The 114,745-nt window shown below is 65.5% G+C and carries 109 protein-coding genes, 1 tRNA gene and 1 pseudogene (2 of these 111 cut by a window edge); 52 read left to right on the plus strand and 59 right to left on the minus strand.

The features are described from left to right. The 9 genes from AX672_RS10055 to lptG form a co-directional block, all read left to right on the plus strand. Positions 1-151, plus strand: the end of a protein-coding gene (locus AX672_RS10055) for a TetR/AcrR family transcriptional regulator (protein ID WP_066651006.1). The gene continues 443 nt to the left of window position 1, outside the view; only the last 151 of its 594 coding nucleotides appear in the window; its start codon lies off the left edge, out of view; its stop codon occupies positions 149-151. A 32-nt stretch (positions 152-183) separates the two neighbouring features. Continuing rightward, positions 184-1,230, plus strand: coding sequence for a GTPase ObgE (gene obgE, locus AX672_RS10060; RefSeq protein ID WP_066651007.1), 1,047 nt, complete (start codon positions 184-186; stop codon positions 1,228-1,230). Then, positions 1,215-1,631, plus strand: coding sequence for a DUF5360 family protein (locus AX672_RS10065; protein WP_066651008.1), 417 nt, complete (start codon positions 1,215-1,217; stop codon positions 1,629-1,631). Before obgE ends, AX672_RS10065 begins: the two co-directional genes overlap by 16 nt. A gap of 4 nt (positions 1,632-1,635) precedes the next feature. After that, a complete protein-coding gene (gene proB / locus AX672_RS10070; protein WP_066651149.1) occupies positions 1,636-2,748 on the plus strand; it encodes a glutamate 5-kinase in 1,113 nt (370 codons plus the stop codon). Continuing rightward, entirely contained in the window at positions 2,745-3,644 is a 900-nt protein-coding gene (locus AX672_RS10075; protein WP_066651009.1) for an NAD-dependent epimerase/dehydratase family protein, read from the plus strand. Before proB ends, AX672_RS10075 begins: the two co-directional genes overlap by 4 nt. Before the next feature lie 67 nt (positions 3,645-3,711). After that, positions 3,712-3,954, plus strand: coding sequence for an acyl carrier protein (locus AX672_RS10080; protein ID WP_066651010.1), 243 nt, complete (start codon positions 3,712-3,714; stop codon positions 3,952-3,954). A gap of 5 nt (positions 3,955-3,959) precedes the next feature. After that, a complete protein-coding gene (spt, locus tag AX672_RS10085; RefSeq protein ID WP_066651011.1) occupies positions 3,960-5,201 on the plus strand; it encodes a serine palmitoyltransferase in 1,242 nt (413 codons plus the stop codon). Between the two features lie 105 nt (positions 5,202-5,306). After that, positions 5,307-6,503, plus strand: coding sequence for an LPS export ABC transporter permease LptF (gene lptF, locus AX672_RS10090; RefSeq protein WP_202189300.1), 1,197 nt, complete (start codon positions 5,307-5,309; stop codon positions 6,501-6,503). After that, positions 6,500-7,597, plus strand: coding sequence for an LPS export ABC transporter permease LptG (gene lptG / locus AX672_RS10095; protein WP_066651012.1), 1,098 nt, complete (start codon positions 6,500-6,502; stop codon positions 7,595-7,597). The genes lptF and lptG overlap by 4 nt, the downstream gene beginning before the upstream one ends. Here the strand turns inward: lptG and AX672_RS10100 are convergent, their stop codons facing one another. Next, positions 7,598-8,698: a fatty acid desaturase family protein gene (locus AX672_RS10100; RefSeq protein WP_066651013.1), complete on the minus strand. Its 1,101-nt coding sequence runs from the start codon at positions 8,696-8,698 to the stop codon at positions 7,598-7,600. It lies immediately after the preceding gene. Between the two features lie 122 nt (positions 8,699-8,820). Here AX672_RS10100 and AX672_RS10105 point away from each other — a divergent pair, with 122 nt between their 5' ends. Continuing rightward, positions 8,821-9,984: an N-acetyltransferase gene (locus AX672_RS10105; RefSeq protein ID WP_372587566.1), complete on the plus strand. Its 1,164-nt coding sequence runs from the start codon at positions 8,821-8,823 to the stop codon at positions 9,982-9,984. Between the two features lie 46 nt (positions 9,985-10,030). On the opposite strand, the gene AX672_RS10110 is transcribed toward AX672_RS10105, so the two are convergent. From AX672_RS10110 to AX672_RS10135, 6 genes are all read right to left on the minus strand, one after another. After that, positions 10,031-10,318: a hypothetical protein gene (locus AX672_RS10110; protein ID WP_066651014.1), complete on the minus strand. Its 288-nt coding sequence runs from the start codon at positions 10,316-10,318 to the stop codon at positions 10,031-10,033. Between the two features lie 222 nt (positions 10,319-10,540). Further along, positions 10,541-11,317 carry an exodeoxyribonuclease III gene (gene xth, locus AX672_RS10115; protein WP_066651015.1) on the minus strand — a complete coding sequence of 259 codons (777 nt, stop codon included), beginning with the start codon at positions 11,315-11,317 and terminating at the stop codon, positions 10,541-10,543. 12 nt (positions 11,318-11,329) lie between these two features. Beyond that, positions 11,330-11,668 carry an iron-sulfur cluster insertion protein ErpA gene (gene erpA, locus AX672_RS10120; protein ID WP_443026235.1) on the minus strand — a complete coding sequence of 113 codons (339 nt, stop codon included), beginning with the start codon at positions 11,666-11,668 and terminating at the stop codon, positions 11,330-11,332. A 53-nt stretch (positions 11,669-11,721) separates the two neighbouring features. Continuing rightward, a complete protein-coding gene (locus AX672_RS10125; RefSeq protein ID WP_066651016.1) occupies positions 11,722-12,906 on the minus strand; it encodes a M23 family metallopeptidase in 1,185 nt (394 codons plus the stop codon). 271 nt (positions 12,907-13,177) lie between these two features. Continuing rightward, positions 13,178-13,645 (minus strand): peroxiredoxin, encoded by a 468-nt coding sequence (locus tag AX672_RS10130; RefSeq protein WP_066651017.1) that lies wholly within the window; start codon positions 13,643-13,645, stop codon positions 13,178-13,180. Then, complete coding sequence (locus AX672_RS10135) at positions 13,632-16,334, minus strand: DUF294 nucleotidyltransferase-like domain-containing protein (protein ID WP_168727424.1); 2,703 nt, start codon at positions 16,332-16,334, stop codon at positions 13,632-13,634. Before AX672_RS10135 ends, AX672_RS10130 begins: the two co-directional genes overlap by 14 nt. Before the next feature lie 95 nt (positions 16,335-16,429). Here AX672_RS10135 and AX672_RS18595 point away from each other — a divergent pair, with 95 nt between their 5' ends. After that, positions 16,430-16,597: a hypothetical protein gene (locus AX672_RS18595; RefSeq protein WP_168727425.1), complete on the plus strand. Its 168-nt coding sequence runs from the start codon at positions 16,430-16,432 to the stop codon at positions 16,595-16,597. A 4-nt stretch (positions 16,598-16,601) separates the two neighbouring features. On the opposite strand, the gene AX672_RS10140 is transcribed toward AX672_RS18595, so the two are convergent. The 3 genes from AX672_RS10140 to AX672_RS10145 form a co-directional block, all read right to left on the minus strand. Further along, positions 16,602-17,243: a sigma-70 family RNA polymerase sigma factor gene (locus AX672_RS10140; RefSeq protein WP_066651018.1), complete on the minus strand. Its 642-nt coding sequence runs from the start codon at positions 17,241-17,243 to the stop codon at positions 16,602-16,604. A 96-nt stretch (positions 17,244-17,339) separates the two neighbouring features. Then, positions 17,340-17,480 (minus strand): hypothetical protein, encoded by a 141-nt coding sequence (locus AX672_RS18880; protein ID WP_202189301.1) that lies wholly within the window; start codon positions 17,478-17,480, stop codon positions 17,340-17,342. Positions 17,481-17,533: 53 nt separating this feature from the next. Next, entirely contained in the window at positions 17,534-18,337 is an 804-nt protein-coding gene (locus tag AX672_RS10145) for a response regulator (protein WP_066651019.1), read from the minus strand. Positions 18,338-18,645: 308 nt separating this feature from the next. On the opposite strand from AX672_RS10145, the gene AX672_RS18885 reads away from it, so the two are divergent. Continuing rightward, a complete protein-coding gene (locus AX672_RS18885; RefSeq protein WP_202189302.1) occupies positions 18,646-18,735 on the plus strand; it encodes a NepR family anti-sigma factor in 90 nt (29 codons plus the stop codon). A 9-nt stretch (positions 18,736-18,744) separates the two neighbouring features. Next, the gene (locus AX672_RS10150) at positions 18,745-20,331 is read left to right on the plus strand and encodes a sensor histidine kinase (RefSeq protein ID WP_066651020.1); all 1,587 of its coding nucleotides are present in this window, start codon (positions 18,745-18,747) and stop codon (positions 20,329-20,331) included. A 221-nt stretch (positions 20,332-20,552) separates the two neighbouring features. Here the strand turns inward: AX672_RS10150 and tatC are convergent, their stop codons facing one another. The 8 genes from tatC to argS are packed head-to-tail and all read right to left on the minus strand — an operon-like array spanning position 20,553 to position 26,725. Then, positions 20,553-21,332, minus strand: a complete 780-nt coding sequence (tatC, locus tag AX672_RS10155; protein WP_066651021.1) for a twin-arginine translocase subunit TatC — start codon at positions 21,330-21,332, stop codon at positions 20,553-20,555. Beyond that, positions 21,329-21,760, minus strand: coding sequence for a Sec-independent protein translocase protein TatB (tatB, locus tag AX672_RS18250; protein WP_082730487.1), 432 nt, complete (start codon positions 21,758-21,760; stop codon positions 21,329-21,331). Before tatB ends, tatC begins: the two co-directional genes overlap by 4 nt. A 9-nt stretch (positions 21,761-21,769) precedes the next feature. After that, positions 21,770-21,979 (minus strand): twin-arginine translocase TatA/TatE family subunit, encoded by a 210-nt coding sequence (locus tag AX672_RS10165; protein ID WP_066651022.1) that lies wholly within the window; start codon positions 21,977-21,979, stop codon positions 21,770-21,772. Between the two features lie 29 nt (positions 21,980-22,008). Further along, positions 22,009-22,590, minus strand: a complete 582-nt coding sequence (gene scpB / locus AX672_RS10170; RefSeq protein ID WP_066651023.1) for an SMC-Scp complex subunit ScpB — start codon at positions 22,588-22,590, stop codon at positions 22,009-22,011. Continuing rightward, complete coding sequence (locus tag AX672_RS10175; protein WP_066651164.1) at positions 22,587-23,318, minus strand: segregation and condensation protein A; 732 nt, start codon at positions 23,316-23,318, stop codon at positions 22,587-22,589. The genes scpB and AX672_RS10175 overlap by 4 nt, the downstream gene beginning before the upstream one ends. A 47-nt stretch (positions 23,319-23,365) precedes the next feature. Next, positions 23,366-24,367, minus strand: a complete 1,002-nt coding sequence (locus AX672_RS10180) for a glycoside hydrolase family 3 N-terminal domain-containing protein (RefSeq protein WP_066651024.1) — start codon at positions 24,365-24,367, stop codon at positions 23,366-23,368. A 16-nt stretch (positions 24,368-24,383) separates the two neighbouring features. Beyond that, positions 24,384-25,013 (minus strand): SPOR domain-containing protein, encoded by a 630-nt coding sequence (locus AX672_RS10185; RefSeq protein WP_066651025.1) that lies wholly within the window; start codon positions 25,011-25,013, stop codon positions 24,384-24,386. After that, positions 25,013-26,725 (minus strand): arginine--tRNA ligase, encoded by a 1,713-nt coding sequence (gene argS / locus AX672_RS10190; RefSeq protein ID WP_066651026.1) that lies wholly within the window; start codon positions 26,723-26,725, stop codon positions 25,013-25,015. Before argS ends, AX672_RS10185 begins: the two co-directional genes overlap by 1 nt. Before the next feature lie 99 nt (positions 26,726-26,824). Between argS and AX672_RS10195 the strand changes: the two genes are divergently transcribed. Further along, entirely contained in the window at positions 26,825-28,066 is a 1,242-nt protein-coding gene (locus tag AX672_RS10195; RefSeq protein WP_066651027.1) for a glutamate carboxypeptidase, read from the plus strand. Between the two features lie 7 nt (positions 28,067-28,073). Here AX672_RS10195 and AX672_RS10200 read toward each other — a convergent pair whose 3' ends face one another. Together AX672_RS10200 and AX672_RS10205 are read right to left on the minus strand one after the other, a co-directional pair. Next, positions 28,074-28,649: a hypothetical protein gene (locus AX672_RS10200; protein ID WP_066651028.1), complete on the minus strand. Its 576-nt coding sequence runs from the start codon at positions 28,647-28,649 to the stop codon at positions 28,074-28,076. Further along, on the minus strand, positions 28,646-29,218 hold the full coding sequence (locus AX672_RS10205; protein WP_168727426.1) for a sigma-70 family RNA polymerase sigma factor: 573 nt from the start codon (positions 29,216-29,218) through the stop codon (positions 28,646-28,648). The genes AX672_RS10200 and AX672_RS10205 overlap by 4 nt, the downstream gene beginning before the upstream one ends. Positions 29,219-29,377: 159 nt before the next feature. Between AX672_RS10205 and AX672_RS10210 the strand changes: the two genes are divergently transcribed. The 11 genes from AX672_RS10210 (at position 29,378) to AX672_RS10260 (ending at position 43,222) form a co-directional block, all read left to right on the plus strand. Next, complete coding sequence (locus AX672_RS10210; protein WP_066651030.1) at positions 29,378-30,994, plus strand: caspase family protein; 1,617 nt, start codon at positions 29,378-29,380, stop codon at positions 30,992-30,994. Between the two features lie 207 nt (positions 30,995-31,201). Then, positions 31,202-31,594: a hypothetical protein gene (locus tag AX672_RS10215; RefSeq protein WP_168727427.1), complete on the plus strand. Its 393-nt coding sequence runs from the start codon at positions 31,202-31,204 to the stop codon at positions 31,592-31,594. After that, a complete protein-coding gene (locus AX672_RS10220) occupies positions 31,591-32,436 on the plus strand; it encodes a hypothetical protein (protein WP_066651032.1) in 846 nt (281 codons plus the stop codon). Before AX672_RS10215 ends, AX672_RS10220 begins: the two co-directional genes overlap by 4 nt. Before the next feature lie 81 nt (positions 32,437-32,517). After that, on the plus strand, positions 32,518-33,972 hold the full coding sequence (locus AX672_RS10225) for a caspase family protein (protein ID WP_066651033.1): 1,455 nt from the start codon (positions 32,518-32,520) through the stop codon (positions 33,970-33,972). Positions 33,973-33,994: 22 nt separating this feature from the next. Beyond that, positions 33,995-35,776 (plus strand): DUF3160 domain-containing protein, encoded by a 1,782-nt coding sequence (locus tag AX672_RS10230; protein ID WP_066651034.1) that lies wholly within the window; start codon positions 33,995-33,997, stop codon positions 35,774-35,776. Continuing rightward, positions 35,773-37,428 (plus strand): caspase family protein, encoded by a 1,656-nt coding sequence (locus AX672_RS10235; RefSeq protein WP_082730488.1) that lies wholly within the window; start codon positions 35,773-35,775, stop codon positions 37,426-37,428. Before AX672_RS10230 ends, AX672_RS10235 begins: the two co-directional genes overlap by 4 nt. Beyond that, positions 37,428-38,234, plus strand: a complete 807-nt coding sequence (locus AX672_RS10240) for an OmpA family protein (RefSeq protein WP_202189303.1) — start codon at positions 37,428-37,430, stop codon at positions 38,232-38,234. Before AX672_RS10235 ends, AX672_RS10240 begins: the two co-directional genes overlap by 1 nt. After that, positions 38,231-39,685, plus strand: coding sequence for a S8 family serine peptidase (locus AX672_RS10245; RefSeq protein ID WP_066651037.1), 1,455 nt, complete (start codon positions 38,231-38,233; stop codon positions 39,683-39,685). The genes AX672_RS10240 and AX672_RS10245 overlap by 4 nt, the downstream gene beginning before the upstream one ends. A gap of 163 nt (positions 39,686-39,848) precedes the next feature. Continuing rightward, positions 39,849-40,784 carry a hypothetical protein gene (locus AX672_RS10250; RefSeq protein ID WP_066651038.1) on the plus strand — a complete coding sequence of 312 codons (936 nt, stop codon included), beginning with the start codon at positions 39,849-39,851 and terminating at the stop codon, positions 40,782-40,784. Between the two features lie 198 nt (positions 40,785-40,982). Beyond that, complete coding sequence (locus AX672_RS10255; RefSeq protein WP_082730490.1) at positions 40,983-42,173, plus strand: caspase family protein; 1,191 nt, start codon at positions 40,983-40,985, stop codon at positions 42,171-42,173. An 11-nt stretch (positions 42,174-42,184) separates the two neighbouring features. Then, a complete protein-coding gene (locus AX672_RS10260) occupies positions 42,185-43,222 on the plus strand; it encodes a hypothetical protein (protein WP_066651040.1) in 1,038 nt (345 codons plus the stop codon). 118 nt (positions 43,223-43,340) lie between these two features. Here the strand turns inward: AX672_RS10260 and AX672_RS10265 are convergent, their stop codons facing one another. Continuing rightward, entirely contained in the window at positions 43,341-44,837 is a 1,497-nt protein-coding gene (locus AX672_RS10265; protein ID WP_066651041.1) for a replicative DNA helicase, read from the minus strand. 118 nt (positions 44,838-44,955) lie between these two features. Between AX672_RS10265 and AX672_RS10270 the strand changes: the two genes are divergently transcribed. Together AX672_RS10270 and AX672_RS10275 are read left to right on the plus strand one after the other, a co-directional pair. Further along, positions 44,956-45,438 (plus strand): UPF0262 family protein, encoded by a 483-nt coding sequence (locus tag AX672_RS10270; protein WP_066651042.1) that lies wholly within the window; start codon positions 44,956-44,958, stop codon positions 45,436-45,438. Position 45,439: 1 nt separating this feature from the next. After that, the gene (locus tag AX672_RS10275; RefSeq protein WP_066651043.1) at positions 45,440-45,883 is read left to right on the plus strand and encodes a cytidine deaminase; all 444 of its coding nucleotides are present in this window, start codon (positions 45,440-45,442) and stop codon (positions 45,881-45,883) included. A 50-nt stretch (positions 45,884-45,933) separates the two neighbouring features. On the opposite strand, the gene AX672_RS10280 is transcribed toward AX672_RS10275, so the two are convergent. After that, on the minus strand, positions 45,934-46,860 hold the full coding sequence (locus AX672_RS10280) for an alpha/beta hydrolase (protein ID WP_202189305.1): 927 nt from the start codon (positions 46,858-46,860) through the stop codon (positions 45,934-45,936). Positions 46,861-47,036: 176 nt separating this feature from the next. On the opposite strand from AX672_RS10280, the gene dcd reads away from it, so the two are divergent. Further along, a complete protein-coding gene (gene dcd / locus AX672_RS10285) occupies positions 47,037-47,591 on the plus strand; it encodes a dCTP deaminase (RefSeq protein ID WP_066651045.1) in 555 nt (184 codons plus the stop codon). Between the two features lie 60 nt (positions 47,592-47,651). Here the strand turns inward: dcd and AX672_RS10290 are convergent, their stop codons facing one another. The 4 genes from AX672_RS10290 to AX672_RS10305 all read right to left on the minus strand — a co-directional run bounded on the left by AX672_RS10290 (position 47,652) and on the right by AX672_RS10305 (position 50,227). Then, positions 47,652-48,077 carry an ExbD/TolR family protein gene (locus AX672_RS10290; RefSeq protein WP_066651046.1) on the minus strand — a complete coding sequence of 142 codons (426 nt, stop codon included), beginning with the start codon at positions 48,075-48,077 and terminating at the stop codon, positions 47,652-47,654. A 31-nt stretch (positions 48,078-48,108) separates the two neighbouring features. Next, positions 48,109-48,591, minus strand: a complete 483-nt coding sequence (locus AX672_RS10295) for an ExbD/TolR family protein (RefSeq protein WP_066651047.1) — start codon at positions 48,589-48,591, stop codon at positions 48,109-48,111. Positions 48,592-48,683: 92 nt separating this feature from the next. Next, complete coding sequence (locus AX672_RS10300) at positions 48,684-49,451, minus strand: MotA/TolQ/ExbB proton channel family protein (RefSeq protein ID WP_066651048.1); 768 nt, start codon at positions 49,449-49,451, stop codon at positions 48,684-48,686. A gap of 95 nt (positions 49,452-49,546) precedes the next feature. After that, positions 49,547-50,227: an energy transducer TonB gene (locus AX672_RS10305; protein ID WP_066651049.1), complete on the minus strand. Its 681-nt coding sequence runs from the start codon at positions 50,225-50,227 to the stop codon at positions 49,547-49,549. A 230-nt stretch (positions 50,228-50,457) separates the two neighbouring features. Between AX672_RS10305 and AX672_RS10310 the strand changes: the two genes are divergently transcribed. Continuing rightward, entirely contained in the window at positions 50,458-51,306 is an 849-nt protein-coding gene (locus AX672_RS10310) for a hypothetical protein (protein WP_231731269.1), read from the plus strand. Between the two features lie 4 nt (positions 51,307-51,310). Here the strand turns inward: AX672_RS10310 and AX672_RS10315 are convergent, their stop codons facing one another. The 25 genes from AX672_RS10315 to AX672_RS10435 all read right to left on the minus strand — a co-directional run bounded on the left by AX672_RS10315 (position 51,311) and on the right by AX672_RS10435 (position 80,154). Continuing rightward, a complete protein-coding gene (locus AX672_RS10315; protein ID WP_066651168.1) occupies positions 51,311-52,456 on the minus strand; it encodes a DUF1501 domain-containing protein in 1,146 nt (381 codons plus the stop codon). Positions 52,457-52,460: 4 nt separating this feature from the next. Continuing rightward, entirely contained in the window at positions 52,461-53,966 is a 1,506-nt protein-coding gene (locus AX672_RS10320; RefSeq protein ID WP_066651051.1) for a DUF1800 domain-containing protein, read from the minus strand. A 63-nt stretch (positions 53,967-54,029) separates the two neighbouring features. Continuing rightward, a complete protein-coding gene (locus tag AX672_RS10325; RefSeq protein ID WP_066651052.1) occupies positions 54,030-55,190 on the minus strand; it encodes a deoxyguanosinetriphosphate triphosphohydrolase in 1,161 nt (386 codons plus the stop codon). Continuing rightward, the gene (locus AX672_RS19200) at positions 55,187-57,217 is read right to left on the minus strand and encodes a tetratricopeptide repeat protein (protein ID WP_082730504.1); all 2,031 of its coding nucleotides are present in this window, start codon (positions 57,215-57,217) and stop codon (positions 55,187-55,189) included. The genes AX672_RS10325 and AX672_RS19200 overlap by 4 nt, the downstream gene beginning before the upstream one ends. 101 nt (positions 57,218-57,318) lie before the next feature. Beyond that, the gene (gene ftsZ / locus AX672_RS10335; protein ID WP_066651054.1) at positions 57,319-58,815 is read right to left on the minus strand and encodes a cell division protein FtsZ; all 1,497 of its coding nucleotides are present in this window, start codon (positions 58,813-58,815) and stop codon (positions 57,319-57,321) included. 119 nt (positions 58,816-58,934) lie between these two features. After that, positions 58,935-60,197, minus strand: a complete 1,263-nt coding sequence (gene ftsA / locus AX672_RS10340) for a cell division protein FtsA (RefSeq protein ID WP_066651055.1) — start codon at positions 60,195-60,197, stop codon at positions 58,935-58,937. Further along, the gene (locus AX672_RS10345; protein WP_066651056.1) at positions 60,197-61,120 is read right to left on the minus strand and encodes a cell division protein FtsQ/DivIB; all 924 of its coding nucleotides are present in this window, start codon (positions 61,118-61,120) and stop codon (positions 60,197-60,199) included. Before AX672_RS10345 ends, ftsA begins: the two co-directional genes overlap by 1 nt. After that, positions 61,117-62,058 (minus strand): D-alanine--D-alanine ligase, encoded by a 942-nt coding sequence (locus AX672_RS10350; protein WP_066651057.1) that lies wholly within the window; start codon positions 62,056-62,058, stop codon positions 61,117-61,119. The genes AX672_RS10345 and AX672_RS10350 overlap by 4 nt, the downstream gene beginning before the upstream one ends. 130 nt (positions 62,059-62,188) lie before the next feature. Next, on the minus strand, positions 62,189-63,085 hold the full coding sequence (gene murB, locus AX672_RS10355; RefSeq protein ID WP_443026236.1) for a UDP-N-acetylmuramate dehydrogenase: 897 nt from the start codon (positions 63,083-63,085) through the stop codon (positions 62,189-62,191). Next, positions 63,085-63,282: a hypothetical protein gene (locus AX672_RS10360; RefSeq protein ID WP_066651170.1), complete on the minus strand. Its 198-nt coding sequence runs from the start codon at positions 63,280-63,282 to the stop codon at positions 63,085-63,087. The genes murB and AX672_RS10360 overlap by 1 nt, the downstream gene beginning before the upstream one ends. Next, complete coding sequence (murC, locus tag AX672_RS10365; RefSeq protein ID WP_066651058.1) at positions 63,279-64,685, minus strand: UDP-N-acetylmuramate--L-alanine ligase; 1,407 nt, start codon at positions 64,683-64,685, stop codon at positions 63,279-63,281. Before murC ends, AX672_RS10360 begins: the two co-directional genes overlap by 4 nt. Before the next feature lie 10 nt (positions 64,686-64,695). After that, the gene (murG, locus tag AX672_RS10370) at positions 64,696-65,856 is read right to left on the minus strand and encodes an undecaprenyldiphospho-muramoylpentapeptide beta-N-acetylglucosaminyltransferase (RefSeq protein WP_066651059.1); all 1,161 of its coding nucleotides are present in this window, start codon (positions 65,854-65,856) and stop codon (positions 64,696-64,698) included. Then, a complete protein-coding gene (locus AX672_RS10375; protein WP_066651060.1) occupies positions 65,853-67,088 on the minus strand; it encodes an FtsW/RodA/SpoVE family cell cycle protein in 1,236 nt (411 codons plus the stop codon). The genes murG and AX672_RS10375 overlap by 4 nt, the downstream gene beginning before the upstream one ends. Next, positions 67,085-68,377 (minus strand): UDP-N-acetylmuramoyl-L-alanine--D-glutamate ligase, encoded by a 1,293-nt coding sequence (gene murD, locus AX672_RS10380; RefSeq protein ID WP_066651061.1) that lies wholly within the window; start codon positions 68,375-68,377, stop codon positions 67,085-67,087. The genes AX672_RS10375 and murD overlap by 4 nt, the downstream gene beginning before the upstream one ends. Beyond that, the gene (gene mraY, locus AX672_RS10385) at positions 68,374-69,441 is read right to left on the minus strand and encodes a phospho-N-acetylmuramoyl-pentapeptide-transferase (RefSeq protein WP_066651062.1); all 1,068 of its coding nucleotides are present in this window, start codon (positions 69,439-69,441) and stop codon (positions 68,374-68,376) included. Before mraY ends, murD begins: the two co-directional genes overlap by 4 nt. Further along, positions 69,441-70,826, minus strand: coding sequence for a UDP-N-acetylmuramoyl-tripeptide--D-alanyl-D-alanine ligase (locus AX672_RS10390; protein ID WP_066651180.1), 1,386 nt, complete (start codon positions 70,824-70,826; stop codon positions 69,441-69,443). The genes mraY and AX672_RS10390 overlap by 1 nt, the downstream gene beginning before the upstream one ends. Then, positions 70,823-72,238, minus strand: a complete 1,416-nt coding sequence (locus AX672_RS10395; protein ID WP_066651177.1) for a UDP-N-acetylmuramoyl-L-alanyl-D-glutamate--2,6-diaminopimelate ligase — start codon at positions 72,236-72,238, stop codon at positions 70,823-70,825. Before AX672_RS10395 ends, AX672_RS10390 begins: the two co-directional genes overlap by 4 nt. 10 nt (positions 72,239-72,248) lie before the next feature. Then, on the minus strand, positions 72,249-73,991 hold the full coding sequence (locus AX672_RS10400; RefSeq protein ID WP_066651063.1) for a peptidoglycan D,D-transpeptidase FtsI family protein: 1,743 nt from the start codon (positions 73,989-73,991) through the stop codon (positions 72,249-72,251). Beyond that, on the minus strand, positions 73,988-74,599 hold the full coding sequence (locus AX672_RS10405; protein WP_066651064.1) for a hypothetical protein: 612 nt from the start codon (positions 74,597-74,599) through the stop codon (positions 73,988-73,990). Before AX672_RS10405 ends, AX672_RS10400 begins: the two co-directional genes overlap by 4 nt. Next, positions 74,596-75,543 (minus strand): 16S rRNA (cytosine(1402)-N(4))-methyltransferase RsmH, encoded by a 948-nt coding sequence (rsmH, locus tag AX672_RS10410; protein ID WP_202189306.1) that lies wholly within the window; start codon positions 75,541-75,543, stop codon positions 74,596-74,598. Before rsmH ends, AX672_RS10405 begins: the two co-directional genes overlap by 4 nt. Next, the gene (locus tag AX672_RS10415) at positions 75,540-76,043 is read right to left on the minus strand and encodes a division/cell wall cluster transcriptional repressor MraZ (RefSeq protein ID WP_066651185.1); all 504 of its coding nucleotides are present in this window, start codon (positions 76,041-76,043) and stop codon (positions 75,540-75,542) included. The genes rsmH and AX672_RS10415 overlap by 4 nt, the downstream gene beginning before the upstream one ends. A 331-nt stretch (positions 76,044-76,374) precedes the next feature. After that, a complete protein-coding gene (locus AX672_RS10420) occupies positions 76,375-76,671 on the minus strand; it encodes a hypothetical protein (RefSeq protein WP_331711192.1) in 297 nt (98 codons plus the stop codon). A 47-nt stretch (positions 76,672-76,718) separates the two neighbouring features. Then, entirely contained in the window at positions 76,719-77,711 is a 993-nt protein-coding gene (locus AX672_RS10425; protein WP_066651065.1) for a cysteine synthase A, read from the minus strand. Positions 77,712-77,779: 68 nt separating this feature from the next. Beyond that, the gene (locus tag AX672_RS10430; protein ID WP_066651066.1) at positions 77,780-78,112 is read right to left on the minus strand and encodes a DUF962 domain-containing protein; all 333 of its coding nucleotides are present in this window, start codon (positions 78,110-78,112) and stop codon (positions 77,780-77,782) included. Continuing rightward, positions 78,109-80,154: an amidohydrolase family protein gene (locus tag AX672_RS10435; RefSeq protein ID WP_202189307.1), complete on the minus strand. Its 2,046-nt coding sequence runs from the start codon at positions 80,152-80,154 to the stop codon at positions 78,109-78,111. The genes AX672_RS10430 and AX672_RS10435 overlap by 4 nt, the downstream gene beginning before the upstream one ends. A gap of 124 nt (positions 80,155-80,278) precedes the next feature. Here AX672_RS10435 and AX672_RS10440 point away from each other — a divergent pair, with 124 nt between their 5' ends. From AX672_RS10440 to aat, 5 genes are all read left to right on the plus strand, one after another. Next, the gene (locus AX672_RS10440) at positions 80,279-80,641 is read left to right on the plus strand and encodes a diacylglycerol kinase (RefSeq protein ID WP_066651068.1); all 363 of its coding nucleotides are present in this window, start codon (positions 80,279-80,281) and stop codon (positions 80,639-80,641) included. A 131-nt stretch (positions 80,642-80,772) separates the two neighbouring features. After that, a complete protein-coding gene (locus AX672_RS10445; RefSeq protein WP_066651069.1) occupies positions 80,773-82,065 on the plus strand; it encodes a DNA polymerase Y family protein in 1,293 nt (430 codons plus the stop codon). Between the two features lie 143 nt (positions 82,066-82,208). Then, the gene (locus AX672_RS10450; protein ID WP_066651070.1) at positions 82,209-82,583 is read left to right on the plus strand and encodes a hypothetical protein; all 375 of its coding nucleotides are present in this window, start codon (positions 82,209-82,211) and stop codon (positions 82,581-82,583) included. A gap of 120 nt (positions 82,584-82,703) precedes the next feature. Further along, positions 82,704-83,432, plus strand: coding sequence for a ParA family protein (locus tag AX672_RS10455; protein ID WP_066651071.1), 729 nt, complete (start codon positions 82,704-82,706; stop codon positions 83,430-83,432). 44 nt (positions 83,433-83,476) lie between these two features. Further along, positions 83,477-84,205: a leucyl/phenylalanyl-tRNA--protein transferase gene (gene aat / locus AX672_RS10460; RefSeq protein ID WP_066651191.1), complete on the plus strand. Its 729-nt coding sequence runs from the start codon at positions 83,477-83,479 to the stop codon at positions 84,203-84,205. Positions 84,206-84,240: 35 nt separating this feature from the next. Here aat and AX672_RS19230 read toward each other — a convergent pair. Both AX672_RS19230 and AX672_RS10470 read right to left on the minus strand, forming a co-directional pair. Further along, a pseudogene (locus AX672_RS19230) lies at positions 84,241-84,474 on the minus strand (DUF2155 domain-containing protein); the annotation flags it as partial. 220 nt (positions 84,475-84,694) lie between these two features. Then, entirely contained in the window at positions 84,695-85,087 is a 393-nt protein-coding gene (locus tag AX672_RS10470; protein ID WP_066651073.1) for an NADH:ubiquinone oxidoreductase subunit NDUFA12, read from the minus strand. A gap of 132 nt (positions 85,088-85,219) precedes the next feature. Between AX672_RS10470 and AX672_RS18600 the strand changes: the two genes are divergently transcribed. Continuing rightward, on the plus strand, positions 85,220-85,687 hold the full coding sequence (locus tag AX672_RS18600) for a hypothetical protein (RefSeq protein ID WP_168727428.1): 468 nt from the start codon (positions 85,220-85,222) through the stop codon (positions 85,685-85,687). An 88-nt stretch (positions 85,688-85,775) separates the two neighbouring features. Here the strand turns inward: AX672_RS18600 and AX672_RS10475 are convergent, their stop codons facing one another. The 3 genes from AX672_RS10475 to AX672_RS10485 all read right to left on the minus strand — a co-directional run bounded on the left by AX672_RS10475 (position 85,776) and on the right by AX672_RS10485 (position 87,474). Continuing rightward, positions 85,776-86,270 (minus strand): DUF192 domain-containing protein, encoded by a 495-nt coding sequence (locus AX672_RS10475; protein ID WP_066651074.1) that lies wholly within the window; start codon positions 86,268-86,270, stop codon positions 85,776-85,778. Positions 86,271-86,272: 2 nt separating this feature from the next. After that, positions 86,273-86,809, minus strand: coding sequence for a cold-shock protein (locus tag AX672_RS10480; protein WP_066651075.1), 537 nt, complete (start codon positions 86,807-86,809; stop codon positions 86,273-86,275). Positions 86,810-86,895: 86 nt separating this feature from the next. Continuing rightward, entirely contained in the window at positions 86,896-87,474 is a 579-nt protein-coding gene (locus tag AX672_RS10485; RefSeq protein ID WP_082730494.1) for a regulatory protein RecX, read from the minus strand. Positions 87,475-87,612: 138 nt separating this feature from the next. Here AX672_RS10485 and AX672_RS10490 point away from each other — a divergent pair, with 138 nt between their 5' ends. The 10 genes from AX672_RS10490 (at position 87,613) to acsF (ending at position 99,658) form a co-directional block, all read left to right on the plus strand. After that, on the plus strand, positions 87,613-89,376 hold the full coding sequence (locus tag AX672_RS10490; protein WP_066651077.1) for a fatty acyl-AMP ligase: 1,764 nt from the start codon (positions 87,613-87,615) through the stop codon (positions 89,374-89,376). A 70-nt stretch (positions 89,377-89,446) separates the two neighbouring features. Beyond that, the gene (locus AX672_RS10495; RefSeq protein WP_066651078.1) at positions 89,447-91,819 is read left to right on the plus strand and encodes an EAL domain-containing protein; all 2,373 of its coding nucleotides are present in this window, start codon (positions 89,447-89,449) and stop codon (positions 91,817-91,819) included. A gap of 62 nt (positions 91,820-91,881) precedes the next feature. Beyond that, positions 91,882-91,958: transfer RNA gene (locus AX672_RS10500), tRNA-Trp, on the plus strand. Positions 91,959-92,204: 246 nt separating this feature from the next. Continuing rightward, complete coding sequence (locus AX672_RS10505) at positions 92,205-93,872, plus strand: ABC transporter transmembrane domain-containing protein (protein WP_168727429.1); 1,668 nt, start codon at positions 92,205-92,207, stop codon at positions 93,870-93,872. After that, entirely contained in the window at positions 93,856-94,911 is a 1,056-nt protein-coding gene (locus tag AX672_RS10510; protein ID WP_066651196.1) for an efflux RND transporter periplasmic adaptor subunit, read from the plus strand. Before AX672_RS10505 ends, AX672_RS10510 begins: the two co-directional genes overlap by 17 nt. Continuing rightward, a complete protein-coding gene (locus tag AX672_RS10515; RefSeq protein ID WP_168727430.1) occupies positions 94,908-96,317 on the plus strand; it encodes a TolC family protein in 1,410 nt (469 codons plus the stop codon). Before AX672_RS10510 ends, AX672_RS10515 begins: the two co-directional genes overlap by 4 nt. Before the next feature lie 147 nt (positions 96,318-96,464). After that, positions 96,465-96,683 carry a preprotein translocase subunit SecE gene (secE, locus tag AX672_RS10520; RefSeq protein ID WP_066651080.1) on the plus strand — a complete coding sequence of 73 codons (219 nt, stop codon included), beginning with the start codon at positions 96,465-96,467 and terminating at the stop codon, positions 96,681-96,683. 18 nt (positions 96,684-96,701) lie between these two features. Beyond that, positions 96,702-97,241, plus strand: coding sequence for a transcription termination/antitermination protein NusG (nusG, locus tag AX672_RS10525; RefSeq protein ID WP_066651081.1), 540 nt, complete (start codon positions 96,702-96,704; stop codon positions 97,239-97,241). Between the two features lie 122 nt (positions 97,242-97,363). Next, positions 97,364-98,332, plus strand: a complete 969-nt coding sequence (locus tag AX672_RS10530) for an alpha/beta hydrolase (RefSeq protein WP_066651082.1) — start codon at positions 97,364-97,366, stop codon at positions 98,330-98,332. Positions 98,333-98,557: 225 nt separating this feature from the next. Continuing rightward, on the plus strand, positions 98,558-99,658 hold the full coding sequence (gene acsF, locus AX672_RS10535; protein WP_082730495.1) for a magnesium-protoporphyrin IX monomethyl ester (oxidative) cyclase: 1,101 nt from the start codon (positions 98,558-98,560) through the stop codon (positions 99,656-99,658). Between the two features lie 55 nt (positions 99,659-99,713). Here the strand turns inward: acsF and yghU are convergent, their stop codons facing one another. Beyond that, a complete protein-coding gene (gene yghU / locus AX672_RS10540) occupies positions 99,714-100,604 on the minus strand; it encodes a glutathione-dependent disulfide-bond oxidoreductase (RefSeq protein WP_066651083.1) in 891 nt (296 codons plus the stop codon). Positions 100,605-100,853: 249 nt separating this feature from the next. Between yghU and rplK the strand changes: the two genes are divergently transcribed. From rplK to rplL, 5 genes are all read left to right on the plus strand, one after another. After that, a complete protein-coding gene (rplK, locus tag AX672_RS10545; protein WP_066651084.1) occupies positions 100,854-101,285 on the plus strand; it encodes a 50S ribosomal protein L11 in 432 nt (143 codons plus the stop codon). A gap of 4 nt (positions 101,286-101,289) precedes the next feature. After that, the gene (rplA, locus tag AX672_RS10550) at positions 101,290-101,985 is read left to right on the plus strand and encodes a 50S ribosomal protein L1 (RefSeq protein WP_066651085.1); all 696 of its coding nucleotides are present in this window, start codon (positions 101,290-101,292) and stop codon (positions 101,983-101,985) included. Positions 101,986-102,160: 175 nt separating this feature from the next. Then, positions 102,161-103,543, plus strand: a complete 1,383-nt coding sequence (locus AX672_RS10555) for a M28 family metallopeptidase (RefSeq protein WP_066651086.1) — start codon at positions 102,161-102,163, stop codon at positions 103,541-103,543. A gap of 336 nt (positions 103,544-103,879) precedes the next feature. Next, positions 103,880-104,401, plus strand: coding sequence for a 50S ribosomal protein L10 (gene rplJ / locus AX672_RS10560; protein ID WP_066651087.1), 522 nt, complete (start codon positions 103,880-103,882; stop codon positions 104,399-104,401). A gap of 51 nt (positions 104,402-104,452) precedes the next feature. After that, on the plus strand, positions 104,453-104,836 hold the full coding sequence (gene rplL, locus AX672_RS10565) for a 50S ribosomal protein L7/L12 (protein ID WP_066651201.1): 384 nt from the start codon (positions 104,453-104,455) through the stop codon (positions 104,834-104,836). 174 nt (positions 104,837-105,010) lie between these two features. Here rplL and AX672_RS10570 read toward each other — a convergent pair whose 3' ends face one another. Both AX672_RS10570 and AX672_RS10575 read right to left on the minus strand, forming a co-directional pair. Next, positions 105,011-106,915, minus strand: a complete 1,905-nt coding sequence (locus AX672_RS10570) for a CocE/NonD family hydrolase (protein ID WP_066651088.1) — start codon at positions 106,913-106,915, stop codon at positions 105,011-105,013. Between the two features lie 65 nt (positions 106,916-106,980). Further along, complete coding sequence (locus AX672_RS10575; protein WP_168727431.1) at positions 106,981-108,060, minus strand: hypothetical protein; 1,080 nt, start codon at positions 108,058-108,060, stop codon at positions 106,981-106,983. 371 nt (positions 108,061-108,431) lie between these two features. On the opposite strand from AX672_RS10575, the gene rpoB reads away from it, so the two are divergent. Both rpoB and rpoC read left to right on the plus strand, forming a co-directional pair. Beyond that, a complete protein-coding gene (gene rpoB, locus AX672_RS10580; RefSeq protein WP_066651090.1) occupies positions 108,432-112,583 on the plus strand; it encodes a DNA-directed RNA polymerase subunit beta in 4,152 nt (1,383 codons plus the stop codon). A 136-nt stretch (positions 112,584-112,719) separates the two neighbouring features. Continuing rightward, positions 112,720-114,745, plus strand: the start of a protein-coding gene (rpoC, locus tag AX672_RS10585; protein WP_066651091.1) for a DNA-directed RNA polymerase subunit beta'. The gene runs 2,261 nt beyond the window's last position; only the first 2,026 of its 4,287 coding nucleotides appear in the window; it begins with the start codon at positions 112,720-112,722; its stop codon lies beyond the right edge, outside the window.

Genomic DNA, 114,745 nt, shown 5'->3' on the forward strand with positions numbered 1-114,745 from the left:
AGAGACGCTGGTGCTGGTGCTGATGGCGCTCGGCGATGCGCTGATGGGGACAGCGGTGGCGCGCGCGCTGCAGCTTCCCCCTGACACCGCGCGCAAGCTCGCCAAACGGCAATTGGGCGACGCGCATAAGCTTATCGGCGCCCTGCCCTAGATAAATCGGTGCATTTCGCTAGATAGTCGGCGATGCATTTCCTCGACCAAGCCAAGATTTTCATCCGATCGGGCGCGGGCGGCCCCGGCGCCGTCAGCTTCCGGCGCGAAAAGTTCATCGAATATGGCGGCCCCGACGGCGGCGATGGCGGCAAAGGCGGCGACATCGTGTTCGAGGCCGTGGCCGGGCTGAACACGCTGATCGACTTTCGCTACACGCAGCATTTCCGCGCGCCGCGCGGCAAGGGCGGCGCGGGATCGAACCGCACCGGCGCGGGCGGGCGCGATCTCGTGATCCGCGTGCCGGTCGGCACGCAGGTGTTGAGCGACGACAAGGAACATGTGCTTGCCGACTTCACCGTGCCGGGCGAGCGGCGCGTGTTCTTCAAGGGCGGCGACGGCGGGCGCGGCAATGCCAGTTACAAGTCAAGCACCAACCGCGCGCCGCGCCAGCACGGCACTGGCTGGCCGGGCGAGGAAGCCTGGGTGTGGCTGCGGCTCAAGCTGCTCGCCGATGCCGGGCTGGTCGGCCTGCCCAATGCGGGCAAGTCGACCTTCATCAACGCGACGACCAATGCGCAGGCCAAGGTCGGCGACTATCCCTTCACCACGACGCGCCCCCAGCTCGGCGTGGTCAGCCACCGCGGCCGCGAATTCGTGCTCGCCGACATTCCCGGGCTGATCGAGGGTGCCGCCGATGGTGCCGGGATCGGCGACCGTTTTCTCGGCCATATCGAGCGTTGCCGGGTGTTGCTCCACCTTGTGGATGCAACCGAGGATAACCCTGTGGAAAACTACCGGATCGTTCGGGGAGAACTCGATGCCTATGGCGCCGGCCTGATCGACAAGCCCGAGGTGATCGCGCTCAACAAGATCGACGCGCTCGACCCGGCCGCCGTGAAGAAGCTCGCGACCAAGCTGAAGCGGGCGTCGAAGGCCGAAGTGATGCTGTTGTCGGGCGCGGCCGGGACCGGCCTCGAGGCCGTGCTCGACCGGCTGGTCGAAGCGATCGGCCCAGCGGAGGCCGCACCCGCCGTCGGCGAGGATGAAGAGGAGCCGGGCGAATGGTCGCCGATCTGACGCCGCCGCGCGGACTTCGGATCAGCCTTGCGCTGCTCGATGGCGGCATGCTCGCCTATTGGGCGGTCGCTACCGTCGCGTGTCTTGGGCTTGTGCACCTGCCACCCGAGGTGATGTACGCCGGCTATGGCGACCCGGTTATCGATGCGTGGAACTGGTCGTTCGCGCCACTCGATCTGGGATTTTCGCTGCTCGGTCTTGCCAGCCTCGCGCTATCAAGACGCGGCGACGCACGCTGGCGCCCGCTGGCGTTGCTATCGCTTGCACTCGCCTTTTGCGCCGGACTTATGGCAATTTCTTTCTGGGCGCTGCGCAGCGATTTCAACTGGTCCTGGTGGTTCCCCAACCTGCTGTTGATGGCTGTGCCGCTGGTCTGGCTCCCGCGCTTGATCCGTGGATGACGGCGTGGCGGACAGCTTCGCCCCTGCCCACTGCCCGCGCCTGATCGTCAAGATCGGGTCGTCGCTGCTCGTCGGCGACGATGGTCGGCTGCGCAGCGCATGGCTGGCCACGCTTGCCGCCGACATCGCCGAACGAAGCCGCGCAGGACAGCAGGTTGCGGTCGTCTCCTCGGGCGCGATCGCGCTCGGTGCGCGCCGGCTGGGGCTGGCGAAGGGCGGGCGCGCGACGCTCGAGGATGCGCAGGCGGCCGCTGCCACCGGCCAGATCGCGCTCGCGCAAGGCTGGGCCGAGGCGTTTGCCGCCAACGGGCTGACGGCGGCGCAGATGCTGCTGACGCTCGATGACCTCGAGGACCGACGGCGCTATCTCAATGCCGCCGCGACGCTCGGGAGATTGCTCGCGCTCGGGGTGGTGCCGGTGATCAACGAAAATGACTCGGTCGCGACCGAGGAAATCCGCTTCGGCGATAATGACCGGCTGGCGGCGCGGGTGGCACAGGCGGCTGGCGCCAACGGCGTGATCCTGCTGTCCGATGTCGATGGCCTTTATGACCGCAACCCGGCCGATTCGGCGGCGACGTTCATCGCCAAGGTCGATGCGATCACCCCGGCTATCGAGGCAATGGCCGGCGGCACATCCGGCGTCGGCACTGGCGGAATGACGGCGAAGATCGCCGCCGCGCGGATCGCGACGGCGGCGGGCGTGACGCTCGCGATCGCATCGGGCCGGGGTGAGCACCCGCTCGCGCGGTTCGCCGCGACCGGACGCGGCACGGCCTTCACCGCCGACCGCGCGACGCCGGCGCGCAAGGCGTGGCTGGCGGGTGGCCTCACCGCGCGCGGCGAAGTGCGGATCGACGCAGGCGCGGTCGCCGCACTCGCCAGCGGCAAGAGCCTGCTCCCGGCGGGCGCCACCGCGATCAGCGGCAGTTTCGCGCGTGGCGACCTGGTGGCGATCATCGGCCCGGATGGCCGCACGGTTGCACGGGGCCTGAGCGAATATGATGCCGCCGATGCGGCAAGGATCGCAGGCCAGCGCAGCGATACGCTCGCCGCAATCCTCGGCTATACACCGCGCGCCTGCCTCGTCCACCGCAACCACATGGCGCTGCTGTGATCTTGGCGATCACAGGCGGCACAGGCTTCGTCGGCGGCGCGCTGATCGACGCGGCGGTCGCGGCGGGGCATCAGGTCAAGGCGCTCGCCCGGCGACCCCAGCCGGCGCGCGACGGCGTGAGCTGGATCGCCGGCGCGCTCGACCAGCCGGAGACGCTCGCCACACTTGCCAGCGGCGCCGAGGCGGTGATTCATGCCGCGGGCGTGGTCAACGCGCCGGACCGCGCGGGCTTCGTCGAAGGCAACATTACCGGCACCCGGGCGATGCTCGCCGCCGCACAGGCAGCGGGCGTGGCGCGCTTCGTCCATGTCTCGTCGCTCGCCGCGCGCGAGCCGACGCTGTCGACCTATGGCTGGTCGAAGGCCGAGGCTGAGGCCGCCGTCGCTGCCGCCCCGCTCGACTGGGTGATGGTCCGCCCGCCCGGCGTCTACGGCCCCGGCGACCGCGAGATGCTCGACCTATTCCGGGCGGCGCGCTTCGGTATCGGCATTGCGCCTGCGGGGCGGATCTCGCTGATCGAAGTGAGCGACCTCGCGCGCCTCCTGCTCGCGCTCGCCACCAAGCCCACCCCGCGCACCATCTACGAAGCCGATGACGGCACCACCGGCGGCTGGAGCCACGCCGATTATGCCCGGGCGATCGGCCGCGCGGTCGGGCGCGCCGTGCTGCCGCTGCCCATCCCTGCCGCCGGGCTGATCCTCGCCGCGCGCGCCGACATGGCCCTCAGAGGCGCCAAGGCCAAGCTGACGCTCGACCGCGCGCGCTACATCGCCCATCCCGACTGGGTGATAGACCCCGCCAGGCGCCCGCCGCCTGACTTGTGGCAGCCGCAGGTTGCGACCCCGGACGGGCTTGCCGCCACTGCCAAATGGTATCGCGCGCAGGGTCTGCTATAAGCCTGCCAGATTGCCGCCGCATTTGCTTGGCAGGGCGGACCAACTCATTTCGACCAAGGACTGACTCTTGAGCGACCGCACCGCGATTTTCGATACCGTTGCCGGCCTGATCGCGCCGTTCAACAAAAAGGGCGTGGCGCTCGGCGATGCGACCAGCTTCCAGCACGATCTGGAGTGGGACAGCCTGACCGTGATGGATTTCGTCGCCAACATCGAGGACGAATTCGACATCATCATCACGATGAACATGCAGGCCGAAATCGAAACCGTCGGCCAGCTGGTCGATGCCGTCATCAAGCTGAAGGGCTGATCGCCATGACCCCCGCCGCCGCGATTGCCGAGGCACCTGCCGTCGAGCACGACCTGATGAGCAAGTTCGACGCGATCATCGCCGAGCGCCAGGCGCTGCTCGACACCGGCGTCACCGATCCGTTCGCGATCGTGATGGACGAAGTCAAATCGCCGACCGTCGCCGTCATCAAGGGCAATGAAACGATCCTGCTCGGCACCTATAATTACATGGGGATGACCTTCGACCCCGACGTCATCCAGGTGGGCAAGGACGCGCTCGATCATTATGGATCGGGCACCAACGGCAGCCGGATGCTCAACGGCACCTTCCGCGATCACATGGAAGTCGAACAAGCCCTGCGCGACTTTTACGGCACGTCGGGCGCGATCGTCTTTTCGACCGGCTATATGGCCAATCTCGGCATGATTTCGACGCTGGTCGGCAAGGGCGAATACATCATTCTCGACGCCGACAGCCATGCCTCGATCTATGACGGTTGCCAGCAGGGCAATGCCGAAATCGTCCGCTTCCGCCACAACAGCGTCGAGGATCTCGACAAGCGGCTCGGCCGCCTGCCCGCCGGGGTCGGCAAGCTGGTGGTACTCGAAGGCGTCTATTCGATGCTCGGCGACGTCGCGCCGCTCAAGGAAATGGTCGCGGTCGCCAAGAAGCACGGCGCGATGGTGCTGAGCGATGAGGCACATTCGATGGGCTTCTTCGGCCCGCATGGTCGCGGTGTTTACGAGGATCAGGGCTGCGAAGCGGATGTCGACTTCATCGTCGGCACCTTCTCCAAATCGGTCGGCACCGTCGGCGGCTTCTGCGTGTCGAACCACCCGAAGTTCGAAGCGATCCGCCTGGCCTGCCGCCCCTATATCTTCACGGCCAGCCTGCCGCCGAGCGTGGTCGCGACCGCCGCTGCGTCGATCCGCAAGCTGATGCATGCCCATAACAAGCGCGCGCATCTGTGGGGCAATGCCCGCGCGCTGCACGCGGGGCTGACCGCCGCCGGCTTCCGGCTGGGTACGGACACACCGCAATCGGCGATCGTCGCCGTCATCCTCGACGACCAGACCCAGGCAGTGGCAATGTGGCAGGCGCTGCTCGACAATGGCGTGTATGTGAACATGGCCCGCCCGCCCGCGACCCCGGCCGGCACTTACCTGCTGCGCTGCTCGCTGTGTGCCGAGCACACCACCGATCAGATCACACGTGTGATCGGCCTGTTCGAACAGGCAGGGCGGGCAGTCGGCGCGATCGCCTGAACGGTGCGGGTGCGCACTGTATTTCGGTGCTGACGGGGCGCAGAAGCCCGACTATAGCCGGGGATTAAGCCGCCCCCCTCCCTGCACAGGCCATCAGCGTCCCGCATGACTTCGATCGATCGCTACATGGCCAGGCTGATCGCGGTGCCGCTGATCGCCAACCTCGTGATCGCGTCGATGCTGCTTGCGCTCGACCGGATGCGCATCCTTTTCGATTTCGTCGCGACCGAAGGCGGGCCAGTCAGCGTGGTGTGGCAATTGCTCGCCAATCTCCTGCCCGAATATCTCGGGCTGGGCATTCCGATCGGCCTGTTGCTCGGCGTGCTGCTGGCGTTCCGGCGGCTCGCGACCTCATCCGAGCTCGATGTGATGCGCGCGGTCGGCATCAGCTATAACCGGCTGCTCCGGGTGCCCTATATGTTTGCGCTGGGGCTCGCGCTCATCAACCTCGCGATCGTCGGCTATGTCCAGCCCTGGGCGCGTTATGGCTATGAACAATTGCAGTTCGAGCTGCGGACCGGCGCACTCGGCGCGTCGATCAAGGTCGGCGAGTTCACCACCTTCCCGCAGGGTGCAATCGTGCGGATCGAGGAAAGCGAAGACTCGGGGCGCAATCTGAAGGGCATCTTCATCCATCAGGACCGTCCGAACGGCGGCTGGCTGGCAGTGACCGCCGCGAGCGGGCAGTTTTTTGCCACCGGCGATCCCGACGAGATCATCTTCCGCCTGTCGAAGGGGACGCTGGTCGATGCCGATCCCAGCTACAAGGCGCCGCGGGTGCTGACCTTCACGTCACACGACTTGCCGATCCCGCTCCCCAAATCCGAAAACTTCCGCAGTCGCGGCGGGCGCAATCTCGAGCTGACCTTGCCCGAACTCGCGCGGATCGGTGGCGACCGCGCCGCGCCCGACGAGCTGCGAGACACCAGCCGCGCAGCCTTCCATTTCCGTCTGGTCGAAGTCGCGACGATCTTCCTACTGCCGCTGCTCGCGGTCGCGCTCGGCGTGCCCCCCAAGCGATCGGGCTCGGCGCTCGGCGTGTTCCTGTCGATCGTGATTATCGTTACCTATCACAAGATCAACGAATATGGGCAGTCGCTCGGTTTGCTCGGGCTGGTCGATCCGTTCATTGCGCTATGGGTGCCATTCGTGCTGTTCGCGGCGCTGGTGGTGTGGATGTATTATACCGTTGCCTATGTTCCCGGTGGCCAGCCGATCGGCTGGCTCGAGCGGGCTGCATCGAAGCTCGGCAAGCTGGTCGCCGCGCGCCTGCCCGGCAATCGCAGGGCGCGCACGGCATGACGGCGCTTGAGCTGTTTCCATCGCGCGCGCTTGCCTTTTACATGGCGCGGATGATGCTGGTGCGCACGTTCGTCGTGCTGGCCGGGCTGGTGCTGATCCTGCAGACGCTCGACCTGCTCGGCGAATCGGGCCGCATCCTTGCCTACAAGGGCAATGGCGAGGCCGAGGTGCTGCGCTATGTCAGCCTGCGCACGCCGCAGATCATCGCCAATTTCCTGCCCTTTTCGGTGCTGCTCGGGACGATCCTCAGCCTCAGCCAGCTCAACGCGAACAGCGAAGTGATCGCGATGAAATCGTCGGGGCTGTCGGCGCATCAGGTGCTCGCGCCGCTGATCCTCGCCGCCCTCGGCGTGGCGGTGGTATCGTTCGCCTTCAACGACCGTATCGTCAGCCGGGCGAGCGCGACGCTCGATCAGTGGAAGAAGATCAATTACGCGCCTCTCCCCATCGATCGCGGCGACCGGGTCAATATCTGGGTGCGCGATGGCGACGATCTGCTGTCGGTGCGGCAGGTGTCGGGGCGCGGCGATGCCGCCCGGCTGCGCGATGTCACGCTGTACGACCGCACCGGCGGCACGCTGACGGCGATTATCCGCGCCAGCCGGGGCCAGCGTGACGGTGACGGCTGGCGGATCGCGCCTGCGTTTCGCTTCGATGTCGCGACCGGACAAGTAACGCCGCTCGGCGCGATCGTTGTCGGGCACGGCGTTCGCCCCGATCAGTTCACGCTCAGCAATGTCAATGCCGATGGGCTGTCGTTCGCCGCGCTCGACCGCGCGATCAATGACCTGCGCGATGCCGGCCGCCCGACAAAAGCACTCGAAGGCGCGCTGTGGCACAAATTGTCGGCGCCGCTGTCGTCGGTACTGATGCCGCTGCTCGGCGCGGTCGCCGCCTTCGGTCTTGCGCGTTCCGGCAAGCTGTTCATCCGCGCCGTGATCGGGATGATGCTCGGCTTTCTCTATTTCATGGCCGACAATTTCGCGCTCGCGCTCGGCAATATCGGCGCTTATCCGCCTTGGCTCGCGGCGTGGGCGCCGTTCCTTTTGTTCCTGCTGATCGGCGAAGTGGTGCTGGTCAGGACCGAGGAATGATCACTTGCCGCGCACCAGCGTGGAGCGCGTGATCTTCACCACCAGCCCGGGCAAACCCTTGTAATTGGCACGGTGATAGGGCGAGTTCGCGTCGAGCGTCGCCTTCAGCCGCCGATGGGCCTCGCCGAGCGCATGATAAGGCACGCTCGGGATCAGATGGTGCAGCGCGTGGTAGCGCAAGCCGACTGGCGCCCACAGCACTGGCAGCAGCGCCGGCGGCGGCACATTGACCGAGTCGAGATATTGTGCGGTCACCGTCATTGCCTCGCCGTCATTCTCCCACAGATGCGCAACCAGCGTGCGGACCTGGTTGACGACCGCCACTGCCGAGACGACGGCAAGGAAGATCAGGAACGCGCGGAGCGGGATGACGCCCGTCGCAACCATCGTCACAAGGGCGATTGCCCACAGGCTGGTGGCGACTTCGAGCCGATGCCACAGCGTGCGCGCTTCGCCCTCGGGCGGCCGGCGCTGAAACTGCGGATTGATCGCCAGTCCCGAATAGCGCGCGACCACCGCGCGGCGCAGCGGCGGAATCACCAGCGATAGCGGCGCAAGCACGGCAAAGCGGAATATCAGTGCAATCGGCGCCAGCAGCGACGCGAGGATGAACGCCGGCAGCGTCCACGGCTTCATCAGCGCCAGCGGCAGATATTCGGGATCATCGACCGTGCCATAGCGCGTGCGCGCGTGGTGGAGATTGTGGACGCCTTCATACATGAACGACGGCACCAGCAGCGGAATGCCGATCAGCAGGTTCCACACGAGCCGGAAGCCGGGCACGCTGCTGTGCTTCATATGGCTGACTTCGTGAGTGAAGCTCTCAGCGCGGTAAAGCGCGAGCATCGCAAGCACACCGGCTGGAATCACCACCCACAGGCTGCCTGCGAAAATCGCCGCCGCCAGCGCGCCATAGCCGATCACGACCGACAGCAGGAAATCGGTCCAGTAGATGCGTGGGTTGGCCATGTGCAGATCGCGCGTCAGGTCAGCGGCGGCGCGCAGCATCGCCATGTCGTCGGCGATCCGACCCGATGTCGGCCGAACCGTGGTGCGCGCTGCCGTGTCAGCAACCGCAGGCTTGAGCGAAAGACTATCCATGATGCGTTGCCTGCCGAAAAAAAATGGCCAGACGGTGGCACGCGTGCCACGACGCCGCCATGCCGACCGGCTTGACAGCGGCGGGCAAAGGCCGGACCTGCCCGCGATACCTGATGAAAGTGATGCTCGTGTCCAACGCTGCTCTCTCGATCCGCCCCGTCGCTGGCAATGCCGACCGCAAGGCCTTCATCGACATTGGCTTCAAGCTTAACGCCAATAATCCCAATTGGGTACCGCCGCTGAAAAGTGAAGCGGTCGGCCTGATCACGCCCGAGAAAAACGGCTGGTTCAGCCACGCCAAGGCGCAATTGTTCATTGCCGAACAGGGCGGCGTGCCGGTCGGCCGCATTTCCGCGCACCTCGACACGCTTGCGCTCGAGATGCCCGCTGAAGGCGGCTTCGGTCCCGGTGTCGGCTTCTGGGGCCTGTTCGACGCTACCGACGAGGTGGTTGCGCATGCGCTGATCGCCAAAGCCGAGGAGTGGCTGCGCGCGCAAGGCATGACGCGTGCGCTCGGCCCGGTGAGCATGTCGATCTGGGAGGAGCCGGGGCTGCTGATCAAGGGGCACGATCATCCGCCGACGATCATGATGGGGCACCATCCGGCGCGCTATCAGGGCTGGATCGAAGCGGCGGGCTATGTGCCCGAAAAGCAGCTGCTGACCTATGAGCTCGATATCAGCAAGCAATTCCCACCGATCGTCCAGCGGATCGTGGCGGCCGGTGAAAAGAACGCGCGCATCCGCATCCGCGAGGTCGACCGCACCCAGTTCCAGCGCGAGGCCGACATCATCCTCGGCATCCTCAATGATGCATGGGCCGATAACTGGGGATTCGTGCCGCTGACCCAGCCCGAAATCGACGACGTCGGCAAGAAGCTGAAGCCGATTGTGTTCAACGACCTGATCCGCATCGCCGAACTCGACGGCGAGCCGGTCGCGTTCATGATCACCCTGCCCGATCTCAACGAAGCGATTGCGCCGCTGAAGGGCAAGCTTTTCCCGTTCGGCTGGGCGAAACTGTTGCTGTGGCTGCGCAAGCCACGCGTGCGCACGATGCGCGTGCCGCTGATGGGGGTGGTCAAGCGGTTGCAGGCATCGCGGCTGGCGAGCCAGCTTGCCTTCATGATGATCGAATATATCCGCCGCGCCGCGGTTGCGAACTATGGCGCCTCGCGCGGCGAGATCGGCTGGGTGCTCGACGACAATCAGGGCATGAACGCGATTGCCGATGCGATCGACAGCCACGTCAACCGCATCTACCAGATTTACGCCAAGCCACTGTAACAGGGGGCCGCAGCGCCAGAAACGCGGCGCTGCGGCAAATCATCGATCACTGATCGGGATTGTCGACATCGACGCCTTCGGCGAGCCACTCGGCTTTGGTCTGGCAGCGCTGCCGTTCAATACGCGAGCCGGTGGTATTGTAGCGGATGCAATAGCGACGCGTGTCGACCTTGTGCTCGGCCGCTGCAGGCGCGGTGCTATTGCCGACCGATGCGTCGGTCTGTGCGGTGCGGCCCGGCTGGGGCGCAGCAGTAGCGGGGCCGAACGCGGCGACGAGCAGGCCGGCGGCAACGGCAGCACTCAGGCTACCGGCAAAACGTGAACGCGAAAACATCAGATCCTCCTGGAAAATTTGCGGTCGGGGGCGCCGCACCCAGGTCTCTGCACGAGCCATGCCAATGCAGATAATGATTTATTTTCAATACTTTGGAATCGCCTACTTCACTGTATTGTAATAGCAATTCACCAACATTTGGTGAAACACCCCGAAAGTTGGAATCGGCGCGCCAGATCGACATACGCCGCGCGGTTGCCTCAGTCGCCTGCCCCGGCTTCGTCAGCGGTCGCGCAACACAGCCCATGTCGGCGCGTGATCGCTGGCCTTTTCGCGCGCACGATAGTCTTTGTCGACGCCCGCGTCGATCAGTCGATCGGCCGCCTGCGGGCTAAGCAGCAAGTGATCGATGCGGAAACCGGCGTCCCGCTGCCATGCGCCTGCCTGATAATCCCAGAAGGTCCACACACCGCCGCGCGGATGGCGCATGCGCAGTGCGTCGGTCCACCCCTGCGCCACCAGCGCCCGAAACCCCGCGCGACTTTCGGGCTGCATCAGCGCGTCGCTCGCCATCGCAGAGACAGAGAAAGTGTCGTCGTCGTTGGGAATGACATTATAGTCGCCCGCGAGCACGACCGGGCGTTCCTCCGCAAGCAGATCGCGCGCACGGGCGCGCAGCCGGTCGATCCAGCGCAGCTTGTAATCGAACTTCGGCCCTGGCTGCGGATTGCCGTTGGGCAGATAGATCGAGGCGACGATCAGGCCGTTGACCTCGGCCTCGATGTAGCGGCTATGGTCGTCCTCGGGCTCGCCCCCCAGCCCCTTCTGCCGCTCGACCGGCGTGGTGCCGCGTGCAAGAACCGCGACGCCGTTGAAGCCCTTTTGCCCGTGCCAAACCGCACCATAGCCCGCCGCTTCGACATCCCCGATCGGCAGCGTGTCGTCGGACGATTTCAGTTCCTGCAGGCAAACGATGTCGGGCCGTTGTTCGGACAGATACTCGATCAGCCGGGCCAACCGCGCCTTGATGCCGTTGACGTTGAAAGTGACGATTTTCACGCGCGCGTCGCGTCAGACCGCAAAGCTGGAGCCGCAGCCGCAGCCCGACGCCGCCTGAGGATTGTCGACGCGAAACGCCGTACCGCCCAGCGTCTCAACGAAATCAACCGAGGCGCCGCGGACCAGATCGAGGCTGATCGCATCGACCACCAGCTTGACGCCCGCCGTTTCGGCAACCGCATCGTCGGGCTCGATCGCCTCGGCAAGCCCGAATTTATACTGGAATCCCGAGCAGCCGCCGCCTTCGACCGAAAGCCTCAGCATCGCGGGCTTGCCCTGGCGTTCGGCAATCGCCGCGACACGTGCAGCTGCGGAAGGGGTCAGTGACAGATCGGGGTGCAACATGGTCATGCCGCCAAGATAGGCGCGATGCCGACCAACGGCAACGACCGAGCGCCGCCTGATTAATTCGCGGAGTCGGTCGGCCCCGCGACGACCTGAACCGGCTTCACCTCGCGCGCTGGCGAGAGGAAATCGGCGGTCTGCAGGAACGGCATCGGATTAACCGCCTGCCCATCGATCCGCACTTCATAGTGCAGATGGCTGCCAGTCGAGCGTCCGGTCGATCCCATCAGCGCGATCAGCTGGCCGCGCGTGACGCGGGTGTTGGGCGTCACGAGAATCTTCGACAAATGGCCATACCGCGTCGAAATGCCGCGGCCATGGTTGATTTCGACAAGGTTGCCATAACCACCCGCGCGTTCGGCTCGGCCAACGATGCCGTCGGCCGTCGCATAGATGGGCGTGCCGATCGCACCGGGGATGTCGACTCCGGCATGCATCGCCGCGGTCCCGCGGAAGGGATCGCTGCGCACGCCGAACAGGCTGCTGAACGTGACATTGGTGACCGGCTGGGTCGCCGGAACCGCAATCACGGCCTTTTCAAGCGTCTCAAGCTTCTTCCAGGTCATGAACAGCGACCGGAACTGCGCATCGGCATTGGCCTCGGTCACCGTCTGCGTCGACGCACTGACGGGCTCGTAAGGACCACCCACGCCGCCCTGCGCGATGATCCGCTCGGGGGCTATACCAAGGCGGCGGAAATGGTCGGCAGTCCGCTGATAGCGCTGCTCGGCAACATGGCGGACCCGCACGGCAAGCGCGGCCTGCCGCGCTTCAGCCCGCTTCAGCGGCGCCACCACATCGGCCGCTGCCGATGCGGTTTCGGCATCGAGCGTCGGCGTGTTGAGCGCGAGCTGGGTATTGCGTGCGCCGGACAGGACGGCAGCGATCAGTGCCTGACGCTGCTCGATCCGCGCGGCATGAACTTCGGCGGCGCGCTTGATGCGGCTGACCTTGACTTGCATCGACGCAAGTTCGCGCTGCAGCGCATTGAGCTTGGCTTCGGGCGATTGCGGCGTGCCGAGCGCGCCGGTCATCTGCACGGCACCGGCGGCAGCATGAACGACACCATAGGCCGAAAAACACAAGGTGATGCCGGCAACACCAGCCAATGCGGCCTGCGTGCGGCCGGCAATGCTGAAACGGCGCAGATCGCGCCCGTCGTGGAAAATAAAGTCGCGAGTCCGGAAGCTGGCGCGGAATTGCGAAACCGCGTTCGCAAGCTGGCGTTTATCGATCGTGACCATTTGTCCCCGACGCTAGGTTGGAGTGTCGCCCGACACTCGAATGTCGTGCGCGCAGCCCCTCTACCGCATCGACGACACAAGCTTTGGCCGAACGATGGCGATGGCGGCAATAGCCGTGTCACAGCTCTGGGGTAAGCTGAACGCTCGGCACGGCGAGTCGTTCAATCACTGTTAATTTTCCCGAATCGTTCCGTTGCCAAAATGACACTGGTCAATCGCGATTAACCAGAATCATGTGCATAACTGATTCGGCGGCGCAGCAAATCGCCGCTCAACCGAGCGCGCGAACTGCCGCGAGTACCTCGGCCGCGTGGCCGGGAACCTTCACTTTCGGCCATGCGCGAACGAGCGTGCCGCCGGCGTCGAACAGATAGGTCGAGCGCTCGATGCCCATATACTTCTTGCCGTACATGCTCTTCTCAACCCAGGCGCCGAACGCTTCCATCACTTCCCCTTCGGCATCGGTCGCGAGCATCACCTTCAGATCATATTTGGCGGCAAATTTCTGGTGCTTGGCTGGCGGGTCCTTCGACACGCCTACAACCTTTGCGCCAAGCGCAGCGAAGGCTTCGGCTTCGGCGCTGAAATCCTGCGCCTCGCGCGTGCAGCCGGGCGTGTCGTCCTTCGGGTAAAAATAGAGCACCAGCGGCGCGCCGACGAAGCTCTTGAGCGGCAGGTCGCGACCGTCGCTGGCAGTCAGCGTCAGGTCGGGGAGCGTCGCACCTTCACTCAGAGCCATGTCGATACCTTTCGATTGCCTGTTGCCAGCCTTGGCGCACTTCCTGCCGCGTCGCATCGATCAGCGCAACCAGTGCCGCCCAGTCGGCTGCGCCCATCGCATCAACGATCAGCGCACGCGTCGCGGCGTCGGGCACCGCCCCATCGGGGGCGACCAGCCGGGTGATCACCAGCAGCCGCGTGAGCAGATCATGCGCGGCGCGCAGCGCAGGCGGCAGCAGGCCCGCATCGACCAGCGCATCGATCGCGCGACCAAGATCGGGATCGAAGCCGGTGCGTTCCGCGAGTTGCGTGAGGTGTACCGTGAACTCGAGATCGACCAGCCCGCCCGGCAGCAGCTTGACGTCGAGCGGGCCGGCAGGCGGCTTGTGCGCCGCGACGTCGGCCCGCATTTTTTCGGCATCGGCGGCCACATCGCGCGCCGGCCGCGCGCCGCCGAGCGCCGACGCGATCACATCGCGCGCCTCGGCCTGCGCAGCATCCGAACCAAACAGCGGTCGTGCGCGCGCCAGCGCCATATGCTCCCACGTCCACGCCGACTCACGCTGATAACGCGCAAAGCCGGCCATCGAGACCACCAGCGGCCCCTGCGTGCCCGACGGCCGCAGCCGCGTGTCGATGTCATACAGCGATCCGGCGGGGGTCGGCACCGACAGCGCCGCCGTCAGCCGCTGCGCCAGCCGGTTATAGTAAAGCACCGCGCCAAGCGGTCGGGCGCCATCGGACTCCGCTGCATAGTCGCCGGTGAACAGGTAAATCAGGTCGAGATCAGACGCATGGGTGAGCACCCCGCCGCCCAACCGGCCCAATGCCAGAATGACCAGTTCGCTGCCAGGTACGCGACCATGCGCGTTCGCGAAGTCGGCGATGGTCGCCTCGGCGATTACCTTGACGGCGGCTTCGGCGACGCGGGCATAGCTTGCCGCCACTGCCAGCGGATCGGCAGCATGCGCCACGATCTGCACTCCCAGCGCAAAGCGATGCTCGCCGACCACCCGGCGAACCTGATCGAGCGCTGCCTGATAATCGGCGTGCCGCTCGCGCGGCGTCATCTGGTGCGCCAGCGTTGCGACATCGCCGACCGGATCGAGCGCGCTGGCATCGAGCAGGGCGTCGAAAAGCTCGGGTCGTCGGCCGAGCGCATCGGCGAGCGGGGGCGCATGGCTGAGGATCGCGGCCAGCAGCGCGGCCAGTGTCGGTTGTGCCTGAAGCAGGCGGAAGAAATTGATCGCGCTGGACAATTTGGCAAGGATGCGATCGAGCCGCAGCACCGCGCCCAGCGGGTCCGCAGCGCGTCCCAGCGCGCGGACCAGCCCGGGCAGCACCGCTTCGAGCGCGGCGCGCGCGGCTCCGCTGCGGAGCGCCGGATAGGCGCCGGCCCGCCACTGCGCGAGCCGCTCGACAGCGCGATCAAGCGTGTCGGCAGCAAAGCCGAGCTCCTGCAGCATCGCTCCCAACGCTGCTGTGTCGTGCGGCAAGCCGGGCTCGGCATCGGGCTCGAGCGCTGCATAGACACGCTCGGTCCGCGCCACATGCGGTGCGAGCAGCGCGAGCAGCGCCGCACCATCCTCCAGTCCGTGCAGTGCCGCCAGCGAATCGAGCGACGGCCTGGCGGGAAGCGCATGCGTCTGGCGATCCTCGATCATCTGCACGCGGTGCTCGATGGTCCGATATAGCCTGTAAGCCTCGCTGAGCGCCGCGGCGTTGTCCGGATCGATCCAGCCCTGCTGCGCCAGCGCAGCGAGCGCATCGCGCGTGGCAGGCGCCCGCACGGCCATGTCGCGGCCGCCATGGATGAGCTGATGGATCTGCGCATAGAATTCGACTTCGCGAATGCCGCCGCGTCCGCGCTTCAGGTCATAGCCGGGTCCAAGCGCCTGTCCCTGCGCATGATGATCGCGGATACGCTTCGAAATCGCCCGGATTTCGCCGATCGCGCCGAAATCGAGCGCGCGGCGCCAGACGAATGGATTGATCGCGGTCAGAAAACGCTCGCCAAGCGCAATGTCGCCCGCGGCCGCGCGCGCCCGGATGAAGGCGGCGCGTTCCCAGGCGAGCGCAGCCGATTCATAGTGCGAAATCGCCGCGTCGATCGGCAGCGCGATCGGCGTGATCTCCGCCGACGGCCGCAGGCGCAAGTCGACCCGCAGCACATAGCCCTCGGCATCGCGTGCCTGCAGCAGTTCGACCACCCGGCGCGCGATCCGTACCGCGGCTTCCTCGGGCGCTTCGCGGGCGCGGACAGGCAGCGTGGCGGGGTCGAAAATCAGGATCGGGTCGATGTCGGACGAATAGTTGAGTTCGTGGCTGCCCTGCTTGCCAAGCGCGATCGCGGCGAAGCCGACCGGGGGCGCTCCGGGAGTGCGTTCGGCAATGGCAGTCCTGATCGCCGTGTCGAGCGCGTGATCGGCAAAGGCGGTTAGCGCCTGCGTCACGCCGGTCAGGTCGATCAGCCCGGCAAGGTCGCCGATCGCGACCGCGAGCGCCAGCCGCCGCCGCGCACGGCGCAGCGCCACACCGGGGGGCAGATCGTCCGGCCCTGACCAAAGCCCGGCAAAATCGGGAAGCTCTCCGCGCGCGAAGCCGACGGCCAGGTCGGCCTCACGCTCCAGCAACCCCGCCAGAAAGGGCGCGTGTCGACGCGCACGAGACACGGCATCGGTCAGGCGGTCGAGCGGGTCCATCGTCATCCGTGTTACCGAATTGCGCCACCTATTCCACCGAAACGCAACGAAAAGGCCGCAAGCCCGTTATCGGGGGCATGTTGGACTCCCGCTCACCACCTTTGATCGACGCAAGCGAGGACGACATCGTCGTGCGCGCGCCACGGGCGGCCGACGTGCTTTCGGTGACGCTGATCGCGGCGTTCGATCGCGACCGTGAGCTTCCCGACGCGTGGGTGCTGATGCTTGCCCGGCTCGACCAAATCCCGTTGAACGCCGACCGCCGTTGACCCATCACCGCGGGCGGCTGAGCTCATCGACATCGCCCATGATCGATTCGAGCGCGGTCTGGCCATCGGCAATCTTGTGCGAGCGGCGCGAAGGGAGCGTGCCATTGCTGAGCAGCGCTTCGAGCGCGACGCGCCCGCGCGCGACCCGGCTTTTGATCGTCCCGACCGCCACGCCGCAGATTTCGGCTGCTTCTTCATAGGCAAAGCCGCCCGCGCCGATCAGGATCAACGCCTCGCGCTGGGGCTGCGGCAGATGCATCAGCGCCCGCTGCATGTCGCCGAGTTCGACCTGCTTGTCCTGGCCGGCAGGCGCCGCCAACACACGGTCGGCGACCAGTTCGTCCCATTCACCGCGAAAACGCGATCGCCGCATTTGCGACAGATAGAGGTTGCGCAAGATGATGAAGGTCCAGGCGCGCATATTCGTCCCGGCCTGAAAGCGCTTGCGCGCCGCCCATGCCTTCATCAGCGTTTCCTGCACCAGGTCGTCGGCGAGATCGCGGCTGCCCGAAACCGAGCGGCCGAAAGCGCGCAGATGCGGGATTACCTGTGCCAGTTGCGCCTTGAACTCGGCATCGGGCAGCGCGACACGGTCGGCGGCCGGCCCCACAGGCACAAAATCGTCCTGCTGATTAGAATCGCTCATGCCGCTCCATTCACAATTGTCGGCCGGCAAAGCCATTTGCTTGCCCCGTCGCGGGGATAGTGCCGCTGTGGATCATCGCCCCGCCGCGTGTCATCGTCAGCGCGCCAGCAACAGCCACGCAAAAATGACGATGACGAGCAGCAGCGAAATGCCGAGCACATAGCGCGTGACGTGCGGCGTCGCCCCGGCGCGCGCTTCCTCGGTGCTGAGATGGGGGGCCGGATCATTATCAACCATGCCCTTCCAACGCAGCAAATCCGTTTTGGGTCCGTGCCGAATTGACGCAATCGTCAAGCGGTCGGCAACGTCGCCTCGTCGAAGAACAAGGCCTGGCTGATCGCGGCCTTCACGGTCGATCGCTGAAACGGCTTGGTGATCAGGAAGGTCGGCTCAGGGCGCTCACCGGTCAGCAAGCGTTCCGGGAAGGCGGTGATGAACACCACCGGCACCTGAAACTGCGCGAGAATGTCCTTGACCGCATCGATCCCGGAGCTGTCATCGGCGAGCTGGATGTCGGCGAGCACCAGACCCGGACGGTCGGCGAGCGCCGAGGCAACCGCCTCGTCGCGCGTCACCGCGACGCTCGTCACGTCATGGCCAAGGTCGCGAACGATCGTCTCGATGTCCATGGCGATGATCGGCTCGTCCTCGATGATCAGGACGCGCGAGCGAGTCTGCTGCTCGATTTCGGCGAGTGCCTCGCCCACCAGCGTTTCGATTTCGTCGACCTCGACTTCGATCAGATAGGCGGCGTCTTCTGGCGCGAAGCCCTCCATCGCGGTCAGCAGCAGCGCCTGCCGCGACATCGGCGTCATCTTGGCGAGCCGCGCCCGCGCGATCGCTTCATGATCGCCCGTGCCCCCGCCCGCCGGATTGTCGACCTCGTCAAAATTGGCCGATGCCCAGATGCCCTGGAACATTCGGTAAAGCCCGAGTCGGGGGTCAACCTCGCGCGGGAACTGATCGGGCGCGGCGACAATGGCCTCCAGCGTCGCGCGGACATAACGGTCGCCTTGCGACTGGCTGCCCGTCAAAGCGCGACCATAGCGCCGCAGGAAAGGAAGGTGCGGCGCAAGTTGTTGTCCAAGCGACATAGTCTTCAAATTCTCCCTGAGCGAGCGCGCGCCGTTGTGCGAGTGGCGAGTGCCCATTGCAATCTGTTTCGCGGTGCCGACAGAATCGAATTGTCTTTTTGCACTGCAAGCGGAACTATCGAGCCGCTCTTTGGTTTCATGGGTCTGGCCGCAGTTCACGCCGAAAACTGGCGCGCGCGGCACCGGTGCATCCCGCCGGAAGAAGGTTCGGGTCGATTTGGGGGACGTAGTCGTTGGTTGCAAACAGTGATCCGTCGCAGAAGCCGCCCAAACGAAAGTCGGCCAAGGAACGTTCGGATGATCGAGACATGGGACAATCGCTGCGGTCGGTCTATCAGGCCGCCGTCGAGGAACCGATCCCGCCCGAACTGCTCGATCTGCTCGGCAAGCTCGATTGATGTCTGCTCATGGACACCCAGCCCGATGAGGCGCGCCGGGGACGACCGCTGAGCCGCGGCATCGCCGCTCTCCCGACCGGGACCAAATTATTCCTGATCCTGAGCGCCGCGCTGCTGCCGCTCGCGCTGATCGCGCTGTTCGCGGCGCGCCAGACCACGCAGGCCGTCGATCGCGAGACACGGTCGCAATTGCGCGTAGCCGCGACCGAAAGTGCGCGCGCCCTGGCGATCGAGCTGGTCGGCGACATGAATGCATTGCGCGTCGCGCTTGATGCACTCGACGCCGATCCGGCCGACGCGCCGAGTTGTGCGCGCGTGCAGGGCGTATTCGCCGAACAGCTTGCGAGCGGTGCGCGGCTGTCGATCAGCGACCGGAGCGGCCGCGTGCTGTGCGGCACGACGCGGCTGCCCGCGATTGCCGTAGAACCTCCGCCGCCGGGTGGTCCGGTAACCGCCGGAATTTCGCCGACCGACGGGCTGGCGCTCGCGCTCGCCTCGCCAAGCGGGCGCCTGCGCGCGACGGCGACTTTTCCCGCCACGTCGCTGGCGCAGATCGCGCGCCCGAGCGGGTTCGTCCCGCCCTATGCGGCGATGCTGGTCCGCGGCAACATGCGCCTTCCGCTCGAGGCGATGCCCGAACTCGGCGCGCTCGATCGGACCGAGACGATCGGCGTCCCGGTCGGCGTCGACGGCTTGCTGTTCGAAATGAGCGTGCGCAGCGCGCCGCTGTCCTCCCCGGTCATCGTCGCGATGCTGTTGCCGCTGTTGATGTGGGCGGCGGCGGCGGGAATCGGCTGGTTCGTGGTCGACCGGCTGCTGATCCGGCCGCTGCGCGACCTGCGCCTGCGGGTTGCGACTTATGTTCCCGGCGAGGAGATTGACTCCGCCACTGCGCGGCAATCATCGACGCAAGAAATCCGCGATCTGGGCGACACTTTCCGCGAAATCAGCCGAACGGTCGCCTCGCATGAAGCAGGTCTTGCGCAGGGCCTGCTTCGCCAGACCGCGTTGACGCGCGAAGTCCATCACCGTGTGAAGAACAACCTGCAAGTCATTTCAAGCCTTATCAATTTTCACGCGCGCGGCGCCCGCAGCGAAGAGGCAAGCGCTGCCTATGCCTCGATCCAGCGCCGCGTCGATGCGCTTGCCGTCGTTCACCGCAATCATTTCGCCGAAGCCGATCAGGCGCGCGGGCTCAGCCTGCGGGCAGTGATTGGCGATCTGGCGTCCAATATTCGCGCGACTGCCCCCGAAGGCTCGGGGCTATCGATCACGCTCGACCTCGAATCCTATCTGGCGACGCAGGACGTCGCGACCGCCGTCGCCTTTCTGATCACTGAACTGATCGAGCTGGCGATGCGCGTGCGCACCGATGCCGCGATGCGGGTGTCGCTCAAGCCAGGCGCGGAGCCAGGCAAGGCAGTGGTGCGGATCAGCTCGCCCGCGCTGGTCGACAGCGACCGACTGCGCGCCGAAATCGGCGAAGGCTATGGCCGCGTCGTCGAAGGGCTGTCGCGCCAGCTCCGTTCGAAACTCCATCACGATCCGATGGTCGGCGCGTTCGAAATCCCGGTCAACATCCTTGGTCGCGATTGAACCGAGCGACGAACCGACCCCGCTAAAAAAATTGGAACGTCGCGGAACCGATCGTCGGCATTGTCGTTCTCATCTTCGGATAGCGATCTTTGCCCCCCCGCTCTCGCTATCCAACCAAATGGGCCCGGGCGCGCATTCCCCTCCCCCCGGTAGCGCGTCCGGGCCTTAGTTTCTTGGTTTGGGAAGGTCCGATCGCCAAGCTGCGATCGCGCTCAGAGCGGCTATTCGGCGGCCGGTGTCGCCTTGCTGCGCCGACGTTCGGTGAACCAGATGCCGATGATCGCGAGTTCGTAGAGAATGATCAGCGGAATCGCGAGCAGCAGTTGCGATCCGATATCGGGCGGCGTCAGCACCGCGGCGATGCCCACCGCCCCGACAATCGCATAGCGCCGCGCGCCGATGAGTTGCTTGCGCGTGATGATCCCCGCGCGCTCGAGCAGCATCAGCAGCACGGGCAGCAGGAATGAAATGCCGAAGCCGAACATGAACTGCATCACGAAACCGAGATAGTTGTTCACGTCCGGCAGTGCCTGCTGCGTCACACCACCCAGATCGCCCTGGAAGCCCAGCAGAAATTGCAGTGCGAGCGGGATCGCGATGAAATAGGCAAGCGACGCGCCCAGCGAGAACAGGATCGGTGTCGCGATCAGGAATGGCAGCAACGCATTCTTTTCGTTGCGGTAAAGCCCCGGTGCCACGAACTGCCAGATCTGTGTGGCGATCACTGGCGATCCGACCATCACTGCGGCAAAGAAAGCGACCTTAAGCTGCACGAAGAAGCCACCGAACACATCGGTGTTGATGATCGTCTTCTGACCCGCCGCAACCAGCGGGTGGACCAGAATCTCCAGAATCGGCCGGGCGAAGGCGAAACAGGCCGCAAAAGCGAGGCCGACGGCAATCAGGCAATAGATCAGCCGCCGCCGCAGCTCGATCAGATGGTCAAGCAGCGGTGCGCGCGAGGCATCGATCTCGCTGGTGTCCTTGGTCGGTGCGTTCACTTGGGGGTCTCGACGGGGGCATGCAGGCCGAGTGCCGCATCGATCTCGTCGAGCGTCGGCGGCGGCGGACCGGTCAGTACCGGCGCGGGCGTCAGCTCTGGCGGCGCGTCACCCTCGACCGCGGTTTCACCCTCGGTCGGTGCGGGTGCCAGCGGCATCATGGCCGGCGCCGCGATCGCCGGTGTTTCGACCAGCGCCGTCTCGCGCATGATCCGGGCATTTTCCTGCGCCCATTTTTCTTCGAGCTCCTTGAGCTCGGCCTCGCGCATCATCGTATCGAAGCCGCTGCGCACCTGACGCATCACGCCGCGCCCGCGGCCGACCCAATAGCCGACCACGCGCATGGCCTTGGGCAAGTCCTTGGGCCCGATGACGACGAGCGCGACGAACCCAACCAGCAACAATTCGGACGGCGCGACGTCGAACATGCGGCGCGCTTAGCCGTCCTTGGCGGCGGGCTCGGGGTCGGCCTTGGCGTCGATGCGACCTGGCGCCTTATTCTCTTCATCCTCTTCGGCGAGGCCCTTTTTGAACTGCTTCACGCCCTTGGCGACATCGCCCATCATGGCCGAGAAGCGGCCACCGCCCAGAACGAGGATCGCAACGCCGCCGAACAGCAGCCAGTGCATCAGGCTGAAACCACCCATCATCAATCTCCCAGCGAATATCCGCCTATCTAGGCGTCTTCCTCGCCATTTGCCACCTCGGCGTGTTCAAAAGCGAGATCAATCGGATCGAGCAGTCCGGCAGCGCGCAGATCGTCGATTCCGGGCAAGTCGCGGCGACTCATCAGGCCGAAATGCGCGAGAAATTGCGGCGTGGTCGCATAGAGCAACGGCCGCCCCGGCATTTCGCGCCGACCCGCAGGGCGCACCCACCCCGCCGCCATCAGCACATCGAGCGTGCCCTTGGAAATCTGCACGCCCCGGATCGCTTCGATCTCGGCGCGGGTGACGGGCTCGTGATAGGCGATAATGGCCAGCGTCTCGACGCCCGCGCGGCTGAGCTTGCGCGGTTCCTCGCGGTCGCGGCGGAGCAGATGGGCAAGGTCGGCGGCGGTCTGGAAATGCCAGCGGTCACCGCGCTGGACCAGTTCGATCCCGCGCCCGGCATAAAGCGCCGCCAGCTCGCCGAGCGCGGCACGTACATCGCCTTCGCCCGCATGCGCGCGGATCGCTTCGACCGTCAGCGGTTCGTCGGCGGCGAACAGCACGGCCTCGACCGCGCGGGCATAGGCATCGGCCGGATCGCCGCTCATGCCGGTCGCCGCAGATAGAGCGGCGCGAACGGCGCCTGCTGGCGCAGCTCGACGCGCCCCTGCCGCGCCAGTTCGAGCGAGGCAAGGAACGACGAGGCCAGCGCCGACTTGCGAAACACGCCCTCAGCACCTTCGGGCAGGAAGCGCTCGATCGTCGCCCAGTCGATCGTCTCGCCAACCAGCCGCGCCACGCGGTCGAGCGCAGCTTCGAGCGTCATCACCGGCCGGTTGGCGACGATGTGCATCACCGGCCGCGTCCGCGCGGTCACGCGACCATAGGCTTCGATCAGGTCATAGAGATCGGCCTGCCACGCGGCCGTGCGGATCGTCTTCAGCCCTTCGGGCGCGGCGCGCGGGAAGACATCGCGACCGAGCCGGTCGCGCGCGAGCAGCCTTGCGCCCGCCTCGCGCATCGCGCTCAGCCGTTCGAGCCGCAGCTGCAATCGCAGCGCCAGTTCTTCGGGACTCGGCTCCTGCTCGGGATCGCGCGGCAGCAGCAGCGCCGATTTCAGGTACGCGAGCCACGCGGCCATCACCAGATAGTCGGCGGCGACTTCCAGCTTGAGCGCACGGGCGCGCTCGATGAAATCGAGATATTGCTCGACAAGTTCGAGAATCGAGAGTTGCCGCAGATCGACCTTTTGCGTGCGGGCAAGGGCGAGCAGCAGGTCGAGCGGCCCTTCCCATCCCCCAAGGTCGAGCGTCAGCGTATCAGTATCGGCGTCCATTGCCGCCAGCATTGCCGGATTTTGCGCTCCAACGAAAGCGGCGGGCGTCAGGCGAGCGCGAGCAGGGCGTCCCGCTTGGCGATAAGTTCGGCGAGGTCGCCTTCGGGCGGAGTGATCGTTGCCATCGCCCGGTCGAGCCGCGCCAGCGATGCAGGCGGCATCTCGCCGATCCGCGCCGCGATATCGACCATTTCGTCCATTCGCGCCCAGCAATCGAGCACCAGATCGCACCCGGCGGCCAGCGCGCCGACGGCTTTCTCGCCCGCAGTGCCGCTCAGAGCCTTCATGTCGATGTCGTCAGTCATCAACAGCCCGTCGAAGCCGATCCGCCCGCGGATGATGTCGCCAACGATCACCGGCGATAGCGTCGCGGGCCGCAGCGGATCCCAAGCCTCGAACACGATGTGCGATGTCATCCCCATCGGGGCGTCGCGCAGCGCCGCGAAGGGCGCCAGATCGATCTCGAGCTCGGCTTCGGCGGCGGTGACCGTCGGCAGCAGGTGATGGCTGTCGACCACCGCCCGGCCATGCCCCGGCATATGCTTGACCACGCCGACGACGCCGCCGCGCCGCAAGCCCTCGATCACCGCGCGCCCCATCGCCGCGACGCGGCGCGGCTCGCGACCGTAAGCCCGGCTGCTGATCGCTTCGGTAGTGTCAGGCTGGACCACGTCGAGCAGCGGCAGGCAATCGACGTTGATCCCGACCTCGGCCAGCATCAGCGCGATCGCATGCGCATTGGCCCGCGCCGCCTCGATCGCCGACATCGGTGCGATTTCGTACAGCGCGTCGAAGGCAGGTCCGGCCGGCAAAGCCGGCCATTCGGGCGGCCCCATTCGTGTCACGCGCCCCCCCTCCTGATCGATCAGGATCGGCACGTCGTCGCGCCCGGTGAGCGCACGCAATGAGTCGGTTAGCGCACGAAGTTGCGATCGTGTCTCAACATTGCGGCGGAACAGGATGAAGCCGCATGGTGCGCTTTCGGCGAAAAAGGCGCGCTCATCGGCAGTGAGCGCCAGTCCGCTCAGCCCGAAAATAACCGGCTTCATCGGTGCGTCGCGCCGATCAGTTCAGCGGGACGAAGCAGGCCTCACCCGCCACTTTCAGCTTGCCGCACAGCTCGGTCGCGGCGCTGGCCGAGCCCGCATTCACGCGCAGGCGAAACACCGTGCGGCCGTTGACGCTTGCCTGTTCGACCGAATGGCCGAGCGGCGCGACATAAGCGAAGCGCTTCGAGGCGGCGCCCCAAGCCGCATTGGCGGCTGCCGCGCTAGGAAAGGACCCAAGTTGCACGAGCGCGCTGCTCGAGGTGCCGGGCGGAATCGGTTTGCCGCCCGGCAGCGTGACGGGCGTCTCGGGCAATTGCTTCAGGTCGATCTTGGCGTTCTTCGGCCCCTTGCCCTCGCTGGTTGCGAACGACGTATCGCCCTCGCCTTCGACCTTGCGGCCACCGGCTTCCTCGGGCTTGACCTTGTAATCGCCTTCCTGCGCGGCGATCAGATCGCCATTGCCCTCGACCTTGTTGCCGTTGGTGAGCGCGATATAGCCGAACACCAGCAACGCGATGACGATCAACCCGCCCAGGATCAGGGGCAGCATGCGCGCGATCGACGGGCGCTCCTGATAATCCTCGTCGGCGGTTTCGAGCCAGGGCAGACGATCTTCGTCCTGCATGCTGTCGCCAGTGCTCGCCATCAGTTCAACTCCTCTACCGCCTCGACGCCCATGATGCTCAGGCCGTTCCGGATCACCTGTCCTAGCGCATTTGCGAGATAAAGTCGCGCCGCGGTGAGCGCAGGATTGTCCAAGATCAGGAAACGCCGGTCGGGCCGATCATTGCCGACATTCCACTGCGCATGGAAGGCCGCGGCGAGATCATAGAGGTAGAACGCCACCCGGTGCGGCTCGCGCGCCGCCGCCGCCGTCTCCACCAGCCGCGGGAACTGCGCGGCAAGCTTCACCAGCGCAAGCTCCTCGGCATCGAGCAGCGTCAGGTCGGCGCCGTCGGCGGTGATCCCTGCCTCCGCCGCCTTGCGCGCGAGCGAGCGCGTGCGGGCATGGGCATATTGGACGTAGAAAACCGGATTGTCCTTCGACGCTTCGACCACCTTGGCAAAATCGAAATCCATCTGCGCGTCCGATTTGCGCGTGAGCATCGTGAAGCGCACGACATCCTTGCCGACCTCGCGCACCACGTCCGCCAGCGTCACGAAATTGCCCGCGCGCTTCGACATCTTGACCGGCTCGCCGCCGCGCAGCAGCCGGACCATCTGAACGAGCTTGACGTCGAAGCGCGTCTTGCCGCCGGTCAGGGCCTGCACCGCCGCGGTGATCCGCTTGACCGTCCCGGCATGATCGGCGCCCCAGATGTCGATCAGCTGATCGGCGCTCTCGGCCTTCTGGAAATGATAGGCGAGATCGGCGCCGAAATAGGTCCATTGCCCGTTCGACTTGCGGATCGGCCGGTCCTGATCATCGCCAAATTGCGTCGAGCGGAACAGCGGCAGCACCACCGGCTCCCAATCCTCGGGCGTCTCGCCCTTGGGCGCTTCAAGCACGCCGTCGTAGATCAGGTCGCGCGCGCGCAGCGTCGCCTCGGCCGCCTCGGGCTTGCCGGCCGCCTGCAGCGCGGCTTCGGACGAGAACAGGTCGTGGTGGATACCGAGCAGCGCGAGATCGGCCTTGATCAGGTCCATCATCGCCGCCACCGCGCGCGACCGGAACAGCGCAAGCCAGTCATCCTCGGGCGCCGCCACATAACGGTCGCCGAATTCGGCCGCGAGCGCTTGCCCGACTGGCACCAGATAGTCGCCGGGATAGAGCCCCTCGGGGATCGCGATGCTCTCGCCCAGCGCCTCGCGGTAGCGCAGATGCACCGAGCGCGCGAGCACATCGACCTGGCCGCCAGCATCGTTGATGTAATATTCGCGCATCACCTTGTTGCCCGCGAATTCGAGCAGGCTGGCGAGCGCATCGCCGACCACCGCGCCCCGGCAATGCCCCATGTGCATCGGCCCGGTCGGATTGGCCGAGACATATTCGATGTTGACCGTCAGCGGATCGGCGCGCGTGATTCGGCCATAATCGGCGCCTTCGCTGGTGATCGTGCGCAATTCACTCCGCCAGCTGTCATCGCCTAGCGTCAGGTTGATGAACCCCGGCCCGGCAATCGCGACCGAGCCGACTTCATCGAGCTTGCCCAGTTCGGCGGCGATCAATTCGGCGAGCGCGCGCGGATTCATCCCCGCCGGCTTGGCGAGCACCATTGCGGCATTGGTCGCAAGGTCACCGTGGCTGGCGTCGCGCGGCGGCTCGACCGTCACGCTGGTGCGGGGCAGCGCCGCAACCTGAGGAATCCGGTCGAGCGCGGCGTCGAGATGCGCGGTGAAGCGGGAGTAAAGCGTCATGCCGCGCGCTTAGCCGAGTGTCGCTGCCGACGCAAAAGCTGGACGAGCCGCTCGGACCGCGCCAGACTTCGCGCTCATTCTTGCTGCCCGGGATTTGTCATGCGCTTGACTGCTTTGCTGCTTGCTTCTGCTGTTATTGCAACCCCGGCCCTTGCCGCGCCAAAGGGGCAGGCGCTCGCGGTATATCAGACCGCCGAAGAGCTGCGCGCCGAGCAGCTCAGCCTGATCGAACGCCTCGTCAACATCGATTCGGGCACTGGCGACAAGAGCGGCGGCCAAAAGGCGCAGGAGCTGATCGCCGAACAACTCCGAGCGCTTGGCATGGAAGTGACGCTCATCCCGTCCGAAAACCCCGCCTATCCCGATAATCTGGTTGCGACGCTGAAAGGGCGCGGCAAGGGGCGCGTGCTGCTGATCGGGCATAGCGACACCGTTTTCGACCCCGGCACCGTCGCCAAGCGCCCGTTCCGCAGCGACGGCAAGCGCGCCTATGGCCCCGGCGTCGGCGACGAAAAGGGCGGCGTCGTCGAAGGCATCATGGCGATCAAGCTGCTGCAGCAACTGAAGATCGACGATTTCGCCTCGATCACTTTTCTGGTCGAAACATCGGAGGAGCGCGGGTCGCCGGGCACGCGCGGGCTGATCAACAAGCTGGTCGGCGGCGCCGACGTCGAACTCAATCTCGAACCCGGCGACGCCCCCGACACGCTAACGGTGTGGCGCAAGGGCAGCAATTCGTTCGATATCACCGTCAAGGGTCGCCCCGCCCATGCCGGGGTCGCGCCGCAGCTCGGCCGCAATGCCGCGCTCGAGCTGATCCACCAGATCCAGCTTGCCGACAGCCTGCCCAAGGTCGGCGACGGCGTCACCGCGAACCTCACGCTGATGAAGGCGGGCAGCCGCTACAACATCATTCCCGAAGACGCCTCGGCGACGTTCAATGTCCGCATTCGCGAAAAGGCGCAGGGCGACGCGGTCGACGCGCAGTTCCGCAAGAATGCGGCGACCACGGTGATCCCCGACACGGTGGTGAGCGTGAAGCGCGAGATCAGCTATCCGCCGCTGCCCGACAATCCCCAGACGCAGGCGCTCGCGACGCTCGCCGAGCGCATTTATGGCGAACTCGGTCGCCGGATCGCGCGCGGCGGCAATGGCGGCGCGTCCGAATCGGCGATGGCTTATGAAGGCGGCGTCGCAGCACTCGACGGGCTCGGGCCGATCGGCGGCGGCTTCCATTCGGAGGACGAGTTCATTGAGCTCGATTCGCTGACGCCGCGGCTTTACCTGCTCGCGCGGCTGATCATCGAAACGGGCAAGAACCCGCCCGCGCGTCGGCAATAGCGGCGCGCTAGCGGCGGGGAGCCCCGCCGGAAGCAATTTCCAGCACCGGCGATTGCTCGCGGGTCGCCGCCACCGGCTCGATCACTGGCCGACACCGATCGCCGACCACCGGGTCAAGGGCGTGAAAGATCGTGCGCGCGCGCGCCGTGCGCAGTGCTGCCTCGCCCCCCGAAACGAGCCGGACAGTCGTTCCCTTGGCGCACAGATCAACCTGCGCCGCGACGGCGTCGAGCGCCGTCTCGATCCTGGGCGTCAAGGCAGCGCTGTCGGCATCGAAGGCCAATTCGACGCGCACACCGGTCGGCGTGTTCGGGATGTTGGGCTGAACGCCCCCATCGGCGGCGATCACCTCGCCGCCCGGCTGATCGCCCCCCCGGTACGGACCGAAGGCAAAGCCGATCGCGACCAGCGCAATGCTTGCCGCAATCGCCGACGGCAGCCAGCGCGACGACCGCGATGGCGGCGCGCTGTTCGCGGCGGCCTTCAGGATGCGCCGGTCGGTGAGTTGGAGCGGTGCGATGCCTTCGTCGGCCTCGCGCATCACCGCTTTCCACCAATCCTCGTTGGGCTCGCGCATGGTCATGCCAACCCCATACAGTTTTTCAGCTTGGCCGTCGCATAGCGAAAGCGGCTCCGCGCGGCCTCAGCGGATGATTGGGTAACGACGGCGATTTCGCTCCATTCCATGTCCTGCTGCGTGCGCAGGACAAAGGCCTCGCGCTGCTCATCGGGCAGCGTCGGCAGACAGCGCTTGAACGCGGCGAGATATTGGTTGACGAGCGCCAGATCAAACGTGTCCTCGACCTCGTCGGCGATCTCGTAATGGGTTTCGGTCAGCGTGATCGTAGGCGCGCGGCGCCCCGCCTTGCGAGCGGAATCGATCATCCGGCTGCGCGCGATCGAAAACAGCCAGGTACCAAAGCGCGCCCGGGGTTCGTATGACTTTCTGTGCTGTATGACCGTCATCCACGTTTCCTGAAAAACTTCTTCCGCCCAAGCTCTGTCCCGCGTCATGTGTGTCAACGAACACAACAGTCGCACTTTCCACAGCGCATAAAGCCGCGCGAACGACCGTTCGTCGCCATTTTGCCAAGCGAGGAACAGACGAACGCCTTCATCGTGCAGATAGTCCGCTGGATCAGCTTCCGACACACTTGCCCCCTTCAACGTCAGCCACGTCGCAACCGGCTATAGCATTGAAAAAATCGGGCGCCATTTTCCAAAAAAATATCAACGGCCTTCGACCGAATTGAACGCTGCTGGCGTTTTCTGATAGCAATCGCGACACATTGCGGGGGACTCGGGGCAGTGATGAAAGCATTGAGCTGGGGCATCGGACACTTGATTTTGTGGGCCTGCCTTGCAGTCTTCGCGGCAGGATCGGCGCATGCCGAAAAGCGGATCGCGCTGGTGATTGCCAATGAAGCCTATACCGCGCCCAACCTCGGCCGCTTGCCGGGAACCAAGGTTGATGCGCAACGGATCGCCTCCGCGCTCGTCAGGGCAGGTTTCCCCGCCCCCCGCGTCGTAACCGACGTCAACCGCGACGCGCTGCGCGCTGCCGTCCGCAACTTTGTGCGCCAGCTGGCGGAGGCAGGGCCGGATGCCGTCGGCTTTTTCTATTATTCGGGGCATGGCATCGCCGATTCGCGCCGCGGTCAGAATTATCTGATCCCGATCGATGCCAATATCACCACCGCCGCCGAACTGCCGCTGGCCGCCGAGCCGCTGGATGAAGCGCTCGACGCCATCGAAGGCGCAGGCGTGCGTGCGGTGTTTGTCGTGATCGACGCGTGCCGCAGCACGCCGACGTCAATGACTCGCGGCAGCAAGGGCTTGCTGCCGACACGCGGGCGCACCGATACGCTTGTCGCGTTTGCGACTGCGCCGGGCGAGACGGCGGCCGACGATGGCCTTTATTCACGGGTGTTGGCTGAAGAGCTGGTCAGGCCCGGCGCGAACAGCGTCACCTTGTTCGCACAGGTCCAGCAAGCGGTTGCACGGGCGACCGGTCGCCGGCAGATCCCGCAGTTCCTCAGCAGCCTGGTCGATCCGGTGCAGTTTGTGCCGGTCGCCTATCAACCGCCTGTTACCGCGCCGGTCGTTACGACGACGGCTGCGACGGCCGATGCCTATGCCAGAGCGCAATTGGCAGAATGTGACCGGCTGACGAAGCAGCCAGCGTTTAACGCCATCTCGCCCGCGCTTGCTATCCCGGCATGTACCCGGGCTGTTACCGCCACTCCGGGGTCGCAGGCGGCGCAGCTTGGTCTGGGGTTGGCCTATCACAAAGCGGGAAATTACGTCGAGGCGAAGCGATGGTATGAGTTCGCTGTCGCGACAGGCAACTCAACCGCGATGAACAACCTAGCCGTATTGTATGAGAACAGCTTGGGCGTGACGCGCGATTACGCGACGGCGAAACGGCTGTATGAACGAGCCGCTGCGCTAGGCAATATCACGGCGATGCGCGGACTAGGCGCCCTGTATAATTTGGGCCGGGGCGTGCCGATCGATTATGTCACGGCGCGAGGCTGGTATGAAAAGGCCGCGGCCAAAGGCGATGCTGCGTCGATGTACAATCTCGGACTCCTCTACGACAAGGGCAACGGCGTCACCCAAGATTATGTTGCGGCGCGGCGCTGGTACGAACAGGCGGCGGCCAAGGGCGATCACCCCGCCATGAACAATCTCGGTGTGCTCTACGGATCGGGCCGAGGTGTACCGAAAGACTATACCATAGCGCGCCAGTGGTATGAGAAAGCGGCCGCCAACGGCAGTCCCCTGGCGATGAAAAACCTCGGTCAATATTATCAGTTTGGCTACGGCGTCGTGATTGACCTCGCCGCGGCGCGGCGCTGGTACGAAAAGGCCGCCAGCCTCGGCAACGCAGATGCCAAAGATCAGCTTGCCAAGCTCCCGAAGTAGCAAGCCGTTCCGCTACAACTCTCGTGCGCCGTCGCATTCGACCGGCTCAGCGGACAGGATGGGAATTTTCGACCAGGAAAATCGGTTGCGCCGCGCTGCAACGCTGCCGAGCAGCAAATTGATTACACCCAAACTAACCGTTTCGCCGGAAAGCTTCGTTCTTCATACTGTGGCTTCCAACCAACATGGCAAGAGGGGCACTGAACAATGAAAAAATCAATTCTCGCTGCAGCGATCCTGACGGCAACGATTTCGGGCTGCGCTACTGACCAAGGCGGAATGCCGGACAGCAAGGCCATCGTCGGTTCTGGCGCCCGCTTCGCGTCGGTTGAAGGCAAGCAATTCTATCTGTTCCAGCCAGGATTCACCTGCATCGCGCCGATTCCCGGCTCGGCGCCGATGCCGAGCTGGGTCGATCGGATCGAAGTCATCGAGGGCAAGCTGATCCGCTGGGGCAGCCGCTGCAACAACGAAGGGCTGACACTGCCCGCGGCTGAACTCGCCGACGCCAAGCTCGGTGCCGACCAAACGCTGGTGATCGCCGGCAAGACCTATCGTGTATCGGCTCAACCGGAAAAAGAAGCGGAGGGGATGAAATGACCCGCAAAATTGCCTTGCTGGCCGCGCTGCTCGTCGGCATCGCCGCCCCCCTTACCGCGCAGGAAGCCGGCCAGAGCGACCAGCTCAGCGCTGACGGCGGCCCGATCAACATGTCGGACCGCCAATCGAAAGCGGCGTCGCTGCGATCCGCCGAATGGACCACACACGTCATCCCGGTCTGCTGGCTCAACCCGCTCCCCGAAGACGAGGCCAACCGCGCGATTGTGCGAGATGCCGTCCGCATCCTTTGGGAGAAGGCAGCAAACATCCAGATCGTTGGATGGCAACAGTGCAAGGTCGGTGAGCGCGCGGTTCGCATCCTGGTCGGCGACAACGAATGGCCGCGCGCCATCGTCGGGAACAATGCGCTGAGCAGCGAACGCCCGACGATGTACCTGAACTTCAACCTCGCGCGCAAAGCCGGCTTCAACGCCTGCGCTGGCCGGGAGGAACGTTGCCTGCGCTTCACCGCCGGACATGAATTCGGGCATATGCTGGGGCTGGTCCATGAACAGGACCGTGGCGACACGCCTGCCGAATGCATCGCCCGGCTGGGGGGGCAGCGTACCCAGCGCAGCGACAATGATATACGGTTGCTGACCGGCTATGACCCCAATTCGATCATGAACTATTGCAGCACGCTGCGCTGGGACCCCAGCAAGCCGCTGGACCTGAGCCCCGACGACGCGTTTGCCATTCGTGTGCTGTTTGGCAACCCGGTCACCGTGGCGGATGAACGCCGGCCTGATCCCAATCGCACGGTCAGCGAGCCCGACAACAACGATACAAGGCGCCAGCCGCGCCGTCGTCGTTCCGACCTGCCGGTGTTCAATCCCAACTGATCGGTTAACCGGGATGGCCGAACGCGACGTTCAATCAAATGTGGTGGAAATTTTCGCCTGTTCCAGGGGAGGTTTGGTGAAATGCTCGTCGATCGGAAAAAGCGCGCGTGGCTTGCGGGGTTGCTTGGGGGGATCAGCCTGGCGTGCGTTGCGCCGCCCGCGCATGCCGCCGACAAGGCCCTGCTGATCGGTGTGGGCAAATTCATTCATGATCCGAAGTCGAATCTTCCCGGCATCGACCTGGATGTCGCGATCATGCAAGGTGTTGCCAAGCGGCTTGGCTATGCCGAGATCAAGACCCTGCGCGACACCGACGCAACACGGGCCGCTATGCTCGACGCGCTCAAGCGGTTGCTGGTGACCGAGGCAAGCCCGAACGATCGCGTGATGATTTATTTTTCGGGCCATGGGACGGGCGTAGCCGATGGATCGGATGACGAGGACGATGGCCAGGACGAGGCGCTTGTCGCGTCGGACGTCCAGGCGACGCGCCGCGCCGACGGCACCCCGGAACTCCGCGGCGTGGTGATCGACGACGAAATCGCCGATCTGCTCGCCAAGGCGACTGTCAAGTCGGTCATCATGATCATCGACTCTTGCCATAGCGGCACGGTCGACAAGGCAGTCGAGTTCGGTCGCCCGGTGCTCGGCACGACGCAAGGCACGAAGAAGCTGTTCTTCTGGCCGGGCTTCCGTCCCGGTCGCAGCGGCAAGGGGTTTGCCCCCGCCGCGCGGCCGAATGGCGGCGGCGCGACCAAGGCCTATGTGTCGCTGACCGCGGCTGGCGATGACCAGTCCGCCATTGCAACGCGCGCGGGCAGCGTTTTCACGGTTGGCGTCGAACAGGCGATCGCAAAATATTCGGCCGGGGGGACGATCACCCCGCGGCAGGTCGTCGATGCCGCCGCCAAGTACATCGCGGCCGAAGTGTCGCCGAACGAGCGGTTCACGCCCGAAGTGCACGGCACGGCAGCGCTGATCGACGCGCCGATCACCCTGTCGCGCACGTCGGCGGGCGGCGGACCGAACTGGACCGAAGTTGCCGCAATCGTCGATCGGTTGCCGGGTATCGACATCACCGGGCTGCGCGATCGCTACGTCGACGGGCAGGAGCTGTCGATGACGCTCAATCTCCCGAGTTCGGGCTATCTGAACGTCATTGCCGTCAATCCGGACGATACGGTGACCCTGTTGTTCCCCAACCATTTGCAGCCTGACAACCGCGTCGAGGCCGGGAAATTCGCCCTGCCGGGCGGTGTCACCGCAGCGGGTGGGCAAGAGCTCTATTTTCCGGTGGTTGCCCCCTATGGCAAGACCATGGTGGTCGCGATCGTGACCAAGCGCGAGACCAATTTGTTCAAGACTGCGGTCGATGCGAACGGCGGTTCGGGGCTGCGCACACCGTCGCTCGCCGCCGTGAAAGAACTGATCGCGACGGCCAGCAGCGAACGTGCGTTTGGGGTTGCTGCACGACCGAACGCCGCCGCCTGGGGTGCGAAGGCCGAAATGCTCACTTGTCGCGCAAGCGGGTGTTGAGGCCTCGTCGGGGAACCATGTAATGATCAACCGTCGCCAGTTCGGCAGCATGCTTGCCTGTGCGCCGCTAATCGGCATCGGCAGCCGCGTCGGCGCGGCGGTCGGCCCCACTGGCACGCCGGTCCCCGTCAAGCTTGCTCCCGACGTTGAGCTGCCTGCGTCGATCTTTGGCGCTTATGCGCTCAATCGTAGGGTCGGACGAGCCAATCTGATTACCGAGAGCTTTCTGGTTCACGCCATTGAGTTGAGCCGGCGCCGGGCGCAGATTGGCCATGAGGGCAAAGCGCTGGCGCCCGCGCTTACCTTGTGGATTGAAGGGCTGGCCGTCGCTGCGGCGAATGCGGCTTCATCGGATCTGGTCCGCGATTTCATCGCGGTGCTGCTGGCGCTGTCCAAGGGCGTGCCACCGCCAGCCGACCGACCAAAGGCCATTGCGGAAGTCGCCGCCATCAAGGCTGCCGATGCGATCGGCGCCAGCGCCGTCACCGCGCTGCCGCTCGATTTCACGCAGTTCAAGGTGCGCGGCCACTATGCGGGCGACGTGGCGCTTGAGCGCTATTTCCAAAGCTATCGCTATGCCGCTGCGCTGGCCTTTCTATTGGTCCCGGCAAAGGCCACGGGCGTTTCCGCCCAGCGCGCGCGCCTGCTCGGCGATGCAGCGGTTGCAATGTCCCGCCTCGCCACCTCACCGGCAGTGCGCCCCCTCACCGAGCGCCTGTTCGGCTTGATCGAACAAAGTTTCGGCGCGGCCGAGGATTTTGGCCCGCTCGACCTGCCCGCCGCGATCGCTGACCCCGCCGTGCGCGACCACTGGATCGCCAATGCAGCCGTGCTCGAACGCGTACCGTCCGTGGTCGATGTCCTGTACGATTCGCGAAAATTGCGCGGCAGGGATCCGTCAGCAATCGCGATCAGCTGGCGGCTGCTGCCCGGTCGTCGCCTGGCCGACGTCGCCGCGCTCCAGCGGTTGACCTACCCGTCGACCGGGGTGTGGCAGGGCACGTCGGCTGAACTACCCTTTGATGCCGGCCAGATCGGGCCAAGGACTGCCAAGGCCTATGTCACGCTCGATGACATCTTTGCCCTGACAAGCGCCACGTCGGGCGATGTTCTGCCCTTTGACGGCCTGCAGAACGCGCTGATTGCCCAGCGGGCAGCACTACTTCACCCGACCGATGCATCGGCGCCGGTGGTGCGATTGCTGCGTGCGGGAAATAGCGAAGCTCAGCCGGGCGCCTTTCGCCAACAGGCGCTGGCGGCCGCCTATGTCCACTATCGGCACGGAATGGCGCTTGTTGCCAAGCAAAGCTACGCGCCGGCTGACAAATCGTTCCGGTTGCCGCAGCCGCGCGCCGGAGCCGTGCTGGCATCAACCCCCGATTTCATCCGCACCCTGGCAAGCTATGTGAATGCGCAGTCGCGGCGTTTTGACGATCCGGCCTGGCGCGATTGGCTGGCCGTACTCGACCATCTCGAAGACATCGCTTATGCGCAGGCGCGCGGGCAGATTGGCGATATGAAATCCGATAATGTGCTCAACGATCTCGATCTGCGCCTTCGGGATCTGGTCGATCCCGACCATGACCACCCGATCGTTACCGACATTCATTCGGTCCCGGCGGAGGGGAAGGTTGTCGAGATCGGCCTCGGCCGCCCGGTTGCGGTGGCCGCCGGGAACGCCGTGGGCGCTATTTTGCCGGTTTGCCAGTTCAAGCACCCGATGGCCGACCGGATGTCCGACGATCAGTGGGCCACGGCGCTCACCACCCAACCGCTGAACGCATTTCTGTGGAAGCCGCTATGAAGCTGCGACTCTTTTCGGCAATTGCCCTGTCAGTTTGTGCCGCCCTCCCCGCCGAGCCAGTGAACGCAAAGACCGTCGCGTTGCTGATCGGCGTATCGACCTATCAGGACCGGAACATTCCGCCATTGACGGGCGTGGCCTATGATGTGCCCGGCGTCGAGACGCTGTTGCGCACAAAGATGCAAGCCGCGCCGCAGGACATCCACAAGCTGATCGACGAGGCAGCGACCTACAGCAATATCGTCGCCGAACTCAGGCAGTTGAAGCAACGCAGCGCGCCGGGTGATACGGTGGTGATCTATTTCTCGGGCCACGGGACCAGCGCCCGGGCGGAGGGCAATGACGTCCTGCGCCTGCCACTGGGGACCAGCGCTTTCATCCCCTATGACTTCGATCTGGCCAACCGCCGCCCGGCGGTCGAGCAGATGATCACCGGCCGTCTCCATTTGCTGCCGCTTGCGCTCAAGCCGCTCGATGATGGTGGCCGCAATGTCATCCTCATCGCCGACAGTTGCTATTCGGGCAACATCGTCCGCAGCGTGAATGGCGTGACCTCGCGCTATCTGCCGATCGGCGACGGTGAGCCCAGCCCACGCACGCTTGCCGAGGCCAATGTCGAGGCTGCACCCTATCCTTATCGCCGCGTCGTGATGATTTCGGCCAGCGCGGATACCGAAAAAGCTGCGGACCTATCCAATCCGAAACTCACGCCGACGCTGACCGGCAAACCGCAGGGGGCATTGACCGACGCACTGATCGGCGCGTTCGACGGCAAGATTGCGACCGATTATAACGGTGACGGCAAGGTCAGCTTCGTGGAATTGCAGCGCGCGATCCGTGAGAGTCTTGCGGAGCGCAAGCATCTGCAATCGCCGCAAATTCTGCCGTCGATCGATCAGGATCCCGATGGCGTGACCTTTGGCGAGGTGCCGGGACTGGTCGCGAGGCCGGTCGCGCATGCGCAAACGCAGGCGCGCATTGTCGTCGCCACACCCAATGGCGCGACCGACCTGATCGCCGCGCTTCGGCAAACCAGCGATTTCACCGTCGGCGAGACTGGCGCTGAATTTTCTCTCGCTCGGGGCGCGGGGCCCAATCTGTTCAACTTGCGCAACCGCGCGGGCGACATAATCGTCGCCGATGCACCGCTCGACGCCGTATTCGAACGGCTTCGGGCCGGCGCCTGGGCAAGCCGTATCGTGGCGCGCGCACAGGCACGGATCGACTTGTTCGCCGATACCCAACCAGTCAACAAGGGCGGCAGCTTCGTAATCGGTCAGGACAAGCTTCGGCTTGCCGTCAAGGCCGACAAGAACGTCCATTATCTGGTAGTCAATGTCGATCCGAAGGGTCGGCTGGTCACATTATGGCCGACGAGCCGGAACGAGAATGTCGAGCTGCCAGCGAGGACGCTGCGGACGATTCCCGATGCTCCGATTGCAGCCGCCGATCCGGCGGGGCTCGATCACGCGATCGTCCTGGCGTTCGCCGAACCGCCGCCCGGGGTTGATCAATGGTATGACCTCAACAGCCAGTTCGGCAGCGCGCAAGGCATCCAGTTCGCGCAGTGGCTCGCCATGCTGAGAACGCCTTATGCCGCGACGAGCCTCGACATCCGGACCATCCCGGCCTCCGCGGGTGTCAAAAAATGATGTCCCGGCTTGTCGCAATTGCGTTGATGCTCTGCGTCGGCGTGCCAAGTGCCGCACGCGCGTCATGCGACGACGCATTTCGCGGGATGTCGGCGCCCGATGCCGGCGACGCGGTGTCGCTGTACCAAGCAGCGCTTTCAGCGATGCGCGCCGACCAGATGGACCGGGCGGAGAGCCTGTTGCTGAGCAGCTATGCGAAAATCGGCGGGCTTACCGGGCCGGGCCGACCGGTTCTCGAAATTCAGGTGATCGCTCGCCTCGCCGAAGTCGCAGTGCAGCGCCGCAAGCTTGAGGATGCCTATTTCCGCATGCTCGTGCTGCGCACTCGGGTCGAACAGAGCGGGGCGCGCCCAGCCTGGGTCGACAAGGTGCTGCGCTATGTCGATGCGGCGACGACCGAAGTACCGTTCAATATCAGAATCGAGCCGCAATATCGAAGCTGCCGCGCCTTTGGCGTTGCGCCCCGGCTGGCGATCCGCATCCTGTTCGATACTGACAGCGTTATTATCGACGATGCGGCGCGCGCCCAACTGTCGCGGGTTGCCGCCAATCTGGCTGCCGACCGCCCCAACAAGGTGATCGTTCGCGGTCACACCGACGCGCGCGGCACCGACGAGCACAATCTTGCCCTGTCGCTGCGGCGCGCAAATGTTGTGGTCGCGCTGCTCACCGTGCTGCAGCCGTCACTCGCGGGGCATTTGGTTGCCGAAGGCGCGGGCAAGCGCGAACCGCTCTATCCCGCTGACGATGATGAAGCCTATCGGCTCAACCGGCGCGTCGAATTCAGCCTGGTGGCGCGGCAATGAAACGGGTCGGCGTGGTTGTCCTCGCGCTTCTGGCCGGCACGGCCAGTTCGGCCCAAGTGATCAGCCCGCGCCTGCGGCTCGACGTCGAACGCAAATCACCTGAGCCGATCTCCGTCCAGCTCTGGCTGAAGGAGGGCGCGGCGCCCCCGGCCGACGCGATCGAGGTCGGGCCACAACTCTTTCTTGGCGCCTATCCGGTGTCGGATATCGAAGCCTTGGCGGCATCGGGGGCTGCCGAATATATTGCCCCGTCGGACGCCATCGAAGCGCCGCAGCCCGAAGCGGACGAGGCGCTCGCCACTGCGGCATCGGGCGAGCCAAGCGACGGATTTGCCAAAGCGCTGCCCCGATGGCCGACCTCTACCGGCCGCGGAACGACGATCGGCATCATCGACTTCGGCCGCCCGCCAGCGCTGCCCGCGATCGTTGCAACACGCAGTTTCGGCATTGGCGGCCGAAGCGATCATTTCGCGCAGGTTGCCCAGATCATCCATCGGCTTGCCCCCGATGCGCAAATTCTGGCCGCCAGCCTGTCCCCCACGCAGGCGACAAGCACCGATGTCGCGCGCGCCGCAGAATGGCTGGCGGCGCAAGGCGCCCAGATCATCACCTTCTCGGGCGTTTCCTATCTTGGCCGACGCGACGGCCAAGCCCCGCTCGACCGCGTGGTCGATCGGCTGGCGCGGCGCAATATCCTGTGGGTGGCCGCAGCCGGCAACGAAGCGCAGCGAAGCTGGTCGGGATGGACCGACCAGCAGACCCGCGACGGCCTGCTCGAGGTGGCGCCCGGCCTGGCATCGATCGCGATTACGTCGCCCGGTGGCACGATCAACGTCGCCGTGACCTGGGACGAGTGGGGGTGGAGCGGCGCCCCGCGCGGCGGCTGGGATGTCGACGCGGTGCTGAAGGACAGCTCGGGGCGTGAAGTCATTGCCGCGCGGACCCGCCGCGCGGCGATCGGCGAGCCGGTTGAAACGCTCTCGGCCCGAAATCTTCCGGCAGGCGTGTATCGGCTCGAACTACCGGTTCGGGGCAGCGGCGCGCCGGTCCGCGTCCGAGTAGTGACCACGGGGTCGGTTACCGCCATCAACCCGTCGGTGCCGAGCGAGACGGTCGGCAGCCCGGCTACAGCGGTCGGCGCGCTGGCCGTCGGTGCCGTCGCATCGCCGCGCTTCACCACCTCCCCCTACACTGGCCAGGGGCCAACGGCCGATCGCCGACCCAAGCCCGATATCGCAGCGCTGGCCAGCGCCGGCAACGGCACGGTCGGCACATCCTATGCTGCGCCGCGCATCGCTGCGCTGGCCGCCTGCTTGATTGCCGAGCAGCCCAATCTGACGGTCGCCGCGCTGCGAGCGCGCCTTGCGGCTTATGCGCAGCCTGTGGCCGGGCGGCGGACGCTGTTGGGGGAGGCAAGGCTATGGGTCGATACCCGCGCGCGCGAGCGATGACGATGCCCCTGCCCCATGACCTTTCCCGCACCATCTGCGCTGAGAGCAAGCTACCGCAATCACTCTCGAAAATGAAAAACGAGCTTGATACTAACCGATCCAAATTGAGTGAGCGTTTACCCCATTGTCCGGAGCAACACCGGCACGCACGAGGAGAACAACCGTGACAAGCAAATCATTGATTGCCAGCCTGTTGATCGGCGCGAGCTTCGCCACCGCTGGCGGCGTTTACGCTCAGACGGCACCGCAGCAAAAGGCGATCCGCGTTGCCGGCGATGCGACACCGGTCGCCGAAAAGCTCGAACTGACGGTTCGGGCGACAAAGGGCCGCTATGCGGTCAACGAGCCGATCAAGCTCAAGGTCAAGGTCAACGCCGACGCCTATCTCTATATCTCGACCCGCAACAAGGATGGCGAATCGGTTCTGCTGTCGCCCGCCGCAAACGGCGCGCTGATCCGCGTCAAGGCCGGGAACCAGACGATCGACCCGAAGCTGATCGGCGATGCGGCTGGCACCGAAGAACTGACGTTGATCGCATCGTCCGCCGATCTCGGTCTCGCCGGGCTGACCGCGAAGACCTTTGACAAGCAATTGCAGAGCAAGGGCATCCGCATTGCCGGCGAAGTGCCGCGCAACAAGCCGCCGACGGGGGTTTCGGTGTCGGATCCGGTCAAGGTGAAGGTCAAGATCGCCAATGACGATGAAGCCGGCAATGCCGACGGGATCGCGCTGGTTAGCACCGACAAGCGCCGCTACGCGGTCGGCGACGACGTCCGGATCGCTTACGGGGTGAGCAAGCCAGGCTGGGTGCATCTGTTCGTCGTCTATCCGGACGGCAACATCGACGATGTGCTCAAGGAAAAGTTCGACCAGGCCGGTGTGAAGACCGTGACGGCCGAGATCACCGAACCGGCCGGCCGGCAGAGCCTGGTTGCCGTCTGGACGGCCAATGGCGATCTGAGCGCGGAATCGATGAGCGCGGCTGGCTTCGGCAAATCGACCGAAACGACTGCCGCCAAGGGCATCAAGCTGCGCGAGCAGAAGCCCGAAGCCAAGCCTTCGGTTACGGCAACCGACGTCGACGTGACCGCCCAATAACCGGCACGATCGGGTTCGTCCCCGATGGACGAACCCGATCGCCAACGGGATTCAGCCGCACGGTCCCGCAACAATAAAGTGCGTGGGACTGGTAAACAGCGATTAAGTGAAGCTAATATCGCGGGGCGAATCACGCCGAAATGACAAATCGCCACGCGCCGGGTCTGGGCAGTCCGAGCGTAAACGGGGGGACGTGGAATGGACCGACTCGCTAATGCTTCGGCCAATGCGTCAGCATGGCCGTCTTTCCTGCGATGGTTACGCGCCACCGGCCTCGCTGCATTATTGCTGCTCGTGCCCGAAGCTGCAATCGCGGGCAAACGTCTCGCTCTGGTAATCGGAATTACGCAATACAGGTCGGTGCCATCGCTGGCCAATCCTGCACGCGATGCCGCCAAGGTGGCGCAGGCGCTCCGCTCGGTCAATTTCGAGGTGACCGAGCTGACCCAGTCTTCGCAGGTCAACCGGACCGAGCTGTTGACGGCAATCACTGCATTCAAGCGTGCCGCCGTCGGTGCCGAGGCTGCGATCATCTATTATGCCGGTCACGGCGTTCAGGTGGGCGCAAAGAACTGGCTGTTGCCGTCCGACGTCCAGGCCGAAACCCCTGACGAGATCGAAGCTTCGGCGGTCGCGTCGAGCTATCTGATCAACGCGGTCAGCGGCGCCACGAAGGTGCGGCTCGTCATTCTCGACGCCTGTCGCGACAATCCGTTCGCCGACACGCCGGGCTGGTCGAGTGGTGGTCGATCGCTCGACAAGACGCGGGGTCTGGTCCGCGAGACGAACCTGCCACCCAGCGTGGTCGTGCTGCTGGCGACCCAGCCGGGCGCCAAGGCCAGCGATGGTGCCGGCGCATCGAACAGTCCCTTCGCGCTGGCATTGGCCAGCGTGATCCCGACCGAGGGGTTGCCAATCGGCTTTCTTCCCAGCGCGGTTCTGCGCGCGATGAAGCGGATGACGGGCATTGATCAGCGCCCCGATGCGGCGGGGATTTTCGATGAAGAGAGTTGGGCCTTCCGCCCCGGCTCCGGCGCGGCAATCGCCGTTCGGCCGACGCCAAGCGTGACCGAAGTGCCCGGCGCCATCCCTGGCGGCGCTGGTGTCGCAAACGTGTCGGGGGATGCAGCCGATGGCTTTGGTCTCGTCCTGGTACCGCGGCCCGATGGCAAGCCCGGCGTGCTGGTTTCCCGGGTCAGCGCGACATCGCCGTTCTTCGGGAAAGTATATCCCAACGACGCCATTCTGAAACTCAACGGGGTGCCGCCACAAGGCCCGTCGAGCATTGTCGACGCGCTGACCCAGGATAACCGGGCGTCGGTTCTGATCGAAAGAAACGGCAACCCGATTTCTCGCACGCTCGAAATCCAGAAACGAATTGACGAATAAAGGGGCATGAAATGCGCTTCAGTTTGCTGAACGACATCGCAAGGACGATCCGCCTCGCCTGGTTTCGCAGGCTCACCCTCTTGGCCGCATCGCTGATGATTGGCGTCGCGCCGGCTGCGGCGCAGATGCAATATACCTTCGATCAGCGGGTTTCCGGGGCCTACGACGCGGTCCAGAGCCTGCCGTCGATCGGGGTCCTCCCCTTTCGCGGTCAGGACGGGAACAATCTCGCTGCGGCTTTCGCCAGTGAACTGCAGGCGCTGCGGGTCGGTGACCGATCCCTCTTTGCCGTCCGCACCGAAGATTCGGGCGCCGCACCGGGCCGCGGCAAGGCCGCGGCAGATGTGACTTTCGTGCGGGCCGCAGGCGCTCGCTTGGGCGTCAAGGGCGTGCTGTGGGGGGATGTCGTTTCCGCGACCGTCGCGTCGTCGAATTACACCGGCTCGAAAACCGTGTGCAAGGGGCTGATGACGGATTGCCGCGACGTGTCGATCGCCTGCACCAAGTTTCAGGGCAGTTACACGGTCAACGCCGCGATCTATGACGTTGATACCGGCAGAATTTTGTACACCAAGCAGCTGAAGAAGGACTCCATTACCGATGTCTGCGGCGGCGAAGTGCAGAGCAGCAAGATCGTCCTCTTCGGCAAAGCCAAGCAGGTGGCCACCACGCCCGACAGCATCCTGACGGCATTGCGGCTCGAAATTGCCAAGGCTGTCGTTGCCGACTTCCAGCCGATGGTCCGCAAGGCGTCGGTCGCTTTCAAGAACAAGTTCCCCGAGTTCGACAAGGAAACGCAGGCCGTACTCATGAACGCGCTGGCACAACTCAAGTCGGGCCGCGCCGACAAGGCATGCGGCGCGTTTGAAGCACGCGGCAATGGGGTGAACACGACGCAGCTCAGCCTGCTGTTCAACCTGGCGGCCTGTGCCGAAGTTAACGGCAATATCAGGCTCGCACTCGAGCTCTATCAGTCATATGACAGCAAGATCACGGCAGTCGATCCGATGATCAACAACGCATTGCGGCGGTTGGGCGCGATCAAATAGCCGCATCGACTGACATTGGTCGGCGGGGTCAGCTTGCTGTACTTGGCAAACTGCCCCGCCGATCTTTCCGCAGCGGATTTCAGGCCGTGTGGACTGATCTGCCCGTCCGATGCGCCGCCTATTGAGGCCCGGCGTAGTCGCTGAACCGCGTAATCTCCGGCTCGAACACCATCTTCACGCTGCCGGTCGCGCCGTGGCGCTGCTTGGCGATGATCAGTTCGGACAGCCCCTCGACCGCCTTGATCCGCTGGCTCCATTCGTCGTGCTTCTGGCCGACCGAGGGCGCGCTGTCGGCCATCGGCTTGCTCGGCTCCTGCATCGCCAGATAATAATCCTCGCGATAGACGAACATCACGATGTCGGCGTCCTGTTCGATCGATCCCGATTCGCGCAGATCCGACAGCATCGGCTTCTTGTCTTCGCGGCTCTCGACCGCGCGGCTGAGCTGCGACAGCGCCAGCACCGACACGTTCAGATCCTTGGCCATCGTCTTCAGCCCGCGGCTGATTTCGGAGATTTCCTGCACGCGGTTGTCGCTCGCGCGCGCGCCGCTGCCGCTCAGCAGCTGGAGATAGTCGACCACCACCAGCCCGATCTCGTTCTTGTGCTTGCGCTGCAGCCGCCGCATCCGCGTGTGCAGCCCGCTGATCGACAGCCCGGCGGTGTCGTCGATGAACAGCGGCAGGTTCTGCAGCTCGATCGATGCCTGCACCAGCCGCTGCATCTCGGCACTGTTGAGCTTGCCCATGCGCAGTTTTTCGGAGCTGATCATCGACTGTTCGGCGAGAATGCGGGTCGCGAGCTGATCGGCCGACATTTCGAGGCTGAAAAACGCGACCTTGGTGCCGACCGAGCGATCGGGCGCGATGCCGTCGGCGATGTCGCGCATGTAGCGCTGCGCCGCGTTGAAGGCGATGTTGGTGGCAAGCGACGTCTTGCCCATGCCCGGGCGCCCGGCAAGGATCATCAGGTCCGACTTGTGCATACCGCCGGTCTTGACGTTGATCGATTCGAGCCCGGTGGTGATCCCCGACAGGCTGCCCCCGGCGTTCAGCGCACGCTCGGCCATCTTGACCGCGAGCGTCGCTGCCTGACCGAAGCTCTTGATCGCATTCTCGCTATTGCCCTCGGCAGCGACCTTGAACAGCGCTTCCTCGGCGAGTTCGACCTGCTTGCGCGGATTGACTTCCTCCGACGTGTCGGTCGCGCGCTCGACGAGGTCGCGGCCCACAGTCACCAGCGTGCGGAGCATCGCCAGATCATAGATCTGCGTTGCAAAATCGCGCGCGCCGATCAGCCCCGCGCCGCTGCCGGTCAGCTGCGCGAGATAGGCCGGCCCGCCGAGCGCGCGCATCCCCTCGTCCTCGGTGAACAGCGGGCGCAGCGTGACGGGCGTCGGGCGCATGTCTTCCTTACGCAGCCGCTTGATGGCGGCGAAGATGCGACCATGGACGGGTTCGAAGAAATGCTCCTCGGTCAGCCGATCGCCGATGTCGTCGGCGATCCGCTCGTCGAGCATCATTGCGCCCAGCAGCGCGGCTTCGGCCTCGACATTTTGCGGCAAGCTCTTGGGCACCGCGGCGAGCGGCGCGGGATTGACGGGTTGGGTAGCCATGCCGCCTTTTCGGCGCGCCTGCCCGCGCGATCAACCCGGCGCCACCAATCTGCGGTGGATAAGTCGCGCTTGCGCTTGCCCGTTGATTTGGCCGCAGCTTCGCCCGATAGGCTAAGCTATGGCCGATCCACGGATCATCGACGTCAAGCTCGACGAGCACACCATTTTGTGGCGCAGTGCCGATATCGAGCAGGAGCGGCGCATTGCGATCTTCGACCTGATCGAGGGCAATTATTTCAAGCCGTTGCGCGAACATCCCGACGGCTATGCCGGCCCCTATCGCATCGAGCTGAGCGTCGAGGAAGGTCGGCTGGGGATCGCGATCGCGCGCGAGGACGGTACGCCGCTCGAAACCTATATTCTCGGGCTCGGGCGGTTCCGGCGACCGATCAAGGATTATTTCGCGATCTGCGATAGCTATTATCAGGCGATCCGCGCCGCCACGCCGCAGCAAATCGAAACGATCGACATGGCGCGACGCGGGATCCACAACGAAGCCGCCGAGCTGCTGAAAGAGCGGCTGGAGGGCAAGATCGACATTGATTTCGATACCGCGCGGCGGCTGTTCACGCTGATCTGCGTGCTCCACATCAAGGGATGAAATGAGCGAAGCCGCCACCTTGATCGCTGCCGCCCGCGCCGCCGCCGCCCATGCCCATGCCCCCTATTCGCGCTTCCACGTCGGCGCGGCGTTGCTGCTGAGCGACGGCAGCATCGTCACCGGCGCGAACTTCGAGAATGCCAGCTACGGCCTGTCGCTCTGCGCCGAGACCGTGGCGGTCGCGACGGCGAGCGCGGCGGGGCGGCTGGCGGACATCGTCGCGGTCGGGGTGGTTGGCGGGATGATGGGGCCGGATGGCTTGCAGGGCACCGATCCGGTGACGCCGTGCGGACGCTGCCGCCAGATACTCAACGAAGCCGCGCAAATCGGCGGCCGCGATCTCGTGATCCACTGCGCTGGTGGCAGCGGCGATCGGGTAGCGACGTTTACGCTCTCCGAACTGCTGCCGCATGCGTTTGGCCCAGCGAATTTGGGGATGGTTTAGCGGGTTCTGCTGGCATCATTCTGCCGACCCCCTACTTCGCTCGACCGGCATCACTGCGCCTTGGCGTCCGCAGCCTGCAAATGAAGGATCAGGAAATCGCGCACGCGCAGCAATGTCTGCCCCGAATCCAGCGCCGCATCGGCGTGGACGGCACCCGGCACCTCAATCAGCACCCCCGGTGTCTGGGGCGCCTTCGCGCGCAGCGCAGCCAGCATCAGCCGGCTTTGCGCGGGCGGCACGTTGCAATCGGCGGATCCCATGGCAAGTAGCACGGCGGGCGCGCCGGGGCGGACATAAATGGCTGGATTGGCAAGTGCGGCAAGATCGCGCGCCTGCGCCACTGGCGCGCCCAGATAGCGCGATTCGGGGCTGTTGGCTGCGCCATGCGGCCCGTCCATCGTTCCTGTCCCGACCTTGCACCCTTGCTCGCGCAACTGCTGGTCCATCGCCGCAAAATCGATCGGCGGATAAAAGGCGACGATCGCGCGAACTCGGTCATCGACCGCGCTGTCGGCAAGCGTCGGATCGTCAAAACGCGCTTGTCCATGCGTCAACCCCGCCATGAGCACCAGATTGCCGCCCGCCGACTTACCCCATAAGGCAATGCGCGCAGGATCGACGCCAAGCATTGCCGCGCGCTGCCGAAGGTGGCGGATTGCAGCTTTCACATCGCGCACCGCCGCCGGAAAGGTCGCTTCACCGCTCAGCCGATAACCGACGCTGGCCACCGCGATGCCCGCATCATTCAACGCAGCGATGTCCTTTGCAAAGCCCGGCCCAACATCCCGGTGATCGCCGAACATAAAGCCGCCGCCGTGCACCATCACCACCAGCGGGAACGGTCCTTGGCCTCGCGGTCGATAGAGGTTTAGTCGGTGACTGGACGAGCCGGATGCGTAGACCTGATCGGTGATCGTCGCCTGGGGAGCAGACGAGCAGGCAGCGAGACAGAACAGCAGTGCCATCTCAAAGCGCATTTCCATCCCCGAACTGATTCCGCCCATGCAGCGGCGGTGCACAGTCTGTCATTCGCGCCGGAACCTGCCAAGCGCCTATTACGACCAGTGGCTGGAGAACAGGCAATCGTACCTGCGCTTGCACTCCTCCGCCGAAGCCGCGAAAGCTGCTCGCCAAGTCCAACCTGGGGTAACCTATGTCCATCATGTCCGATCGCTGGATCCGCGAGCAGGCCCTCGCCGCTGGCATGATCGAGCCGTTCGTCGAGAGCCAGAAGCGAGACGGTTGCATCAGCTATGGCCTGTCGTCCTATGGCTATGACGCGCGGGTGTCGGACGAATTCAAGATCTTCACCAACGTCGATTCGGCGATCGTCGACCCCAAAAATTTCGATTCGAACAGCTTCGTCGACCGCAAGACCGATTGCTGCGTCATCCCGCCTAACAGCTTCGCGCTGGCCCGCACGGTCGAATATTTCCGGGTGCCGCGCGACGTGCTCGTCATTTGCCTCGGCAAGTCGACCTATGCGCGCTGCGGGATCATCGTCAACGTGACGCCACTCGAACCGGGCTGGGAGGGGCATGTGACGCTCGAATTCTCGAACACCACCCCCCTGCCCGCGCGCATCTATGCCAATGAAGGCGCGTGCCAGTTCCTGTTCCTGAAGGGCAATGAGCCGTGCGAAGTCAGCTACGCCGACCGCGCAGGCAAATATATGGGCCAGCGCGGGGTGACCCTACCCAAGCTGTGAGCCAACGAAAAAGGGCGGCCCCGCAGGACCGCCCTTCAACGTCAGGCAAAGCGCAACCGATCAGAAATCGTTGCGATATTGCTCGTTGCCGATGAAGCCGAGCTTGCCGACGCCCGACTTCTTGATCACCGCCAGCACGCGGTCGACGACCTCGTAACGTGCCGTCGGATCGGGCTGGAAGTGCAGTTCGGGTTCCGGGTCGAGCGTCTTGGTCTGGTCGAGGAACTGACGCAGCGTCACGTCGTCGACGGGCTGGCCGTTCCACGACACGACGCCGGTCGGATCGATCGACACCTTGTTCTTCACCGGATCGACCTGGATCTGGTTGCGCGGGTCGTTCTGCGGCAAATCGACCTTTACCGCGTGCGTCTGGATCGGAAGGGTGATGATGAACATGATGAGGAGCACCAACAGGACGTCGATCAACGGCGTCGTGTTCATTTCCATCATCGGCTCGCCATCATCGGAGCCGCCGCTCATCGCCATAGTCTGTAACTCCTAAATCTGGGCCGGCGCATCAGCGTTCGGTATCGGCTGATCCCGGCGGCGGTTCGGAAATGAAGCCCACTTTCGCGAAGCCGGCCTGCTGCATCGTATAGATCGTGCCGCCGATGCACCGGTAAGGGGTGTCGACGTCGCCGCGGATGTGCGCTTCGGGCAATTCGATGCCGGCGGCATTGGGACCACCCTGGCGATTGATTTCGTCCTTCAGCTTCTGCACCGCGCGGTCGAGCAGTTCCTTGGCGGTAACCGGCGTGCGGTTCCAGAACACTTCGCAGTTGCCGTTCGCACCGCCGCGCACCACCAGCGAGACATTCTCGGGCTTGGTCGCCGTCGGGTCGAACTTCACGTCGGGCAGCTTGACCTTCACGTTCTGGACGACGACGGGAACCGCGATCAGGAAGATGATCAGCATGACCAACATCACGTCCACGAGCGGCGTGGTGTTGATGTCCGATACGGGCTTATCGGCGGAATTCCCGCCAACACTAATCGCCATTGCAAGCTATCCTATTCTCTGGACTTGAGGCGCAAGACCATCGCTCCGGCGGGCACCTCCGGTCAGTCGACCGCAGGCGCCCGCCCGGGCGATCAGGCTGCCGTCGGCTTGGCCGGGGCAGCAGGCTTTGCCGGAGCGGCAGCCTTGCCGGCGACCGGCTTCGGCCGCACCTTGCCGTCCGAAGCAATGAAGCCCAGCACGTCGTTCGAGAAGCCCGACAGGTCTTCGGCGATCGCCTTGTTGCGGCGCTGCAGCCAGTTGTAGGCAAGCACCGCCGGCACGGCGACGACGAGGCCGAGCGCGGTCATGATGAGCGCCTCACCGACCGGGCCGGCGACCTTGTCGATCGACGGATCGCCCGACGAACCGATCTTGATGAGCGCGCGGTAGATGCCGATCACGGTGCCGAACAGGCCGATGAACGGCGCGGTCGCACCGACGGTGGCAAGGAAGGCGAGGCCGCCATTGAGCGCCGAGTTGATCGACGCTTCCGAGCGTGCGAGCGAGCCGTGCACCCAGTCGTGCGCTTCGACCGGATCGGTCAGCAGGCCGTGCTGCGCCTGCGCGGCGAGGCCGTCGTCGACGATCTGGCGATAGGCCGAGTTCTTGTCGAGCTTTGCAGCACCTTCAGCGAGCGTGGCCGACTGCCAGAAGCTCTGGCGCACGCGCTTTGCCTGGCTGAGCACCTTCTGCTGTTCGAACAGCTTGGTGAACAGGATGTAGAGCGAAACGAAGAGGAACCCCACGAGGATGACGAAGGTCGAGATCGACACGACACCGCCTTCGCGGAGCGCCGGAATCAGACCGTACTTGTCTTCGGCTGCCGCAGCGCCCCCGGCTGCAAGAATGAACGTCAGCATAGCTTTCTTTCCCTAATTTGGTCGATCTTGATAAGTCGATCTTGGCCAAAACAATAGCGCCGGTGCGGTGACGACCACCGCACCGGCGCGGTTCATTACTCGTCCTTCAATTCCCAGCGGATCGTCATCGGCCAGGTCGATTCGATGGGGTTGCCATCGGTGTCCTTGGCCGGATCGAAGCGCAGCGAGCGCGTCGCGATCCTGCAGGTCGTATCGTCGAGCTGGCCGCTGCCGCTGCTGCCCGTGACCCGGCACGACGAGACGCGACCGTTGCCGCCCACGACGAGCGAGATGCCGACACGACCTTGCACGTTCAGACGCTTGGCTTCGGCCGGATAATAATCCGGCGTGAAGACATCGCCCGGATTGGTCCGCAGCTTGGCGCGCGCACCAAGGCTCGGCTTCGGCGGCGCAGCTGGCGGCGCCGGCGGCGCCGGCGGCGCCGCGATCGGCGTCAGGTTGATGCGCGGCGGCGGCGTCGTCACCGTCTGGATCTGCACCGGAGGCGGATTGGGGTTCTGCACGATCGGCGGCGGCGAAACGACCGGCGGGGGCGTTTGCGGCTGGTCCGGCGGCGGCGGCGGTGGAGGTTCGTCCGGCGGCGGCGGCGGCGGTGGCGGCGCGACGTCGAACGTGTTCAGCTGTTCGGCGGCCTTCTTGACGTATTTATACGCAAGGCCGGTGACGAAAGCATATCCCAATGCGGCCATGAGGATCGAGACGAGAACCGCCGCAACCACTCTGGTACCGCTATTATCCCGGTCTGCATAAGCCATTCAGGTACGAAACTCCCGGTTTGCCCCTGCCAATGCGAAATCGGCTTGCCGACCATGGTGGCGCGCCGATTTCTGGCCGTGAGCCATATTATCCTCAACCAAGGCCCGAGTCTCTATCGCCCCCTCTAAAGGGACGCAAACTCTTTGTCGGACGCAACAAACGTACAATCCCTGCGTGGCAGAATTATTTCTGTATAAAAAAGACACGATCCGTTAACGCGAGCGCCATGATGATCGTTCCGAGAATCGCCGGTTTATCGGCATTTGCTGCGCTTGCGCTGGTACCCAGCATGGGTGTGTCGGGCCAGGTTGCATCCCGTCAGGCCACGCTGCCCGCAACACCCGCGCCGCGCTATGCCGATGTCGCCGACCTTGTTTTGCGCTCGCCGCTGATCATCGATTCGGTCATCCGGAGCGCCGTGAAGCTCGATGGTGCGCAGGCCGTGGGCACGCCGCCGGGATTCGTTCGTCTTTATGTCGAGGCCGATGTGCTCGCCCTGATTCGCGGTAACCAGAGTGTACCGGCGCGGGTCGCCTGGCTCTACGATGTCATGCCCGATGCGCGCGGGCGGCTGCCCAAGCTCAACAAGCGACGCGTGATTGCCTTCGCCCGGCCGATCGCTGGCCGCGTCAACCAGCTCCAGCTGACCGGCGCCGATTCGCAGCGCGACTGGTCGGCGCCGTTCGACGCCCTCACCCGCCGGATCATTACCGAGACGATCGCGCCCGACGCCCCGCCGCGCATCACCGGTATCGGCAATGCATTCCATGTTGCGGGGACGTTGCCGGGCTCCGGCGAGACGCAGATTTTCCTCCAGACCGAAACGCGCCGCCCGGTGTCGCTCAACGTCATCCGCCAGCCGGGTGAGACTCCCCGCTGGGCCGTCGCATTGAGCGAAATCGTCGACGAAGCCGCCGCGCCGCCGCCGCCCGACACGCTGCTGTGGTATCGACTGGCTTGCGGGCTGCCCCGCGCGCTGCCGACGGCGGCACTCCAGTCGATGGAGCCTGCAGACCAGCGCGCGGCGGCCGAGGATTACCGCTTCATCCTCGCCTCGCTCGGCCCCTGCGCGCGCTGAATCCCTAGACCAGCCCTTCGATCGCCTTCGCCGGGGCGCCGGGGAACAACATCGGCATCGCCCGCGCCGGATCGAGCCCGAAGTGTCCGGCGACCGCGCCGCCGATAAAGCCGTCGAGCGAGCTGGTCGGCTTGAGATCGCGCCCCTCATAAAGCGCGGTCGGCGCCAGCCCCGGCCAGTCGGCAAGCACCCGCCCGCCCTTCACACCGCCGCCGATCAACATCGCGGCCGATCCGGTGCCATGATCGGTGCCGCCAGTGCCGTTGACCGCGACCGTCCGGCCGAATTCGGTCGCCACCACCACCATGGTGTTCGCCCACAGCGGGCCCAGCCCGGTCTGAAGCGATCCGATCATCGCATCGAGCCCGGTGAGCTGCGCCGCGAGCCGCCCGCGCTGCTGGGCGTGCGTGTCCCAGCCGCCGGTTTCGATCATGGCGATCTTGGCACCGCCGGGCGCCGCGAGCAGCTTGGCAGCGAGCGCGCCGGTCGCGGCGGCATTGCGCCCGCCCTCGATTGCCATGTCGCTGGTCAGCTTGCGAGTGTCCATCGCCTCGCTCCACAGCGCGTGGAGCTGGCGATCGCCTTCATACAGCATCGCCACGCGCTGGAGCAGGTCATCGGCGGGCTTGGGCAATTGCGACGGCGCATAGGACGCAACGTCGTGCGGCCCGCGCAACGCGAGCGGGACAGTCACCGCTACGGCGATTGCCTTCGCCTCGTCGGCGGGCAGTGCGCCGAGCAGCCGGTTGAGCCAGCCGTCCTTGACCTGATAGGCGCCCGCCGCCCCGGTCTCGAGCACATTCTGACCGTCGAAATGGCTGCGGTCGCGATAGGGGGAGGCAGTTGCGTGCAGAAACAGTGCCTGCTTCTGGGCATAGAGCGACGCGAGCGTCTTCATTGCCGGATGCAGCGCGAACATTCCATCGAGCTTGGGCGCGCCCGCAAATTCCTCCGCCAGCGCACCCCGCGCAGCGGCATAGGCCGGGTCGCCGACCGGGGCGATCGTGTGCAGGCCATCGGCGGCGCCACGCTGGATGATAAAAACGAAGCGGCGCTCGGTCGCGGCGCGGGCAAAGGCCATGCGCGGGGCAAAGCCGATCGCGGCGGCCGCGGTCGCGCTGGTGACGAGGAAGGAACGGCGGTCGATCATCACATTATCTCCGCATCATTTCAGGAGCGACAAGCAACAGGGCAAGCGCCTGCGCGGGGCTGTCGGCGCCCGCGAGCACCTTTTGCGTGGCCGGGCTGACCGAACCTGGGAACAGCTTGGGGGCCAGCGCGCGGGCATCAGCAGCATTGCCGACCCGCGTGGCAACCCGCTGGGCGATCTCGACCCGGCGCATCACCGCATCGGGGCCGGCCCAGCTGCCGGCGATATCGTCATAACCGGCGGGCGAGCCTGGCCGCCACACCGGCTGGCCGAGCTGAATCTGCATCCCCGTTACCTGCGGCGCGGGCAAGGCCCCCGCACCAACCGCGCGCATGGCGGAAACACCCCATTCCCACGGCGACTTGAACTTGACCGGTTCCTCAACCCACGCCTCGGGCGAGGCGATCAGCGCACGGTACACCGTCGGCAGATCGCCCTGCGAGCGCAGGAACGCCGCTTCCAGCCGCGCGACCATCGCCGGCGGGGGATTGTCGCCCGCGAAATGCCGCGCGAGCTTTGTCGCGATATGGCGCGCAGTTGCGGGATGCACCGCGAGATCGTTGAGCACCGCCTGCGCCTGCGCTTCGCCGGGCTGGTCATAACGCTTGCCCATGATCGTGCGCGCGCCGGGTTCGTGGATCGGCCCGGCAAAGACGAAGTCGCCCGGCGAGCCGCCCGTCCCCGCAAAGCGCGCGATCGGCCCGCGATTGAGCCCGGCCACGGTCCACCCCGTCATCGCCCGCGCGAATTCGGTGACATCGGCCTGACTATAACCGGTCCGCACGCCGAGCGTGTGCAGCTCCATGATTTCGCGCGCGAGATTTTCGTTCAGGCCGATCTTGCGATTGGGGGCAAAGCGGGCGACGCGCTGCGCGATCGGGCTGTTGGGGCCGATCGACCCGGCCTGATCGAGATAGAGCAACATCGCCGGATGCCGCTCAACGGCATTCAGCATCGCCGCGAAGCTGCCCGTCACATGCGGGCGGATCGCTTCGAATTCGAGCAGACCGGCCATGCCGACGACGGTCAACTTGTCGGCCGACACCGCAAAGTGATTGGCCCAGAAATGCACCATCCGCTCGATGAAGGGCGTGTCGCTGGCCACTGCCGCGTTTACCCGCGCGCCGACCAGCTTGGCGTAATAGTCGCGGCCCTGGCGCCCGACGAACTGGCGCGCCTGCTTGACCGGATCGGGCGCCTCGCCTGACTTTGCCATCTCGGGCGCGTCGGTCATTCCCTGCCCCATCTGCCGCATCATGGCCGGTGCGGGCTGCTGGGGCGCGGCACCGCCTGCGAGGCGCTGCTGGAGCAGCATCGGGCGGATTTCGTTGAGATATTCGGCAAGCTCACCCGCGATCGCTGCGCGCGATGGCGCCGCCGCGATCACCGCCGGGCGCGGCTCGAAGCGGCTGATCTGGCCCATCAGCCAGGCCTTGGGGTCGGCAGGAATGGGCTGATCGGGCCGCGCCCCCAGACCAAAACGATTGAGCGCGATACTGGCAACCGACATGCGACGGACTCCGTTCGATGCGTTCGACGATCCCTTCTACGCGCCTAGTGTCGCAGAAGTTTGTCAGAAACCTTCGGGCAAATCGATTGGGCCCACCGCTTCGCGATAGCGGCCGATCGCGTAGCGATCGGTCATGCCGGCAATGAAATCGGCGATATGGCGACCGCGCCACGGCTCGGCATCGGGAAGGCGCGCAGCCCATTCGCCGGGCATCTGCGCAGGATCGGCGGCATAGGCCGCGAACAGCCCGGCGATCACGCCGCGCGCAATCTCAGCCGCCTCGAGCTGGCGCGGGTGGTGATAAAGCGTGCGGTACATGAACTGCTTCAGCAGCCGCTCATCCTCGCGCATCGGGCCTGAAAAGCCGATCAGCGCTTGCCCCGCCGCGCGCACGTCATCGGCGCTCGCAATCCCCGCCGCAGCGATGTTGGCGCGCGACGTGGCGATCAGATCGCCGACCATCGCCCCGATCTGCGTGCGGATCAGCTCGCCGACCAGCCGCTCTGGCCGCACCCCGGCAAAGCGCGTGCGCACCTCATCCCACAGCCGCGCGACCAGCGGCACTTCCAGCACCTGATCGAGCGAAAGCAGCCCGGCGCGCAGACCGTCGTCGATGTCGTGATTGTCATAGGCGATGTCGTCGGCAATCGCCGCGACTTGCGCCTCCAGGCTCGGCCAGTGCGCGAGGTCGAGCGCGAACGCGCGATCGGCTTCGGCCAGTGCCCAGCCCGGCGTGGCGACCGGGCCATTGTGCTTGGCGAGCCCTTCGAGCGTTTCCCATGTCAGGTTGAGTCCGGCCCAGCGCGGATAGGGATGCTCGATCACCATCAACGCGCGCAGCGTATGGCCGTTGTGATCGAACCCGCCCTGCCCTGCGAGCGCCGTCGTCAGCGCGGCCTCGCCGGCGTGGCCGAACGGCGGGTGGCCAATGTCGTGCGCGAGACACAGTGCCTCGGTCAGATCCTCGTTCAGCCCCAGCGCCCGCGCGATCGTGCGGCCGATCTGCGCGACTTCGAGACTGTGCGTCAGCCGCACGCGGAAGTGATCGCCGTCGGGCGCCATGAACACCTGCGTCTTGTGGCGCAGGCGTCGGAAGCTGATCGAATGGATGATGCGATCGCGGTCGCGCTGGAAATCGTCGCGGGGGCCGCGCGCGGTGACATTCGCCTCGGCATGCAGCCGCCCGCGACTGCGGGCGGGATCGGCGGCCCAGGGCGCGCTCATTGCCCGCCGAGCTTGTCGATCTGCTGCCCGGCGGCGCTGGTGAACACGAAGCTGCTGACCCCCGCCTTGGTCAGATCATTGACGAACGCCTGCGCCTCGGCCGCCGATTTGAAAGGGCCGGCCAGCACGCGATTGGTGAAGCGCAGCGGCGTGGTCCAGCCCTGCTTGCCCCGGAATGCTGCCGGTGCCTTCGCCTTCACTGCCGCCCAGGCACGCGCAAGATCGCCCTCGCTCGATCCGCCGGCAACCTGCACCCAGATGCGCGACGGCGATGCCTTGGCAAGCGCAGCCTGCTTCTTCGCTTCGGCCTTTTCGGCTTCGGCTTTCTTTTTCTCTTCGGCCTTTTTCTTTTCCTCGGCCTTGCGGCGTGCCTCGACCTTGGGGTCGACGGGCTTCTCGGCCTTGGCGGCCGCGATCTCGACCGGCTTGTCGGATTTCTTGGCCGCAACGGCGGTGACCGGCTTGGGCTCGGGCTCGGGCTTGGCGGGGTCAGGCTTGGATGGCACCGGCGTCGGCGCAGGCGCGGGTTCGCGCACCGGCGGCACATCGAGCTCGCGCGCGGGCACGCCGATATTGGCGATGATCTTCGCGAGTATCGTATCCTCGCGTCCGACTGGCCGTGCCGTCGGCGGGGTGCTTTGCGGAGGTGCCGCAGGAGTCGCCTCGACCTTGGCGGGCGCCGCCGCCGCGGGCTCGGGCGCTTTGCTGGCAGGCGGCGTCCGGGTTGCGTCGCCCGGCGCGGACGTCGGCACGATGGTGTCGGAGAAGCCGGGGCTTGCCGTCGCGGGAACCGAGGCGCGCGGTGTAGGCTCGGGTGCGGGGGGCGGCACGGGCGTAGCCGCAGGCACCACCGTCGACGCTTCCCTTGCTACCGCCTCGCTGGCTGGGGGGGATGGCGTTGCCGCAACCACGGCCGACGGTGTTGGTTTGGGCTGCGGCTCGACGACGGTCGGCTCGGGCTTGGGCGGTTCGGCCTTGGCGGGCATCGCCTTGGATGGTTCGGCCTTCGCAAGTTCCACCTTGGCGGGCGCGGGACCGGGCAGCGCGGCTGCAGGCCGCACGGGTTCAGGCTTGGGTGGCGCCGGGTCCGGGCGGCTCACTGGCGGCGGCGTGGCGGCTGCGATCTCCACCGGCTTTTCGCGCTGGACCTTGGGCTTGCGGTCGCGCCGGTCGGGCTTGGTGGCAGGCGCTACGGCGGCGACCAGCACCGCCGGCTTGGGTCGCACTTCGGGCGGGAGCGGCGGCAGCGACGGCGCCAGCCGCGCATCGGCCAGCCGCGCGGGCGTTGCCGTCACTTCGCCGAAATGCACCGCCCAGGCGCGATCGACCGCGCTCAACTGCGGCAGCCGCTGAAAGAAGGGCTGAAGGTTTTCGCCCATCCCCGCGGGCAGCATCGTCCGCGCGATCCGCTCGGCACCTGCGGTATCGCCCAGCATCGCCAACACAAAGGCACGCACTCGCCATGCCGCGCGGTCGCTTTGGCGCAGCAACGGGTCGATCTGTTCGAGCGCGCGCTCGCGATCCCCCGAAATGGCGAGCGACAGCGCATAGCGCCGCAACACTTCGGCATCATCGGCCTTGCGCTGGAGCGCCAGCCGGTAATCGCGCTGGGCGCGTCCCTGATCGCCGACCAGGTCGAACGCCAGCCCGCGATCGGCAGCATAATGATCGGACGAATAGCCATAAGCCTCGGCCTCGCCGAACTTGCGCAGCGCCTCGCCGGGGCGTTCGAGCGCCAGCAGCACGCTGCCGATGCCCGCGCGCTGGCGCCCATTGTGCGGATCGACGCGTTCGGCGCGCGCGAAAAATGCTGCCGCCGCCGTGGTATCGCCCAGCTTGAGCGCGAGCTCGCCCGCGCTCAGCAGCGCGCTGAGATCAGTGGGGTTGCTGGCCAGCACGCGCACTTCGGCGGCAAGCGCATCGGCGTCGGGTGCGGGTGGCGCCACGATTTCGGTCTGTGCCCGCGCAACCGATGGCGCCAGCAGCGCGGCACCGATCAGCAATCGGGCAACATGTCGGTGAACCATCATTCTGCCGCTGCTAAACGCCTTTGTCGTCGCAGCGGCAATGCCCCAGCCGCGTGGCGAACGCCAGAGCGACGCGCGCCAGCGGCAAAGCGGCGCGCGGCTTACTGGTTGTTCTGACGGTGCAGGAAGCGCGGAATGTCGAGCGGGTCGCGCTCGCCAGCCGCTTCGTCACGCGCGGCGGCCCGGGTCGCGCTCGACATGCGTTCGAACAGCGTCCCGCCCGTCTTGGGTCGGGGCGCGGCGTCCGCGAGCGGATCGCTCGGTTCGGCATCGACCGGCGCAGTCGGCGTCGCGACCGGCTCGGCTGGCGCACCCGCAGCCAGCCAGCGGCGGCGGGTTGCCGGTTCGGCGGGAGCCGGTTCGGGCGCCACAGCCTCATCGACGAACACCGGCGCCGGGCCGCTGATCGGCATCGCTTCGGCACTGCCGAGCACGAGCTCGTCATCGGCAGCCGGTGTGGCGAGATCCTGAACTTCCTCGGGTTCGGACAGCTCGGGCGCGTCGATGCCGGCAGGCGCCACGAATACGGGGGCTGCCGTGGGCTCTTCGGCCTTCGGCTCGGCCTCCAGCGGGCGACGCGGCGCACCGAAGCTGAAGCTGCGCGGCGCCTCCGGCACGGCCTGTGGCTTGGCGTCGGCTTCGATGCCGGTTGCGACCACCGACACGCGAATCTTGCCGTCGAGGCCGGAATTGAACGCCGATCCCCAGATGATGTTGGCATCAGGATCGACCAGCTCGCGAATGTGGTTCGCGGCTTCATCAACTTCGAGCAGGCGCATGTCCTCGCCACCGGTGATCGAGATGATCACGCCCTTGGCGCCCTGCATGCTGACACCATCGAGCAGCGGGTTGTTGATTGCCTTTTGCGCGGCCACGATCGCGCGGTCGTCGCCTTCGGCTTCGCCCGTGCCCATCATTGCCTTGCCCATCTCCTGCATGACGGAACGGACGTCGGCGAAATCGAGGTTGATCAGGCCGGGCATGACCATCAGGTCGGTGATGCCGCGCACGCCCTGCTGCAGCACCTCGTCCGCCATCTCGAACGCTTCCTTGAAGGTCGTGTTCGCATTGGCGATCAGGAACAGGTTCTGGTTGGGAATGACGATCAGCGTATCGACATATTTCTGCAGTTCCTCGATGCCCGCGTCGGCGCTCTTGGCGCGGCGGCTGCCTTCGAAAGCGAACGGCTTGGTGACCACGCCGACCGTCAGGATGCCCATGTCGCGCGCAGCCTTGGCGATGACCGGTGCCGCCCCCGTGCCAGTGCCGCCGCCCATGCCGGCGGCGATGAAGCACATATGCGCGCCTTCGAGCAGCTTGGTGATCGACTCGATCGTCTCTTCGGCGGCCGCCCGACCGATTTCGGGCCGCGACCCGGCGCCGAGGCCTTGGGTGATCTTCGCTCCCAGCTGCACGCGTTGCGGCGCGGAGGATTGCTTCAGCGCCTGAGCATCGGTGTTGGCAACCAGAAAATCGACACCCTGCACACCCGCGCGCATCATGTTACTGATGGCGTTGCCGCCCGCGCCACCGACGCCCACCACCGCAATACGCGGGGTCAGCTCATCAACTTCGGGTGGAAGAAATTCGATACTCATCGCCCTGTCTCCGCCTTGGCGTTTCCGCTCAGCCCCCATACGCACTCGGGACATTTACCAACTGTTCGCACGAAGCTTGGGGCGACTCTAGCGAAAACCGCCCCCGCTGTCGCATTTCTTTAATAATTTGTGCGGAAAGTCTGCAACAGCTTCAACAGCCACGCAAATCCGCTCGGTCGATAGACGATCTGGTCTGGCGACGGTAACGCCCGCAAATCCATGGGGTTCGCCGCCGCATAATAGGCAAGCCCGGCGAGCGTCGCAAAGGCCGGTCCGGCATGCGCTTCGGGCAGCGCGGTCAGGCCGCGCGGGCGCCCGACCCGCACCGATCGACCGAGCGCGGCCTGCGCATAATCGGCGATCCCCTTCAGCTCGGCACCACCGCCGGTCAGCACGACTTGCCGCCCGACCGGCCCGTCAAAGCCCAGATCCTTCAGCGCGCGCTGGATTTCGCCCATCAGGTGGTCGAGCCGCTGGCGGATCACCGCAATCAGCTGGGCCTTGGTGATGCGCGCCCCGTCGGTCGCTTCTTCCTCGGCCGAAATCGGCGCGACGTCGATCATGTCGTGATTGTCGCGCGGGGAGGCATTGGCCGAGCCATGGAAGCATTTCATCCGCTCCGCCTGCGCGCGCCGCGTGCCAAAGGCACTGGCGATGTCGTCGGTGATGTCAGCCGCGCCGATCGGGATCGAGGTCAGCCCGACCAACATCCCGCCGGCGAACAGCGAAACATTGGTGATGCCCGCGCCAAGTTCGACCAGCGCCACGCCCAGCTCGCGCTCCTCGTCGGACAGGCAGGCCATGCCGGTCGCAACCGGCGCGGCGATGATCGACTTCACTTCCAGATGCGCCGACCGCACACACAAATCGAGGTTGCGGACCGGCGACCCTTCTGCAGCAACCACATGGACGTGCACCCCGAGCCGATCGGCGTGCAGCCCGAGCGGCTTTTTCACGCCCTGCACCCGGTCAAGCGTATAAAGCGTCGGCTGCGCGTGCAGCACCATGCGCCCGGCCGGATCAATCGAATCACGCGCGGCCTGCAGCAGATCGTCGATATCGGCCTGCTCGACGCGGTGGCCGCCAAGCTCGACTTCGACCGACGCGACGTCGGACACCAGCCCGCCCGCCGAAAAGCCGACCCAGACATTCTCGATATTGAGCCCGGCAATCCGCTCGGCCTGTTCAACGGCCTCGCGCACCGCGACTTCGGTTGCGGCCATGTCGGCGATGTAACCGCGCTTGACGCCGCGGCTTTCGCGCTGGCCGGTGCCGAGCACGATCAGCTCGCCGCCATCGCCGCGCTGGGCGATCATCGCCGAAACCTTGGAAGAACCGATATCGAGCGCGGTGATCAACCCGTCAGGTGCTGCCTTTGCCATCATGCGTCCTTGTCGCGGAGAGTGTCGATGCGTTCGGCGGCCGATGTGTCGGTGATCGAGCGCGGCCCGGCGAGCCCCGGCTTGCGCGCCACCAGGCGCGTCGGATCGCGCAGGTCGAAACGCACCCAGCCGCGCCCGAGCAATTGGCGGCTGCTGTCGATATCGGCGAACTTGACCAGCGCGCGCTGCGGCATCTCCTCGGGCAGCGCCAGCGTTTCGCCGGTTGCGAACAGCAAGTCCCAGCGGCGGTTACCGACCCAGGTTGCCGCGCGGACCAGCGGCCGCAGCGACGGCGTCGCATCGAGCAGCGCGCGATAGGCAGCGACCTGTTGATTAGCCCCGTCACCGATCAGCAGCGGTAGATCGGGCAGTTTTTCGGGCACGACCTGCTCGAGCGTGATGCCCTTTGCGTCGATCAGATCGAGCCGACCCTGATGCTGCCACACCGCCACTGGCTGGCGCTCGACAATGTGGATGACAAGCTTGTCGGGCAGCCGCCGTGACACCTGCGCATCGGCAACCCAGCCATAGCGCAGCAGCCGCGCGCGGACTTCGTGCAGGTCAACAAGCGGCATCGCGCGCGATTGCTGATCGAGCACGACCGCGGCGATCGCCGCCTCGCTCAGCCGCCGCGCGCCGGTGGTCTCGATCTGCTTCACACGAAAGCCGGCGGCGCCGACTCCTTCGGCGAGCGCGACCCCCGCTGCCTGCGGCACCCCGAACAGCGTCGACAGGCCGACCGCGCCGGCCAGCACCATCGCCATGATCGTCCAGGTCGCGATCCGCTGGAGCGTGCGTTCGGACACCGGCAGCATCAGCAGCAGCCGGTCGATCGTCGATTGCTTGCGCACGGCGGGCACGCGGCGGCCGGACTGGACCGGGCGGCGTTGCGGCGGGGCGCCACGGCGGATCGTCTTGGTCATGCCTCCTCCTGCTGGTCTTGCGTTAGGGCTTCGTCGATGATGGCCTGGACAAGCGCCGGGTAGCTCATCCCCCGATGGCGCGCCTGTTCGGGGACGAGGCTCAACGGCGTCATGCCCGGCTGGGTGTTGACTTCGAGCAGGAACAGCCCGCCGACGCCCCGGCTGTCGTCCCAGCGGAAATCGGCGCGGCTCGCGCCCTTGCAGCCGAGCAGCCGGTGCGCCTCCAGCGCGATCCGTTCGCACGCCTGCGCGATCTCGTCGGGGATCGGCGCGGGATAAAGGTGCTCGGTCATGCCGTCGGTATATTTGGCGTCGTAATCGTAGAAGCCGCTCTTCGGGCGCAACTCGGTAACGCCGAGCGCCTCGCGGCCCAGAACGGCCGTCGTCAGCTCGCGCCCGCGAATGAAGGGCTCGGCGAGCAGTTCGTCGAACTCGGCCCACGGCCCGCGGGTGTCGCGGCCGATCGGGTTGCCGTAATTGCCCTCGTCGGTGATGATCGCGACGCCGACCGACGATCCTTCGTTGACGGGCTTGAGCACATAGGGGCGCGGCAGCGGGTCGTGCTCGAACAATTCCTCGGTCCTGACGATGCGACCGCCGGGCATCGGGATGCCGTGGGGGACGAGCAGCATCTTGGTGAGCTGCTTGTCGATCGCGATCACCGACGCGACCTGGCCCGAGTGGGTGTATTTGAGGCCCATCAGGTCGAGCATGCCCTGCACCGATCCGTCCTCGCCGGGGGTGCCGTGGAGCGCGTTGAACACGACATCGGGCGCGGCATCGGCGAGTTTTTGCGCGACGTCGCGGCCCATGTCGATCCGGGTGACACGGTGACCGAGCGATTCGAGCGCCTCGGCGACGCCGCTGCCCGAGGCCAGCGACACCTCGCGCTCGGCGGACCACCCGCCCATCAGGACGGCGACATGGAGCTTGGTCATGCTCTCACCCCCATCATGCCGTCATTCCCGCGAAAGCGGGAAGCCATAATCTGTGCGACTGAGACCAAGAATAAGGGGCCGTGCGTATGGATCCCCGCCTGCGCGGGGATGACGGTGACATCGATCACGCTCACGACCCCACCCCCACGCGCTGAATTTCCCACTCGAGTTCTACCCCGCTCGTCGCCTTCACCCGCTTCCTCACTTCTTCGCCCAGCGCCTCGATGTCGGTGCTTGTCGCCGCGCCGAGGTTGAGCAGGAAATTGCAATGCTTCTCGCTCACCTGCGCATCGCCGATCCGAAGGCCCCGGCATCCGGCGGCGTCGATCAATTCCCACGCCTTGCGGCCATCAGGGTTCTTGAAGGTCGACCCACCGGTCTTGCTGCGCAGCGGCTGCGATTCCTCGCGGGCAGCGGCGATCCGGTCCATCTCGGCCTGAATCGCCGCGGGCTCGCCGGGGGTACCCTGAAAGGTCGCTTCGACCACGATCGCGCCTTCGGGCAACGTTGAGTGACGATAGGTATAGCCGAGCGCATCGACCGGGAGCATCCGAACGGACCCGTCGCGCAGCACCACGACGCACGACACCAGCACGTCCTTGGTCTCGCGGCCATAAGCGCCGCCGTTCATCCTCACGAACCCGCCGACCGTGCCGGGAATGCTGCGCAAAAACTCGAGCCCCGCAATCCCTGCATCGCGCGCGGTCGAGGACACCAGAATGCCCGACGCGCCGCCGCCGCAGACCAGCGTCTCGCCATCCGCGCGCGCAAAAGCAAAAGGCTTGCCGAGCCGCACCACCACGCCGCGCCAGCCGCCATCGCGCACGATCAGGTTGGAGCCGAGCCCGAGCGCCATCACCGGCACCGCCGGATCGAGCCGGACCAAAAACGAGCTCAAGTCATCGACATCGGCCGGCTCGAACAGCCACTGCGCGTCCCCGCCCGACTTGAACCACACCAGCGGCGCAAGCGGTGTGTCGGCGCTCAGCTTCCCGCGCACGTCTGGCAAGGCAAGCGTCGTCGCCACTATTTGCCGACCCCCCAGATTTTCGCCCAGGCGCTCATCGCGTCCATATTCGCTTTGGCGACTTTCTGCCCGGCTTCCTGCATCTTCACCATCGTCGCGCCCGCACCCAGCACCTGCTGCCCGGCCGTGAGCGATGCCTTTTGCGCGTCGAGCATCTGCTTCTGAAGCTTGATCGATGCGGTGAACCAGTCGGTCATGCTGCCTTCTCCATGATGACCCCCGCCAACCCCGCCGCCCATTTCGTAATGTCGCCCGCCCCCAAGCAAATGACCTGATCGCCCGGCGCCAATATCCCCGCGAGCGTCTTCGCCAGAGCGTCGGCATCGGCAATCACTGCCGCCGAGCGATGCCCGCGCAGCGCAATCCGCTCGACAAGCGCTTCGGCACTCACGCCATCGACCGGCGCTTCGCCCGCCGCATAGACCGGTGTCACGAACACCATGTCGGCGTCGTTGAACGCCTGCGCGAAATCGTCCATCAGCCCGCCCAGCCGCGAATAGCGATGCGGCTGCATCACCGCGATCACCCGGCCTTGAGCGCCCTCACGCGCCGCCGAGAGCACCGCGCGGATTTCGACCGGGTGATGCGCATAATCATCGACGATCACCGCGCCCTTCGCCTCGCCGACCCGCGTGAAGCGCCGCTTGACCCCGCCGAACTTGGCAAAGCCGTCGCGGATCGTCGCATCGTCGATCCCCAGCTCCAGCGCCACGCCAATCGCCGCGAGCGCATTCTGGACATTGTGCCGCCCCGGCATCGGCAGCTCGATTCCCTCGATCGAGCGCACCGCACCATCGCGCACGCGCACGACCGTGTCGAAGCGATTGCCGCCCGCAAACGGCGTCACATTCACCCCGCGCACATCGGCCTGCGCGGCAAAGCCATAAGTCACCACCCGCCGGTCGCGCACGCGCGGGATGATGTTCTGCACTTCGGGATGATCGAGGCACAACAATGCCGCGCCATAGAAGGGCACATTCTCGACAAATTCGACGAACGCGTCTTTCACCGCATCGAAAGAGCCATAATGGTCGAGATGTTCGGGATCGATGTTGGTGACGACCGCGATCGTGCCATCGAGCCGTAGGAAGCTGCCGTCGCTTTCGTCGGCCTCCACCACCATCCAGTCGCTCGCGCCGAGCCTCGCGTTCGAGCCATAGCTGTTGATGATGCCGCCGTTGATCACGGTCGGGTCGATCCCGCCCGCGTCGAGCAGCGCCGCGACCATGCTCGTCGTCGTCGTCTTGCCGTGCGTGCCCGCGACCGCGACGGTCGATTTCAGCCGCATCAGCTCGGCCAGCATTTCGGCGCGCCGCACCACCGGCAGCCGCCGCGCATAGGCCGCCTCGACTTCGGGATTGTCGCGCCTGATCGCGGTCGAGGTCACCACCACCGCCGCATCGCCCAGATTTTCGGCATGGTGGCCGATGTGGACGGCAATCCCCTTGGCGCGCAGCCCGGCAATCACATAACCCTCGGCGACGTCCGAGCCCTGCACGCGGTAGCCGAGATTGTGCATCACTTCGGCGATGCCCGACATGCCGATCCCGCCGATGCCGATGAAATGGATCGTGCCGATATCGGTCGCGACGCCGCGCATCTATCGCCCCTTACGCATAGGCGGTCTGGTCGCCGAACTTCACGCGCCGCGTCGCCCCGACCAGATCGGGAGCCGAGGGCGCATCGAGGCTTTCGACCAGATCGGCGAGATCGCGCACCGCATCGGGCCGCCCGCAGCTGCGCGCGCGTCCGGCGGCATTTTCGAGCGCGGTCGGGTCGAGCCCCAGCTTCTGCATCTGCTTGGCGAGTTCGATCGGGGTGAAGCTGCGCTGCGGGATCGTCCGCGCGCCGCCCGCCTGCGTCATCTCGCGGGCATTGGCGGTCTGGTGGTCGTCGGTCGCGCTCGGCAGCGGGATCAGGATCGCGGGGCGCCCGGCGCAGGTCAGTTCGGCAAGCGTCGACGCGCCCGCGCGCGCGATCACGATATGCGCCCAGGCGAGCTGTTCGGGCAGATCGGGCAGATAGGTCGCCAGCTCGGCCGCGATCGACAGATCGGCATATTTGGCGCGTGCGGCATCGATATCCTCGATCCGCGCCTGATGCGTCACCTGCAAGCGACGGCGGAAGCTGATCGGCAATAGCGCGAGGCCGTCGGGGACGACTTCGGACAGCACGCTCGCGCCCTGGCTGCCGCCGGTCACCAGCACGCGGAAAATGCCGTCTTCCTCGAGCAGCGGGTAGGGCCGCTCGCGCAGTAGCCGCACCGACTCGCGAACCGGATTGCCGACCAGATGTGTCTTCTCGCGATGCTTGGGAGCAAGCCGCTCGACATCGGGATAGGACGTCGCGATTGCGCTCACCTTGCCCGCCACCAGCCGGTTGACGCGCCCCAGTACGGCATTCTGCTCATGGACCGCGGTCGGAATGCCGAGCGCAAAGGCGCCGAGCAGCGCGGGCAGCGCGGGATAACCGCCGAAGCCGATCACGGCGGCGGGGCGCTGCGCCTTGAACAGATCGATGGTCATGCGGCGCCCGGCAAGCATCGCACTCCCCGCGCGCACCCAGCCGACCGGCCCGCCACTCAGCCGCCCGGCGGGAACGATATGCGTTTCGATGCCGTCGAACAGCCCGGGAAAACGCACGCCGCGCTCGTCGCTGACCAGCGCCACCGAATGGCCGCGTGCGATCAATTCGGCGGCAAGTGCGGCGGCGGGAACCATGTGCCCGCCGGTGCCACCGGCAGCGAGGACGAAGTGGCGGCTGCGGCTCATTTCTTGCCCCATTCGACGACATAGGGTGACCGCTTCAGGAACGGGTTGCGCCGCGTGAACGCCAGCAGCATCCCCATGCCGATCGACAGCGCGATCATCGACGACCCGCCATAGCTGATGAACGGCAGCGTCATCCCCTTCGACGGCGCGACGCCGGTGTTGACGGCCATGCTGATCAGCGCCTGCAGCCCGAATTGCGCCGCAAGGCCCCCAGCGGCGAGCATCCGGAACGCGTCGGTCTCGTCGAGCAGCTTCACCACCACCCGCGCGACGATCGCAAAGAACAGCAGCGCGATGACGGCGCAGGCGACCAGCCCAAATTCCTCGCCGATCACCGAGAAGATGTAATCGGTCTGCGCTTCGGGCAGCTTGAACTTCATCGTGCCGCCGCCGGGGCCCGTCCCGGTCAACCCGCCCGAGGTGATCGTCGCATGTGCCATGTCGGTCTGGTAATGGTCGATCGGCGCGTCGTCATTGCCCTTGAACAAAAACGCGTCGATGCGGACGCGCGCCGTATCGTAGAAGAGATAGGCGGCGAGCAGCCCGGCAGGGGCCGCGCCGACGAACATCCCGAGCGTCTTGAGCGGCACGCCCGCGATCATCAGCAGCGCGAGCCAAATCGTGCAGAACACGATCGTCTGACCGAAATCGGGCTGGAGCATCAGCAGGCACGCCGTGATACCGGTGATGATGAAGCTGATCGTCACGACCGGCAGATCGGGTTCCTTGTCGCGCAACGACAGCAGCCACGCGATCGCGACGACGAAACAGGGCTTCAGGAATTCGGACGGCTGGAATTCCGAAATGCCGACGCCGATCCAGCGCCGGGCGCCGTTATGCGCGACGCCGATCACCGGCACCAGCGCGAGGCAGACGAGGAACAGCGCCGCGCCGATCAACGCCATCCGCCGCGCGAGCGGCACCGGCATCATCGACACCCCGATCATCAACGGTACCGACACGCCCACCCAGATCAGCTGGCGCCAGAAATAATAGAGCGGGGCGATGTGAACCTTGTCGCCCGAGTAACGCACGGCAGCGGCTGGCGATGCCGCGGCGACCGCGAGCAGCCCGATCGCGATCAGCAGCAGCGCGAGCAGCAGCAGCACACGGTCGATGTCGAAGAACCACATGCCGAGCGGGCTGCGGTCGCCGCGCCCGCCGCGGGGCCGCACCTTCGCCCAAAGCTGGCGGCGCTGGTCGGCGCGTGCATCGCTTCGCGTATCGGTCATGCGAGGGACTCCACTGCCGCAACAAAGGCACGCCCGCGTGCTTCGAAATCGGTGAACTGGTCGAACGAGGCGCAGGCAGGCGACAGCAGCACCGTCTCGCCGGCTTGCGCGTTGGCGGCGGCCTCTGCGACGGCGGCGGCGAGCGTGCCGCTGACCTGCACCGGCACCCGGTCCTTGAGCACATCGGCAAACATCGGCCCCGCCTCGCCGATAGCATAGGCGCGCACCACGTTACCGAAGTGCGGCGCGCACGGATCGAGCGAATCCGACTTCGCCTGACCACCCAGAATCCAGTGGATGCGATCAAACGATCCGAGCGCGGGCGCGGCGCTTTCGGGATTGGTCGCCTTACTGTCGTTGACGAAAGTCACGCCGTGCTTGACCGCGACCGTCTGCATCCGGTGGTCAAGGCCGACGAAAGTCTCCAAGCCGCGGTCGATGTCGGCATTCGATACGCCGAACGCTTCGCAGACGTTGATCGCCGCCAGCGCATTCTGGGCATTGTGCGGGCCTTGCAGTTGCGGCCAGCGCGACTGGTCCATGCAGAAGCCCGGCGCGATCTTGGTCAGCGCCTCGCCGCGCGCCGACAGGCCTCGCGCGATCTTGGTCGACGCATCGTCGGCAATCGAGATGATCGCCTTGTGCGCCGGGGATTGCATTGCGAACAGCCGCGCCTTGGCAGCGGCATAAGCATCGAACCCGTCATAGCGATCGAGATGATCGGGGGTGATGTTGAGCAGCACCGCGATGTCGCAGTCGAGGCTTTGGGTCAGGTCGATCTGGTAGCTCGACAGTTCGAGCACATAGACGCCGCCTTCGGGCAGCGGGTCGGCGTCCAAGATCGGCAGGCCGATGTTGCCACCCATCAGGCTCGGCACACCCGCCGTCTGGAGGATGTGGTGGACGAGTGCAGTCGTGGTCGACTTGCCGTTGGTGCCGGTAATCCCGACGACCTTGTGCGGCGGCAGTTCGGCGCGGGCCTGCGCGAAGAGCTCGATGTCGCCGATGATCGGAACGTTGGCGGCACGCGCCTTGGCGGCGACCGGATGCCGGTTGATCGGCACGCCGGGGGAAACGATCAGGGCGTCGAAGCCGGCAAGATCGATCTCGTCGAGATTGCCGATTACAACGCCGTCGATTGACTCCGCCCGATACCGGTAATCGGCATTATCGTCCCACGCCACGATCCGGGCTCCGCTCGCAGCCAGAGATTCGACGGTAGCGAATCCCGAGCGCGCCAGCCCCAGCACCGCGAAGCGTTTGCCGCGCCAGGCCGCGCTCGTGATCACCGCAGCTTCAACGTCGCAAGACCCGCCAGCGCGAGCACCAGTGCAATGATCCAGAAGCGGATCACGACGGTCGACTCCGCCCAGCCGAGCTGTTCGAAATGATGATGGATCGGCGCCATGCGGAACACGCGCCGCCCGGTCCGCTTGTAAAAGAACACCTGGATGATGACGCTCAGCGCCTCGACCACGAACAGCCCGCCGATGATGCCGAGCACGATCTCGTGATGCGCGACCACCGAAATCGCGCCAAGCGCGCCACCGAGCGCAAGGCTGCCGGTGTCGCCCATGAACACCGCTGCAGGCGGCGCGTTGAACCACAGAAAGGCAAGGCAGGCGCCGATCACCGCCCCGCAGAAAATCGCGAGGTCGCCCGCACGCGGCACATGCGGAATGCCGAGATAGGCCGCGAACTTCGCGTTCCCCGCCAGATAGACGATCAGCATGAAAGCAACGGCGGCGATGATCACCGGCATCGTCGCGAGGCCGTCAAGCCCGTCGGTCAGGTTCACGGCATTGCCGAACGCGACGATCGTGAAGGCCGCAAACAGATAATAGAACGGCCCGATATTGAAGCCCTGATCGATGAAGGGGAAATGCAGCACCGGCCCGTTCTGCTGAATGATGATCCAGCTTGCCACGCCCGCGACGAGGAATTCCCCGGCCAGCCGGATGCGCCCCGAAACGCCGGCCGTCTTCTGCTTCCGGACCTTGTCGTAATCGTCGAGGAAGCCGATCATCCCGAAGCCGAGCGTCACGAACAGGCATGCCCAGACATAAGGGTTGCTGATGTCCATCCACAGCACCAGCGAGATGCTGAGCGAGGTGAGAATCATCAGCCCGCCCATCGTTGGCGTGCCGCGCTTGGCGAGGTGGCTTTGCGGGCCGTCGGTGCGGATCGGCTGCCCCTTGCCCTGCCGCAAACGCAGCCAGCCGATGAAGCGCGGCCCGATCAGCAGCCCGATCAGCAGCGCGGTCGCCACTGCCCCGCCGGTCCGAAAGCTCAGGTAACGGAACAGGTTGAGCCCGCTCGGGAAGCCCAGTTGCTGTGCGATGAGGTAGAACATTAGCCCTTTCCATCCGAAAGGGCCGCGACGACCGCCGACAGCCCGACCGAATTCGATCCCTTGACGAGCACGGCATCGCCGTCCGCAAGCAGGGCGATCAGCGCCGCGCGTGCCGCCGATGCGTCGGGCACATGGACGAATTCAAGCTGCCCCTCAAGCGCGTTTGCGAGGGGCTGCATGCCTTCGCCGACCAGAATGGCATGGGCCACGCCAGCCGCCAGCAACGGCTCGGCCAGGCCAGCGTGGAAGGGAGCGCTGTCGGCGCCAAGCTCGCCCATCTGGCCCAGCACGGCGATGCGGCGCGCAGCGGGCTCGGCGGCGAGCACCGCAAGCGTTGCCCGCATCGAAGTCGGGTTGGCGTTGTAGCTTTCATCGATCACCAGCGCGCTGCCGCCGCCCTCAAGCGCGACATTGATCCGCGCGCCACGCCCGGCCAGCCCGCCCATGTCGGCAAGCGCCAGCCCCGCCAGCGCGACATCGGCACCGACTGCCTCGACCGCCGCCAGCACCGCCAGCGCATTGCTCACCAGATGCGCCCCGGGCTGGCCGATCGTGAAGCCCAGTTCGCGCCCCAGCAGCCGCGCGGTCACATAGGTGCCACCGCCGGGACTCCGCATCGTTTCCATCGCGCGGATGTCGGCGCCCTCGCCCAGCCCGAACGTCACCACCCGCGCGTCGACCGCGAGCGCGGCGGCGATCAGCCGGTCGCGGTGGACATTGTCATAGGGAATGATCGCGGTGCCGCCGGGCTCGAGCCCTTCGAAAATCTCGGCCTTGGCGTCGGCGATCCCGGCTTCGTCCTTGAAGAATTCGATGTGCACCGACGCGACCGTCGTAATGATCGCGACATGCGGGCGGACGATCCGGGTCAGTGCGGCGATTTCGCCCGCGTGGTTCATCCCCATCTCGAACACGCCGTAGCGGCTGGCGGCGGGCATCCGCGCGAGGCTCAAGGGGACGCCGGTGTGGTTGTTGTAGCTCTTCACCGAGCGATGCACCGCCCCCGGCGCGCCGCGATCGAGGCAGGCGAACAGCATTTCCTTGGTGCCGGTCTTGCCGACCGATCCGGTGACGCCGATCACCGGCCCCGTCATTCGCGCGCGGCTGGCGTGCGCCAGCGCCTCAAGCGCGGCCATGGTGTCGGGGACCAGCACGTGCGGGCTGTCCGGGCTTGCAGGCGGCGTCGAGACGATCGCGCCGCCCGCGCCGCGGGAGAACACCTGGTCGAGGAACTTGTGCCCGTCGGTGGTCGCGCCCTTCAGCGCGACGAACAGATCGCCGGGGCCGACCTCACGCGAATCGAACGCGACGCCGTCGACCGTAAAGTCGGCCGAAGCCGTGCCGCCCGTCGCGGCCGCGATTTCGACCGAGGTCCACAGGCTCATGCCGCGCACTCCCGCGCCACGCTGACATCGTCGAAGGGGAGGACGAGATCGCCGACGATCTGGCCCTGCTCATGCCCCTTGCCGGTCAGCAGCACGATGTCCTCAGGTCCAGCCATCGCGATCGCGGCGGCAATGGCTTCGCGGCGATCGGCAATTTCGGTCGCATCGGGCGCGCCGCGCATTACTTCGGCGCGGATCGCGACGGGGTCTTCGCTGCGGGGATTGTCGTCGGTCACGATCACGACATCGGCATGCGCGGCGGCCACCTGCCCCATTGGTTCGCGCTTGCCCGCGTCGCGATCGCCGCCGGCGCCGATCAGCACGATCAGCCGGCCCGGGGCATGCGGCTTGAGCGCCGCAATCGCCGCTTCGATCGCGTCGGGGGTGTGCGCATAGTCGACATAGACCGGCGCACCCTTGGCAGTGATGACCGCGCGCTCGAGCCGCCCGCGCACCGGCTGCAACCGCGCCAAATTCGCTATCGTCGCGCCGACATCGCCGCCGGTCGCGATCACCAGCCCTGCGGCGGTCAGCGCATTGGCGACCTGATAGGCACCGATCAGCGGCATGCTGACCTTGTGGCTCTTGCCCGCTGCCTCGATCACCAGCGCCTGCCCGAGCAGGCTCGGCGTGCGCCCGACCAGCTTCAGCGTCTCGCCACGCCCCCCCACCGTGATCAGGTCAAGCCCGCGCTCGCGGCCAATCGCCGCGACCGCTTTCGATCGCGGATCATCGGCCCACACGATCGCGCGCGCGCCGGGCTGGGCGACATCGCGGAACAGCCGCATCTTGGCCGCGAAATAATCCTCCATGTCGAGGTGATAGTCGAGGTGATCGCGGCTGAGGTTGGTGAAGGCGACTGCCGCCACCGGCACCCCTTCGGTGCGATATTGCGACAGGCCGTGGCTCGACGCCTCGAACGCGAGATGCGTCACGCCTTCGCGCGCAAGCCCTGCGACGTTCGACAGGAAAGTGACGATGTCGGGCGTCGTCAGCCCGGTCGCGACGCGGTCTTCGCCCGTCGTGACGCCCAGCGTGCCGATCGACGCGGCGTGAAAGCCCGCCATCCGCCACAATTGCCGGGTCATTTCGACCGTCGAGGTCTTGCCATTGGTCCCGGTCACCGCAACGCAAGTGCCGGGGAAAGGCGCGAAGAAGCGCGCCGCCAGCCGGGCAAAAGCCGCGCGCGGATTGGTGTCGGCGATGTGGACAGCACCCCGCACCACCGCTTCGGGCCGCGCGATCACAGCAATCGCGCCGCCGGCGATCGCCGCGTCGATGAAATCCTCGCCATTCACGCGCATGCCCCGGAAGGCGCCGAACACGGTCCCGGGCGCAACCTTGCGGTGATCGATGGCAAAGCCGGTGACGACAACCGACTCGTCGGTGCCGGTCAGCGCGCCCAGCTTCATTCGCGCGTCCTCATTCTGGCGCCGCCTGATCTTCGCCCGGCGCATGCCACAACAGCGGCAGCAGTTCGGACACATCAACGTCGCGGTTCATGTCGGGCATCACGCCGAGCAGCGATCCGGTGCGCATGATCACGCGCGACACCACCGGCGCGACGGTCCAAGCGGCCGTGGTCTGGCCACCGCTCTGGGCATTGGCGTGAGGCGAATCGAGCATCGCCACCACCACATAGCGCGGCGCGTCCATCGGGAAAGCGGCAGCAAAGGTCGAGACATTGCGCTTCTTCGAATAGCCGGTCTTCATCGCGATTTCAGCCGTGCCGGTCTTGCCGCCGACCCGGTAGCCGGGTGCTTCGCCCTTCTTGCCGGTGCCTTGCAGCACGACGAGGCGGAGCAGCTGGCGCATCCGCGCGCTGGTCGCTTCCGAAATCACCCGCCGCCCCTCGGGCGCCTGACCCGGCGCGATCCGCATCATCGTCGCCGGCCGCCAGATGCCGCCGTTGACCAGCGCGGCATAGGCACTCGCCAGATGCAGCGGCGTCACCGCGATGCCGTGGCCATAGCCTGCCGTCATTGTCGTGGTTTCGGACCAATAGCCCGGCCACAGCGGCTTTTCGCGCTCGTTGAGCTCGATGTCGGCGCGGGTACCGAAGCCGAGCGCATTGAACATCGTCTGCAGCCGGTCCTTGCCGATTTCCTTGGCGATCCGCGCGGTCGCGATGTTCGACGAATGGACGAGCGTTTCGGGAATATCGAGGTAGCGTTTCTGCGGGTGATCGTCGCGGATGTGGAATCGCCCGACCAGAAGCGGCGCACGCGCGTCGAACCGCCGCGACATCGATGTCACCACGCCCGAATCGATCGCGGCTGCCATCGTGATCGGTTTGAAGGTCGATCCCAGCTCATACACCGACTGCGTCACGTTGTTGCGCAACCGCATCATGCCCGGATCGTCGGGGTTTTCGACATCATAGACCTTGGGCACGCTGTTGGCGTCATAATTGGGCAGCGACACCATCGCGATCACTTCGCCGGTCTGCGCATCGAGCACGACACCTGCCGCCGCGCGCGCCTGAAAGCTCGCCATGGCCGCGCCCAGCTCGCTTTCCATCGCCGCCTGCACACGGCTGTCGAGCGACATCGCGAACGGCCGCGCGCGCTGCAACGGATCGGTCAGCGGCGTATCGAGCACGCGCTCGATCCCGCGAATGCCATGCCCATCCATGTCGAGCGCGCCCAGCGCATGCACCGCCATCGTCGTCTGCGGATACAGCCGCTCGGGCTCACGCGAATAGGCCATGGCCGGCTCGCCCAGCGCATTCACTGCCTTCACCAGTTCAGGCATTGCCCGGCACTGGAGGAAGACGAACGACTTTTCCGACGTCAGCGCGCGATAATACCAGCTTTCGTCATGATCGGGGATCAGCGCGGCGAGTCTGGCGGCCAGCTCGCGCGGCTCGTTGACCAGCCTGCGCGGATGGACGCCGATCGACCAGGCATCGATCGTGCGCGCAAGCGGCACGCCGTTCCGGTCGGTGACATCGCCACGCAGCGGCACCAGCGCCTCGGCGGCGTCGCGCGTTGTTGCCGGTTCGGCAAAGACCGCGAGCCACGCGAGCCGCGCGAGAATGAAGGTCACGCCTGCCGCGACCATCAGCAACAGCATTACCAGCCGCACGGGCGCAATCGCCGCGATCGGCTGACGAGCGCCCGCCAGCCGCCGCGTTACCGGCGGACGTGCGACAAGGACGCTCACCGGGCGCCGCCTGTGTCGAGCGGGATGTCCTTGATCAGGTCGGCCAGCCGGTTCTCGCGCAGCGCCTTGCGGTCGAGCAGCGCGACCGCGCGGGGGCGCACGGGTGAACGGGGCAACACGACAGCGCTCGCCAACACAGTGCGCGCAGGAGCGATGCGCGCGGGCGCCGCGGCGGTGATCGGGGCAGGTGCTGGCGTTGGCGCGATCGTGGTGACGACAGCGTTGGTTACAGCAGGCGGCGCAACGGGCTCGTCATGGGCCGCAGGAATGACGCGTGCCTCGCTGTGGCCTGGCGCACCTTCGGGCATTGCGCCATCGAAATGCGCCTGCACCAGCGCGGCATCATCGGTGACGAACTGATCGGCGGTCGGCGCCGCCAGCGCCAGCACTTCGCCGTTCCAGCGCTCGAGCTGGGCCATGTTGGCGCGGGTGCTGAATTCGGTGTCGAGCGCGCGAATATCGCGCTTGGCCTGAATGATCGCGCGGTTGATGTCATCGACCCGCTTGCGCTCGGCCGCGACCTGCAACGAGACAAGATAGCATCCGAGCACCACCACGACGCTGCTGATGAACCAGCCGATGCCCCGCAACCGATATGCTGCCGTCACTGTCCTGCTCCCTCTTGCCATGCAGCGGCCGCCGTCCGCTGCGCCACGCGCAATGTTGCCGATCGCGCCCGCGGGTTGCGGGCGACTTCATCGTCGGTGGCGCGTCGCGCGCGTCCGACGGTTTCGAAACTGGGCGCCGGGCCGCTCGCCGCCTGCGGCAAGTGGCGCGACCCGGCCGGTTGCGATCCTGACCGCGTGCGCAGGAATTGCTTGACGATGCGGTCCTCCAGGCTGTGGAACGTCACCACCGCCAGCCGCCCGCCCGGCCGCAGCAAGCGCTCGGCCGCCGCCAACCCCTGCTCCAGCTCGTCGAGTTCGCGGTTCAGATGAATGCGGATCGCCTGAAAGATCCGGATTGCCGGATCCTTCTTGTCGTGCGGCTTGTGGCCCAGCGCGCGGCGAACGACGGTCGCCAGCTGCAGCGTGCTGTCGATCGGACGCGCAGCCACAATCGCGCGAGCGACGCGGCGCGAGCGCGGCTCCTCGCCATAATGATAGAGGACGTCGGCAATTGCTTCCTCGTCAGCCGTGTTGAGAAACTCCGCCGCCGTCTCGCCTTCCTGGCTCATCCGCATGTCGGGCACGGCATCAGCCTGCACGGCAAAGCCTCGCTCGGGCTGATCGAGCTGCATGCTCGACACACCGATGTCCATCGTCAGCCCATCGACGGGCGCGAGGCCACGTGCCTCGATCTCGGCACCCATCGACGAGAACACTGCGTGGATCAGCGTCAGCCGCCCTTCAGCTTCCGCAACCAGCGCCTGCCCCGCCGCAATCGCATCGGGATCGCGGTCGAAGGCGATGACTTCGGCCCCCGCTTCCAGCAGCGCGCGCGAATAGCCGCCAGCGCCAAAGGTCGCATCGATCTGGCGCGAACCGGGCGCAACGGCAAGGCCGCTCAGCACTTCGCCGAGCAGCACGGGGATGTGCGGCACGCCGGTCACAGCACCACCTTGCGTTCGGCCAGTTCATGCTCGACCAGCGAACGCACATTCGGATGGACGCCGGGGGTCGCCAGCAGGGTCGCCGGGTCCCAGATTTCGAAATATTTGCCGATGCCGTAGAAGAACGCCCATTTGCCGATCTTCGCGTGCTTGCGCGGAAAGCCCGGCATGATGAACCGCCCGGAGGTATCGAAGGGCAGCTCGTCGCTCGCCATGCCGCCGCGCAGGATGTCGTCGTTGGGGGCGCCATCTTCGAGCGCGTTCAGCCGCGCGCGCTCCTCGAGCTCGGCCTCGCGCTGATCGGCGAAATCGAGGTCATAGCCGCAGATGCATGGCTGGCGCTCATGCGCCTGCAACACAACGGTAGTGATTGCCTTGCCGTCGGGGCCGATCGGACTGCGCGCCAGCAGGGCAGCACGCAGCGGCGACGGAATGGCGACACGGCCCTTCTCGTCCACTTGCTGCAGGCCATAGCCCCGATAGCTGCTTCTGCCCGACACGCCCACCCTATCCGAGGCGTGCAAAGCTCTCCCGTTCCGAGAATCAGCCCATTGCCGATCTCGACCCCTGAATCACGAACGAGAGCACGCGCCCCTTGTTAACCATGAGGTAACAGGGAAATCGCGGGTGATCAACGGGTCAAGCGGGGAAATCGCGGGAATTTTACCTATATCGGCGGGATTCCCGGGGGAAACCACTTCGGCTTACTTAGGTTGTTCTTCGTGTGTTCTAATATTGGGCGCGCCAAGAGGCCCGGAATCCCGCGCACGGTGCGATCTGGGGGGCAAATTCCCCGGCTCTCCCCACCGCCGCCCAGGGCCATGGCCGGAATCACTTGTCGGGCTTTGCGGGGGTGGCGCTGTTTCCCGCCGCGCTCGGCGCAATGCCGAGTTCGGCGAGCGGTTCGCGATCGTTGGCAGCAGCGGAGTCGCTGGTGTTCGTGGCGGAGATATTGGCGACGACATCGGGCTTGGCGCCGCCGGCCACTGCGACCGGCCGTTCGCGGCTCGCCGAGCTGAAGATCGCGCTGGCGAGCCCGATCAGCAACAGCACCGCGGCAAGGCCGGTCATCCCGACCGTCACCCGCTGCATCGACTGGCTCGACGGTGCCGATTTCTTGCTGCTCACCACCCGCAATTTTCTAGCCGATTGCGCGCGACTTGCCAAATTTCCGGTCAGGCCGGCCGCAACTGGGCCGGGACCGGCAGGCCCTTCGCCGCCAGCCAATCGGCATTGTAGAGCGTCGACAGATAGCGAAAACCGGTGTCGCACAAGATCGTCGCGACCCGCGCGCCGGGCCCCAGCTGTCGGGCCAGCGCGACCGCGCCCGCGACATTGATGCCCGACGACAAGCCGAGGCAAAGGCCTTCCTCGCACAGCAGTTTTTCGACCCAGTACATGCCCTCGGCATCCGAGACGCGGAACTGAGTGTCGATCGGCGCACCTTCGAGATTGGCGGTGATCCGCCCCTGCCCGATCCCCTCGGCCACCGACGATCCTTCGCTCTTCAGCTCGCCATGCGCGTAATAGTTGTAGAGCGCGGCGCCGTGCGGATCGGTGAGCGCGATCCTGACCTTCTCGTCGTGCGACTTGAGGCCCAGCCCCACCCCCGCGATCGTGCCGCCGGTGCCCGCCGCGCACGTGAAGCCGTCGATCCGTCCGTCCATCTGCGCCCAGATTTCCTCGGCCGTGCCCGTCACATGCGCGCGGCGGTTGGCGACATTGTCGAACTGGTTCGCCCAGATCGCGTTGGGCGTCTCCTCGGCGATCCGGCGGCTCTGGTGGACGAAATGACACGGGTTCGAATAGGGCGCGGCGGGGACCAGCACCAGGCTGGCGCCCAGCGCGCGCAACGTGTCCATCTTCTCGCGGCTCTGCGTTTCGGGCATGACGATGATCGTCTTGTAGCCCTTGGCATTGGCGACGAGCGCAAGGCCGATGCCGGTATTGCCCGCCGTCCCCTCGACGATCGTACCGCCGGTCTTGATCAGCCCGCGCTCCTCGGCATCCTCGACGATCGACAGCGCCGCGCGGTCCTTCACCGATGCGCCGGGGTTGGCGAATTCGCATTTGGCGAAAATCTCGCCGCCGCTTTCTTCGCTGGGCCCTTTGAGGCGGACGAGTGGCGTGTTGCCGATGAGCGCGAGCGTGGTGGAGGCAGTGTGCATGGCACCCTAAATGGCGCGCGCGGGCAAGCGGGGCAAGCGCAGGAAATGCTGGCGCGCCGCAATCGCGGCTATCGCTGGACGCCTGCTGCCGCCAGATGCGGCCCCAGCCGCCCGCCCAGCCATAGGAAGAACATCCGGTAATCGCTCACCAGCGACCAGAGCGGATAAGTGAAGGTCGCCGGGCGATTGCGCTCGACCAGGAAATGCGCGGGCCACGCCATGCCGTATCCGGCGAGCGGCACCAGCGCCCACCACCAGCCGCCCCACATCACTGCCAGCGCGGCAAAGCCGATCGTCATCGCGGTCCCGGCATAATGGATTGCGCGCGTCTCGGCCTTGGCATGTTCGCGCAGATAGAAGCGCCAGAAATCGGCGTAGCGGGTGATGGCAACCGCGCTCACTTCGGCCGTCCCGCAAAGCCCGCCGCTTGCCGCAGCTCGTCGGCGTTCATCAGCGCGCCGTCGCTCATCACCCACAAAGTGCGTCGCATCGCGCCGATGTCCTTCGACGCATCGCCATCGACCAGCACCAGATCGGCTTCCTTGCCGACCGTCACCGACCCGGTCGCCTTGTCGGCCCCGACCAGCCGCGCGGGCACGATCGTCGCGGTCTGGAGCGCCTCACCGGGCGTGAACCCAGCCTGCACGTATAGCTCCAGCTCGCGCACGATCTCCAGCCCGCCGCCGTCGGTGCCCGCGACGATCGGCACACCGGCATCGTGCAGCGCCTTCACCAGCGCCACCAGCTTGGCAAAGCTCGCGCGCCAATCGGCCCGCGTCACGCCCGCCGGCGGCTGGAACCCGCCAGCGCGAAAGCCTCGCTCGACCGCCGGCGGCAGCGTGCCGACATAGGGCGCATAGGACGGCGACAAATCGCCATTTTCCGGCACATAAAGGCTCTCGAACGTCGAGATCGTCGGATCGACCACCGTCTGCTTCGCCGCCATCAGCTTGATCAGCGATTTCATCGGCTCGGCGTTCAGATCGACGTCCTTGGCGTATTTGCCGGGGCCGTTGAAGCGTTCGATGCCGTTGCTGATGTTGACCACGCTGTCGGGCAGCGCCTGCATCATCACGAAATTGATGTGCGTGATCTCGTCATAGCCGCCCGCGATGACATCGGTCGCGCGCAAGGTCGCGGGGATATGGCCGTGGACGTGCAGCCCCAGCTTCTTGGCTTCCTTGATCCCCGCCCACAGCCATTCGGGCTTCATCGAAGTGTAGAATTTGACCGCGGTAAAGCCATTGTCCTTGGCGCGACGCACCGCCGCAACTGCCTCGTCAGCCGAGGAGACGCTGATCCCGCCCTGCGCCTGCAGCGGCCCCTTGCCGTCGATCAGCACCGATGAATAGACCGTCGGGAACAGCAACTTCCCCGCCGCGATCTGCTGGTTGCGCAGGACCGTCGGCTGGATGTCGGCGCCCGGATTGCGCGCGCTGGTCTCGCCCTGCGACAGCAGTTGCAGCCCCTGCAAATCGCTGCCGACATGCATATGCGCGTCCCAGATGCCGGGCGACAGCGTCTTGCCCTTGCCGTCGATCACCCTGGCATTGGCCGGGACCTTCACCGTCGCCGCCGCGCCGACCGCGACGATTTTGCCCTTGTCGGCCACCACTGTCTGGTCATCGACGAACTTGCCCGACAGCGCGTCGAACAGCTTCACATGGGTGAAGGCGACCGGCACAGGCGACACCACGCCAAACCGCGCCTTATACGCCGGATTGCGCGCCGCGAGCGCGTCGATCTGCGCCTTCTGCAGTTTCAGCATGTCGCCGGTATAAGCTTCGGGCAGCAAAGCGATGCCGCCAACGAAGCCGAAGAAGCTTCCGTCGGTGTTCATCACGATCGGCACGGGCTCATTGGCGACACCCTCGAGCGTCCAGACCGTCACCGTCTTCGCCGTCGCGCCGCTGCCGACCGCGACATCGACCAGCTTTTCCAGCCGGGCGACCCCGCCGGGCAACAGGTTCAGTTGCCGACCCGGCGCCTTGAACAAGGCTTCGGCGAAATAAGCGTTGGCCGCGAACGGCCCGCCGAAGCTCGCATATTGCGCCTTGCCGTCGTACTTTGCCTCGCCCTTGTCGATCGGCGAGGTCCAGCGCGCGGTGCCGTTCGTGATCGCAAAGGTTTCGGCCGAATCACCGCTCGGCGTGTAGCCACGGATCACGATCCGGTCGGGCTGACCATTGGTCCCTGAGTGGATCACTTCGTCCTGCTCGAAAATCTGCCCGCGCAGGTTCATGCTTTCGCGCACCGCAAAGCTGCCATCGGCCAGCCGCCATACCGCTGCACTGCCATGCTCGCCCGCTGCCGACACGAGCTTATACTTCTGTGCATCGGCGGGGGGCACGAGCAATTGCTCCTTGGGCACTTGCGCCGATGCCGCGCTTGCAGTCAGTGCGGCAGCGACCGCCGCACATGCCAACATTCCCGCCTGCTTCATCGCCCGCGCCCGCATCGACTCGCCTCCCTTGGATCGGTGTGCGACAGGGCTATCACACCGACCGGCGGGCGCAAGCGGGTGCGGCGTTGTTCTGGGTCGCGATCAGGCCTAGGCTGATGGGGCAATGAAGAACGCCCGCTTCCTCACCCGGCTCGGCTATGCACTGGCGGGCATTGCGACGGTGTGGCGGCGCGAGCGCAGTTTCCGCACGCAGGTGGTGCTGGGTGCCGCCGCGCTGGTGGTGGTGGTCGTCCTGCGCCCCGCGCCGATCTGGGTCGCTGCGCTGGTGATCGCCGCAGCGTTGGTGCTGACGCTCGAGATGGTCAACTCCGCGCTCGAATATCTCATCGACCGCCTCCACCCCGACGAGCACGAAGCGATCGGCGCGGCCAAGGATGCGGCGGCGGGCGCAGTGCTGCTCGCCAGCATCGCCGCGCTTGCGGTCGGCGGGTTGATGGTTCTCGACACGATCGGGCACCAAGGCTGAACCGGTCAGGGCCAGCGCTTTCCAACACCGCCCAAATCATGTAAGTTCTGGATATGTTCACGACCGACTCTGCTGCCAGCACCCCGCTGGGATGGTCATGACCTTCGTGACTTTCGGGCATCCCGACACCCGTGACTGACACCCTGCCCCCGCGCCCGCTGCGCTGGCTGTTCCTCGATCTGAACAGCTATTTCGCGAGCGTGGAGCAGCAGTTGAACCCGGCGCTGCGCGGCAAGCCGATTCTCGTGGCCCCCGTCGACAGCGACACGACCGTCGCCATCGCTGCCTCGGTCGAAGCGAAGAAATACGGCATCCGCACCGGCACACCCGTCTGGGAAGCCAAGCGGCTATGCCGCGACCTGATCATCACGCCGGCGCGCCACGACAAATATGTCGAGTTTCACGAAGCGATCGTCGCCGAAGTCTGGCGCCACATCCCGGTCACCAAGGTCTGTTCGATCGACGAAGTCGCGTGCCGGTTGCTCGACAATGAAAACAGCGTCGATGCCGCCACCGCACTGGCGCACCGGATCAAGGCGGGCATCCGCGCGCAAGTCGGCGATTGCCTGACCAGCTCGGTCGGCATTGCGCCCAACCGGCTGCTGGCAAAACTCGCGTCGGACATGATGAAGCCCGACGGGCTGGTGATCCTGACCGCCGACGAGCTGCCGCAGCGGCTGTTCGACATGCCGCTGCGCGACATCGCCGGGATCGGCGCAAAGATGGAGCAGCGGCTCGCGCAGGAGGGAATCAACGACATTCGGCAGCTCGTTGCGCGCCGCCCGCGCGATGCGGGAACGGCGTGGGGCGGCACCAATGGCGACCGGCTCTGGTATCTCCTCCACGGCGTCGACCTGCCTGAAAAGCCGACGCAGAGCCGAAGCATCGGCCATAGCCACGTCCTGTCGCCCGGCAAGCGCGGCGCCGAGCCGGTGCGGCTGACCGCGCGGCGGCTGGCGCTGAAGGCCGCGAGCCGCCTTCGCCGCAAGCAGATGCGCGCGCGGCTGCTGGTGCTGCACGCCCGGTTCGAGGACGACAAGAGCAGCTGGCGCGCCTCGGCCAAGCTGCCCGCGACGCAGGACAGCTTCGTGATCCTTGCAGCACTCGACAAGCTGTTCCCGCAGCTTCACGCCGCCGGGCGGGTGCGGCGCGGCGACTTTCAGGTGCGGATGGTCGGCGTGACGCTGTGCGAAATGGAGGCAGTGGCGGGCGAGCAGGAGTCGTTGTTCGGCCTGCTCGACCCCGACGATCCGCTGGCGCGCGAGACGCGCGGGCTGGCGCTCAGCCGGGCGATGGACGTGCTCAACGAGAAATTCGGGCGACACGCAGTATCGGTGGGGCCGATCGGCAACGGTCGGATCGACCGCGTGGGCACCAAGATCGCCTTTGGCCGCATTCCCGAACGTTCTGAATTTCACGAGTGAAGATACTGTTTTACAACAGAAATTGTCGAAAGTCATAATTATGATAATTTGGAAGATTACAATTTTATGTCATTGAAATTGGCGTTGTTCTTGCCGACCACGCACTTGACGCGAACGACAAGCTGCGCAACTCTCCCAAGACTATGACGAAAACCATCCTTCTCACCGCCGCCGCGCTGCTCGCGCTGCCGCTTGCCGCCTGCGAAAACGAACCGATCGTCCAGGGTGCCGAAGACCCGCTCAAGGAAGCCGCCGCCAAGGCGCCCAAGGTTGAGCTGCCGCCTGCCATCAAGGCGACGGTGACGCTGCGCTGCAAGGACAACAGCCTGATCTATGTCGAGTTCTTTGCGGGTGACAAACTTGCCAATCTGCGCACCGAAAAGGACGGCGCGCCGATCCGGCTGACTGCCGAAAAGGCCGGTGATCCGCTGGTCGCCGATGGCTATTCGATGAAGGGCACGCCGAAGCTGGTGACACTGACCCAGCCTGGCAAGCCAGCCCAGAGCTGCAAGGCCTGACCGGCCCGGCCAGCTTGTCGCCTCCGCGCCGCTGCGCCGCCAGTGGCGCAATGGCTTGCGTCGAACGCCCTCATCCTGCACGATAGGGGGCCATTCGATCAAACGGAGGCACATCCTACTTTGGCAACCATTGCAATCTACAGCCTGAAGGGCGGGGTCGGCAAAACCACCCTCGCCGTCAACCTCGCCTGGTGCGCCGCGACGCTGTCGTCGCGCCGGACGCTGCTCTGGGATCTCGACCCGCAGGCCGCGAGCACGTTCCTCGTCAGCGACCGCAAGACCAAGGGGCAGGCGCAGGCTGTATTCACCAAGGACGTCGACCCCACCAAGCTGATTCAGAAGACCGATATCGCCCGGCTCGACCTGCTCGGCGCCGACAGCTCGCTGCGCGGGCTCGACGTGCTGTTCCACGAACTCGACAAGAAGAAGCTGCTCACCAAGCTGCTGACCACTGCGGGCAAGGATTATGACCGGGTGATCCTCGATTGCCCGCCCGGCATTACCGAGACGAGCGACCAGGTAATGCGCGCCGCCGACCTGATCGTGGTGCCGGTGATCCCCTCCCCGCTCAGCGAGCGCGCCTTTGCCGAGGTTGTCGAACAGCTCGGCAGCCGCGCCGCGCTGATGCCCGTGCACGCAATGGTCGACCGACGGCGCAAGGTCCATGCCGATGCGCTCGCGCGCCATCCCGACTGGCCCGTCATCCCCATGGCCAGCGTGATCGAAACGATGGCAGTGCGCCGCGCGCCGGTCGGCAGCTTCGCGGGACGCACCGCTGCCGCACAAGCCTTCGCCGCTCTGTGGCAGGCGATCGAGAAACGGCTCGCGGAGGCCGCGCGCGGGCGTTGACCACGACCGGCAGCGCTTCGGGCCTGAAAGTGCTCGATCCTCGGATGGTGCTCGGCGCCTATGCGGTCGGGGTGTTCCCGATGGCCGATCATCGCCAAGCCGACAGCGTCTATTGGGTCGAGCCGAAGCGCCGTGCCATTCTCCCGCTCGATGGCTTCCACCTGTCGCGATCGCTGCGCAAGACGCTGGTGGCAAATCGTTACCGCGTAACGGCGGACACCGCGTTCGACCAAGTCATCCGGCTTTGCGCGGAGGGGACCGTCGATCGCCCCGAGACCTGGATCAGCGGGCAGATCGAGGCAGCCTTCACGGCGCTCCATGCGCGCGGCTATGCCCATTCGGTCGAATGCTGGGATGGCGATCGGCTGGTCGGTGGCCTCTACGGGCTGGCGCTTGGCCGAGCCTTTTTCGGCGAAAGTATGGTGTCGCGCAGCCGCGATGCATCGAAAGTCGCGCTTGCCTGGCTGGTCGCGCGGTTGCGGGTCGGCGGATTCACCCTGCTCGACTGCCAATTCCAGACCGATCACCTCGCCTCGCTCGGCGCCGTCGAGATCAGCCGGGCGACTTATCTCGGGCTGTTGTCCGCAGCGGTTGCGGGTGCGGTCGAGGGGGCCTTGGCGGGCGGCGACGGCACGGTCGATTCTGCGTCGGCTGGTGCCGGATCGGCCTTGCCCGGCGATTTCTTCGCGCTCGACGGTGCGTCAGCGACGGCAACCGTGGCATCGCCACCCGACGGGAAAGTCATCGCGCAGCTTTTGGGCCAGACGTCGTAAAGCGGATCGAGCACGACGTTCAGATTGGGGCGCTCCTTGTAGAGCCAACCCGAAAACACCCGCCGCCATTTCTTGTCGGGCTGCATCACGTCGAGCTGGACGAAAGCACCGGTATAATGTTCGGGTTCCCACGGCGCGGTCTGTTCGCAGGCGCGCAGCCGGACCACGGCATTGCCGACGCGCATTGCCTGGCCGGGCTTGAGCGTCAGGTCGCGGGCCGCCCCGTTGCGCTTGTTCAGCAACCCGAGCACGGCCACGCGCTGCGCCATTGGCGTCGTGCCGCGCGCAATATCCGCGCCGGGGGTGACATCGATCGTGGTCACGTCGGTTGGCGCTTGCGCCGCATCGAGTGCGGTCGTGCCCGTCGTCTTGACCGGCTCGCCGGTTGGCGGCGGCGGTGCGCTCCAGCGCTGATAGCCGAACCAGATCGCGAGCGCGGCCAGCACCGCGCCCAGCGCCGCTCCCCCGCCGATCAGCCAGCGGCGGCGGTCACTCACCCGGCGTCCAGGCTTCGTAATCGCCGGTCGCAGCCGCGCGCAGCCCGCCCTTTTCGAGCGCGCCGGCCGGGCGATAGGCCAGCTCGGTGCCCGTCAGATTGGGCACGGCCGGCTTTTGCCACGCGCGCGGCGGCGGCAATGCCTGATCCGGCAACGCATCGACCTGATGGTGGAGCCAGCCGAACCATTCGGGCGGCACCCGGCTTGCGTCATTGGCACCGCTATAGATCACCCAGCGGCGCGTGATGCCGTTCGGATCGCGGCCGCCTTCGTAATACACATTCCCGAGCGAATCGCTGCCGACGCGAGTCTTGCCACGCAACCCCAGTTGCGTGCCGAAGGTGGCGCCGTTCCACCAGGTGAAGATTGTTCCGAGCAGGCCCATGCCCGCCGCTTAGCGCGAGCAGCGCGCGGCTTCAACCGGCCGTCGCCGCATAAAAGCGGTGTGGCGGCTTTTGACCCCGTTGCTGCCAGTCCGAATACTCGACACTGAGAAACCAGCAGTTAGGACACCCTCATGACACCAACGCGACCACCTTCACCGAAGTGCTTTTTCGTCGCATGGGTATTGGCATGGGCAACGGCAGTGTATCTTCCAAGCCTTCTGATTGCCCTTCTGTCGCTCTCGCCTCTCCCATCCGTCGGGAACCTGTTTCTGGATGTCTTCGAAGTTGCGGACGAAGTGTCGCCAGCAGCGAAGCTGAGCTACGGTTTACTCTTTGGGGGTCTTCTGATGTCCGCGCGAGCGGGCGGCGCAGGACGTGGGGTGTCGATAAATGTTCTGGTCGGTGTGATTAGCATTGCGCTGGTTGTGTCGTTGCTTCCTGAATATTGGTCGCGTGGTTTCGGCGTCGGCCTGAACGGAGTGAGGTTCGACCCGCTGCCGACTACAACTTATCTGGTCGGCGGGATTGCCAGCGGTATCGTGTTTTCGCGGGCCGAAGCTAAGTGCTTGTTGCGCAGTCACGCATCTACACATCAATAGTTATCACGCGACCGATTGTGATGGCAGAATACCACCCAATCTAGGTCTTTCCGCGTTACACAAACTGCGGTGGTATTGAACTCGCGGGTTAGCGTTTGCGGCCGTCCCAGGTCACCGCGTCGCCCTCGGCGATACCAAGGTCGGCGGTGCGCCCGCCACGCAGTTCCAGCACGGCGGCGACCGGCTCGCCCGAGCCGATCGGTGCTTCCGAAAAGGGCGTCGTATTCTCGGCGATGCGCGCGATTGTCCCGTCGGCGCGGATGAAGATGATGTCGAGCGAACTCGGCGTGTCCTTCATCCAAAAGCTCGCTTCGCGCGGCGGGCCGCCATCGCCGGGATAGGGATAGAACAACATGCCGCCATCGAGCGGGATGTCGGTGCGGAACATCAGGCCGCGCGCCTGTTGCTGGCTGGTGGCGGCTGTTTCCACGCGGAACATGTGTTTGCCGCTTGCGCTGGAAATCGTGAGGCCGATCGTCGGTCGGCTCGGTTCGCCGGCCGAGCTGGCGACGGCATTGCCGCCAGTGCAGGCGGGCAGCGCCAGCGCAACGGCGATGGCGACGCAGAAGGCGGTGATACGCATGACTATCCTTCCTGTTCGACCTCGACCGCGAGCGGCCCCTTGCGTCCGTCGACGACGCGGGCGCGCAGCGGCTGATCGGGCTCGACCTCACCGATGCCGGCGCGCCGCAAGGTCTCCATATGCACGAATATATCGGCATCATCCGATCCGCGCACCAGAAATCCATAGCCTTTCAGGCGATTGAACCATTTGACGATGACGGGTTCGAAGGGCCCCGCCTGATCGACCAGATCGACCGGGTCGACCCGGTCCGCCGGGCGCACCCGCACCGGCGGCTCGATCGCCTGGCTCAAGTCGATCGACAGAATCTCGCGCGCCTGAAAACCGCGATCGCGCCGCACGGCAAGGCAATCGATCCGCGCGCCTTCGGGCAGGCTACGGCGGCCATGCGGCTGGAGAACCGAGAAATGGACGAGAATGTCACCGACGCCCGGTTCGTCGGCCACGAGGAAACCGAAACCGCGCGTGACGTCGAACCATTTGAGCGTACCGGCGAACCGACGCCCGGACGCTTCATCATCGCCTGCGGGGAAATCCACAGCGGTGCGCAATCGCGCCAAAGATGCCGGTTGCCCCTCAAAATCCGCGTGCACGTTAGACAGCCCCCCGTCAGTCGTGAAGCCTATCACGAAAATTGGCGAGTGCCAAAGTCCTGTCCTTCATCGTCGAGGGCGGCAAGCGCTGCCTCGTCACCCGGCGCAAGTGCCACAATCTGCCGCGCGATATCGAAGCCGTGACCGGCTCGAATCATCGCTGCGAGCTGTCGTTCGCGCTGCGGACGGTCGGCCTCGGCCAACGCGAACGGTCCGATCCGTTTGCGCCGGGCAAAGGCAATGGCGGAGGCGATGGTTCGCCCGGCAATCGCGGGTGCGATCGCCTCTGCGTCTTCGGCATCGATACCCGCCGCGCGCAGGGCGCCGCCCACGCGGCGAGCCCCCAGCCCGCGCCGCGCCATTGCGGCCGCGCGAGCTTCGCCAAAGGCGCGGTCGTCGATATAGCCAAGCGCGGCAAATCGCTCGGCGATGGCAAGCGGGTCGGCGGCTGGCCCCTGCCAGCCCCGCTCGCGAATCTTGCGCTTCAGATAATCGACCAGCCGACCACGCGTTGTTGCAAACCGCTCGACATAGCGAAGCGCCAGCCGCTCCAATGCGGCAGCGTCAAGCGGGGGCGCCGGGCGCCGTTTTGCAGGGTTTGCGCGCTCCATGCCATCATTGTGCCATAGTCAAACCCGATTTTGGAAGCTTGGCGCACGCCAATGCGGCCTTCGCGCGCGCTGGGGCATTGTGAAATTCAAAGAATTGGCCAAGATCGGCCGATAACGAGGGCAAGGGATTTGAACATAATGGTGATCGAACAGCGGCAGGCCGACGCGGTGCAGGGGGCATTGCCCGCGCCGACGCCGACGACGGACGCACTGCCGCGTCGCTTCGCCGATTTCGGCACGTTGGGCGAAGCGCTCGATTATGCCGCCTCGGGCGAGCGTGGCTTCAATTTCCATGACGCGCGCGGGACGATCAAGCGCGCCTATCCGTTCGCCGAGTTGCGCACCGATGCGCTTGATGCCGCGCTGCGGCTGATCGCAATGGGCATTGCGCCCGGCGACCGTGTCGCCCTGATCGCCGAAACCAGCGCCGAGTTCGCCGCGCTTTTCTTCGGCACCGTCTATGCTGGCGCTTGGCCAGTGCCGTTGCCGCTGCCCACCTCGTTCGGCGGTCGTGATGCCTATGTCGAGCAGATCCGGGTGCAGTTGGCGAGCAGCGATCCGGTTCTGCTGGTCTTTCCGCCCGAGTTGAGCGACATGGCCGGCGCCGCCGCGCAGGTCGCCGGTGTGAAGGCCATCGACTGGGCAACGCTCGCGACGGCGCCGGTCGTTCCGGCGGTGCTGCCGCAGGCGCAGCCCGACGACATCTGCTACCTGCAATATTCGAGCGGCTCGACGCGCTTCCCGCACGGCGTTGCCGTTACCCATGCTGCGCTGTTGAACAATCTCGCGGCGCATGGCCATGGCATGCAACTGATCGACAGCGACCGCTGCATTTCGTGGCTGCCCTGGTATCACGACATGGGCCTTGTCGGCTGCATGCTCTCGCCGATGGCGAACCAGGTCTCGGTCGATTTCCTGAAGACCGAGGATTTCGCCCGCCGTCCGCTTGCCTGGCTCGACCTCATCAGCCGCAACACGGGGACGTCGGTCAGCTATTCGCCGACCTTCGGCTACGACATTTGCGCACGCCGCATGTCGAGCCAGACCAAGGCGGCCGATCGTTTCGATCTGGCGCGCTGGCGGCTCGCCGGCAATGGCGCCGACATGATCCGGCCCGATGTGATGCAGAGCTTCGTCGATGCCTTCGACGGCGCCGGCTTCAAGGCCAGCGCTTTCCTGCCGAGCTACGGCCTTGCCGAAGCGACACTGGCGGTGTCGATCATGCCACCGGGCGAAGGTATTCGCGTCGAGCTGGTCGAGGAAACCGAGCTGTCGGGCGCTGCCGCCAAACAGGACCGCCCACAGCGTTACCGCGCAATCGTCAATTGCGGCAAACCGGTCCGCGACATGGCCGTCGAAATCCGCGAGGAAGACGGTACGCCCCTGCCCGAACGCGCCATCGGCAAAATCTGGTGCAGTGGTCCGTCGATCATGGCCGGCTATTTCCGTGATCCCGAAGCGACCGAAGCGTGCATGGTCGATGGCTGGCTCGACACCGGCGACATGGGCTATATGTCGGACGGTTATATCTATGTCGTCGGCCGGGCGAAGGACATGATCATCGTCAACGGCAAGAATCACTGGCCGCAGGACATCGAATGGGCGGTTGAGCAATTGCCCGGCTTCAAGGCAGGTGACATCGCCGCCTTCGCGATCACCACGCCGGGCGGCGAGGAAACCCCCGCCGTTCTGGTCCAGTGCCGCAGTTCCGATGAGCGCGAGCGCATCCGCCTGCGCGAGGAAATTCGCGAGAAGGTACGGTCGGTTACCGGCATGAACTGTGTGATCGAGTTGATCCCGCCGCGGACCTTGCCGCGCACCAGCTCGGGCAAACTCAGCCGTGCCAAGGCGCGCAACCTGTACCTCAGCGGCGATATCAAGCCCTATGCCATTGCCGCCTGAATGGCGGAAATGGTGCTTTTTTGGGCCTAATCGGTCGCTTGATCTAACGATCTGCTAACCAATCTCGGCTATGCCAGCGCGGGTGAGCCAATCATCCGCCTCGCAGTTTGCCAACCCCAAGATCGACGCGCGTGCGCTGCTCGGTCTGTACGATCCTGCGGATTCAACCGATTGGGGTCCGATCCGCGCTGCCCAGATCAATGCCGGCTGTCGTCTGGCGATGGTTGCCTTTGCTGCAAACCTGCTTGGTGCCGCGCTGACGGTGGTGATCGCCGAGCCGATGGCACCGCTGTGGGCGCTGGTCGGCTGGGGGGCCGTCGTGACGGCCGTTGCGCTCGCGATCACCTTTCGTCGCCTGTCTTCGCCCTGGCGGGGCGCCAAGAGCGCGCCGGTTGGCGCTGTCCGCAATACGCTTGCCGAAGGACTGGCGCTTGGCGTCGTCTGGTCGATCCCGCCGATTGCGCTGGCGGCGCAAGCCGATGCCGCCGACGCCCTGCGGCTGTGGGTGGTGCTGTCGGTATTGATGGCGCTTTCGGCCCTCGCCATGGCAGCGCTGCCGCTGGCGACACTGGGCTTCGTCGCGCTGGTCGGCACCGCAGTGACGGCGATGCTGCTCATGATTGGTGGCCCCTTGATTGCCGGGGCGGCCGCGCTTTTCACGCTGACGGTCATGCTGACCTGCTATCATCACGCGCGCAGCCTGGTGGTGATCCGCGCCGGTGAAATTGCGCTCGCCGAACGCGACGAAACGGTCAGCCTGCTGCTCCGCGATACCGAGGATCATACCGCCGACTGGCTGTGGGAAATCGACGCCGCCCGCCGTATCGTGCGCGCGTCGCCGCGCTTTGCCTATGCGGTCGGGCACGATCCGGTGACGATCAACCAGATGCCGATCCTGCAGGTGCTGGCCGGCGCCAATTGGGAATCGGGCCAGTTCGAAAAGGGCCTGCGCGAACTCGCCGAGCGGCTCAAGCGGCGCGAGGCGTTCCGCGACCTGCTGCTCAACGTCCACGTCAAGGGCGAGCATCGCTGCTGGGAAATCGCTGCGACCCCGCGCTATGACGACAGCGGCAATTTCGTCGGCTTCCGCGGGGTTGGCTCGGATGTCACCGAAGCGCGGGCTTCGGCTGAGAAGATCAACCGCATGGCCCGCTTCGACACGCTGACCGGCCTTCCCAACCGGCTGATGATCTACGAAAGCCTCGCGCGCGCGCTTGAGGATGCCGAAAAATGGATGTCGCGCTGCGCGTTCATGATGATCGATCTCGATCGCTTCAAGGCTGTCAACGATTCGCTCGGCCACCCGGTCGGTGACCGGTTGCTCGGCCGTGTCGCCCAACGGCTGGCGCAGCTGATGTCGGACAATGAGCTGGTCGGACGGCTAGGCGGCGACGAATTCGCGATCGTCATCCGTGACGCGACCGATTCGGCTCAGGTCGAAGCGCTCGCCCGGCGCGTGATCGAGGCGATTTCGGCGCCCTATGACATTGACCAGAACACGCTCCACATCGGCGCCAGCCTTGGCCTCGCTTATGGCCCGCGCGACGGCCGCACCGCGGAGACACTGGTACGCTCGGCTGATCTTGCGCTCTATCGCTCGAAAGACGCGGGCGGCGGTATCTTCCATGCTTATGAGCCGCAGCTTCACGTCCAGGCCGAAGAGCGCCGCGTGCTCGAAATGGCCCTCCGCAAGGCGCTCAGCAACGGCGAGCTCTCGCTCAACTATCAGCCAGTCGTTGCCGCCCGCGATGGCTCGCTGGCCGGTTTCGAAGCGCTGCTGCGCTGGCAACACCCAAAGCTCGGCGTGATCTCGCCAGCCAAGTTCATTCCGCTCGCTGAGGAAACCCGGCTGATTGCCCCAATCGGCGAATGGGTGTTGCGCACGGCCTGCGCGGAAGCTGCGCGGTGGCCGTCGGACGCGCGCATTTCGATCAACGTGTCGCCCGAACAGCTCCACAACCCGGCTTTCGTGGGCATCGTTGCCTCGGCGCTCGCCAACAGTGGCCTGCCTGCCGAGCGGCTCGAGCTAGAAGTGACCGAGAGCGTGTTCATGCGCGAAGGCACCTGTGCGACCCAAGTGCTCGAACGCATTCTCGATCTGGGCGTAAGGTTGGCGCTCGACGATTTCGGCACCGGCTATTCGTCACTCGGCTATCTCAGCCGCACCCGCTTCTCGACGATCAAGATCGATCGCAGCTTCGTGCAGGGCGCGTCCAAGAAGGTGCCCGAGGCGATCGCGATCATCCGCGCAGTCGTTGCCCTTGCCCAAAGCCTCGGCATGGCGACCACAGCGGAGGGCGTCGAAACCGAAGCCGAACACAAGCTGGTCGAAAAACTGGGCTGCACCAAGGTGCAGGGCTATTATTTCGGCCGCCCGCTGCCGGTCGACGAGGCCCGCGCGCTTGTCCACCGCGCCAGCGAACGCGCCGTTGCGGCAGCGTGAGCGGACGACGCAACCAGCCGCTTGCTCCGATCCGCCCCGCCCGCTAAAGGCAAACGTCGCACAGGGGTGTAGCTCAGTTGGTTAGAGCGTCGGTCTCCAAAACCGAAGGCCCTCGGTTCGAGTCCGAGCTCCCCTGCCACTTTCAACATCGACGGTCATTAATGGTCCGACCCATGCCGCTGGGCCGGCCGGTTGCGAGCCATGTCGATGTCGGCGCCAAGCCCCTTTTTTGGCGGCTTCCGAGGCACCGAAGCGCATTATTTTCGTTACGGTGCATTGCAGCATTTCCAATCATTGCTATTTCCCAATCATTCTGAACCCCTCACTGAGGTCTGACAGGTCGATGGCAAGCGACACGATACAAAATGTCCGTCTGCGAGATTTCGTGCGGTGGGCCGCGCCCATTCTCGGCCCGGATCGGGCGTTTTTCACGCTCGCGATCGTCTATGGCGTCGGTATCAGCCTGTTGACGCTGGCAACGCCGATTTCGGTGCAGATGCTGATCAACAGCGTCGCCAACACGGCACTGCCGGCGCCGCTGTTCACCCTTGCGGGCTTGCTGTTCGCGCTGCTGATGCTGTCGGCGCTGCTGAGCGCGTTGCGCGCGCATTTGATGGAAGTGTTCCGCCAGCGCATCTTTGCGCAGCTGGTGGCTGAAATCACGCTGCGCGCGGTGCATTCGCGCGATCCGTTCTTCGGCGACGCGCGCAAGGGCGACCTGTTCAATCGCTATTTCGAAGTGATGAACATTCAGAAATCGGTGCCGTCGCTGCTGATTGGCCTGTTCACGATCCTGCTGCAATCGGCGGTCGGCTTCGTCGTCACGTCATTTTACCATCCGTTTTTCCTCGGTTTCAATCTGCTGTTCATCCTGTTGGCGTGGCTGATCTGGCGGCTCTGGTCGCGCGGCGCGATGACCACCGCGGTCGTGCTCAGCCACGCGAAATACGACACAGCGCACTGGCTGGAGAGCGTCGGCGCATCGAACGGCTTCTTCAAGTCGAGCCGACACATCAGCTACGCGATCGACAAGTCCGAAGCGATGACGGCGCGCTATATCTCGGCCTACCGCCGCCACCTGCGCTACAGCTTTACCCAGACGGTCGCCTATCTGATCCTTTACGCGGTGGCGAGCGCGGGCCTGCTGGCGATGGGCGGCTGGCTGGTGATCGAGGGGCAATTGTCGATCGGCCAGCTGGTTGCTGCCGAACTGATCCTGTCGAGCATCTTTTATGGCGCGGCGCAGCTCGGGCCTTATCTCGACGTGTTCTACGATCTGGTGACTGCCGTCGAAGAACTCGGCCTGCTTTATGCAATCCCGCAGGAAGTGCCGGGACGAGTGACAGGCGACGGCGAAGCGGCCGGCGACCTCGTGTTTTCCGATGTCCGGATCGCCGATCTGCGGATCAACTGCACCATCCCGTTCAAATCCAAGCTGATCGCGGCAGCCGACGCCGACACCCAGCGCGCGATTGCCATGCTGCTCAAGCGTCACCGGCCGCCGGACGGCGGCTTCATCACGCTCGGCGGGGTCGAACTGAGCGCGCTCGATGCCTATCAGCTGCGGTCGGACGTGATCGTGCTCGATCGCCCGACGATCGTCGAATGCTCGATCCGCGATTATCTCGAGCTCTGCTCGCCCGACGATGATCCGGCGGCAATGATGCAGGCGCTCAAACTGCTCGGCATCGACCGCCGGATCGGGCAATTGCCCGATGGGCTCGACACGATCCTCGCATCGACCGGCTGGCCGTTGTCGCTGCCCGAGATGATGCGGCTCAAGCTTGCCGGCGCGATCCTGTCGCGGCCCAAACTGCTGCTGCTGTCGCCGCTGTTCGACATGGTGCCCGCCGACGAACTCAAGCGGATTTTTGCGGCGATCGAGGGCCTGCCGACAACGGTCCTGTATTTTACCGGGCGCAACAATCCGCCGGTGCTCGACGGCCATTTGTGGGTCGGGCGCCAGCGGCAGTGGATGGAGCGCGATCGCAGCGCTTTCGATGCCCTGCGTCGCACCAGCCCGGGGGAGGCCAATGATGCAAACCCACGCTGAACAACTCACCCAGTTCAAGACGCTGCGCGCGTTGAAGACTCCGGCTGCGCTGCGAGCCATTGCGATCATTCTGGCGATCGGCATTTCGCTGGCGCTGGCTGGCCTCGCCTTCATTCCCTGGGTGCAGACCGCGCCCGGCACCGGATCGGTGATCGCGCTCGATCCGCGCGACCGCGTGCAGAACATCACGGCGCTGGTTTCGGGGCGGATCGACCGCTGGCACGTCACCGACGGCAGCCTCGTCAAGCGCGGCGACCCGATCGCGCAGATCGTCGACAACGACCCGATGCTGCTTGACCGGCTGCGCGCCGAACGCGCGCAGAAGCTGGCTGAAATTCAGGCGGCCGAACTGGCGGCGCAGACGGCGGCGCTCGACGTCAACCGCACCGGCGCCCTCTACCGCGAAGGACTGGCCGCGCGGCGCGATTATGAGGCTGCGCAGATCAAGGTCGCGGACTATCGCGCCAAGATTGCCCAGAGCCGGGCCGCGATCAACAAGGTCGACGTCGACCTGAGCCGCCAGTCGGCCCAGGTAGTCTATGCGCCGCGCGCCGGTCGCATCATGCGCATCAACGGCGGCGACACCTCGACAATGGTCAAGCAGGGAGACGTGCTCGCGACCTTCGCGCCCGAGGAATCGACCCGCGTGGTCGAACTCTATGTCGATGGTCGCGACGTGCCGCTGATCAAGCCCGGTCGCCGCGTGCGGCTGGCATTTGAAGGCTGGCCGGCAATCCAGTTCAGCGGCTGGCCATCGGTCGCGCGCGGCATGTTCGACGGGCGCGTGCGCGCGATCGACGTATCGGCGTCTGACGACGGCCTGTTCCGCATCCTCGTCGAACAGGCGCCCGACCGCGAGCCCTGGCCACGCGAGCCGTTCGTGCGGCTGGGCGCCAAGGTGCGCGGCTGGGTGCTGATGGACACGGTGTCGGCCGGGTTCGAACTGTGGCGTCAGCTCAACGACTTCCCGCTGCAATTCGAACGGCCTGCGGAAAAGGAGAAGCCGCTGGTGAAAGCGAAGGAGCGCAAGATCAAATGATCCTGCGCATTCTGATCCGGACGGCTGCGATTCTGGTCGGGCTGGCGCCGACGCTTGCCCTTGCCCAGCCGTCGCCGCTGACGCTCGACGAAGTGCTCCAGTCGTCGCGCCAGCACGCGCCGCAAGTGCTCGAGGCGATTGCCAAGGTCCGTCAGGCCGAGGGCAAGGCACTGACTGCCGAAGGGGCCTTCGACACCGTCGTCAAGGCCGAGGCGGAATCGCGGCTGTCCGGCTATTACGACGGGCAATATGCCGCTGGCACGATCACGCGCCCGATCGAGAATTGGGGCGGCAGCCTTTATGGCGGTTATCGCCTCTCGACAGGGCGTTTCCCCATCTATGAGGACGAGCGCTTCACCAATCAGCTCGGCGAGATCAAGGTCGGCGCGGTGCTGTCGCTGATGCGCGACCGGCTGATCGACGATCGCCGCTTCGGGCGCACTGCCGCGCGCATCGACATCGACATTGCCGAAGCCGACCGGCTGCTGACTGCGATCGGCGTGCAGCGCCGCGCGATCGGCGCGTATAATCTGTGGGTCGCGGCGGGGCTGCGGCTGCGCATTTATCGTGACCTGCTTGCGCTTGCGAAGGAACGGCAAGCGGGCCTCAAGCGACAGGCCCAGCTCGGCGCGCGACCCGACATCATTCTTGTCGAAAACGAACAGAATATCCTGCGCCGCGAAACATTGGTCGCGCGCGCCGAACAGGATCTGGCAGCCGCAGGCAATGCGCTGTCGCTGTTCCTGCGTGACGCGAACGGCGCACCGATGCAGCCCGACCCTGCGCGCCTGCCCTCGGCCTTTCCGGCGCCGATCCCCCTGCCCGCCGATGCCCGCGCGACACTCGGCGCACGGCCCGATCTCCGTCAGATCGACATGCGGCTGCAGCAGGCGACCAACCGGCTCGCGCTCGACCGTAATGCGCTCAAGCCCCGGCTCGACCTGAAGCTCGAAGCGTCGCAGGACATCGGCCCGATCGGTGCCGGTGGTCGCTCGCGGGTGGGCACTGAAACCAAGGTCGGGCTGAGCTTCACGGTGCCGCTGCAGCGCCGCGTCGCCAAGGGGCGGATCGATCAGACGATGGCCGAAATCGACGCCATCCGTCGTCGTCGCCAGCAGACCGAGGAGCAGATCATCAACGCGATCGACGCGCTCGCGATCGACGTGCGCGCGACCGAGCGGCTGCGCAACCTCGCCGATGCCGAATATGACCGAGCGACAACGATGGCGAAAGCCGAAGCGCGCCGCTTCACGCTGGGCGCCAGCGACTTCTTCCTCGTCAACGTCCGCGAGGAAGCCGCTGCCGATGCCGGCGTGCGGCGGCTCGACGCCGAATATCGCCAGATCGTCGCGCGCGCGGAGCTGGCCGCAGCCGCCGCCGACCTGACCGCACTCGGCCTCGACTGAAGCCCCCGGGCGCCCCCCTTGCGATCGCACGGTATTGGCGCTAGACCGACGCCAATCCGAAATTGGGATGAAGCGTCGTCGGTGCCCCTTTGCGGGACCGGGCGGCGGTCCTATGTCCCGACGAGGTAAGATTTAGAGGAAAAGCCCGTGGCTTCGTGGAATCCGATCGAATTCATTCGCCAGGCGCCGGTGTTCGCGCGCCAAGTGCAGGCCGAAACCCGCAAGGTGGTGTGGCCGAGCTGGCGTGAAACCTGGACGACCGGGTTGATGGTCGGCGTGATGACGACGGTGCTGGGGCTCTTCTTTTTCACGATCGATGCGATTTTCGATCGGATCGTCGCGGCCCTGCTGCTGCTGGCGAAATAAGGGCGGACGAACAGACACATGGCACGTTGGTACATCATTCACGCTTATTCGGGTTTCGAGGGCAAAGTCCGCGATTCGATCATGGCCGAGGCGACCCGCATGGGGCTCGACCGGCTGGTCGAAGCCGTCGAAGTGCCGACCGAAACCGTCACCGAGGCGCGTCGCGGCAAGAAAATCCAGGTCGAGCGCAAATTCATGCCGGGCTATGTGCTCGCCAAGCTCGACATGAATGACGACGTCTATCACCTCGTCAAGAATACGCCCAAGGTCACTGGCTTCCTCGGCGCCATGGGCAAGCCCCAGCCGATCAGCGACACCGAAGCCGCGCGGATGCTGTCGACCAAGGACGATGTCCAGGCGACCACGTCGAAGCAGCAGATCAAGGTCGATTACGAGATCGGCGACGCCGTGAAGGTGCTCGACGGCCCGTTCGCCAGCTTCAACGGCACCGTCGAGGAACTCGATTTCGACAAGTCGAAGGTCAAGGTGTCGGTGTCGATCTTCGGGCGCGCGACGCCCGTGGAACTCGATTTCGAGCAGGTCGAACGCGTCAAGTAACGCCGCGCCGCGCGGGAATGGCTATTCGCCAATCCTGCGGCGGCGGAGGGTCGGTGGATAACCCCGGTCCGGCCGTTTACTCCCGCACCAGCGACGCTACGGTAGCGGGCGCTGGAGGCGCCATGAACATATCGAAATCCCCTGTCGATCTGGTCGATCCCGAATTGCGGCCGATGCTCGATGCGTTTCCGACCGTCGCGGTCAACGCCGACATCCTGCCGTTCATGCGCCAGCGGCCGCCATGGACCGAGGTGAATCCGGCCGACCGCGCGCGCGCGATCATGGAGCAACGCTGCGTGCCCGGCCCGGCGGCGGCGCCAGAGGTGCCAATCCGCATCTATCGACCCGCAGGCCTGCCCGGCGACCTGCCGTGCGTGCTGCACATCCATGGCGGCGGATTCGTCGCCGGATCGGCATCTTCGATGGAGGGCATTCACCTGCCGCTCGCCGCCGATCTTGAGTGCTGCATCGTTTCGGTCGACTATCGGCTCGCGCCCGAAACCGCCTTTCCCGGTGCGGTTGAGGATTGTTACGCCGCGCTCGGGTGGGTGATGGCGAACGCCGCCAGCCTCGGCATCGATACCACGCGGCTGGGCGTGATGGGCGAAAGCGCAGGCGGCGGGCTGGCAGCGGCACTTGCGCTGCTGGTGCGCGATCGCGGGAAATATGCGCTCTCCTTTCAGCACTTGATCTACCCGATGCTCGACGACCGGACCTGCACCGCCGCCGATCCGCACCCGCATACCGGACATTTCATCTGGACGCCGGAGAGCAACCGCTTCGGCTGGACAAGCCTGCTCGGCGGCGCGCCCGGCGGCGCTGACGTTTCCTGCTATGCCGCGCCGGCCCGCGCCAGCGACCTGTCGGGCCTGCCGCCGACCTTCATCGCTACCGGCGCGCTCGATCTGTTTCTGGAAGAAGACCTCGACTATGCGCGCCGGCTGATGCGAGCGGGCGTGCCGGTCGAGCTTCATGTCTATCCCGGCGCGTTCCACGCCTTCAACGCCTGGCCAACGGCAAGCGTCGCCGCTCAGGCCCGCCACGACAGTGTGCGGGCGCTGTCAGCGGCGCTGAGGCAGCGGAGGGACTGAACCGGTACCGTTGATCGGCAGGCCGAACGAAAGTCGGCTGGGCCGCTACGCCTGCCAGATTGGTACGGGCAAGCCAGTTGTCGGCCCATGCGCTGACCCAAAATCGCTCGCGTTATCTCGCTCGGCATGCCGCTTCGGCAGATGGCGGCTCAACGGGTTTTGACTCGCGTCAATGCTCGCCCTCCCCCGCCGCCGGCACATTGGTTGGCAGCACAGGAGGGACCGATGACTGCAATCACTTTTGCCCCAACGACGCGCGACGCGCCCACGCGCGATGCCATGCCGACGGTCGCCGTCCTGAAGGACAAGGTCGCGCACGAAACCATCCTGAGCCCGCGCTTCTACACCACCGATTTCGACGCGCTCGACCGGATCGACGTGACGCCGGTGCGTGAGGAGTGGGAAGGCTTGATGGCGGAGATGGAGGCCGACCCCAACCGCACCCATTTCAAGCGCCGCGAGAGCTTTGCCGGCATCATCGAGTCGCTGGAACCCGAGCTGCGAGCGGATTTCCTGGACTTTCTCGTCTCCTCGATGACCTCGGAATTCTCGGGCTGCATTCTCTATGCCGAGATCGCGCGGCGGACGAAGAACCCCGAGGTGCGGCGACTGATGAAGCTGCTTGCCCGCGACGAAAGCCGCCACGCCGGCTTCATCAACGACAGCCTGAAGGACGCGGGCATCAACATCGACCTCAGCTATCTGCCGAAGGTCAAGAAACTCCATTATTTCAGCCCGAAGTTCATCTTCTACGGCACCTATCTGTCGGAAAAGATCGGCTATGCGCGCTACATCACCATCTGCCGCCACCTGCAGACGCACCCCGACCGGCAGTTTCATCCGCTGTTCGAACGGTTCGAGGCCTGGTGCAACGACGAGTATCGCCACGGCGAAGCGATTGCGCTGCTGCTGCGCGCCGACCCCAAGCTGCTGGGCGGGCTGAACCGGCTGTGGATCCGCTTCTTCCTGATTTCGGTCTATGCGACGATGTATTGCCGCGACCACACCCGGCCGGCGCTCCACAAGGCGCTGGGCGTCGACGTGACCGACTATGACTACCGCGTGTTCGATACGACGAGCGCGATCAGTCGCCAGATTTTCCCGTTCGTGCTCGATCTGGACCACCCACGCTTCCGTGCCGGGATGGAAGCGATGCTGCGCGCGTCGGTGCGGCTGGATGCAGCGCGCAAGCGGCGCGGGCTGGGCGGTGCGCTGGCAAAGGTCGGCGCGATGGCTGCGGCGGGCATCGCGTTTGCGCGGATGTTCCTAACACCGGTCAAGGAAAACCAGCCGCCCCGCCAGGTTCGGCTCGCGCAGAGTTGGTAGGGTCGGCGACGGGGCAGCGCAAAGGCGATGGCGCTACCCCTGTCACCCGGCCTCGCTACTCCACGGCTACTTCTGCCACGCGGTCGAAATCACTCGCGTCGTGGCGTTCGGCGAGTTGCTTCGCAGGATCGCCGAACACGCGGTTGACTCGGGCGCCGCGCTGGACGGCCTCACGCGCGCCGATCTGGTCGGTCCAGCGCGCGACATTCTTGTAGTCGTCGATGCCGAGGAACTCGCGGGCATTATAGGCCACGCGGATGCCGGCGCCGTACCACGGATAGATTGCCATATCGGCGATCGTATACTCGTCACCGATCATATACTCATTCTTGGCCAGATGCGTGTCGAGCACATGCAGCTGGCGCTTCACTTCCATCGCATAGCGATCGATCGCATACTGAATCTTGAACGGCGCATAGGCATAGAAGTGGCCGAAGCCGCCGCCCAGGAACGGCGCCGACCCCATCTGCCACATCAGCCAGTTGAAGGTCGCCGCGCGTTTGTGCGGGTCGGTCGGCAGGAATTCGCCGAACTTTTCCGCGAGATAGACGAGCATCGATCCGCTTTCGAACAGGCGGATCACGGGATCGACCGAATGATCGGCCATCGCCGGGATCTTGCTGTTCGGGTTGATCTCGACAAAGCCGCTGCCGAACTGGTCGCCTTCGGCGATCTTGATCAGCCACGCGTCATATTCGGCACCGCTGTGCCCGGCGGCGAGCAGTTCCTCGAGCATGATCGTGACTTTGACGCCATTGGGCGTGCCGAGCGAATAAAGCTGCAAGGGGTGCTTGCCGACCGGCAGTTCCTTCTCATGCGTCGCGCCCGAAATCGGCCGGTTGATGCTGGCGAAGGCGCCGCCATTGCCGGGCTCCCACGTCCATACGGCGGGCGGCACGTAACCGGCGGGCTGGTTGTTGGCGGCGGGGTCGGCGGCGTCGGTCATGCGAGTCCTCCCTATGGATCGTTTCGCCGCACGATATGGGGTCGGCGGGCCGCGCGTCCAGCCGTGGCATTGTTTGGCCCGCGCCAAGCCATTCCATCGTTGCGCAAGGCGCGGGCTTGCGCTATGCGCGCGCACTTCCAACGCCATGGCAATGGAATGCGTGCGGGAGGCAAGCGAAAGCTTGCCGCTTGAACCGCTAAACTTGAACCCGGCCGGGCCCGCCCCGTGCCGCGCAACAGAGTGAGTAGAATGGCAAAGAAGATTACCGGTTACATCAAGCTGCAGGTCCCTGCAGGCAAGGCGAATCCGTCGCCCCCGATCGGCCCGGCGCTGGGTCAGCGCGGCGTCAACATCATGGAATTCTGCAAGGCGTTCAATGCGTCGACCGGCGACCAGGAAGTCGGCACCCCGCTGCCGACCGTGATCACCGTCTATGCCGACCGCAGCTTCTCGTTCGAGACCAAGACGCCGCCCGCGACCTACCTCATCAAGAAGGCTGCGAACCTGAAGTCGGGCTCGAAGGAGCCGGGCAAGGTGTCGGCGGGCAAGATCGCGCGCTCGAAGCTGAGCGAGATCGCCCAGGCCAAGATGAAGGACCTGAACGCGAACGACATCGAAGCCGCAACCCGAATCATCGAGGGCTCGGCCCGCGCGATGGGCCTCGAAGTGGTGGAGGGCTGATCCGATGACCAAGCTGACCAAGAAGGCCAAGACCCTCGCCGCCGCCGTCGACCGCGAGAAGCTCTACACCGTCGACGAAGCGATCGCGCTTGCCAAGGCGAATGCGACCGCCAAGTTCGACGAGACAATCGAAGTCGCGCTCAACCTCGGCGTCGATCCGCGCCACGCCGACCAGATGGTCCGCGGCGTCGTCACGCTGCCGAAGGGCACCGGCAAGACCGTGCGCGTCGGCGTGTTCGCCAAGGGCGCCAAGGCTGACGAAGCCAAGGCCGCGGGCGCCGACGTGGTCGGTGCCGAGGACCTGATGGAGCTCGTCCAGGGCGGCACGATCGAATTCGATCGCTGCATCGCGACCCCCGACATGATGGGCGTCGTCGGGCGGCTCGGCAAGATCCTGGGCCCCAAGGGCCTGATGCCGAACCCCAAGCTCGGCACGGTGACGATGAACGTCGCGCAGGCGGTGAAGGACGCCAAGGGCGGCCAGATCGAGTACCGCGTCGAAAAGGCTGGCATCATTCACTCGGGGATCGGCAAGGCGTCGTTCCCGGCGGAAGACCTGCGCGCGAACTTCGACGCGCTGGTCGATGCACTGATCAAGGCGAAGCCCGCAGGCGCCAAGGGCAAATATGTCCGCAAGATCGCCGTCAGCTCGACGATGGGTGCAGGGGTCAAGGTCGATACGGCCGAAGTCGCTGCCTGATAGCGACGGCAGCGCAGCGATCGCGCTGCCCGCCGCGAACCAAACCGAGGCCGGGGCATGTCCCCGGCCTTTTTTCGTGGTGCATTCCTTTCGCGTCGGCACATGGACCGGCGCGTAACTTGCCGGACGCGCGCGGGCCGATTAGGCCACCTCCAGCAACTGCGGGGAGAACGACATGCGGCACATCGGGATCAACTCTGTCGCGGCTCTGGCAGTGCTCGCCTGTCTCACAGCGCCGGCAGCCGTGGACGCCAAGCGCAAGGCCCGCCCGGCTCCCTACAAGGTGCGCATCGAATCGGTGATGGCGCATGAGAAATTCCTCGCCGGGCCCGAATTGCGCGGGCGCGGCAGCGCGACCGGCGACGAAGCGATCGCGGCTGCCTATGTCGCCGCGCAATTCGCGCAATATGGGCTGAAACCGGCACCGGGAATGACGGGCTATCTCCAGCCCGCCAAGGTCATCCGGTTGAAGCTGAAGGGCGATCCTGTGCTCGCCGCAGCTGGCGCCCCGGTGCCGGGCCTGTTGCTGATCGTCGGCAGCGGCGAATCGATCAGCGGCAAGATTGCCGTGTTCACCGGCGACAAGCCCGCCGACATGCCCAGCGCCGACGTCGTCCTGGTCCCCGTATTCAAGGGGCCGCCCTTTGCGCTGTTCGGCGCCGCGCGGGCGAAGAAAGTCAAACTGCTGATCCTCGCCGAAAGCGCGATGACCAAGGGCCAGCTGGCGTCGCAGGGCAATGCGCCGCGCCTCCCGGTGTTTTTGGAAGGCGCAGCGCCATCGGGCGGCGTGTCGGTCGCGACGCTGCCCGCCGAGACGCTGGCCGCACTTGCCGCCAAACCGGGCACCGACGTGACGCTGACGCTGCCCGAAGTCGTCCGCGAGGAAAGCATCACCACCAACGCGATCGGCTATATCCCTGGCACCGATCCCAAGGCTGGGACGCTGCTGTTTTCGGCGCACCTCGATCATTTGGGCGTCCTGCCGAATGGCACGGTGATGCATGGCGCCAATGACGACGCATCGGGTACGGTCGCGGTGCTGGAGATCGCCAAGGCGATGGCAGCGGGCAAGCGCCCGCGCCGCAGCCTGTTGTTCGTGGCTTATGGCAGCGAGGAGATCGGCCTGTTCGGCTCGACCTATTTCGGCGAGCACCCGCCGGTGCCTCTCAAGGACATCGTCGCCAATCTCGAATTCGAAATGATCGGCGCGCAGGACCCCAAGTTGCCCAAAGGCGTAATGATGATGACCGGCTATGAGCGGTCCGACTTCGGCAAGGCAATGAAGGCACATGGCGCGCTGGTCACCGCCGACCCCTACCCCGAGCAGAACTTCTTCCAGCGATCTGACAATTACGCGCTCGCGCGGCTGGGGATCGTTGCGCACACCCTGTCGGGCTGGGCGCTGGTGCCGACCTATCACAGGCCGACCGATACGATCGAGAATATCGACTTCGCCTTTATGACCAACGCGATCCAGTCGCTGATCGCGCCGGTGAAGTGGCTCGCCTATGGCAAATTCACCCCGCAGTGGACAAAGGACGGCAAGCCCAAACCATAGGATCGAGGACCAACCTCGCACCGTTTGCACGCTAGTCGTTGACATTTGGCCCCTGCGCTGTATTTGCGCGCGCTCACCCGGCACAGGTTCGCTTGCGCCGGGGTACCGTCCGAGACGGCAGGTGTGGGTTTCCCACTTAATCTCCTGCCTAGACGGGGACTGGAATTTCCGACCGATGCGGGGCTTGCCCTTGCGCGGTCTGCCGTGGTTCACGCCACGATCCACCCCCTTTGACGGACAAGCCCGGCTGGAACGGGGGTCCGCCCCCTGCCCTTCTCGGATTAACCGGCTCCCGAGGCGCCTTGCCGCTGGAGTCATTTGAACGTGGAGAATGGCATGGATCGTGCTCAAAAGGCCGACCTCGTCGCCGATCTGAACCGCACCTTTGCCGAGGTGAACGTGGTGGTCGTCACCCGCAATCTCGGCATGACCGTCGCACAGTCCACTGTGCTGCGGAACAAGATGCGCGAAGCAGGCGCGAGCTATAAGGTCTCGAAGAACAAGCTTGCCAAGATCGCGCTGGACGGCACCAACTACCTCTCGCTGGGCGACATGCTCACCGGGCCGGTTGGTCTCGCCACTTCCGTCGATCCCGTCGCGGCCGCCAAGGTGGCCGTCGAATTCGCGAAGACGAACGAAAAGTTCGAAATCGTCGGCGGGGCGATGGGCGCGACTGTCCTCGATGTCGAAGGCGTGAAGGCTCTGGCGACGATGCCGTCGCTCGATGAACTGCGCGCCAAGATCATCGGCCTGATCCAGGCACCGGCGCAGAAGCTGGCCTCGGTCACGCAGGCCCCGGCCGCGCAGCTTGCGCGTGTCTTCCAGGCCTATGCCGACAAGGACAAGGAAGCCGCCTGATCTTATCAGGCTTCAACTATCTGTACTGAAACCTTTTTTCGGAGAATGAACATGGCAGACCTGAACGCGCTGGTGGAAAGCCTGAGCGCACTGACCGTCCTCGAAGCCGCCGAGCTGTCGAAGATGCTGGAAGAAAAGTGGGGCGTTTCGGCCGCCGCAGCCGTTGCCGTTGCCGGCCCGGCCGCTGGTGGTGGTGGCGCCGCTGCTCCCGCCGCTGAAGAAAAGACCGAATTCGACGTCATCCTGACCGGCGACGGCGGCAAGAAGATCAACGTCATCAAGGAAGTCCGTGCGATCACCCAGCTCGGCCTGACCGAAGCCAAGACGCTGGTCGAATCGGCCCCGAAGGCCGTCAAGGAAGGCGTGTCGAAGGACGAAGCCGAAAAGATCAAGAAGCAGCTGGAAGAAGCCGGCGCGACTGTCGAGATCAAGTAAGCCGCGCTCACCCTGGCGCAACGCCGGGGTATGCAACGCAAATCAGGGCCGCTCCCGGCAACGGGGGCGGCCCTTTTGCGTCGGGCTGATCCGCCCTACGCGCGATGATGCTGCCACATCATCGGCCAATCGCAGCATGCGTGGTTGGCGAGCCGACGGCCCGCCAACCCAGAATTACTCGACCACCGGCAACCAAACCCGGCTGGCCTGCGCCCCGCCGCGCATCAGCGTGATCGTTGCCGGCTTGTAGTCGGCCTTGGTCGCGAAGAAGATGTTAGGGACATAAGTCTGCGGGTTGCGATCATAGAGCGGGAACAGGCTCGACTGGACCTGCACCATGATCCGGTGACCCGGCTGGAAGACATGATTCACGGCCGGCAGGCGGAACTTGTATTCCTGCACCTTGCCCGCCGGGATCGCACTCGGCTTGGCGAAGCTCTCGCGATAGCGCCCGCGGAAAATGTCGAGGCTGATCGCGAGCTGATAGCCGCCCATCTTGGCGTCGCCCGCGACTTCGTCGGGATAGACGTCGATCACCTTGACGATGAAGTCGCCGTCGGTGCCGGTCGTCTTGGCGAAGATGTCGGCGATCGGCACGCCCGACACGCGCACCGGCTTGGTGAGCACGTCGGTCTGGTAGGTCATCACGTCGGGCCGGCCGTCGACGCCGCGCTGGTCGCTGACCAGCCAGTCGCCCCAGCGGCCGTCATCGAAATTGACCGGGCGCGGCAGATGCGGGACCGGCTTGGCAGGGTCGCTGACATAGGCGTCGCCGCCCTCGGCACCCTTGGCAAAGGCAAGCGCGCCGCCTTCCGCGAGATAGATTGGCTTCATCGGCGATGCGCAGCCGCGCTCGCACGCGAGCGGCCACTGGGCGAAGCGATCCCAGTGGTTCTCGCCGGTGTTGTAGAGCGTGGCCGCCGGCAGCGTGACGGCGGGGCCATCCTTCAGATAATGGTTGAACAGCGGCAGCACCATTTCCTCGCGGAATTGCGCGGCGGTGTCGCCGTTCCACTTGAACGGCCCAAGTTCGCGCCCTTCGCGGTTGATCTGGCTGTGCCGCCACGGCCCCATCACGAGAAAATTATTGCCGAGCTTGCCCTTGGCCTTGAGCGCTTCCCAGGCGACGATCGCGCCATAAATGTCCTCCTGATCCCACAGGCCCTGTTCCCAGATCGTCGGGATGTCGGACGGATTGGCCGCGAGCAGCTTGTCGAGCGCCTGCCCCTGCCAGAATTCGTCATAGGCCGGGTGGTCGGTCATCCGCTTCCACGCCGGCAACTGGTCAAAGCCCGACAGCTTGGCCCATTCGGCAGCGCCGCCCAGCCGGCGGAATTCCTCGTAATTGTCATAGATGCCGGTGGCGGGATCCTGCCCACGCCCCTTGTAGCCGGTCTGCGACGCGATCCAGCCGATGTTGGCGAGCCGGAAGGCGCCGTGGTGGAACCAGTCGTCGCCCATCCAGCCGTCGATCATCGGGCTTTCGGGTGCCGCAACCTTCAGTGCCGGGTGCGGCTTGAGCAGGGCGGCGACAACAGTGAAGCCTTCGTAGGACGAGCCGATCATTCCCACCCGGCCATTCGATTCGGGCAGGTTCGCCTTGTTCACCAGCCAGTCGATCGTGTCGTAAGCGTCGGTGGTATGGTCGGTGCTGGTCGGGTTGAGCGGGCCGATCGGCGGGCGCGTGACCATATAGTCGCCCTCCGACTTATACTTGCCGCGCACGTCCTGATAGACGCGGATATAGCCTGCCTTCACGAACGGCTCGTCCGAAAGCGGCAGCGTCGACAGGATATACGGGCTGTCCTTGCGATTGGCGCGCGCGGTCGCGTTATAGGGCGTGCGGGTCAGCAGGATCGGCGCGTTGGTCAGCCCCTTGGGATAGACGATGACGGTGTAGAGCTTCACCCCATCGCGCATCGGCACCATCACTTCGCGCTTGACGTAATCATTGGCGGTCGCGGGCGGCGCGAACTTGGCGGGAATGTCGCTGCCTGCCGGGGTCGGCGCCTGCTGCGCGAGTGCCGGAACGAATGCAAGGCTCGCGACCAGCGCGATCAGCGGCAAGCGGATGGTCATGGGGAATGTCTCCTAGAATCGATCAGATGATGTAATAGTGTCACCGGATCGCGCAGACGCAAGGGCTAGTGCTTGCGGACCTCGCCGTGCACGCGCATGCCGATGCGGTCATAGAGGCGCGGCGGCAGGTCGAGCCAGATCGGCCCCAGCCGCGGATTGCCCGGCTGGTCGATGCCGAGCAGATAATCGACACCGAGTTCGGCCTTGCCGCCACCGGGCCAGCGATAGCTCGCCGACAGCAGGATCAGCGGCACGCAAAGCGGGCGTCCCGCGAGCGTCAAACGATGGATGCGCGCAACCGGCAGCACGGCCGTCGCCGCAAATTGCGCCTCGGCGCCGGGCGCAAGCACGAACGGCGCGACCATTGGCCGCGTGATCGTCGGCACCGGTCCGGCGATGGGTGGCGCGAGGCCGACGCTGGCCGTGCGCAGCTCGACATGCAGCCGGACATCCTCGGCCGGCACCTCACCGCCATTGCGGACCTCGATTTCAAAATGGACCGCGAGCTGATCGCCGTCGATGCCCGCCCGCGCGACCGAGAAATCGAGCTCGAGCCTGGGGCGCAGGAATGCCTCGGGTGCCGCCGCAACGGGTTCGGCAACCGGCGCCGCGACTTCGGCGACCGCGGTTTGCAACGCGACGGGCTCAGGCGCATCAGGCGCCGCGCGGCGACGTCGATATACCACTCCTGCGAGGCCCGCGATCGCCAGCCCGGCGACGACGAGCAGGCCCAGCCACGGGGTGCGCCACCACGGCACTGCAGCGGGCGGCGGCGTGGCAGGCTGCACCGGGCGCGCGGCAGGCGTCGGCCGCGTTTGCGGCACGCCGGTCGCAACTGGCGCGGGACGCGGCGTCGGCGTTGCGGCAGGTTGCGGCGCGGGCGTGATGCGCGGCGCTGGTTGGGCCGCCGATGGCACCGGGCGCGGTGTCGGCACCGGTCGCGGCGTGGGTCCGGGGGTCGGCGTGGGCGACGGGCTCGGCGATGGCGTCGGCGATGGCGCCGGAATCACCACTCGCCCCGGCAGCCGATAGTTTTCGAGTTCGGGAACGGTCTGGCTGTTCTGCGCCACCGCAGCAGCGCCCCCGGCGAGGGCGACCGCAAAGCCTGCTGCCGTACCAGCGATGGATGTCCGCCGCGTCCCCACCGCGTCCCCTTAAATGCGCCAAGCTGAACGGCAGGCTACGGCCACCGAAGCCCGCAGCAGTTGGCCGGGCTATGGGCAGGAAAATCGCGTGCGGCAACCGCTGCTTGCCGGCCGCGCCGCGATGTTGGTCGCCCGACGCTCGGGCAATTGACAGGCCATGGCCCCGACCCTATATCGCGCCTTCCGCCAAATCTCCCGGGAAACGAAACGCCGTCGCGCAGCGTTCCGATCGAATTGGGAAATCTGGTGTCAATGACGCTGAAAGCTGCGGTCCCGTCCGGGGATGCGCAGCTTTTTGTGTCTTTGCTGCGTGCCCCGCCCGGAGGTTTTTCCGGGCGCGTAATTCTGGCGAACGAGGCGAATCTTCCCCTATGGCGACCAAGGCAATTGAGACCGGCACTGCAAAGCGCCGCATCCGCAAGGTTTTCGGCAACATCCACGAAGTCGTGCAAATGCCGAACCTGATCGAGGTTCAGCGCGAAAGCTATGAACAGTTCCTGCGCTCCGATCCGTCGATCGGCTATGTCTCGGGCCTCGAAAAGACGCTGCGGTCGGTGTTCCCGATCCGCGATTTTGCCGGCACCGCCGAACTCGACTTCGTGAACTACGAGCTCGAGCCGCCCAAGTTCGATACCGACGAATGCCGCCAGCGCGGCATCACCTATGCCGCGCCGATGCGCGTCACGCTTCGCCTGATCGTGTTCGAGGTCGACGCCGACACCGAAGCGCGCAGCGTGCTCGATATCAAGGAGCAGGACGTGTACATGGGCGACATGCCGCTCATGACGCAGAACGGCACCTTCATCATCAACGGCACCGAGCGCGTGATCGTATCGCAGATGCACCGCTCGCCGGGTGTGCTGTTCGATCACGACCGCGGCAAGACCCACGCGAGCGGCAAGTATCTGTTCGCTGCCCGCGTGATCCCCTATCGCGGCTCGTGGCTCGATTTCGAGTTCGACGCCAAGGACATCGTCAACGTCCGCATCGACCGCAAGCGCAAGCTGCCGGTGACGGCGCTGCTCTATGCGCTGGGCCTGACGTCGGAAGAAATCCTCAATTACTTCTACAACCGCGTGACCTTCGTTCGCGGCCAGGGCGGGTGGATCATCCCCTTCCAGGCCGAGAACTGGCGCGGCCAGAAGCCGATGTACGACATCATCGACGCCAAGTCGGGCGAGATCGTGTTCGCCGCCGGCCAGAAGATCAGCCCCCGCGCCGCCAACAAGGCGGCCAAGGACGGCCTGACCGACCTGCTGATCCCGACTGAGGAAATCTTCGGCCGTTACAGCGCCTATGACCTGATCAACGAGTCCACCGGTCAAATCTACATCGAAGCGGGCGACGAAGTGTCGGCCGAAAATCTCGAACTGCTCGACAAGGCCGGGATCGATCGGATCGAACTGCTCGACATCGATCACGTCGCAACGGGTCCGTGGATCCGCAACACGCTCAAGGCCGACAAGGCCGAAGAGCGCGAGCAGGCGCTGTCGGACATCTACCGCGTGATGCGCCCCGGCGAACCGCCGACGCTGGAAACGGCGGAATCGCTGTTCGCGGGGTTGTTCTTCGATCCCGATCGCTACGACCTGTCGGCGGTCGGTCGCGTCAAGCTCAACATGCGGCTTGACCTCGACTGCCCGGACACGGTGACGACGCTGCGCACCGAGGACATCCTTGCGGTCGTCAAGACGCTCGTCGACCTGAAGGACGGCAAGGGCGAAATCGACGACATCGACAATCTCGGCAACCGCCGCGTGCGTTCGGTGGGCGAATTGCTCGAGAACCAGTACCGCGTCGGCCTGCTGCGCATGGAACGCGCGGTCAAGGAGCGGATGTCGTCGGTCGATGTGTCGACGGTGATGCCGAACGACCTGATCAACGCCAAGCCGGCGGTGGCCGCGGTGCGCGAATTCTTCGGTTCGTCGCAGCTGTCGCAGTTCATGGACCAGACCAACCCGCTGTCGGAAGTGACGCACAAGCGCCGCGTGTCGGCGCTCGGGCCGGGCGGTCTGACGCGCGAGCGCGCGGGCTTCGAAGTCCGCGACGTTCACCCGACCCACTATGGCCGCATCTGCCCGATCGAAACGCCGGAAGGCCCGAACATCGGCCTGATCAACTCGCTCGCGAGCTTCAGCCGCGTCAACAAGTACGGCTTCATCGAAACCCCCTATCGCAAGATCGTCGACGGGCGGGTGACCAACGAAGTCGTCTATCTGTCGGCAATGGAAGAGGCCAAGCACACGATCGCGCAGGCGAACGCCGAGCTCGATGCCGAAGGCCGCTTCGTCGAGGAACTCGTCTCGGCCCGTCAGGCAGGCGAATTCCTGATGGCGATCCCCAGCACGATCACGCTGATGGACGTGAGCCCCAAGCAGCTCGTGTCGGTCGCGGCCTCGCTCATTCCGTTCCTGGAAAACGACGACGCCAACCGCGCGCTGATGGGGTCGAACATGCAGCGTCAGGCCGTGCCGCTGGTGCGCGCGGAGGCGCCGTTCGTCGGCACCGGCATGGAAGAAACCGTCGCGCGCGATTCGGGCGCGGCGATTGCGGCCAAGCGGTCGGGCATCGTCGATCAGGTCGATGCGACCCGTATCGTCATCCGCGCGACCGGCGAAGTCGAAGCCGGCAAGTCGGGCGTCGACATCTACACGCTGATGAAGTTCCAGCGCTCGAACCAGAACACCTGCATCAACCAGCGTCCGCTGGTGAAGGTGGGCGACGTGATCAAGGCCGGCGATATCATCGCCGACGGTCCGTCGACCGAGTTCGGTGAACTGGCGCTGGGTCGCAACAGCCTCGTCGCGTTCATGCCTTGGAACGGCTACAACTATGAGGACTCGATCCTCATTTCCGAACGCATCGTGAAGGACGACGTCTTCACCTCGATCCATATCGAGGAATTCGAAGTCATGGCCCGCGACACCAAGCTCGGGCCGGAGGACATCACCCGCGACATTCCGAACGTCGGCGAGGAAGCGCTCCGCAACCTCGACGAAGCGGGCATCGTGTACATCGGCGCCGAAGTCGAACCCGGCGACATCCTGGCCGGCAAGATCACCCCCAAGGGTGAATCGCCGATGACGCCGGAAGAAAAGCTGCTCCGCGCGATCTTCGGTGAAAAGGCGTCGGACGTGCGCGACACCTCGTTGCGGCTGCCGCCGGGCGTTGCTGGTACCGTCGTCGAAGTGCGCGTGTTCAACCGCCACGGCATCGACAAGGACGAGCGCGCGATGGCGATCGAGCGCGAGGAAATCGAGCGCCTGAAGAAGGACGCCGACGACGAACGCTCGATCCTGAACCGCGCAACGTGGAGCCGGCTGAAGGAAATGCTGCTCGGCCAGACCGCGACCTCGGCGCCCAAGGGCGTCAAGAAGGGCGTCGTCATCACCGAGGACCTGCTCGACGGTGTCGACCGCCACGAATGGTGGAAGTTCGCGGTCGCCGACGACAAGGTCCAGAGCGATCTCGAAGCGGTCAAGGGCCAGTATGACGATGCCGTCAAGCTGATCCAGGACAAGTTCCACGATCGCCGCGAGAAGCTGGAGCGCGGCGACGAGCTGCCGCCGGGCGTGCTCAAGATGGTCAAGGTGTTCGTCGCGGTGAAGCGCAAGCTGCAGCCGGGCGACAAGATGGCCGGCCGTCACGGCAACAAGGGTGTGATCAGCCGCATCCTGCCGGTCGAGGACATGCCGTTCCTCGCCGACGGGACGCCGGTTGACCTCGTGCTCAACCCGCTGGGCGTGCCGAGCCGAATGAACGTCGGGCAGATCTTCGAAACGCATCTGGGCTGGGCCGCGCGCAATCTCGGCCAGCAGGTCCACAAGGCGCTCGAAGACTGGCGCGAAGCCAATCCCGATGCCAAGCCCGGCGCGATGCCGAGCGCGGTCAAGGACCGGCTGCTCGAAATCTACGGCCCACAATATGCCGACGATATCGAAGGCCGCGATGGCACGCAGATCGTCGAACTCGCGCAGAATTCGAAGACCGGCATCCCGATGGGGACGCCTGTGTTCGACGGCGCGCGTGAAAAGGACGTGTCGGAAATGCTGGCGCTGGCAGGCCTCGAAACCTCGGGCCAGTCGGACCTGTACGACGGGCGCACCGGCGACAAGTTCGACCGCAAGGTGACGGTGGGCATCATTTACATGCTCAAGCTCCACCACCTTGTCGACGACAAGATCCACGCACGCTCGATCGGGCCGTACAGCCTCGTTACCCAGCAGCCGCTGGGCGGCAAGGCGCAGTTCGGCGGCCAGCGCTTCGGCGAAATGGAGGTCTGGGCGCTCCAGGCTTATGGCGCTGCGTACACCTTGCAGGAAATGCTGACGGTGAAGTCCGACGACGTGGTCGGCCGCACCAAGGTCTATGAAGCGATCGTCAAGGGCGACGATACCTTCGAGGCCGGCATTCCGGAGAGCTTCAACGTGCTCGTCAAGGAAATGCGCTCGCTGGGCCTGAACGTCGAGCTGAAGTCGATCGACCAGTTCGACAGCGACGGCGTCGTGATCGCGGCGGAGTAAGGCCTTCTTCCCCCCTCCCGCTCGCGGGAGGGGTCGGGGGTGGGCGCAAGCTCTCCTCCACCGACATGGTCCGTTGATAGCGGGCGCCCACCCCTAACCCCTCCCGCAAGCGGGAGGGGAATTGAGGTAAGAAAACATGAACGAACTGACCAACTTCGCGAACCCGGTCGTCAAGCCGGAGACTTTCGACCAGATCCAGATCGGCATCGCGTCGCCCGACAAGATCCGTTCGTGGTCGTTCGGCGAGATCAAGAAGCCCGAGACCATCAACTACCGCACGTTCAAGCCCGAGCGTGACGGCCTGTTCTGCGCGCGTATCTTCGGTCCGATCAAGGATTACGAATGCCTGTGCGGCAAGTACAAGCGCATGAAGTACAAGGGCATTGTCTGCGAAAAGTGCGGCGTCGAGGTCACCGTCTCGAAGGTCCGGCGTGAGCGCATGGGCCATATCGAGCTTGCTGCGCCGGTCGCGCACATCTGGTTCCTGAAGTCGCTGCCGTCGCGCATCGGCCTGCTGCTCGACATGCAGCTCAAGCAGCTTGAGCGCGTGCTGTACTTCGAAGCCTATATCGTCATCGAGCCGGGTCTGACCCCGCTCGAGAAGTATCAGCTGCTGACCGAAGACGAGCTGCTCGACGCGCAGGATCAGTACGGCGAGGACGCGTTCTCGGCCGGGATCGGCGCCGAAGCGGTGCGGATCATGCTCGAAAACCTCGACCTTGAGGGCGAGCGGCAGCAGCTGCTCGACGAGCTCGCGGTCACCAAGTCGGAACTCAAGCCCAAGAAGATCATCAAGCGGCTGAAGGTCGTCGAGAGCTTCATCGATTCGGGCAATCGCCCTGAGTGGATGATCCTCGAAGTCATTCCGGTCATCCCGCCCGAACTGCGCCCGCTGGTGCCGCTCGACGGTGGCCGCTTCGCGACGTCGGATCTGAACGATCTCTATCGCCGCGTGATCAACCGCAACAACCGCCTCAAGCGGCTGATGGAGCTGCGCGCGCCGGACATCATCGTCCGCAACGAAAAGCGCATGCTGCAGGAAGCGGTCGACGCGCTGTTCGACAACGGCCGCCGCGGCCGCACCATCACGGGTGCCAACAAGCGCCCGCTCAAATCGCTGTCCGACATGCTCAAGGGCAAGCAGGGCCGCTTCCGCCAGAACCTGCTCGGCAAGCGCGTCGACTATTCGGGCCGCTCGGTCATCGTGACCGGTCCCGAGCTGAAGCTGCACCAGTGCGGCCTGCCCAAGAAGATGGCGCTCGAGCTGTTCAAGCCGTTCATCTACGCCCGCCTCGATGCCAAGGGCCTGAGCATGACGCTTAAGCAGGCCAAGAAGTGGGTCGAGAAGGAGCGCAAGGAAGTCTGGGACATCCTCGACGAGGTGATCCGCGAGCATCCGGTGATGCTCAACCGCGCGCCGACGCTCCACCGCCTCGGCATCCAGGCGTTCGAGCCGGTCCTCATTGAGGGCAAGGCTATCCAGCTGCACCCGCTGGTCTGCTCGGCGTTCAACGCCGACTTCGACGGCGACCAGATGGCGGTCCATGTGCCGCTCAGCCTCGAAGCCCAGCTCGAAGCGCGCGTGCTGATGATGTCGACCAACAACATCCTGTCGCCCGCCAACGGCAAGCCGATCATCGTGCCGTCGCAGGACATGGTGCTGGGTCTTTATTACATCACGATGGAAAAGACCGGCGAGCCGGGCGAAGGCATGCTCCTCACCGACATGGCCGAAGTCCATCACGCGCTCGATTCGGGCGCGGTAACCTTGCACACCAAGGTCATCACCCGCGTGCCGCAGACCGATGAGGCGGGCAAGACCTACCTCAAGCGCTACGAGACCACGCCCGGCCGCATGCTGCTCGGCGAGTGCCTGCCCAAGTCGCACAAGGTGCCGTTCGACATCGTCAACCGCCTGCTGACCAAGAAGGACGTCGGCGACGTGATCGACGAAGTCTATCGTCACACCGGCCAGAAGGAGACGGTGCTGTTCGCCGACGCGATCATGGCGCTCGGCTTCCGCCACGCGTTCAAGGCGGGCATGTCGTTCGGCAAAGACGACATGATCATCGCCCCCGACAAGGAAAAGCTGGTCGAGGAAACGCGCGAACAGGTGAAGGATTATGAGCAGCAGTATCAGGACGGCCTGATCACGCAGCAGG

This window comes from Sphingomonas sp. CCH10-B3 (assembly GCF_001556185.1).
Taxonomy (GTDB): Bacteria; Pseudomonadota; Alphaproteobacteria; order Sphingomonadales; family Sphingomonadaceae; genus Sphingomonas; species Sphingomonas aquatica.

Bases quoted from the DNA above. Each gene is read 5' to 3' on its own strand.
- obgE (WP_066651007.1), top strand. From the start codon at position 184: ATGCATTTCCTCGACCAAGCCAAGATTTTCATCCGATCGGGCGCGGGC.
- AX672_RS10065 (WP_066651008.1), top strand. From the start codon at position 1,215: ATGGTCGCCGATCTGACGCCGCCGCGCGGACTTCGGATCAGCCTTGCG.
- spt (WP_066651011.1), top strand. From the start codon at position 3,960: ATGACCCCCGCCGCCGCGATTGCCGAGGCACCTGCCGTCGAGCACGAC.
- lptF (WP_202189300.1), top strand. From the start codon at position 5,307: ATGACTTCGATCGATCGCTACATGGCCAGGCTGATCGCGGTGCCGCTG.
- lptG (WP_066651012.1), top strand. From the start codon at position 6,500: ATGACGGCGCTTGAGCTGTTTCCATCGCGCGCGCTTGCCTTTTACATG.
- AX672_RS10100 (WP_066651013.1), bottom strand. From the start codon at position 8,698: ATGGATAGTCTTTCGCTCAAGCCTGCGGTTGCTGACACGGCAGCGCGC.
- AX672_RS10105 (WP_372587566.1), top strand. From the start codon at position 8,821: ATGCTCGTGTCCAACGCTGCTCTCTCGATCCGCCCCGTCGCTGGCAAT.
- AX672_RS10110 (WP_066651014.1), bottom strand. From the start codon at position 10,318: ATGTTTTCGCGTTCACGTTTTGCCGGTAGCCTGAGTGCTGCCGTTGCC.
- erpA (WP_443026235.1), bottom strand. From the start codon at position 11,668: ATGACCATGTTGCACCCCGATCTGTCACTGACCCCTTCCGCAGCTGCA.
- AX672_RS10125 (WP_066651016.1), bottom strand. From the start codon at position 12,906: ATGGTCACGATCGATAAACGCCAGCTTGCGAACGCGGTTTCGCAATTC.
- AX672_RS10130 (WP_066651017.1), bottom strand. From the start codon at position 13,645: ATGGCTCTGAGTGAAGGTGCGACGCTCCCCGACCTGACGCTGACTGCC.
- AX672_RS10135 (WP_168727424.1), bottom strand. From the start codon at position 16,334: ATGACGATGGACCCGCTCGACCGCCTGACCGATGCCGTGTCTCGTGCG.
- AX672_RS10140 (WP_066651018.1), bottom strand. From the start codon at position 17,243: ATGAGCGATTCTAATCAGCAGGACGATTTTGTGCCTGTGGGGCCGGCC.
- AX672_RS18880 (WP_202189301.1), bottom strand. From the start codon at position 17,480: ATGGTTGATAATGATCCGGCCCCCCATCTCAGCACCGAGGAAGCGCGC.
- AX672_RS10145 (WP_066651019.1), bottom strand. From the start codon at position 18,337: ATGTCGCTTGGACAACAACTTGCGCCGCACCTTCCTTTCCTGCGGCGC.
- AX672_RS18885 (WP_202189302.1), top strand. From the start codon at position 18,646: ATGGGACAATCGCTGCGGTCGGTCTATCAGGCCGCCGTCGAGGAACCG.
- AX672_RS10150 (WP_066651020.1), top strand. From the start codon at position 18,745: ATGGACACCCAGCCCGATGAGGCGCGCCGGGGACGACCGCTGAGCCGC.
- tatB (WP_082730487.1), bottom strand. From the start codon at position 21,760: ATGTTCGACGTCGCGCCGTCCGAATTGTTGCTGGTTGGGTTCGTCGCG.
- AX672_RS10165 (WP_066651022.1), bottom strand. From the start codon at position 21,979: ATGGGTGGTTTCAGCCTGATGCACTGGCTGCTGTTCGGCGGCGTTGCG.
- scpB (WP_066651023.1), bottom strand. From the start codon at position 22,590: ATGAGCGGCGATCCGGCCGATGCCTATGCCCGCGCGGTCGAGGCCGTG.
- AX672_RS10175 (WP_066651164.1), bottom strand. From the start codon at position 23,318: ATGGACGCCGATACTGATACGCTGACGCTCGACCTTGGGGGATGGGAA.
- AX672_RS10180 (WP_066651024.1), bottom strand. From the start codon at position 24,367: ATGAAGCCGGTTATTTTCGGGCTGAGCGGACTGGCGCTCACTGCCGAT.
- AX672_RS10185 (WP_066651025.1), bottom strand. From the start codon at position 25,013: ATGGCGAGCACTGGCGACAGCATGCAGGACGAAGATCGTCTGCCCTGG.
- argS (WP_066651026.1), bottom strand. From the start codon at position 26,725: ATGACGCTTTACTCCCGCTTCACCGCGCATCTCGACGCCGCGCTCGAC.
- AX672_RS10195 (WP_066651027.1), top strand. From the start codon at position 26,825: ATGCGCTTGACTGCTTTGCTGCTTGCTTCTGCTGTTATTGCAACCCCG.
- AX672_RS10200 (WP_066651028.1), bottom strand. From the start codon at position 28,649: ATGACCATGCGCGAGCCCAACGAGGATTGGTGGAAAGCGGTGATGCGC.
- AX672_RS10210 (WP_066651030.1), top strand. From the start codon at position 29,378: ATGAAAGCATTGAGCTGGGGCATCGGACACTTGATTTTGTGGGCCTGC.
- AX672_RS10215 (WP_168727427.1), top strand. From the start codon at position 31,202: ATGAAAAAATCAATTCTCGCTGCAGCGATCCTGACGGCAACGATTTCG.
- AX672_RS10220 (WP_066651032.1), top strand. From the start codon at position 31,591: ATGACCCGCAAAATTGCCTTGCTGGCCGCGCTGCTCGTCGGCATCGCC.
- AX672_RS10225 (WP_066651033.1), top strand. From the start codon at position 32,518: ATGCTCGTCGATCGGAAAAAGCGCGCGTGGCTTGCGGGGTTGCTTGGG.
- AX672_RS10230 (WP_066651034.1), top strand. From the start codon at position 33,995: ATGATCAACCGTCGCCAGTTCGGCAGCATGCTTGCCTGTGCGCCGCTA.
- AX672_RS10235 (WP_082730488.1), top strand. From the start codon at position 35,773: ATGAAGCTGCGACTCTTTTCGGCAATTGCCCTGTCAGTTTGTGCCGCC.
- AX672_RS10240 (WP_202189303.1), top strand. From the start codon at position 37,428: ATGTCCCGGCTTGTCGCAATTGCGTTGATGCTCTGCGTCGGCGTGCCA.
- AX672_RS10245 (WP_066651037.1), top strand. From the start codon at position 38,231: ATGAAACGGGTCGGCGTGGTTGTCCTCGCGCTTCTGGCCGGCACGGCC.
- AX672_RS10255 (WP_082730490.1), top strand. From the start codon at position 40,983: ATGGACCGACTCGCTAATGCTTCGGCCAATGCGTCAGCATGGCCGTCT.
- AX672_RS10260 (WP_066651040.1), top strand. From the start codon at position 42,185: ATGCGCTTCAGTTTGCTGAACGACATCGCAAGGACGATCCGCCTCGCC.
- AX672_RS10265 (WP_066651041.1), bottom strand. From the start codon at position 44,837: ATGGCTACCCAACCCGTCAATCCCGCGCCGCTCGCCGCGGTGCCCAAG.
- AX672_RS10270 (WP_066651042.1), top strand. From the start codon at position 44,956: ATGGCCGATCCACGGATCATCGACGTCAAGCTCGACGAGCACACCATT.
- AX672_RS10275 (WP_066651043.1), top strand. From the start codon at position 45,440: ATGAGCGAAGCCGCCACCTTGATCGCTGCCGCCCGCGCCGCCGCCGCC.
- AX672_RS10280 (WP_202189305.1), bottom strand. From the start codon at position 46,860: ATGCGCTTTGAGATGGCACTGCTGTTCTGTCTCGCTGCCTGCTCGTCT.
- dcd (WP_066651045.1), top strand. From the start codon at position 47,037: ATGTCCATCATGTCCGATCGCTGGATCCGCGAGCAGGCCCTCGCCGCT.
- AX672_RS10290 (WP_066651046.1), bottom strand. From the start codon at position 48,077: ATGGCGATGAGCGGCGGCTCCGATGATGGCGAGCCGATGATGGAAATG.
- AX672_RS10295 (WP_066651047.1), bottom strand. From the start codon at position 48,591: ATGGCGATTAGTGTTGGCGGGAATTCCGCCGATAAGCCCGTATCGGAC.
- AX672_RS10300 (WP_066651048.1), bottom strand. From the start codon at position 49,451: ATGCTGACGTTCATTCTTGCAGCCGGGGGCGCTGCGGCAGCCGAAGAC.
- AX672_RS10305 (WP_066651049.1), bottom strand. From the start codon at position 50,227: ATGGCTTATGCAGACCGGGATAATAGCGGTACCAGAGTGGTTGCGGCG.
- AX672_RS10310 (WP_231731269.1), top strand. From the start codon at position 50,458: ATGATCGTTCCGAGAATCGCCGGTTTATCGGCATTTGCTGCGCTTGCG.
- AX672_RS10315 (WP_066651168.1), bottom strand. From the start codon at position 52,456: ATGATCGACCGCCGTTCCTTCCTCGTCACCAGCGCGACCGCGGCCGCC.
- AX672_RS10320 (WP_066651051.1), bottom strand. From the start codon at position 53,966: ATGTCGGTTGCCAGTATCGCGCTCAATCGTTTTGGTCTGGGGGCGCGG.
- AX672_RS10325 (WP_066651052.1), bottom strand. From the start codon at position 55,190: ATGAGCGCGCCCTGGGCCGCCGATCCCGCCCGCAGTCGCGGGCGGCTG.
- AX672_RS19200 (WP_082730504.1), bottom strand. From the start codon at position 57,217: ATGGTTCACCGACATGTTGCCCGATTGCTGATCGGTGCCGCGCTGCTG.
- ftsZ (WP_066651054.1), bottom strand. From the start codon at position 58,815: ATGAGTATCGAATTTCTTCCACCCGAAGTTGATGAGCTGACCCCGCGT.
- ftsA (WP_066651055.1), bottom strand. From the start codon at position 60,197: ATGGCAAAGGCAGCACCTGACGGGTTGATCACCGCGCTCGATATCGGT.
- AX672_RS10345 (WP_066651056.1), bottom strand. From the start codon at position 61,120: ATGACCAAGACGATCCGCCGTGGCGCCCCGCCGCAACGCCGCCCGGTC.
- AX672_RS10350 (WP_066651057.1), bottom strand. From the start codon at position 62,058: ATGACCAAGCTCCATGTCGCCGTCCTGATGGGCGGGTGGTCCGCCGAG.
- AX672_RS10360 (WP_066651170.1), bottom strand. From the start codon at position 63,282: ATGACCGACTGGTTCACCGCATCGATCAAGCTTCAGAAGCAGATGCTC.
- murC (WP_066651058.1), bottom strand. From the start codon at position 64,685: ATGCGCGGCGTCGCGACCGATATCGGCACGATCCATTTCATCGGCATC.
- murG (WP_066651059.1), bottom strand. From the start codon at position 65,856: ATGAGCCGCAGCCGCCACTTCGTCCTCGCTGCCGGTGGCACCGGCGGG.
- AX672_RS10375 (WP_066651060.1), bottom strand. From the start codon at position 67,088: ATGACCGATACGCGAAGCGATGCACGCGCCGACCAGCGCCGCCAGCTT.
- mraY (WP_066651062.1), bottom strand. From the start codon at position 69,441: ATGTTCTACCTCATCGCACAGCAACTGGGCTTCCCGAGCGGGCTCAAC.
- AX672_RS10390 (WP_066651180.1), bottom strand. From the start codon at position 70,826: ATGAGCCTGTGGACCTCGGTCGAAATCGCGGCCGCGACGGGCGGCACG.
- AX672_RS10395 (WP_066651177.1), bottom strand. From the start codon at position 72,238: ATGAAGCTGGGCGCGCTGACCGGCACCGACGAGTCGGTTGTCGTCACC.
- AX672_RS10425 (WP_066651065.1), bottom strand. From the start codon at position 77,711: ATGCACACTGCCTCCACCACGCTCGCGCTCATCGGCAACACGCCACTC.
- AX672_RS10435 (WP_202189307.1), bottom strand. From the start codon at position 80,154: ATGAAGCAGGCGGGAATGTTGGCATGTGCGGCGGTCGCTGCCGCACTG.
- AX672_RS10440 (WP_066651068.1), top strand. From the start codon at position 80,279: ATGAAGAACGCCCGCTTCCTCACCCGGCTCGGCTATGCACTGGCGGGC.
- AX672_RS10450 (WP_066651070.1), top strand. From the start codon at position 82,209: ATGACGAAAACCATCCTTCTCACCGCCGCCGCGCTGCTCGCGCTGCCG.
- aat (WP_066651191.1), top strand. From the start codon at position 83,477: ATGGTGCTCGGCGCCTATGCGGTCGGGGTGTTCCCGATGGCCGATCAT.
- AX672_RS10470 (WP_066651073.1), bottom strand. From the start codon at position 85,087: ATGGGCCTGCTCGGAACAATCTTCACCTGGTGGAACGGCGCCACCTTC.
- AX672_RS18600 (WP_168727428.1), top strand. From the start codon at position 85,220: ATGACACCAACGCGACCACCTTCACCGAAGTGCTTTTTCGTCGCATGG.
- AX672_RS10475 (WP_066651074.1), bottom strand. From the start codon at position 86,270: ATGCGTATCACCGCCTTCTGCGTCGCCATCGCCGTTGCGCTGGCGCTG.
- AX672_RS10485 (WP_082730494.1), bottom strand. From the start codon at position 87,474: ATGGAGCGCGCAAACCCTGCAAAACGGCGCCCGGCGCCCCCGCTTGAC.
- AX672_RS10490 (WP_066651077.1), top strand. From the start codon at position 87,613: ATGGTGATCGAACAGCGGCAGGCCGACGCGGTGCAGGGGGCATTGCCC.
- AX672_RS10495 (WP_066651078.1), top strand. From the start codon at position 89,447: ATGCCAGCGCGGGTGAGCCAATCATCCGCCTCGCAGTTTGCCAACCCC.
- AX672_RS10510 (WP_066651196.1), top strand. From the start codon at position 93,856: ATGCAAACCCACGCTGAACAACTCACCCAGTTCAAGACGCTGCGCGCG.
- AX672_RS10515 (WP_168727430.1), top strand. From the start codon at position 94,908: ATGATCCTGCGCATTCTGATCCGGACGGCTGCGATTCTGGTCGGGCTG.
- nusG (WP_066651081.1), top strand. From the start codon at position 96,702: ATGGCACGTTGGTACATCATTCACGCTTATTCGGGTTTCGAGGGCAAA.
- AX672_RS10530 (WP_066651082.1), top strand. From the start codon at position 97,364: ATGAACATATCGAAATCCCCTGTCGATCTGGTCGATCCCGAATTGCGG.
- acsF (WP_082730495.1), top strand. From the start codon at position 98,558: ATGACTGCAATCACTTTTGCCCCAACGACGCGCGACGCGCCCACGCGC.
- yghU (WP_066651083.1), bottom strand. From the start codon at position 100,604: ATGACCGACGCCGCCGACCCCGCCGCCAACAACCAGCCCGCCGGTTAC.
- rplK (WP_066651084.1), top strand. From the start codon at position 100,854: ATGGCAAAGAAGATTACCGGTTACATCAAGCTGCAGGTCCCTGCAGGC.
- rplA (WP_066651085.1), top strand. From the start codon at position 101,290: ATGACCAAGCTGACCAAGAAGGCCAAGACCCTCGCCGCCGCCGTCGAC.
- AX672_RS10555 (WP_066651086.1), top strand. From the start codon at position 102,161: ATGCGGCACATCGGGATCAACTCTGTCGCGGCTCTGGCAGTGCTCGCC.
- rplJ (WP_066651087.1), top strand. From the start codon at position 103,880: ATGGATCGTGCTCAAAAGGCCGACCTCGTCGCCGATCTGAACCGCACC.
- rplL (WP_066651201.1), top strand. From the start codon at position 104,453: ATGGCAGACCTGAACGCGCTGGTGGAAAGCCTGAGCGCACTGACCGTC.
- AX672_RS10570 (WP_066651088.1), bottom strand. From the start codon at position 106,915: ATGACCATCCGCTTGCCGCTGATCGCGCTGGTCGCGAGCCTTGCATTC.
- rpoB (WP_066651090.1), top strand. From the start codon at position 108,432: ATGGCGACCAAGGCAATTGAGACCGGCACTGCAAAGCGCCGCATCCGC.